This window comes from Echinicola pacifica DSM 19836 (genome assembly GCF_000373245.1).
Lineage (GTDB): Bacteria > Bacteroidota > Bacteroidia > Cytophagales > Cyclobacteriaceae > Echinicola > Echinicola pacifica.
The window spans coordinates 57672-173014 of record NZ_KB890738.1; the positions used below are offsets into that span (position 1 = coordinate 57672).

General features: G+C 42.7%; 95 protein-coding genes, 1 tRNA gene and 1 pseudogene (2 of these 97 cut by a window edge). 41 read left to right on the plus strand and 56 right to left on the minus strand.

Annotated features, from left to right (window positions below):
* The 8 genes from B050_RS0100210 to B050_RS0100250 all read left to right on the plus strand — a co-directional run.
* Positions 1-431, plus strand: partial view of a pectate lyase family protein gene (locus tag B050_RS0100210; protein ID WP_026235498.1) — the 3' portion only. Its footprint begins 958 nt before the window's first position; only the last 431 of its 1389 coding nucleotides appear in the window; its start codon lies beyond the left edge, outside the window; its stop codon occupies positions 429-431.
* A 620-nt stretch (positions 432-1051) separates the two neighbouring features.
* Positions 1052-4072 carry a SusC/RagA family TonB-linked outer membrane protein gene (locus tag B050_RS0100220; protein WP_018471852.1) on the plus strand — a complete coding sequence of 1007 codons (3021 nt, stop codon included), beginning with the start codon at positions 1052-1054 and terminating at the stop codon, positions 4070-4072.
* A 46-nt stretch (positions 4073-4118) separates the two neighbouring features.
* Positions 4119-5732 (plus strand): RagB/SusD family nutrient uptake outer membrane protein, encoded by a 1614-nt coding sequence (locus tag B050_RS0100225; RefSeq protein WP_018471853.1) that lies wholly within the window; start codon positions 4119-4121, stop codon positions 5730-5732.
* Positions 5733-6238: 506 nt separating this feature from the next.
* Positions 6239-6985, plus strand: coding sequence for a FadR/GntR family transcriptional regulator (locus B050_RS0100230; RefSeq protein ID WP_044201567.1), 747 nt, complete (start codon positions 6239-6241; stop codon positions 6983-6985).
* Positions 6986-7554: 569 nt separating this feature from the next.
* Entirely contained in the window at positions 7555-9813 is a 2259-nt protein-coding gene (locus B050_RS0100235) for a heparinase II/III domain-containing protein (protein ID WP_018471855.1), read from the plus strand.
* A 6-nt stretch (positions 9814-9819) separates the two neighbouring features.
* A complete protein-coding gene (locus B050_RS0100240; RefSeq protein ID WP_018471856.1) occupies positions 9820-10194 on the plus strand; it encodes a cupin domain-containing protein in 375 nt (124 codons plus the stop codon).
* Positions 10195-10196: 2 nt separating this feature from the next.
* Positions 10197-11471: an MFS transporter gene (locus tag B050_RS0100245; protein WP_018471857.1), complete on the plus strand. Its 1275-nt coding sequence runs from the start codon at positions 10197-10199 to the stop codon at positions 11469-11471.
* A 23-nt stretch (positions 11472-11494) separates the two neighbouring features.
* Positions 11495-12247, plus strand: coding sequence for an SDR family NAD(P)-dependent oxidoreductase (locus B050_RS0100250; protein ID WP_018471858.1), 753 nt, complete (start codon positions 11495-11497; stop codon positions 12245-12247).
* Positions 12248-12899: 652 nt separating this feature from the next.
* Here the strand turns inward: B050_RS0100250 and B050_RS0100255 are convergent.
* The gene (locus B050_RS0100255) at positions 12900-14015 is read right to left on the minus strand and encodes a glycoside hydrolase family protein (RefSeq protein ID WP_018471859.1); all 1116 of its coding nucleotides are present in this window, start codon (positions 14013-14015) and stop codon (positions 12900-12902) included.
* Positions 14016-14292: 277 nt separating this feature from the next.
* Here B050_RS0100255 and B050_RS0100265 point away from each other — a divergent pair, with 277 nt between their 5' ends.
* The 3 genes and pseudogenes from B050_RS0100265 to B050_RS0100275 form a co-directional block, all read left to right on the plus strand.
* The gene (locus B050_RS0100265) at positions 14293-14775 is read left to right on the plus strand and encodes a hypothetical protein (protein WP_157492475.1); all 483 of its coding nucleotides are present in this window, start codon (positions 14293-14295) and stop codon (positions 14773-14775) included.
* 5 nt (positions 14776-14780) lie between these two features.
* On the plus strand, positions 14781-15011 hold the full coding sequence (locus B050_RS0100270; RefSeq protein WP_157492476.1) for a hypothetical protein: 231 nt from the start codon (positions 14781-14783) through the stop codon (positions 15009-15011).
* A 51-nt stretch (positions 15012-15062) separates the two neighbouring features.
* Positions 15063-15301, plus strand: a pseudogene (locus B050_RS0100275) (transposase); the annotation flags it as partial.
* Between the two features lie 42 nt (positions 15302-15343).
* Here B050_RS0100275 and B050_RS0100280 read toward each other — a convergent pair.
* From B050_RS0100280 to B050_RS0100295, 4 genes are all read right to left on the minus strand, one after another.
* Complete coding sequence (locus B050_RS0100280) at positions 15344-16000, minus strand: hypothetical protein (RefSeq protein ID WP_018471863.1); 657 nt, start codon at positions 15998-16000, stop codon at positions 15344-15346.
* A gap of 295 nt (positions 16001-16295) precedes the next feature.
* Positions 16296-16544, minus strand: a complete 249-nt coding sequence (locus tag B050_RS23830) for an ISAon1 family transposase N-terminal region protein (RefSeq protein ID WP_018471864.1) — start codon at positions 16542-16544, stop codon at positions 16296-16298.
* 287 nt (positions 16545-16831) lie between these two features.
* A tRNA-Asn gene (locus tag B050_RS0100290) sits at positions 16832-16905 on the minus strand.
* 166 nt (positions 16906-17071) lie between these two features.
* Positions 17072-19603, minus strand: a complete 2532-nt coding sequence (locus B050_RS0100295) for a mechanosensitive ion channel family protein (RefSeq protein ID WP_157492477.1) — start codon at positions 19601-19603, stop codon at positions 17072-17074.
* A 368-nt stretch (positions 19604-19971) separates the two neighbouring features.
* Here B050_RS0100295 and B050_RS0100300 point away from each other — a divergent pair, with 368 nt between their 5' ends.
* The 4 genes from B050_RS0100300 (at position 19972) to B050_RS0100320 (ending at position 26093) form a co-directional block, all read left to right on the plus strand.
* Positions 19972-21309 (plus strand): alpha-L-fucosidase, encoded by a 1338-nt coding sequence (locus B050_RS0100300; RefSeq protein WP_018471867.1) that lies wholly within the window; start codon positions 19972-19974, stop codon positions 21307-21309.
* Positions 21310-21540: 231 nt separating this feature from the next.
* A complete protein-coding gene (locus B050_RS0100310) occupies positions 21541-21969 on the plus strand; it encodes an Hsp20/alpha crystallin family protein (RefSeq protein WP_026235501.1) in 429 nt (142 codons plus the stop codon).
* Between the two features lie 227 nt (positions 21970-22196).
* Entirely contained in the window at positions 22197-23684 is a 1488-nt protein-coding gene (locus tag B050_RS0100315) for a Do family serine endopeptidase (RefSeq protein WP_018471870.1), read from the plus strand.
* A 516-nt stretch (positions 23685-24200) separates the two neighbouring features.
* Positions 24201-26093 carry an HAD hydrolase-like protein gene (locus B050_RS0100320; protein ID WP_018471871.1) on the plus strand — a complete coding sequence of 631 codons (1893 nt, stop codon included), beginning with the start codon at positions 24201-24203 and terminating at the stop codon, positions 26091-26093.
* Between the two features lie 256 nt (positions 26094-26349).
* Here B050_RS0100320 and B050_RS0100325 read toward each other — a convergent pair whose 3' ends face one another.
* The 5 genes from B050_RS0100325 to B050_RS0100345 form a co-directional block, all read right to left on the minus strand.
* Positions 26350-27357 (minus strand): adenosine kinase, encoded by a 1008-nt coding sequence (locus tag B050_RS0100325; RefSeq protein WP_018471872.1) that lies wholly within the window; start codon positions 27355-27357, stop codon positions 26350-26352.
* A gap of 29 nt (positions 27358-27386) precedes the next feature.
* Positions 27387-28550, minus strand: a complete 1164-nt coding sequence (locus B050_RS0100330) for a hypothetical protein (protein ID WP_018471873.1) — start codon at positions 28548-28550, stop codon at positions 27387-27389.
* Positions 28551-28635: 85 nt separating this feature from the next.
* Complete coding sequence (locus tag B050_RS0100335; protein WP_018471874.1) at positions 28636-28884, minus strand: hypothetical protein; 249 nt, start codon at positions 28882-28884, stop codon at positions 28636-28638.
* A gap of 222 nt (positions 28885-29106) precedes the next feature.
* The gene (rimO, locus tag B050_RS0100340) at positions 29107-30420 is read right to left on the minus strand and encodes a 30S ribosomal protein S12 methylthiotransferase RimO (protein ID WP_026235502.1); all 1314 of its coding nucleotides are present in this window, start codon (positions 30418-30420) and stop codon (positions 29107-29109) included.
* A gap of 333 nt (positions 30421-30753) precedes the next feature.
* Positions 30754-32217 carry a Gfo/Idh/MocA family protein gene (locus tag B050_RS0100345; RefSeq protein WP_018471876.1) on the minus strand — a complete coding sequence of 488 codons (1464 nt, stop codon included), beginning with the start codon at positions 32215-32217 and terminating at the stop codon, positions 30754-30756.
* An 828-nt stretch (positions 32218-33045) separates the two neighbouring features.
* Here B050_RS0100345 and B050_RS0100350 point away from each other — a divergent pair.
* Positions 33046-36285: a SusC/RagA family TonB-linked outer membrane protein gene (locus B050_RS0100350; RefSeq protein ID WP_044201579.1), complete on the plus strand. Its 3240-nt coding sequence runs from the start codon at positions 33046-33048 to the stop codon at positions 36283-36285.
* An 18-nt stretch (positions 36286-36303) separates the two neighbouring features.
* Positions 36304-38088 (plus strand): RagB/SusD family nutrient uptake outer membrane protein, encoded by a 1785-nt coding sequence (locus B050_RS0100355; protein WP_018471878.1) that lies wholly within the window; start codon positions 36304-36306, stop codon positions 38086-38088.
* 425 nt (positions 38089-38513) lie between these two features.
* Here B050_RS0100355 and ftsY read toward each other — a convergent pair whose 3' ends face one another.
* The 4 genes from ftsY to rpmB form a co-directional block, all read right to left on the minus strand.
* A complete protein-coding gene (gene ftsY, locus B050_RS0100365; RefSeq protein WP_018471880.1) occupies positions 38514-39473 on the minus strand; it encodes a signal recognition particle-docking protein FtsY in 960 nt (319 codons plus the stop codon).
* Positions 39474-39570: 97 nt separating this feature from the next.
* Complete coding sequence (locus B050_RS23010; protein ID WP_015264418.1) at positions 39571-39723, minus strand: DUF4295 domain-containing protein; 153 nt, start codon at positions 39721-39723, stop codon at positions 39571-39573.
* A 56-nt stretch (positions 39724-39779) separates the two neighbouring features.
* Positions 39780-39962, minus strand: a complete 183-nt coding sequence (gene rpmG, locus B050_RS0100375; RefSeq protein WP_018471881.1) for a 50S ribosomal protein L33 — start codon at positions 39960-39962, stop codon at positions 39780-39782.
* A 31-nt stretch (positions 39963-39993) separates the two neighbouring features.
* Positions 39994-40239, minus strand: coding sequence for a 50S ribosomal protein L28 (rpmB, locus tag B050_RS0100380; RefSeq protein WP_018471882.1), 246 nt, complete (start codon positions 40237-40239; stop codon positions 39994-39996).
* Positions 40240-40503: 264 nt separating this feature from the next.
* Here rpmB and rocD point away from each other — a divergent pair, with 264 nt between their 5' ends.
* From rocD to B050_RS0100420, 5 genes are all read left to right on the plus strand, one after another.
* Positions 40504-41739, plus strand: a complete 1236-nt coding sequence (rocD, locus tag B050_RS0100385) for an ornithine--oxo-acid transaminase (protein WP_018471883.1) — start codon at positions 40504-40506, stop codon at positions 41737-41739.
* 471 nt (positions 41740-42210) lie between these two features.
* Positions 42211-43185, plus strand: coding sequence for a porphobilinogen synthase (hemB, locus tag B050_RS0100395; protein WP_018471885.1), 975 nt, complete (start codon positions 42211-42213; stop codon positions 43183-43185).
* Positions 43186-43899: 714 nt separating this feature from the next.
* A complete protein-coding gene (locus tag B050_RS0100410) occupies positions 43900-45210 on the plus strand; it encodes an ammonium transporter (protein ID WP_026235503.1) in 1311 nt (436 codons plus the stop codon).
* A 137-nt stretch (positions 45211-45347) separates the two neighbouring features.
* Positions 45348-46511, plus strand: a complete 1164-nt coding sequence (locus tag B050_RS0100415) for a porin (RefSeq protein ID WP_018471889.1) — start codon at positions 45348-45350, stop codon at positions 46509-46511.
* 320 nt (positions 46512-46831) lie between these two features.
* Positions 46832-47143: a hypothetical protein gene (locus B050_RS0100420; protein WP_018471890.1), complete on the plus strand. Its 312-nt coding sequence runs from the start codon at positions 46832-46834 to the stop codon at positions 47141-47143.
* A 51-nt stretch (positions 47144-47194) separates the two neighbouring features.
* On the opposite strand, the gene B050_RS0100425 is transcribed toward B050_RS0100420, so the two are convergent.
* The 3 genes from B050_RS0100425 to B050_RS0100435 all read right to left on the minus strand — a co-directional run bounded on the left by B050_RS0100425 (position 47195) and on the right by B050_RS0100435 (position 50917).
* Positions 47195-47929 carry an RluA family pseudouridine synthase gene (locus B050_RS0100425; RefSeq protein WP_018471891.1) on the minus strand — a complete coding sequence of 245 codons (735 nt, stop codon included), beginning with the start codon at positions 47927-47929 and terminating at the stop codon, positions 47195-47197.
* A 74-nt stretch (positions 47930-48003) separates the two neighbouring features.
* Positions 48004-49584 carry a peptide chain release factor 3 gene (locus tag B050_RS0100430; protein WP_018471892.1) on the minus strand — a complete coding sequence of 527 codons (1581 nt, stop codon included), beginning with the start codon at positions 49582-49584 and terminating at the stop codon, positions 48004-48006.
* Positions 49585-49678: 94 nt separating this feature from the next.
* Complete coding sequence (locus B050_RS0100435) at positions 49679-50917, minus strand: sensor histidine kinase (protein WP_018471893.1); 1239 nt, start codon at positions 50915-50917, stop codon at positions 49679-49681.
* A gap of 213 nt (positions 50918-51130) precedes the next feature.
* Here B050_RS0100435 and B050_RS0100440 point away from each other — a divergent pair, with 213 nt between their 5' ends.
* Positions 51131-51601, plus strand: coding sequence for a Dps family protein (locus tag B050_RS0100440; protein ID WP_018471894.1), 471 nt, complete (start codon positions 51131-51133; stop codon positions 51599-51601).
* A 78-nt stretch (positions 51602-51679) separates the two neighbouring features.
* On the opposite strand, the gene B050_RS0100445 is transcribed toward B050_RS0100440, so the two are convergent.
* The 9 genes from B050_RS0100445 to B050_RS0100485 form a co-directional block, all read right to left on the minus strand.
* A complete protein-coding gene (locus B050_RS0100445; RefSeq protein WP_018471895.1) occupies positions 51680-52990 on the minus strand; it encodes an ABC transporter permease in 1311 nt (436 codons plus the stop codon).
* Entirely contained in the window at positions 52987-53886 is a 900-nt protein-coding gene (locus tag B050_RS0100450; protein ID WP_018471896.1) for an ABC transporter ATP-binding protein, read from the minus strand. Before B050_RS0100450 ends, B050_RS0100445 begins: the two co-directional genes overlap by 4 nt.
* 241 nt (positions 53887-54127) lie before the next feature.
* Positions 54128-55021 carry a hypothetical protein gene (locus tag B050_RS0100455; protein ID WP_018471897.1) on the minus strand — a complete coding sequence of 298 codons (894 nt, stop codon included), beginning with the start codon at positions 55019-55021 and terminating at the stop codon, positions 54128-54130.
* 92 nt (positions 55022-55113) lie between these two features.
* Positions 55114-56229 carry a molecular chaperone DnaJ gene (gene dnaJ, locus B050_RS0100460; protein ID WP_018471898.1) on the minus strand — a complete coding sequence of 372 codons (1116 nt, stop codon included), beginning with the start codon at positions 56227-56229 and terminating at the stop codon, positions 55114-55116.
* Positions 56230-56235: 6 nt separating this feature from the next.
* Positions 56236-56856: a nucleotide exchange factor GrpE gene (locus tag B050_RS0100465; RefSeq protein WP_018471899.1), complete on the minus strand. Its 621-nt coding sequence runs from the start codon at positions 56854-56856 to the stop codon at positions 56236-56238.
* A gap of 73 nt (positions 56857-56929) precedes the next feature.
* The gene (gene obgE, locus B050_RS0100470) at positions 56930-57922 is read right to left on the minus strand and encodes a GTPase ObgE (RefSeq protein WP_018471900.1); all 993 of its coding nucleotides are present in this window, start codon (positions 57920-57922) and stop codon (positions 56930-56932) included.
* An 88-nt stretch (positions 57923-58010) separates the two neighbouring features.
* On the minus strand, positions 58011-58583 hold the full coding sequence (locus B050_RS0100475; protein ID WP_018471901.1) for an adenylate kinase: 573 nt from the start codon (positions 58581-58583) through the stop codon (positions 58011-58013).
* A gap of 37 nt (positions 58584-58620) precedes the next feature.
* Positions 58621-59148 carry a hypoxanthine phosphoribosyltransferase gene (gene hpt, locus B050_RS0100480; protein ID WP_018471902.1) on the minus strand — a complete coding sequence of 176 codons (528 nt, stop codon included), beginning with the start codon at positions 59146-59148 and terminating at the stop codon, positions 58621-58623.
* Positions 59149-59286: 138 nt separating this feature from the next.
* Positions 59287-60195: a M20/M25/M40 family metallo-hydrolase gene (locus B050_RS0100485; RefSeq protein WP_018471903.1), complete on the minus strand. Its 909-nt coding sequence runs from the start codon at positions 60193-60195 to the stop codon at positions 59287-59289.
* Positions 60196-60376: 181 nt separating this feature from the next.
* Between B050_RS0100485 and B050_RS0100490 the strand changes: the two genes are divergently transcribed.
* From B050_RS0100490 to B050_RS0100505, 4 genes are all read left to right on the plus strand, one after another.
* Positions 60377-61648 (plus strand): OmpA family protein, encoded by a 1272-nt coding sequence (locus B050_RS0100490; protein WP_018471904.1) that lies wholly within the window; start codon positions 60377-60379, stop codon positions 61646-61648.
* Between the two features lie 71 nt (positions 61649-61719).
* The gene (gene upp / locus B050_RS0100495; RefSeq protein WP_018471905.1) at positions 61720-62367 is read left to right on the plus strand and encodes a uracil phosphoribosyltransferase; all 648 of its coding nucleotides are present in this window, start codon (positions 61720-61722) and stop codon (positions 62365-62367) included.
* 6 nt (positions 62368-62373) lie between these two features.
* The gene (locus tag B050_RS0100500) at positions 62374-63303 is read left to right on the plus strand and encodes a calcium/sodium antiporter (RefSeq protein WP_018471906.1); all 930 of its coding nucleotides are present in this window, start codon (positions 62374-62376) and stop codon (positions 63301-63303) included.
* 3 nt (positions 63304-63306) lie between these two features.
* Positions 63307-63765 (plus strand): hypothetical protein, encoded by a 459-nt coding sequence (locus B050_RS0100505; protein WP_018471907.1) that lies wholly within the window; start codon positions 63307-63309, stop codon positions 63763-63765.
* Between the two features lie 80 nt (positions 63766-63845).
* On the opposite strand, the gene sdaAA is transcribed toward B050_RS0100505, so the two are convergent.
* The 5 genes from sdaAA to B050_RS0100530 form a co-directional block, all read right to left on the minus strand.
* A complete protein-coding gene (gene sdaAA, locus B050_RS0100510) occupies positions 63846-64745 on the minus strand; it encodes an L-serine ammonia-lyase, iron-sulfur-dependent, subunit alpha (RefSeq protein ID WP_018471908.1) in 900 nt (299 codons plus the stop codon).
* A 300-nt stretch (positions 64746-65045) separates the two neighbouring features.
* Positions 65046-66002, minus strand: a complete 957-nt coding sequence (locus tag B050_RS0100515) for an FKBP-type peptidyl-prolyl cis-trans isomerase (RefSeq protein WP_018471909.1) — start codon at positions 66000-66002, stop codon at positions 65046-65048.
* A gap of 20 nt (positions 66003-66022) precedes the next feature.
* Positions 66023-67408, minus strand: coding sequence for an outer membrane beta-barrel protein (locus B050_RS0100520; RefSeq protein WP_018471910.1), 1386 nt, complete (start codon positions 67406-67408; stop codon positions 66023-66025).
* Positions 67389-67937, minus strand: a complete 549-nt coding sequence (locus B050_RS0100525; RefSeq protein ID WP_018471911.1) for an RNA polymerase sigma factor — start codon at positions 67935-67937, stop codon at positions 67389-67391. Before B050_RS0100525 ends, B050_RS0100520 begins: the two co-directional genes overlap by 20 nt.
* Positions 67938-68105: 168 nt before the next feature.
* The gene (locus B050_RS0100530) at positions 68106-68510 is read right to left on the minus strand and encodes an OsmC family protein (RefSeq protein ID WP_018471912.1); all 405 of its coding nucleotides are present in this window, start codon (positions 68508-68510) and stop codon (positions 68106-68108) included.
* 68 nt (positions 68511-68578) lie between these two features.
* Between B050_RS0100530 and B050_RS0100535 the strand changes: the two genes are divergently transcribed.
* Positions 68579-69313 (plus strand): hypothetical protein, encoded by a 735-nt coding sequence (locus tag B050_RS0100535; RefSeq protein ID WP_018471913.1) that lies wholly within the window; start codon positions 68579-68581, stop codon positions 69311-69313.
* 59 nt (positions 69314-69372) lie between these two features.
* Positions 69373-70251, plus strand: coding sequence for a lipoyl synthase (lipA, locus tag B050_RS0100540; RefSeq protein WP_018471914.1), 879 nt, complete (start codon positions 69373-69375; stop codon positions 70249-70251).
* A gap of 173 nt (positions 70252-70424) precedes the next feature.
* Here the strand turns inward: lipA and atpG are convergent, their stop codons facing one another.
* The 10 genes from atpG to B050_RS0100590 all read right to left on the minus strand — a co-directional run bounded on the left by atpG (position 70425) and on the right by B050_RS0100590 (position 77712).
* Complete coding sequence (atpG, locus tag B050_RS0100545) at positions 70425-71300, minus strand: ATP synthase F1 subunit gamma (protein ID WP_018471915.1); 876 nt, start codon at positions 71298-71300, stop codon at positions 70425-70427.
* Between the two features lie 55 nt (positions 71301-71355).
* Positions 71356-72933 (minus strand): F0F1 ATP synthase subunit alpha, encoded by a 1578-nt coding sequence (gene atpA, locus B050_RS0100550; RefSeq protein ID WP_018471916.1) that lies wholly within the window; start codon positions 72931-72933, stop codon positions 71356-71358.
* Positions 72934-72967: 34 nt separating this feature from the next.
* Positions 72968-73528, minus strand: a complete 561-nt coding sequence (gene atpH / locus B050_RS0100555) for an ATP synthase F1 subunit delta (RefSeq protein WP_018471917.1) — start codon at positions 73526-73528, stop codon at positions 72968-72970.
* A gap of 9 nt (positions 73529-73537) precedes the next feature.
* Positions 73538-74032: a F0F1 ATP synthase subunit B gene (locus B050_RS0100560; RefSeq protein WP_018471918.1), complete on the minus strand. Its 495-nt coding sequence runs from the start codon at positions 74030-74032 to the stop codon at positions 73538-73540.
* An 83-nt stretch (positions 74033-74115) separates the two neighbouring features.
* A complete protein-coding gene (atpE, locus tag B050_RS0100565; protein ID WP_015264455.1) occupies positions 74116-74373 on the minus strand; it encodes an ATP synthase F0 subunit C in 258 nt (85 codons plus the stop codon).
* A gap of 34 nt (positions 74374-74407) precedes the next feature.
* Positions 74408-75436 carry a F0F1 ATP synthase subunit A gene (gene atpB / locus B050_RS0100570; protein ID WP_026235504.1) on the minus strand — a complete coding sequence of 343 codons (1029 nt, stop codon included), beginning with the start codon at positions 75434-75436 and terminating at the stop codon, positions 74408-74410.
* A 19-nt stretch (positions 75437-75455) separates the two neighbouring features.
* On the minus strand, positions 75456-75839 hold the full coding sequence (locus B050_RS0100575) for a hypothetical protein (RefSeq protein WP_229802432.1): 384 nt from the start codon (positions 75837-75839) through the stop codon (positions 75456-75458).
* 352 nt (positions 75840-76191) lie between these two features.
* Positions 76192-76428, minus strand: a complete 237-nt coding sequence (locus B050_RS0100580) for an AtpZ/AtpI family protein (RefSeq protein ID WP_026235505.1) — start codon at positions 76426-76428, stop codon at positions 76192-76194.
* Positions 76382-76831 carry a bactofilin family protein gene (locus B050_RS0100585; RefSeq protein ID WP_018471922.1) on the minus strand — a complete coding sequence of 150 codons (450 nt, stop codon included), beginning with the start codon at positions 76829-76831 and terminating at the stop codon, positions 76382-76384. The genes B050_RS0100580 and B050_RS0100585 overlap by 47 nt, the downstream gene beginning before the upstream one ends.
* A 2-nt stretch (positions 76832-76833) precedes the next feature.
* The gene (locus B050_RS0100590) at positions 76834-77712 is read right to left on the minus strand and encodes a M23 family metallopeptidase (protein WP_018471923.1); all 879 of its coding nucleotides are present in this window, start codon (positions 77710-77712) and stop codon (positions 76834-76836) included.
* 205 nt (positions 77713-77917) lie between these two features.
* Here B050_RS0100590 and porW point away from each other — a divergent pair, with 205 nt between their 5' ends.
* The 3 genes from porW to uvrC all read left to right on the plus strand — a co-directional run bounded on the left by porW (position 77918) and on the right by uvrC (position 84754).
* A complete protein-coding gene (gene porW / locus B050_RS0100595; RefSeq protein WP_308428712.1) occupies positions 77918-80551 on the plus strand; it encodes a type IX secretion system periplasmic lipoprotein PorW/SprE in 2634 nt (877 codons plus the stop codon).
* A 7-nt stretch (positions 80552-80558) separates the two neighbouring features.
* Complete coding sequence (locus B050_RS0100600; RefSeq protein ID WP_018471925.1) at positions 80559-82871, plus strand: penicillin-binding protein 1A; 2313 nt, start codon at positions 80559-80561, stop codon at positions 82869-82871.
* Positions 82872-82942: 71 nt separating this feature from the next.
* Entirely contained in the window at positions 82943-84754 is a 1812-nt protein-coding gene (gene uvrC, locus B050_RS0100605; RefSeq protein ID WP_018471926.1) for an excinuclease ABC subunit UvrC, read from the plus strand.
* A gap of 41 nt (positions 84755-84795) precedes the next feature.
* Here uvrC and porN read toward each other — a convergent pair whose 3' ends face one another.
* The 8 genes from porN to B050_RS0100645 all read right to left on the minus strand — a co-directional run bounded on the left by porN (position 84796) and on the right by B050_RS0100645 (position 94042).
* Positions 84796-85611, minus strand: a complete 816-nt coding sequence (porN, locus tag B050_RS0100610; RefSeq protein WP_026235506.1) for a type IX secretion system ring subunit PorN/GldN — start codon at positions 85609-85611, stop codon at positions 84796-84798.
* Between the two features lie 47 nt (positions 85612-85658).
* A complete protein-coding gene (porM, locus tag B050_RS0100615; RefSeq protein ID WP_018471928.1) occupies positions 85659-87260 on the minus strand; it encodes a type IX secretion system motor protein PorM/GldM in 1602 nt (533 codons plus the stop codon).
* A gap of 35 nt (positions 87261-87295) precedes the next feature.
* Positions 87296-88111, minus strand: coding sequence for a type IX secretion system motor protein PorL/GldL (gene porL / locus B050_RS0100620; RefSeq protein WP_044201425.1), 816 nt, complete (start codon positions 88109-88111; stop codon positions 87296-87298).
* Between the two features lie 43 nt (positions 88112-88154).
* Positions 88155-89246: a T9SS ring complex lipoprotein PorK/GldK gene (gene porK / locus B050_RS0100625; protein WP_026235508.1), complete on the minus strand. Its 1092-nt coding sequence runs from the start codon at positions 89244-89246 to the stop codon at positions 88155-88157.
* Between the two features lie 116 nt (positions 89247-89362).
* Positions 89363-90340: a PorP/SprF family type IX secretion system membrane protein gene (locus B050_RS0100630; RefSeq protein ID WP_018471931.1), complete on the minus strand. Its 978-nt coding sequence runs from the start codon at positions 90338-90340 to the stop codon at positions 89363-89365.
* Between the two features lie 80 nt (positions 90341-90420).
* Complete coding sequence (locus tag B050_RS0100635; protein WP_018471932.1) at positions 90421-91194, minus strand: uroporphyrinogen-III synthase; 774 nt, start codon at positions 91192-91194, stop codon at positions 90421-90423.
* A 42-nt stretch (positions 91195-91236) separates the two neighbouring features.
* Entirely contained in the window at positions 91237-92355 is a 1119-nt protein-coding gene (locus tag B050_RS0100640; RefSeq protein ID WP_240473662.1) for a DUF4271 domain-containing protein, read from the minus strand.
* Entirely contained in the window at positions 92342-94042 is a 1701-nt protein-coding gene (locus B050_RS0100645) for a POTRA domain-containing protein (protein WP_018471934.1), read from the minus strand. The genes B050_RS0100640 and B050_RS0100645 overlap by 14 nt, the downstream gene beginning before the upstream one ends.
* 188 nt (positions 94043-94230) lie before the next feature.
* Between B050_RS0100645 and hemW the strand changes: the two genes are divergently transcribed.
* From hemW to B050_RS0100685, 8 genes are all read left to right on the plus strand, one after another.
* Positions 94231-95352, plus strand: coding sequence for a radical SAM family heme chaperone HemW (gene hemW, locus B050_RS0100650; protein WP_026235509.1), 1122 nt, complete (start codon positions 94231-94233; stop codon positions 95350-95352).
* A gap of 23 nt (positions 95353-95375) precedes the next feature.
* Positions 95376-95690: a DUF721 domain-containing protein gene (locus tag B050_RS0100655; RefSeq protein WP_018471936.1), complete on the plus strand. Its 315-nt coding sequence runs from the start codon at positions 95376-95378 to the stop codon at positions 95688-95690.
* A gap of 167 nt (positions 95691-95857) precedes the next feature.
* The gene (locus B050_RS0100660; RefSeq protein ID WP_018471937.1) at positions 95858-97927 is read left to right on the plus strand and encodes a GAF domain-containing SpoIIE family protein phosphatase; all 2070 of its coding nucleotides are present in this window, start codon (positions 95858-95860) and stop codon (positions 97925-97927) included.
* Positions 97928-97951: 24 nt separating this feature from the next.
* Complete coding sequence (locus tag B050_RS0100665; protein WP_018471938.1) at positions 97952-98296, plus strand: STAS domain-containing protein; 345 nt, start codon at positions 97952-97954, stop codon at positions 98294-98296.
* The gene (locus B050_RS0100670) at positions 98286-98702 is read left to right on the plus strand and encodes an ATP-binding protein (protein ID WP_018471939.1); all 417 of its coding nucleotides are present in this window, start codon (positions 98286-98288) and stop codon (positions 98700-98702) included. The genes B050_RS0100665 and B050_RS0100670 overlap by 11 nt, the downstream gene beginning before the upstream one ends.
* Before the next feature lie 92 nt (positions 98703-98794).
* Positions 98795-100804, plus strand: a complete 2010-nt coding sequence (locus tag B050_RS0100675) for a peptidylprolyl isomerase (RefSeq protein WP_026235510.1) — start codon at positions 98795-98797, stop codon at positions 100802-100804.
* A complete protein-coding gene (locus tag B050_RS0100680; RefSeq protein WP_044201431.1) occupies positions 100761-101672 on the plus strand; it encodes a hypothetical protein in 912 nt (303 codons plus the stop codon). The genes B050_RS0100675 and B050_RS0100680 overlap by 44 nt, the downstream gene beginning before the upstream one ends.
* Positions 101665-103071 (plus strand): peptidylprolyl isomerase, encoded by a 1407-nt coding sequence (locus tag B050_RS0100685; protein WP_044201588.1) that lies wholly within the window; start codon positions 101665-101667, stop codon positions 103069-103071. The genes B050_RS0100680 and B050_RS0100685 overlap by 8 nt, the downstream gene beginning before the upstream one ends.
* Positions 103072-103282: 211 nt before the next feature.
* On the opposite strand, the gene pheS is transcribed toward B050_RS0100685, so the two are convergent.
* From pheS to B050_RS0100705, 3 genes are all read right to left on the minus strand, one after another.
* The gene (gene pheS / locus B050_RS0100690) at positions 103283-104311 is read right to left on the minus strand and encodes a phenylalanine--tRNA ligase subunit alpha (RefSeq protein ID WP_018471943.1); all 1029 of its coding nucleotides are present in this window, start codon (positions 104309-104311) and stop codon (positions 103283-103285) included.
* Positions 104312-104402: 91 nt separating this feature from the next.
* Positions 104403-108704, minus strand: coding sequence for a hypothetical protein (locus B050_RS0100695; protein WP_229802430.1), 4302 nt, complete (start codon positions 108702-108704; stop codon positions 104403-104405).
* A 1571-nt stretch (positions 108705-110275) separates the two neighbouring features.
* Positions 110276-111313 (minus strand): RluA family pseudouridine synthase, encoded by a 1038-nt coding sequence (locus tag B050_RS0100705; RefSeq protein WP_018471946.1) that lies wholly within the window; start codon positions 111311-111313, stop codon positions 110276-110278.
* A 113-nt stretch (positions 111314-111426) separates the two neighbouring features.
* Between B050_RS0100705 and B050_RS0100710 the strand changes: the two genes are divergently transcribed.
* A complete protein-coding gene (locus B050_RS0100710; RefSeq protein WP_394363515.1) occupies positions 111427-112296 on the plus strand; it encodes a 1-aminocyclopropane-1-carboxylate deaminase/D-cysteine desulfhydrase in 870 nt (289 codons plus the stop codon).
* A gap of 11 nt (positions 112297-112307) precedes the next feature.
* On the opposite strand, the gene B050_RS0100715 is transcribed toward B050_RS0100710, so the two are convergent.
* From B050_RS0100715 to hemH, 4 genes are all read right to left on the minus strand, one after another.
* Entirely contained in the window at positions 112308-112832 is a 525-nt protein-coding gene (locus B050_RS0100715; protein ID WP_018471948.1) for a hypothetical protein, read from the minus strand.
* Between the two features lie 2 nt (positions 112833-112834).
* Positions 112835-113437: a DUF2179 domain-containing protein gene (locus tag B050_RS0100720; RefSeq protein ID WP_018471949.1), complete on the minus strand. Its 603-nt coding sequence runs from the start codon at positions 113435-113437 to the stop codon at positions 112835-112837.
* A gap of 20 nt (positions 113438-113457) precedes the next feature.
* The gene (locus tag B050_RS0100725) at positions 113458-114630 is read right to left on the minus strand and encodes a CynX/NimT family MFS transporter (protein ID WP_026235511.1); all 1173 of its coding nucleotides are present in this window, start codon (positions 114628-114630) and stop codon (positions 113458-113460) included.
* A gap of 189 nt (positions 114631-114819) precedes the next feature.
* Positions 114820-115343, minus strand: the 3' portion of a protein-coding gene (gene hemH, locus B050_RS0100730; protein ID WP_018471951.1) for a ferrochelatase. 508 nt of this gene lie beyond the right edge of the window; 524 of the gene's 1032 nt are visible here — the last part of the coding sequence; its start codon lies off the right edge, out of view; it ends in the stop codon at positions 114820-114822.

Genomic DNA, 115343 nt, shown 5'->3' on the forward strand with positions numbered 1-115343 from the left:
AAGAAAACCTGGCGCTTATAAAAATGGATGAAGCCTGGCCAGCGATGGCCATTCACCAGCAAAGCGCAGAAGAGGCCTATAAGCTCGTCTTAGAAAATGCTGGAGCCACCCTTCCAAAGCGTGACGAAATCGACCACCGGATCATCCAAGAGACTGCCGGCGGCTACGCAACTTATGAAGGAAGCTCCTATAAAGAAAACAAATCGGTGAAAGACCCCAGCAAGAATACGGGAATCATAGACTCCCAAGAGGACGTGGGAGGATGGCCTGAACTTAAAAGCAGTAAAGCCCCCAAAGATACCGACCATGATGGCATGCCTGACCATTGGGAAAAAAAACAGGGTTTAAATCCTAAAAATGCTAATGACAGAAATCAGATTAGCCAGGAAGGCTACACCATGTTAGAGGAATATTTGAATAGTATCAACTAGCAGAGAGAGAAAGACAGTACAATAGAAATACGTAATTATAGCGATAGCACCGAACCTAAATTCGGTGCTATTTTTATTGCATCGCTTTTTGGTTTATCAACAATTTCGAGAACTGCTTACAGTAAATGGAATCGTTCAAAAAATTGGTTTTCCACTTTTCCATTCATTTTTTTTTGGGCAACCAATTTAATTTTTTCAGTTTTTTTCTTCGTCTTAAATAGAGAAAAGTTCTTCCTTATTGATTTCTCCATAATCGTGAAAAATAGTACTTAAGTGCTGTTTTGCCCCATTTTCTGGGCTGACTCATTACACAAAATGGTCAAAATAAGGCTTTTGTCTCGATAAATTTGATTAGGGCTACTGGAGAATATTTTATAGGCTGCTAAATGGTTTTAAAGGCCATTTAGGGAGTAAAAAAATAGAAATATGTTGTTTTAGAGGAACAAAACAGAATTTTAATTCCACAAAACTCAATAAACAATATATATACATCCTTTCCGGATTTTTATACAAAATCCTTGGTGGTTAATATATAATTCCCTAATATTGAACACCTAGTAAATTGGTTGACCAATTGCTGGGTGATCAATTAAGAGTAAAACCAATTAACCAATTATTTCATGAAAAGACAAGTACTGTTGAAAAGTAAGTATATGGTCATGATGGCTATGTACTTCCTATCGTATCTAGCGTCGGCACAGACCACTGTGAAGGGCGTAGTGGTATCTACGGAGAGTGGCGAAAGCATCCCGGGAGCAACTGTAATTGAAAAAGGCACCTCTAATGGCACCGTAACTGACATCGACGGTCAGTTCTCCATGTCAATTGCAGATCCTGCCTCAGCAATTTTAAAAGTAAGTTTTGTAGGCTATGACAGCCAAGAGATAGCAGTATCCAACCAATCCATCGTCAATATTTCCCTTGCCCCCAACTTACAGGACCTCGACGAGGTCATCGTGGTGGGCTACGGCTCGGTAAAGAAAAGCGATAACACGGGGGCATTATCTTCTGTGAAATCAGAAGAACTGAATGCTTATCCTGCTCTAAATGCAGTACAAAGTCTCCAGGGACGTGCGGCCGGGGTGCAGATCCAATCCACCAATGGTGGCCAGCCTGGCGCCGCAATGAGCATGAAGATACGAGGCGGAAGCTCGATTAACGCAAGCAGCCAGCCGCTCATCGTGGTGGATGGCTTTGTGGGTGGAGAGATGCCCCCTCCACAGGATATCCAATCCATGGAAGTCTTAAAAGATGCTTCAGCCACCGCCATATACGGCTCTCGTGCCGCTAACGGCGTACTTTTAATCACCACCAAATCTGGTGGAATCGGCAAAACCAAAGTGGATGTAAACAGTTCTTACTCCTTCCAAAATGCCAGCAACCGACTGGACCTACTATCAGGATCTGACTTCAGAGATTATATCACAGAGGTGGTACCTGCTTATAGCTATAACCCCGACATCAACACAGACTGGCAAGAAGAAATCCTTCGTCCTGGACATATCTGGAACAATCAGGTTTCTGTAAGCGGTGGTAGTGAAGCCGTAAAATACTATGTATCAGGCACCCATTTTGAGCAGCAGGGCGTCGTGGACAACTCCATGTATCAGCGGTATTCCATCACCAGTAATTTGACTTTTGATGTATCTGACTGGGTTACCTTAGGGGTAAATCTCTATGGAAGAAGAAGTCTGGACGAAGGCGTATTAACGCAGGAGCAATCTGGCGGATCCAGCGATACCGGCGTATTGGGAGCTGCGGCAAGAATGGAGCCCGACACCCCTGTACGTGACCAGGATGGCAATTTCACCCAGTCTAGATTAGGAGATAATATTGATAATCCTGTGGCCATTGCCAATGGGATAGATAGAGAAAGAGTATCAGATCGCTTCCAAACCAACGCCTTTGCAGAGTTCAAAATCCTTGATTGGCTGACTTTCAAATCCACTCTGGGTGCTGGTGTTACTTCTTATAGAGAAGGCGAATTTAGATCTTCTCAACTCGTAAGAGGCGGTGACGCGGGTATTGCAGCTTTGGAATTTGACAAAGCTACCAACGTACTTACCGAGAACTATTTCACCATCAATAAAGAATTTGGAATTCACAGAATCAACTGGGTAAATGGTTATTCTTACCAAAAGATGGTAGGCGAAAATATGACGGCAGGCTCTAGTTTCTTCCCTTCAGAAGCTGTGAGTTTCTGGAACCTGGGAAGTGGCGCAGAATTTACGCCATCCACTTCGGAGACCTCCACGAGAATCCTGAAATCGTACTATTCCAGAGTGAACTATGCTTTACTAGACAAGTATGTATTCACTGCGACCATGCGATATGATGGAGCATCCAACTTTGCTCAAAATAACAAATGGGCTTATTTCCCATCTGGAGCCATCGCATGGAATATCGGAGATGAAGACTTCATGCAAGCCATTGAGCCTATCTCTGAGATGAAAATCCGGGCAAGTTATGGTTTGACCGGTAATCAGGGTATCGGAGCTTACGAATCCCTTGCCACCTTGGTGGCCCAATATTCTAATCGTCCCGGAGAAGGATCCTTGATCCTCGGAAGCCTTGCCAACCCGAACCTTACCTGGGAGACCACTTCCCAACTCAACCTGGGGATGGACATTGGGCTGATCGAAAACCGTGTCAACCTTTCCGTGGATTACTATAATAAAATCACTTCTGACTTATTGTTTGACAGACCTATCCCTTCTTTCCTTGGAGTAGATGAGGATCCTGCTACGCAACTTCAGAATGCCGGTGAAATCAGGAATTCTGGAATAGAAGCGATGTTGAGCACCAAAAATCTGGTGGGCGACCTGACCTGGTCCTCTGACCTGGTATTCGCCATGAACAAAAATGAGGTGCTTTCCCTACCTGATTCTACTATCCAATATGAGAATGCTCCTGGCCACTTCAATATCTCTACTGGCTTCATGCTGCTACAGGAAGGACAGCCTATCGGCATCTACTATGGCTATGTATATGAAGGAGTGACACAGCCAGAAGATGTATTGCTGGAAGGCTCTGACGGAAAAGTCGGTGGCGAGCAATTTAAAGACCTTAATGGTGATGGCAAACTTGATGATGCAGACCGAACGATCATCGGTAATCCTCACCCTAAATTCACCTGGTCTTTCAATAACAACTTCACCTATAAAAACTTCGACTTGAATCTATTCATTCAAGGAGTACAGGGGAATGAGATGATGAATTTGACAAGAATGGAACTGGAATCTTTCCGAGGCACCACCAATGTATCCACTGCGGCACTTGACAGATACGATGCGGTAAGCAATCCAAATGGAAGCATCCCTTCTGCAGATACTGACAGAACGATGAAGGTATCTTCTCGCTGGGTGGAAGATGGCAGCTATGTAAGGCTAAAAAACCTCGCCCTAGGATATACTGTACCTAAATCGGTATTGGACAAAATCAAGGTGCGTTCGCTGAGAGTATATGTAAGTGCACAGAACCTGCTGACCTTCACTAATTACTCAGGACTGGATCCGGAAGCCGCCTATCAGAATGAAGGTGATGGCACTAATAACGGAGATTCCAACCGTAACTTAGGCTTGGACTATGGTAGCTACCCGAACGTGAAGACCTATACTGTGGGCCTAAATCTAGGATTCTAAACCAGACCTAAGCTATTATTTGTCAATAATTAACATTAAAAAAACTATGAAAAATTCATATATAACCTCAGCAATATTCGCCCTAATCATGGTATTCGCCATGTCTTGCGAAGACTTGGAAGAGAGGCCAGTTGGCGTCCTAGCCCCTGAAGGATTGTTTAAGACCGTTTCAGAATTGAAGTCTGGAGTAAATGGTGGTTACTATTTACTAGCACGGGAGGAGTTTTATGGTCGTAAGTTATCCTTGGCCTTGATCGTAAGATCAGACATGTGTGGCATCGGTGATCCGGGTACTGCCACCCGGAGACATGCTTGTGATCTCATGCAGATGGAGCAGGACAATGGTTTGGTAAATTCATTTTGGCCCATGGGCTATAAAATACTAGCCGCAGCAAATACAGTGATCAATGCCAGAGACGTGGTCGCCGGCACAGATGAGGAAATAAATCCAGTGGTGGCCGAGGCTTATTTCTTAAGAGCCTATGTTCATTATGTGTTTGTAAGGCTGTTTGGTGAGATCATCTATATGGATGGGACGCCTATGGAAGATCCTTATGCGGCTACTCAGTCTTCAGTAGCGGACATCTATAAAGGAATCATTTCTGATTTGGAATTTGCAAACCAGTGGTTGCCTGATGTCCCTGCGGACCGGTCTCACCCAGGCAAGGCGGCCTCCTATGGCATGCTCGCTTCAGTATATATGACCAGAGCGACCTCTGAGGCTGCTGAAGGTTCTGATTGGCAAAATGCCTATACCAATGCCAAGGAAGTCATAGATAATGAAGGCCAATATGGCGTGGCATTGGACCAGAGATATTACGATATTTTTGCCCCTGATTATACTTCTTCCGAAGTACTCTTCAAGCTCAATATGATAGCCAATGACAATCACAATATCACTCCTGGGGAGCTCGGAGGAGGAAATGCAGGTACTGATCAGCTTACCTCAATCACAGGCCCCAGAGGTGACGAAAGATTCGAAGCATTAAATGCTGCCGCTTTTGGATGGAGCGCAATTGTCCCTGAGCTAAAAGTATATGACTCCTGGGATGGCAAAGACTATAGAAAAGCAGTGAGTCTGGATACAGCCATCACCTATCAGGGAGTCATGGATTATCCCTTCACTGAGTGGAGCAATGTACCTCAGAATGTAGCTAGACCTGCTATCGCCAAATATTTCAGAGCCACTGGAGAGGCTGGATTAAGAACGGGTACTGCCCAAGGAGCCAGCTTAAGAGATTCCAACGTGAAGCATATCATCATGAGGTATGCAGAAGTACTACTGATCGCCGCTGAGGCAGCGGTAGAACTAGGAAATGACAGCGAAGCGGTATCCTATGTCAACCGAGTAAGGGCCCGTGCCAGAAATGCCGGTGGAACTGCAGACAATAAATACCAGCCTAGCGCGGCTCCTGCAGATCATATGGGTGGGCTGACCATTGAGGATATCATGGAAGAGCGCAGATTAGAATTAGCTTTTGAAGGCGTAAGATGGTATGACATCGTACGAAGAAAAATGGGCAATGTATTCTCTGGAGCAGCTCCTGCATTAGAGGATAGGAACTTTGACCCAGCCGTGGATTATTTATGGCCTAAATACTATGTGGATGTGGACCTATTACCTGGCCTGACTCAGAACCCTGGGTACGAAGGACTGTAATAATCGCGGATACACAAAAAAATTGGAACCAGGATGCTGTGGGTTTCTCCTTAATAGGGAGATGCCCGCAGATCCTCCTTCCATAAAGGTCGCTAAAAAGCCAGATCTAAGATCCCCCTACCCTAGGGCCCTTAGCTTACGCTGCATGAAGCCTGACAACCCCCATCGCTGAGCCTAAGATCAGTAATATACAGGGCAGGAAATCATCCTTCATATACCATCTAAATTTCCATTTACCAGAAACTTAGACGACCAAAAGTTGGTGTACCAATAGTGAGAATAGTATATTAATAAGAGTACTCAGACCACGAAGACCTATCATAAATCCCGATCAAAATCTGGAAACCAACTGGGGGAAGCTTTTACAAACTCCCGTCCAGGGCCAGCCAATTGGGATTTGGTCAGTTATTTGAATATTTTTATAAAATATCATTAATAAACCTTTGGAACTGAAATTGGATAACCTTAAATTGGTTGACCAATTATTGATCAATTCAATAAGTCATATGGAAATACTTAGCAATTTTAGTCAGATCGAAATTGAAACCCCTGTTGATAAAATTATCAATCAGATTAAGAATTTAATTTCGACCGGACAATTAAAATCAGGAGATCGTTTGCCTCCAGAGCGCAAGCTTTGCGAGAAGCTTGGTGTAGGTCGGACCCAATTGAGGGATGCGATCAAGAAGCTGGAGTTTTATGGGATACTGAAGACCCTACCGCAAAGTGGGACCGTGGTAGCGGGTATGGGCATTACGGCCCTGGAGGGATTGATCTCCGACGTCTTAAGACTCGAAGTGACAGACTTCAAATCACTGGTGGAGACTCGAGTGATCCTAGAGACAAAAAGTGCCTCTCTGGCAGCGGAGCGAAGATCTGAAGCCGACCTAAGGGAGATCGAGAAGGCAATGAAAACCCATAAGCAGAAAGTAAAAGATGGGAATCATGCAGTGGAGGAAGACTTAATGTTTCACTTGAAGATCGCTGATGCGAGCAAGAATTCGGTGCTCACCTCACTGATGCTAATCATCACACCAGATATCCTGTCTTATTTTAAGCAGCATGATGTCTGCGGAGAAGGGCGTTATCTGGCAGCAGCCGAGGAGCATGAGAGGATGTTTGAGCTTATAAAAGACCAGAATGTACAGGAGGTAGCACTACTTATGGAAGCACATCTTTATGACATCCAGAAATTTGCTGAAACGAGAATTGAGAGATATAATATTAGACAAACACCAAAAATAAAATCATGAGAGAGAGCTAATAAAAGGAAATAAAAAATGGATCAGCTATTAAGCCAACCCATTTGCAGATAGAATCAAGTTCAGTTTTAGGAACATTTGGCCGTGCATCCTGAAAAAAAAGAACCGACTCATTGTCCATTACAAAGATAAGGTTTTTTATTATTCTTTCTATTTTCTGCAAGTGCCTGACCGGCAAGAAGAATCCACGTTTTCACCTTTATATATCGCATAAATACGCATATAGCTCTTAAATTTTAGAACAAAAATACCATTCCTTCTTCAAGGGCCCTGGCAAGAATTTGGGGAATTTGGGAAGGTACTAGGCAGCCTTATGTTTCTGCCAAAGAGAATTTATCGATTTCATACAAAAACCACCCTTAAAAAAGGTAATAATACTTAACCCAAAATAATAAAGAGAATGAATTCTAAAAGTAAAACCATCAGCAGCATCTCCTCGGATAGTCCCTTGCAAGCAAAGCCTATCCAATCAAGGAGAATAAGCCAATGAATATCGATAAACCACTACTACAAAAACGAAGCGACAAAGCCGTATTAATAACCTACTTAAGAGCATAAAAGTGAGTAAAACGCTAAGCAATATTCTACTAATCACCTGTTTTGGATTGCTATTGGGAGCCTGCGACAGCAGCCCAAAGAAGCAAACATTAGGACATACCAGCATCCTATTTGACGAGGCCACCATAGCCCAGGTGGATGAAGCGATGAGCTGGCCGCTATTTGAGCAGTCTGTAGCGGAGGCCAAGTCATTTGTGGAAGAGCAAATGGCACTAGGCATACAGGTTCCTGTACCCAAGGATCTCGCTGGTGGCTATACCCACGAGCGGCATAAGCTAAATTACCTAAGCATGCAGCAGGCTGGAAAGCTATTTATCATCACGGGAGAAGAAAAATATGCTCAGTATGTAAAGGACCTGCTGATGGCCTATGCCGAGCTATATCCAAGTCTGGATAGACATCCTAGTCGTAAGTCATACTCACCAGGCAAGTTTTTTTGGCAATGCCTGAATGATGCTAACTGGCTAGTCTATACCAGTCAGGCCTATGACTGCATATATGATTGGATGAGTGAGGAAGAGCGGAATATAGTAGAAAGCAAACTTCTGAGACCTCAGGCAGACTTCCTGTCTATCGAGACTCCTCAGTTTTTTAACCGTATCCATAATCACAGCACCTGGGCCAATGCCGGAGTGGGAATGCTAGGCTTGGTAATTGGCGATACGCTATTGGTACATCGCTCACTTTATGGACTGGAGGATGATGGGCTGGACACTGAAACCACCGACAATGACGGGGCCCGAATCAAGAATCAGGAACGTGCCGGATTTTTGGCTCAGCTGGATTTATTATTCTCCCCGGACGGATTCTATGCAGAGGGACCTTATTACCAGCGATATGCTATCTATCCTTTTGTGGTATTTGCTGCGAGCTTACAGAATGCTAAGCCAGACCAGAAGATATTCGAATACAGAGATGGGATTCTAGGCAAAGCTGTCTATGCTTTGGTAAATCTGACAGATGAGGAGGGTGAATTTTTCCCCATCAATGATGCCCAGAAGGGAATGTCCTATTACTCCAGAGAGTTGATATCGGCGGTGAATATCGCCTATCACTTTGCTGGGCAGAATCCGGAATTACTCTCCATAGCGCAGAAACAAAATACGGTATTGCTGGATGCAGCGGGCATGCATGTGGCCAAAGACATTGAAGCAGGCATGAGCCAGCCCTTTGCCCATAAGTCCATGGAGCTCACAGATGGCACCGATGGAAACAGCGGAGGCCTAGGCATCCTACGGATGAAAGGCGAGACTGGCAGCCTGTCAGCGGTATTAAAATACACCGCCCAAGGGATGGGACACGGGCACTTCGACAAGCTCTCCCTCTCGGTCTATCAGGAAGGTGCGGAAGTATTGCAAGATTATGGCGTGGCGCGTTTTGTAAATATTGAACAGAAAGACGGTGGCGGGTATCTCAGTGAAAATCAAACTTTTGCGAAGCAAACTATCGCTCACAATGCCCTCGTGGTGAATCGCCAAAGTCACTATACCGGATCCACAGAACTAGGCAGCCAATACCACAGTGATCGCTTCTTCTTCGATGCCGGAAATGAGGACATCAAGATCGTAAGTGCTAAGGATGCTCATGCCTATGAAGGCATAGGACAGCAGCGTACCATCGCTTTGATACAGGATGAGCTTTTCGAAAAGCCGATTTTGATCGATGTGCTAAGCGTCGCCAGCGAGTCCAAAAACCACTATGACTTACCTTATTATTATTTTGGTCAACTGCTTTCTACCACTTGGGAAAACAAGATAGCAGAAACACTAAGGCCTCTTGGTGAGTCTGACGGATACCAGCATCTATGGATGGAAGCTCAGGGAACAGCTTCTGCCGGCAACTCCAAGATCACTTGGATGGATAGAAATCAGTTCTATACGCTCAGTACTTTGAGCCTGGAAGGCGACCAAATGACCCTGGCCCGTACGGGCGCAAATGACCCCAAATTCAATCTTCGCAGAGACCCTATGGTCATGATCAGTAGAGAGGACGCGAGTACCAGTTTTGTAAGCATTCTGGAGCCACACGGGAGCTATTCCACAGTGAGCGAACTCTCTCAAGGTGCTTCATCGCAGGTACAAGGCTTGAAGATACTCTTTGAATCCGAGGAATATATAGCCATAGAATGGCAGCATATATCGGGTCAAACCTACCGTCTTGCGATAGCAAAATCCAATAATGGACAGGAGGAATCACATCAGATAAAAATAGAAAATAAATTATGGGACTGGAAAGGCTCATACAGTTACATTAAAATATAAGACAATATGAAGCGATTTAGTGAAAAGTTTATCCTTACAAAGAAGGTCGAATGGGAAGAACTTGGTGGAGGTGTATCTCGCAAGTTTTTGGGCTATGACAACCAGATCATGATGGTCCAGGTAAAGTTTGAGGCAGGCGCAGAAGGCACTCCTCATGCCCACTTCCACACGCAGGCGACCTATGTAGCTCAAGGGAAATTTGAGTTTATCATCGATGGCGTAAAGCAGATCGTGGAAGGTGGTGATGGTGTATATATCGAGCCCAACCTTCTGCATGGTGCCAAATGCATAGAAGCGGGAATATTAATCGACGTATTCAGCCCGGTAAGGGAAGACTTCCTCGATGGTGGCGCAGTGTCATACTTTGGAGATAAGGCTTAACTATGAAAATCAAAGGCTTAAGGTGGTGGATTATCGGACTGATTTTCCTCGCCACCGTCATCAACTATATCGACCGCACCGCACTCAGTGTGATGTGGCCAGGTATTTCGGAGGAGCTAGGCTTCACGAAGAATGATTACGCGATCATGCTCAATGTCTTTATGGTGGCATATGCTCTAGGGCAATCACTTTCCGGAAGGATGTTTGACAAGGTGGGCACGCGGATGGGCTATGTGATCAGCATCATGGTCTGGGGAGCATCAACAGCCCTCCACGCGGTAGCCCGCGGAATGCTGTCCTTTTCTGTCTTCCGTGTCATGCTCGGCTTATCAGAAGCTGGCAACTGGCCTGGCGCAGTAAAGAGCAATGCGGAGTGGTTTCCTGTCAAAGAGCGCGCCATTGCCCAAGGCATTTTCAATGCTGGCGCCTCCATGGGTTCTGTCATTGCCCCTCCCCTGATCGCCATGTTGTATGTGGGTTTTGGATGGAGAATGACCTTCATGATCGTGGGTAGTCTGGTGGTGCTCTGGGTGATCCCCTGGCTGATCATCAATAAGGCTACGCCTAATAAGCACCCTTGGATCACCGATGAGGAGAGAGACTTCATCATGTCTGACCGACAGGAAGATAAGAATATACCTGAGGAGGAAGAGCAAGTTCTTTCATTAAAGGAAATCATGTCCCATAAAGAATCCTGGGCAGTATTGGTCTCCAGGTTTTTTCTGGAACCTATCTGGTGGTTATTCGTAGGCTGGATGCCGATCTACCTAGCCGACAAGTATGGCTTTGATGTCAAAGAAATAGGGTTTTTCGCTTGGGTACCTTATGTAGGCGCCGCGATAGGCAGCTTATCGGGAGGCTGGTTTTCTGGCCGAATGATCAGCAGCACAGGAAGTGTGGACAAGGCTCGAAAGACCACCATTACTATAGGTGCTGTCCTGATGTTCCTGGGGCTGATAGCCACCATCCTTATGGCCAATACACCGGAGAAGTTTGTAGGTATTGTGGCTGTGGTGCTTTTTGGATTTCAGTTTTCCATTAGCAATGTGCAGACCTTGCCGAGTGACCTCTTCAGCGGAAAATCCGTGGGTACACTTGCTGGATTTGGTGGTACAATCGGCGTGATCTCCGTGATCCTCATGAACTTCCTGATCCCTATCATCACTACAGAATCATACACTCCAGCATTTATAGCCATCGCCCTATTCGTACCCTTAGGCGTGATATCCATCTATGTATTGTGTAAAAAAATAGAACCAGTAAAAATTAAAAAATAACTAACCAAATAATTGAACAAAACATGAAACTAAAAGGTAAAGTAGCAGTAGTAACAGGAGGTGCCCGTGATATAGGGCGCGCAGTATGTGTAAAATTAGCCACTGAGGGAGCAAAAGTTGTAGTAAACTATTACGAAAGCGAAGGAGACAGCAAAGCCACTTTGGAGGCAATCAAGGCTGTTGGCGGTGAAGCTATCGCAGTATATGGTGATATGACCAAGCTCGAAGACATCGATAATATGGTTGCAAAAACCAAAGAAGCTTTTGGCGAAAAAGTGGACATCCTGGTAAACGTTGCCGGTGGCCTATTTGCACGTAAGACTATTGAAGAAGTGGACGAGTCATTCTATAACTTGATCATGAATGTCAACTTCAAATCTACTGTGTTTGTAACCAAGGCTTTCAAACCTCTAATGGGTAAAGGTGGAGCTATCGTCAACTTCGCGTCTCAGGCAGGTCGTGACGGCGGAGGACCTGGTGCCTTCTTATATGCGGCTTCAAAAGGTGCTATCTCTACGCTTACCCGTGGTCTTGCCAAGGAATTGGGTCCACAGGGAATCAGAGTAAACGCCCTGAATCCAGGTATGATCGCTACCAAATTCCATGATGATTTCACTAAGGATGAAGTGAGAACAAAAGTGGCTGGCGGCACTCCTTTGAGAAGAGAAGGTAAAGCAGAAGAAGTAGCTGACTTGGTAGCTTACCTAGCCAGCGATGAGGCTTCTTTCCTTACAGGAAACAATATTGATATCAACGGTGGACTAGCGTTCTCTTAATCAATATCTGATTACCAATCTATCCCCTAACATTAGCTCAGACTAGGCCACAACCCTACTGAAAGTGAAGAAGAGGCCGGAAATCCTGACTTATGGGCACATATTGGGCACATCAGCGTCTAAGTAAAGCCCTATTAAAGGAAGCTGATTTACGAAGTTTTCCATGCTTTCAGGAGTTTTGCGCCACGGCGCAAAGAGGTGGTTTCACAGCATGAGTACATCTAATAAACCAGTACAGATTAATTTCTGTACTGGTTTTTGCTTTTCTATAGGTACTAATCCTGCAAGCGAATATATAAGTTGCTTAGCACTATCGACCTAAGACCTTATGACAAGCCAATAGGAAAAGTGTGCCAATACCGGGCACAGAGGAGTCTATAAAAGGCCATGTTTTAGGAAGATGATTTACGAAGTTTTCCATGCTTTCAGGAGTTTTGCGCCACGGCGCAAAGAGGTGGTTTCACAGCATGAGTACCTCTAATAAACCAGTGCAGAATAGTTTCTGTACCTGCTTTTGCTTTTCTATAGGTACTAATCCTGCAAGCGAATATATAAATTGCTTAGCACTATCGACCTAAGACCTTAAGACAAGCCAATAGGAAAAGTGTGCCAGTCGGTACATAAAAGTCTTAGCTAAGCCTAAGGATAACAATCAGTGTTTTAGCGGGATGACCATATTCCAGGTTTTCTCAAATTCCCAATCCTTAGGTCCTAGGCCGGTAGCGGCAAAAAGATGAGTCGGTTTACCATCTTCAATTAGCAGGGAAGGTCTTTCGAAATGATTGTGATGGACTGTTTCCCCATTTGACCAAAGTATATTTTTGCTATAAGCGAGAGGTTTTTCGGCCAGCTCCCAGTGAATCCCATCATAAGAGGAAGCATGAATGCCCCCGCCGGGCTCACCGCAGATCTTACCAAAACGATCTTTCATGATAAGCTCGTAATGGTCCTTCACCCACCATACAAAAGGATCCTCCACGTCATTGTCGGGAGAATCAGCAGTCGCAAAATTAAAGATTGGCTCCTCCTTGAGGCGCTCATAGGGTCCCTCCATATGCTTAGCTTTGGTCACTCCTAGCAATAAGGGAGGATTCAGGTCCACCGATGATTTATAGATCATCAGTATTTCGTTGGTCTTTTCATTGACGACAGGAGATGGGTTAGAAGTAATGGTCGCATCCCATTTGCCCGGTCGTGGGGAAAGAATTGGCTGATCCATTCTAGTCCAGGGGCCTTTCACCGATTTGGAATAAGCCATACCAATACGTTTATTGAGCCAGGCCTTGCTAGCACGACCATCAGCCCAGATATTTTCGCTAGTGTTGGGAATGTCAAAATCGTAAGTGGTCCCCATATAGTACAGGAGGAAATATTCCCCAAACTTGATCATCCGCGGGTTATGCGTCACCAATCCATCAAAATGCTCCCTTCCTCGAGGCGGGAGCACGACCTCCTGAAATTCATACGGGCCAATAGGCGTATCAGAAACCGCCCTCACTATCTCGGAGTTGGACACCCATTTACCAAAGCCAATTTCCTTAGGCCATCGAGAAGCAAACATATGGTACTTTCCATCCTCGCCCTTCACCACGGAGGATCCCCAGACCCAATAGTCCTCCATCGCAAATCCACCCCCCACAGGTGCAGGAAGTAATCTATCGATGAAGGCCTCTTCCTCCTGTCCTCTGCCTGCCACCGCACAGCCCGCCAAACTCAATACAGCAGCTCCTTTGGTGATATCGAATATAAATTTCCGACGATTGTACATAGTAAATTTTACCTAAAGAATGATCAACGATTTCAAAATGCTAAACCGATTTTTCACGGCTCAACAGAAGCCCAAAGCCCTCACAAGAATAGCAAAATCCCAACTCAAAAGCTAAAAAACCCCAAGAATTCAGGCCAGAGCTCTTCCCAGCTCTTCCGAGCAATGGATGGTAAAAAAGCATAAAAATCATGAAAGTAAAAGCTTGCTAAAGTAGGCCAATAATAGGCAGATGGGGTTGTGATCGTAAGTTTATAAAATTCAGAAAGATGAATACTGTTTGACCTTTGGAATGTTTGGAGATGGATATTATAATGGCAGGGATCCCAAGAATTGCGTGGGTGGGTATTTAGCTTTGATTGATGTAGAGCAGAAACATGCATTGACCTATACCTATGCGACCAATAATAATTCGACGACCTTCGGGGACATCTATTCTAACAAGCTGCTGGGAGTTGTACACAGCCAAAGCTCCAATACTTTTACCTCCAAAGACCTCATACCCAATATCGGGGCAGCAGGGGATTGCAGCAATGATGACAACGGTAACCCGACGATAAACAGGGACAAGAGGATTTCGGGGACCAAATTCAACCACCTGAACCTGCCTGAGGAGATCAGCTTCTCTACAGGAGGGAAGTTGAGATTTGCCTACGACGCGGAGGAGAACAAACTGACCCAAAAGGTATACAACAGTAGCGGAGCTCTAACCAAGACTCAGGATCACATTGGGTGCTTCTGGACGCGGCACTGGATTACCTGATGCATGTGGAGGGAAGGATAGTGGCCGAAAACAGTGAACTGTGGAACGATTACTATGTGAAGGAACATCTGGGGAATGTACGTCTGGTACTTCGCAGTCCTGTCAGCCAGGTCTATTTAGCTACGAGGGAGAATGGCCGTGCAGCAGCAGAGGAGGAGGCGTTTTCCATGGTATCCGAATCCAGACAGACTGAGCCTGCAAATAATATGACCGAAGGGGGAAACCAGGTGGCCTAGCTGAATGCCAACAGATGACGCATGGTAGGTCCGGGACGTACCCAGGAAATCTGGAGAGACAATTGGGAAGAGCTGACTGCATTCCTAGCTTTCCCCATGGAAATCAGAAAGATCATCTATACACCAATATCATCGAAAACCTGAATGGGAAAATCAGAAACTATACCAAGAATAAGCTTTCCTACCCCACAGATGATTCAGTAATGAAATCCGTATTCCTTGCGGTCAACGAATCCACAAAAAAGTGGACGATGCCAATTCGGGATTGGGGAACCATACTGACCCAATGATTATGTTTGAAAACCGTCTAAAATTCTCACCATCCCTAAAATTCATTTACACACTTTTCGGGATAGTGTCTCTTTATTTCTTGTATGAATTTCAATAAAATAATTTGTTCGTTGATCTTCATGATCAAAAAGGAATTCATAATCTCCAAATGCTTTAGTACAGTTTAACAATATTTTTTTTATTGCCTCCTTGATTTGTAACCCACCATTTATTTCATCTAAATCATAACTTTTAATTGACAAAGGATCATGATTGATTGAATCACTATGCCCAAATTTTTGATCTCTATCCTTCCTAATCATTTTAAAAAAGTCTGTTGACCTGATTTCATCTATAAGCTCCATATTTTGTGCATGCTTAAGGTCAAAACTTGATCCCAAATGATCATTCACTTTTCTAGATAACTTTTCAAGGCTTGCTATATTAGTTTTCTCACGACCTTCCCACCCATTCTTTTCAATTAAAAAATTGTTCTTTTGGCCTTTTTTGAATTTGGTATCTCGCTCCATTAGCTTTGAAAGTTCCATTACTATCATGTACATAAGTGAAACCCTATAAAATTTAAATGGAGGCTTTGAAACTAATTCCCTTTCTTCATGAGGTCTCTCTTTATTAATTAATTTAAGCTCATTTAAAGACGTACAAAAAAGCTTACAGCTCATTTGAACATATTCGAAATTCTCAATTTTTTCTCCCATCTTTAAGTCATTTCTCTTTTAAAGATAGTATATCTTTCTAAGAATTACTCCAGATTCTTCCTGATCCACACTCCCCGTTATAGAATTTTATTTCAAATTAAGTATTATAAGGAATTCAAATTACCTTTATGATAAAGGTAATTTTCCCCTTTGAATAATCCGAAAAAGGCTTACCACTCATGTTTTTAAAAGTCAAAATATTAACTGCCTCACGGTAATAGGAAAGAACTTCTTTTGTAAAATTATACTCCAAGGGGATGGACTGGGCTATTTTCTTTTTTTATCAATAACAATTTTAAAAACTTTTCGCCCATTTCGATTGGTGGATATTCCAGAGCAGTATTGACCAGAATATCCAGTAGGAAAATGTCAGTAACTTAACGTTTCTTCTCGTTTCTTCATTGAGCCATTTCCTTCTCTTTATTTTAAGGAAACACGCTTTTCCACGAACAGGAAAATCTTGGATACGCACCCCATCATAGAAGCCTATGGCGGTAAGCTTAGCTCCTAGAACATGTTCAGGATGAATGTCCTGCTCCTCCAAATAAATATAGAAGCTATCATTTTTAAACTCTTAAAAAGTGATATTAAAATAATCTAGCAGCCTGCTGGTAAAACTAATCTTGAAATTTCCTTCCCGTCCATTTTCTTTTTTAACAAAGAAAATCATTTCATCCCAATCCCCCAACTTTTAGGACTGATCCAAAATCAGCGATTTCGGGATAGAGGATTCAAGAAAATTTAAAAATATTTTATTGCCCCATTTTATGTGAAGATCGTGTGCAAATAAAAAAGCCACTTACAATTTTACATCGTAAGTGGCTTTTGAAGCTCCTCCTCTTGGGCTCGAACCAAGGACCCTCTGATTAACAGTCAGATGCTCTAACCAACTGAGCTAAGGAGGAATATGTTTGTTTTTTTGAAGGATTAAACGTAGTGTTTTACCTTCTTTTCGCTAAGCCGTTTGTTTAACGTGATGCAAACATAGCAGGATGTTTATTTTTTTCCAAATCCTGAGTAAAAAAAAGTGCATTCTTATTCATTTCGGCCTTAAAATCAGGCTATTATTTTTTATTCTTTTTTTTCATCTCCCTCATCTGCTGGCAAATCCTCCTCAGGTTTATCCGTTTTTTCCTTTTCAGGGATAACCACCGGAGTCCCTGTCACCGTGGATCTGATATGCAAATCCCGTTGTGGAAAAGGGATTTCAATATTATGCTCATTAAATTTCTTATATATATCCTTCATCACCTCATTTCTCATCCCCACCCAATCATCAAAATCATTCACCCAGAATAGCACCCGGTATTCCACCGCACTATCTGCAAAATTTTGGAGGAACACACTGGGGGCAGGATTTCTCATTACCCCTTCCCGGCTGATAATCTCAAATAGCAGCCCTTCTACCTCCTCCGTATCCGAGCCATAGGCCACGCCTATAAACAACTCCACCCGTCTTCGCTTATTCGACAAGGTCCAGTTGACCAGCTGCTGCGACAAGAGGTCGCCATTAGGCATCACCACCTCTGAGCCATCATAAGCCTGGATCTTACTCGCCCTTATGCCCACTTCCTTCACCACGCCACTTTGACCCGCCACCTCGATGGCATCGCCAATCTGTATCGGCCGCTCAAAAGCCAGGATAATTCCCGAAACCAGGTTATTAATTATCGTCTGAAGACCAAAGCCAATACCTACCGACAAGGCACCTAATACGATCGCTACATTGTCCAAAGGAATCCCTGCCGCCGTCACCGCCAGCAAAAATCCAATGCTGAATACCGCCAGCTTTATCAATAATATGGAAGAACCCAAGCGCTGCTTCCTATTTGCCGCCATCTTCTGATCCTTGGCCTCCACGAAATAGGAAATATACTTGGACAGGATACTGGATATCCATAAGATAATAATAAAGGTAAATACACTCCCAAAATTAAACTCCGTCTGGCCTATACCTCGGCTCTTGGACAGAAATGCCATTACATGGAAATGTAAAAAATCATACACGGTAAGGTTTACGACCAGATAATACAACCAAATCATCGTTGCCAAAAACACAAACACCCTCTTCACCTTGTCCTGTATATCCTGGAAATCAAAATAGGCCGTATAATCCTTCGAGCTCTTTTTCCCCACCTCGATCTGAAGATAAATCGCCTCCATGATGACGAGGACAAAAACAAATAAACCCACTGCCTGCATCAAACTAGTCATGGCCGCCACCCCAAGAATCTTGGCCAAACTATACCTACCCAGAATATTTGCGATCAGAGAGCCACCCTGAATTACCAGAAACATCCTCAGCAGGAAAATAACATACTTAGGGCGCTTGACGCTGGAAACTTTGGCCACCTGAATGATCCTTACTCCCAACCCTAAACTCAGTAAACTCAATACTAATAAAGGCCATCGCTCCAGCAGCGCCCGCTCTATATATAGGTTACTCACACTATATAAGGCAAACATCAATAGAAAGGCATACCAATACCACATATTCCCCTTCTTTAGGCTGGAGGTAATCAGCACAGTAGTGACGACCATCAGCAAGGCCAAAACCAACACCACCAGCACCACCGGAGGATTGTCATAAAGGAAACTCACGAAGGGCAGCACTATGATCAGAGCCGATAATAGAGGGAACTTCGGGATAAACTGTGTCCGCTGTAAAATAATATCGGCAAACTCCTTTTCTATTTTTATGCGCCTTAGCAAATATTTAAACCAGATATAAAATGCCAGCATTAGAATCCCAACTACCCAATGCACCGACAGATGTGCCTCTGAATACACCCTAAGTAGAATAGAATTCATTACCAAAGAGTAATTAAACACGTCTTTGATCTCCTTGAATTTTTCGTCAGGACCCTTTTCCCATATATAATTTACCTCCTTATTAAATAACGCCCGCTCCAGTTTCCTTTCTCGCTCATCAATCTCCTCCATGAAATCCTTGACATCAATCAGAGAATTGGACAGCTTACTCTGAAAATCTGCAATCTCTAATTGCCGGTCCATAAATAGGCTATCACCAATCGCCACCCGAGCTTTCAGCTCCTTCAGCTGCTCCTGGAAAGCACCTAATACCAGGCTATCCTTAATATTGATTTCAAAAACCCTATCTTCTTTTATCGCTCGAAGGGAATCATAAGCCGTCACCACCTCCGTACTGCGCTCATCGATTATATCCTTATAATACTCCAATCGCTCCGACTGGTACTTGGTAAAATCCCTTAAGCCATCCAAATAGCGTAGATTGATATCCGAATCATCCACTCCCAATCGCGTTTTTACCGCCTGAATCCTCCGCTCTACCTCTGGAAACTCCGCACTTACCTCAGTGGTATCAACCTCTCTGGACAATACCTTATTAATATGGTTGGTCGCCAAAATATAAGCTTCCACACTATGGATCATTGAATTGATGCTGCGGCGCTTTGGCTCCTCCTCCACCTTGGTGGTATCGGGGCCCTCCGAAAATAAGGAGTCCTTTATCCCTTCCAGCGCTCCTTGGATTTGGTAAGAATAACCAGAGGTGGAAATCCCCATAAAGCAAAAACATACAAACACGGTGAAAGCCTTTGTATAATTATCTAGTAATCGCATATTATTTAGGAAAAATGGTGTTATTCACTTAAAAATAAGAATTATTTATTCTGCCCTTACCCATCATCAGGCCTTTTTACTAATTATTTTTTTCTCCACTATCCTCCATCGAGGCCAGCTTATGCTAATATTTGTCCGAATTCACTACTATATGCCCGTCTTACCACCCGCAATCCCATTTATATCACTTAAATTCTGGGATTTCCTTATCTTAAATGTAAATAAACGATGGCAGCAATTAATAGCATATTTTTTACGAAAACTTATTTTAGTAAGTAAATTTTTTATTAAAACTTACGAGGTATTCAATTATAATTTAATTTTTACGTAAATTCACCTTCTTAATACACCATGAATAAAAACAGGATATGAAAACCTCACTGCGTATATTATTTGGACTAGCTATACTGATCTCCACCATTCATCCTAGTGCCAAGGCGCAGGACAGCAAGGAGCAAGAGAAAATGGAATGGTTTCAGGAAGCCAAGCTAGGGGTATTTATCCATTGGGGAATCTATGCCGTCAATGGAATTGACGAATCCTGGTCCTTTTTCAATGATTATATTTCGCATGAGGACTATATGAAGCAGTTGGATGGATTCAACGCCAGCAAGTATGATCCTGAGAAATGGGCGAGCCTCATCCAAGAATCAGGTGCCAAATATGCGGTCCTCACCGCTAAGCACCATGACGGAGTAGCACTTTGGGACACCAAAGCCAGCGACCTCAATGTGGTGGATAAGACCCCTGCCAAAAGGGACCTGGTTGGCCCATTCATGAAAGCCCTCGAAAATAAAGGCCTCAAAAAAGGCATCTACTTTTCCGTGCTGGACTGGTCACATCCTGATTACGATCGCAAGACCCGTACCCAGTACCGATACAAGGACAATCCTGAAAAGTTTCAAAAATTCGTAGATTTCAACTTTAAGCAATTAGAGGAACTATCTCTAAACTACCATCCAGACCTCTACTGGTTTGATGGGGACTGGGAGCACAAGGCGGAGGAGTGGAAGAGCCAAAAACTAAAAAGCCAACTTCAGGAATGGAACCCTAATATCATCATCAACTCAAGAATCGGCGGTAACCTAGGCGACTATGCCACACCTGAGCAAGGGGTCCCCGTGACTAGTCCCGACAGCAAATATTGGGAATTATGCCTCACCATGAACAACAGCTGGGGATATCAACGCAATGACCTCGCCTATAAATCGCCAAGCGAGCTCCTACGGATCTTTGTGGATTGCCTCCACATGGGCGGAAATCTTCTGCTGGACATTGGCCCAAAAGCTGATGGCACTTTCCCTGAGCAATCCGTGGACATACTCAAATCCTTTGGGAGATGGACCAGCAAGCATGCTTCAGCCATCTACGAAACCCAGGCAGGAATCCCTGAAGGACACGTATATGCCCCCACCACCCTTTCAGAAGATAAGACCATCCTATACATCTACCTGGACTATAAGGTAAATGAATCTTTGGTCATCAAAGGTCTTAAGAATAAAATTAATAGAATCTGGGTGGTCGGCGACGGTACCAAATTATCCCATAGGGAAGTGGGCAAACAATATTGGTCTCACATTCCTGGACTCAAATACATCGACATCCCTGATCATGTGTATGATAAAGACATCACCGTGCTTGCGGTATTACTGGACGGCCCTGTGGAGCTTTACAGAGAAAAAGGACAAGTAATCGAGAGCAACTAAACCTCAATAACTCCATCCACTAAGACTCCTTCTGCTTATAGAAGGAGTCTTTTTTTGTCACAAAGGAATAAGCTCCATCCTCAAAAAGAGCCATAATGACATACAATACAGAGTAGAAGAGGCTAAAGCAGTCATAATGACAGCTAAAATAAGCTAGAACAGCTTTGGTATGAATTTCACTATAGTATGTTTGAAATCGAAAATTAATAGAAAACATAAAAACATACCATTATGAAACTTGTAAGATATAATCACTTGGAACCTAATTACCCATCTTCATTTTCTGGTCTTTTGGACAAATTCTTTAATGAATCAGTACAGCAAGCTGGCCCGAAATTCATTCCATCAGTGGACATTTCTGAGGATGAGAAGGCGTACGAACTGGAGCTTGCCGTGCCAGGGATAAAGAAGGAGGATTTTAAAATCGATTTGGTGGACGGTAAACTAACCATATCCGGAGAGCGCAAGCAGAAGGAAGCTAAAGAAGGTAAAAACTACCATGCTGTGCAAACCCAATACGGGGCCTTCAGCAAATCATTCTTCTTACCCGAAGATGTATCGCCCGACACTATAGAGGCTGTTTATGAGGAAGGAATATTAAAAGTAAGCCTACCTAAAACGGAAAAGAAAGTTCAAAAATCCTCCATTAGTGTGAAGTAATTGTAGAAGGTAAGCAGAGGTTCTGCTTACCTTTTTTCATCCTTAGCAAACAACTAATACATAAGAGTGAGCGGAAATATCCAAATATTATTGAAGACTTATCATTGTTAAAAGGTGTTAAATAGCCTATTTTTAATAAATCTTTAATAGGTATTCGGGAACTAAGCAGCCCTATATTCGTGTATTATTAGCAGTAAAACTATCATTAAAATTTTAGGAGAAACCATATGAATAGAAAGCAATTCTTCCTCAGCATTATCCTTGCCTCAGTGATTGGTGGCCTGGTGGCCATTGCAGGAGTAAGTTTCTTATCTCCCAGCAATAAGACTTCCAGCTTTGAAGAAAAGCAGAACACCAGTTTTGTAAACTGGCTTAAGGATGACAAATTTAATGTTCCCGATGGGATCAATTTTGTAGCCTCTGCAGACCAGGTACTTCCAGCAGTGGTCCATATCAAGAGCGCGGTCACTATGCAAAGCAATAGGGGCGGCGGCAATCCATTTGAGGAGTTTTTTGAGTTTAGGAATCCTAATGGAGGCCAATCTCAACCTCGCGAAGGGATGAGTTCAGGCTCTGGCGTTATCATTTCCAAAGACGGATATGTGGTCACCAATAATCACGTGATCGAAGACGCCAAAGACATCAACATCACCCTGTATGACAATACCAATTATGAAGCAAAACTCATCGGGACGGATCCGACCACGGATCTTGCTTTGCTTAAAATAGAAGCTTCCGATCTTCCTTTTGTGCCTTTTGGCGATTCTGACAAAGCCCAGGTGGGCGAATGGGTACTTGCTGTCGGCAATCCCTTCAATCTTACCTCAACGGTAACAGCAGGAATCATCAGCGCAAAAGCCAGAAACATTGGAATCCTTCGTAATGAAAATAACAACCTCCAGATAGAATCTTTCATCCAGACGGATGCCGTAGTCAATAGAGGTAATTCCGGTGGCGCCCTAGTCAATCTGGCAGGTGAGCTGATCGGTATCAACACTGCTATCGCCAGCCAAACGGGAGCTTTCAGTGGCTATGCCTTTGCTGTACCAAGCTCCATCGTCAAAAAAGTAATGGACGATCTATTGGAATACGGTACCGTGCAGCGTGGCTTGCTTGGAATCTCCATTCAGGATGTCAATATCGCTAAAGAATTCCTGGACAAGGATATTGCCGTAAATCAAGGAGTCTATGTAGCGGATGTAAATGAAGACTCCGGCGCGGATGAAGCAGGTCTGGAGCCTGGTGATATCATCATAGCCGTAGATGGAAAAACCACCAATAATGTGTCGCAATTACAGGAACTCGTAGCTAGAAAAAGGCCGGGCGATGAAGTGAAGGTAAAATACCTCAGAGACGGAAAAGAGAAGGAAGTAGAGGCCACCTTAAAGAACCTATCAGGCACCACCAAAGTGGTCAAGAAGGCTGAGGTAAGCACCAATGAATTCGAATCTGTAACCTTCAAAGACCTTGAAATCGGCCTGCAGGAGCGCCTCAATATTGATGGTGGTGTGATCATCGAAGATATCGACAACGAAAAGTGGGAAAAGGCGGGAGCCCGCGAAGGCTTTGTCATCACGCATATCGGACGTGATAAAGTAGGCGATTCCAAAAATCTTAAGAGAACTCTACAAGCCAATAAAGGCGAAGAAATAATGATCCTTGGGATTTACCCTAATGGACAGAAATCATATTTCGAGATTACACTCGATAAATAATATTAGTGTTTAGTTGGTTTATGTATGTATCAAAAGGCTTCCCATATTGGGAGGCCTTTTTTTTTGATCGCAAATGATTTAAGGTGGCCCTCCTAGTTTACTCCCTTTCTCCTGCACCGCCAAAGAACCCTTAAGTCCTAAAGCAAGAGCTCATTCAGAATAGGTAACTGCTGCACTTCCGTTTATATTCAAAATCCAGAGTGAATCCATGGAATTCACAAGGCATAATAATGACCATCGAACCCTTACAGGTAAGAAAAAATAAGGCTAAATTTAAGCTATCCTTAAAACATCAAATACTAAATTTTTTGATAGGTTTATTGGTTTTTGCATTATAAAAACTTCAATTAAATATGAATAATCCAATTTATTTTAAACAGTATTACTGAATTTCAAACACAAAAACCGATCTTTAAAATACGTTTTATTGTATTTGTCTTGCTTTTAAGTATTTTTTAAAAGATATTAACAATCATATTATCAGCAGAATAGAAGAAATTACTACTCGATTTAACCATGGAAGTACTATATCCAAAAGTGGATAAGGTGAAACTTATCATTTGGGATCTTGACGAAACATTTTGGCAAGGCACCCTGAGTGAAGAAGGAGTCACCCCAATCCCTACAAATATTGAACTAGTCAAAGCCCTAAGCGAGCGCGGAATCATCAATAGCATAGTTTCTAAAAATGATTTCGCTATGGCCAAAGCCAAATTAGAGGAACTTGGGATTTGGGAATATTTCGTATTTCCAGCTATTGAATGGAAACCTAAGGGCGTCCTTATCCAGGAAATCATCAAGAATTGCCAATTGCGCGCACCCAACGTAGTATTCTTAGATGACAATCATTCTAATCTTGAAGAGGCGAGATTTTATAATCCTGAAATCCACGCTTTCTTCCCAGACTTCATCCCTCATATCACCGAGCACCAAGCTTTCAAGGGAAAGGAGGATGCAGCATTGACCAGACTAAAGCAATACAAGATTCTGGAAGAGAAGCACGATGTCGAGAAAACCTACTCTTCTAATGAGGATTTCTTACGTGCCTCCAATATCCAGGTACAGGTCATCGAGGATTGTAGCGAATATATTGACCGCATATCCGAGCTCATCGAAAGAACCAATCAGCTAAACTTCACCAAAAAAAGAATAGATAGAGATGCGGTAAAATTGCTTTTGGAAGACCGCTCCAAGCAGTCTGCAGTAATCCATGTCAAGGATAACTTTGGGGATTATGGCGTAGTTGGCTTTTACACCTATAATAGTGATCATACCCTGGAGCATTTTGTATTTTCCTGTCGGGTATTGAATCTCGGCATCCCCTGCTATATCTATCATAAACTTAATAGCCCTCAGCTTACTATCATTCCGGAAGTGGCAGAAACACTGGAGGGTCAAGCACCCACCTGGATCACCGAAAGCCAGCAGCTTGATATAGCACCTAAGAAAAAAGCTAAGGCCTCCGCCTTAAAATTACTATTCAGAGGACCCTGTGATTTTAAGCAATCCTTATTTTATCTGGAACAAAACGGCATAAGCATCGATGAGGAGGTAAACTATGTGACCGATCACCTTCCCTTGATCCCTTTGAGTACTTACACCTTAGTGCAAGCGCTGCAGCTCTCCACTGATCAGAAAGCTCAAATATTAGCTCATACTCCTTTCATTGACCATCATTATCATGAAACCAGCATTTTGGATGATTTGCCAGACGCCTTGGTCCTGGCGGTGGAGACCGACCTATATCAGCCACAGTATGAAAACAAGAAATATGGCTTCCGCATCTGCCTAGGTAATTCCCTAAAGGACCTTACCGACCCAGCAAATCACCCGTATTTCCTGGATTACTTCCTCACCAGAGGGGCATCAAAATACTCGGAGGAGGATTTAATTAAGTTCAGTAAAGATTTCAAGCATTTAGGCCCTATTAGCCCCGAGGATTTCTCCGAAAACCTCCGGGAAATTAGAAAATCCATTCCCGGACATATCCCTATCCTATTTGTCAATATACCGACACAAGGACAGGAAGCCCTTCATACAAAGAATCTAGCATTCAATAGCCAGCTGGACCAGTTTATCAGCGAGCAAGCGAATTGCTTCCTGGCGGATGTACGCAAACTGGAGGGCGCTAGCTATGATCATCATTCCATAACCAAAAGCTACTCTAGAAAGAACTATTTGGACCTTTCTTCACTGCTATTTGACTTACTGAAAACCAGCACGAAAAAGGAGATAAACTCCAAAATCAGTCCGATTACTATTGCTAAAAATAAAGTACGAGTAGCTTATCTAAAAAGCAAAAACTTTGTCCGCAAAAGTATCTGGATGAAACTGAAGAACATTAAATTCATCTTATTAACGGAATTATTTTCTGAGGAACTGCTTGCTGAATTCCTCTTGATGGTATAAAAGAATGGCGGCATACCAAAAAGCCATAGCGTGAATTGAGATCGAGGTATATAAGATTATGCTTATACGCCGAGTAAAGTAAATGCCTTCTCTTGAGTATTCAGAGCAATTAGTTGGTAAAAAACAATAAGATTAACAGGTAATTATATTGGGCCTTATGGAGCAAGTCTAAGGCTTATCAACTAAAAAAATCCCCCTATTATCAATCTTCGGATCAATGAATAGGGGGATTTTTATTCTCCTGGGACGGGTAATCTTATAATTCAGGTTTTAATCGCTCCAAAATCGTCTGAGCTTGAGATTTCTCCAAGCGCGGGCCGAATTGACTTACGACCTGAGAGGCTGCCAGGCTGGCCAATTTCCCGCTGGAAGCATAGGAATGACCATTGGTAATTCCATAAAGGAAAGCTCCAGCAAACATATCGCCGGCACCATTACTATCCACCGCTTCGGTGGCATAAGGCTCAATATCGATGAAAGTATCTCCATCATAGATCATAGCCCCATTTTTTCCTTGAGTGATTACAAAGTGCTTTGCTATTTTCTTAAGCTCTTCGCGAGCATCGAGCAAGCTATCCTTACCTGTAAAGATCATCGCCTCTTCCTCATTGGCAAAAAGCATATCAACGCCTTCGCCTATCACTTCCACAAATCCATCTTTGAAATACTTCACCATTGCCGGATCAGAAAAGGTCACCGCCACCTTGGTACCGCTTTCTTCTGCGACTTTCTTAGCTTGGATCATTGCTTTTCGCGCCTCTGGAGAGGTCACCAAATAGCCCTCAATGTATAAATAATCTGCTTCGGGGATGACACTAGCCTCCACATCAGAGCTGGAAAAATTTTGTGTAATTCCCAAAAACGTATTCATGGTCCTTTCGGCATCCTGGGTCACCATCACGAGGCATTTGCCTGTAATTCCTTCTTCCAATTGGCCTACGGAAAGATTATGCTGCACACCGGCTGCCTTAAGGTCCTGCACAAAAAACTCTCCAAGAGCATCATTGGCCACTTTGCAATTATAATATGATCTTCCTCCAAACTGGCTGACAGCAATCACGGAATTTGCGGCAGAGCCTCCACACTGTTTTTTGGCCTCAGCGGTATTGATTACCTTCATTAGCTCGTTTTGCCTCTCCTCATCCACCAAAGTCATCAGCCCCTTTTCTACCTTATTTTCAGTCAAAAACTGATCAGAAACCTTAAATTCTATATCCACAAGGGCATTTCCCATACCCACTACATCATACTTCTTCTGTGTCATTTTTATATTTAGTTAATATAGTATTCTACTTATTCAAAAATCCGGTGACGCTCAAATGGTTTTTCCCTATCGAATAGATAACGGTAGGTATGGTGAGTTTTGTAGATTTTGGCATTTAGCTGCTCACATACCCGCATCATTTTAGGGCTAAAATCACCTATCCAATTCATCTCAATGGTCTCATAAGGGAAGGACTTATTATAAGTCATATCACTAAAATTCTTCACCATAGCACTTTCCACGCCCTTGCCTTGATGGGCAGGAACCACGCCAAATACCAATCCGAGCATTTTGATGGGAGGCTTAAACATCTTATAATAAAGGAATTTCGCCTTACCCAGCAAATCCAATTTCCCATTCACATGCTGGAAAATCTGATTTAATTCTGGGATGGAGATGAAGAAACTTATGGGCTCACCTTTATAAAAGCCAAAGTAAATCAAACGTTCATCAACCACAGGTTTCAGCTTTTTGAGCATGATTTCCGCCTCCTTGATCGTCATGGATTTCCCCATATGACGTGCCCAAGCTTGGTTATATACCGCTGTGAAGTACTCAGGAAACTTCTTATACATCTCTTTTCCTTTCAGATAGCGATAGGAATAATCGGGATCTTCCAGGGTGATGGCCGCTCTTTTATAGAATTTAGGGTCAAAGTCAACTCCCAAAACCTGACGCATATAGGTAAACTGCTTAAAATATACCTGAAAACCATATTCTTCAAAAAAGTCCTTATAGTAAGGGTAGTTCCAAGGCATATTATAATTAGGGGGAGTAAATCCCTCTACAAGGAGTCCCCACCACTTGTCACGCTCACCAAAATTCACGGGGCCATCCATGGCCTCCATGCCTTGCTGCTGCAGCCAAGCCCTCGCGGTATCAAATAATTTGAAAGCGGCAGTTTTATTTTCTATGCATTCGAAGAAACCCATTCCACCGGTCGGCTGCTTTTCTTTCCACTTGGGATTGGTAAAAGCCGCTACTCGGCCTATCGTTTCTCCCTCATCATTCAGCAATAACCAACGCTTACACTTGGCGCCTCTTTTTAGCAATTTATTCTTGACTGGATCAAAAAGCCCCTCAATATCCTCATCAAGAGGCCTAATCCAATTTGGTTCTTCTTTATATAACCTGACAGCCATCTCCAGAAACTCCCGCGCATCGGAAGAACTGGTTACCTCCAGTACATTCATTGTATCTATATTAATTTTGGAATGTTAAAAATAGCGAGATTTCGCTGGAATATGAAGGATGATCCTTACTATCATGGGGGAATATCTATTTCTTAAACATCAACTCCTGAACATAACGAAACCTGACAAATCCTGCCGACTTCAAAAATGCCTTTCTATCTACTAAACCTTTTGCCTTCAGCCTTCGGTAATCTACAATCGGACGGTAAACAAAAAAGTAAACCAGAAACAATATAAGAAAATACTCAAACGGTATATATTCGAATATATAGAGCTGCATCACCAACATCATGGGCATCATAGCTATAATATGATAAGCAATAAGCTTTTTCATATCAAGTAGGTTTTTAGTAAAAGAACTCCTTCGGCCTATTTCCTAAGGAAACCATTTTGGGTTACTTATTATGTCTCAATGCCTGGATCATCACAGCATTTACCTTCGCAATCTTCTATAAGTTAAAAACTATTCTCCTAACATACAAAAATCCACGTAATTTTGGCATTTATCACCAATATTACGTGGATTCTACAATTATTATAATTGAAACTGTTTTTCTTATTCTACTACATCACCATAAAGATCAAATTCGGTGGCATCGGAAATTTTTACCTCCACAAAATCACCTATTCGGCAATAATGTGCAGCAGCGTCGATCAACACCTCATTATCCACCTCCACAGAGTCAAACTCTGTCCGGCCCACAAAGTATCCATTCTCCTTCTTATCGATAAGCACCTTAAAGGTTTTGCCCACTTTTTCTTGATTTAGATCAAAGGAGATTTGCTCCTGCACTTCCATCAGGTGATTGGCACGGGCTTGCTTTTCTTCCGCAGGCACATCATCGGCCATGCCGAATGCATGCGTATCCTCTTCATGAGAATAAGTAAATACACCCAATCGCTCAAAACGCATTCTCTCCACAAAGTCCACCATTTCCTGAAACTCCTTCTCCCCCTCTCCCGGATGTCCGGCGATCAAGGTGGTCCGTATGGCTATCCCAGGGATTTTTTCCCGGATGCTATGGATAAGCTCCTCTTGTTTCTCCCTGCTTGTACCTCTTCTCATGACTTTCAGCACATCAGAAGATCCATGCTGAAGAGGAATATCGAGGTAATTACAGATATTCGGATGGTCCTTCATCACATCAATTACGTCCATCGGAAACCCCGTTGGGTAAGCATAATGTAAACGAATCCAGTCGATGCCATTCACGTCTGCCAAAGCCCCCATGAGGTCAGCGAGTCGCCTTTTCTTATATAAATCCAACCCATAATAGGTGGAATCCTGCGCAATCAGCAATAGCTCTTTGGTGCCATTAGCAGCCTTATGCTCCGCTTCCCGTACCAGCTCCTCTATCGGGGTGGACACATGGCCTCCTCTCATCAGCGGAATAGCACAGAAAGAACAAGGCCGATCACAACCCTCAGAAATTTTCATATAGGCATAATGTGAGGCATGCGTCAACAGACGCTCACCCACCAACTCATGCTTATAGTCTGCTTTAAATTTCTTAAGTAATGCAGGCAGGTCTCTGGTACCAAAGAAAGCATCTACTTGAGGAATCTCTTTTTCCAAATCATCCTTATACCGCTGAGAAAGACAGCCGGTAACATACACCTTCTCTACCAGTCCTTTTTCCTTTGCATCCACATACTGCAATATGGTATCCACGGATTCCTGCTTAGCATTATCAATAAACCCACAAGTATTGATAATCACAATATTATTATCAGATTCCCCAGATTCATGATTTGCATTTATCCCATTGCCCTTAAGCTGGGTAAGGATCACTTCTGAATCCACCAGATTCTTGGAGCATCCCATCGTGATGATGTTTACCTTATCTTTTTTTAGTGTTCTCGCCTTCAAATCTTTTTCCTTTGTTGCAAAAGTACAAAAAGTTATAGAATACACCTGCTTATCAGCGCATTTGTAACTCCAATCTTCCATATCCATTCCCCAAAATGAAAATAGTTTCTCGCTAGCGCCCCCTCTAATCAGACAAAACAACACTATCTACTTATCTACCAAGGCTTTTAGTGAGGGTGTGGATGAAACAACGGCCATAAAAAAATCCGCATTCCCCCATAAAAACGAATGGTGAAATGCGGATTATAGAATATAATAAGGTCTTCTCAAAAAGAATTTCGGCTAATCAAAAAAGCCAAATTCCAAGGAACCCTTACCTATTAAAAGCGATGATTATACCTCCCAACCTTCGCGGTAGGTACGGCCCACAAATTGGTTGGCATCTTCAAGGTTAGTGATCTGCATTTTTTCACCATCCCAAAGTAACTTCTTACGGCCATAATATTCCGTCTTGCCCTTGGCATTTTCTTTTCTTAGCATATAACTTCTGATTGCCAGGTTACCCATAAGTACCGTCTCAGTCATAGGTCCGGCATAGTCAAATGAGGAGGTCAATTCCTTATGCTCCTTGCTTGCAAAACCAGCTTTACAGGCATCCACCCACTTGCGTTGGTGGCCATATTCTGGCTCTGGGAAGTCCTCCGTTTCAGGGCCAAACTCGGTGGTACCATCATTGAGGTACAACTTAGGCATCAATGGAGAGCTATCATTAATATTGGTAGAGATTATGCCTTTTTCGCCAATGATCAATACGCCGTTGGCACTTTCAGCTCCTCCGATATCGTGATCAGCAGGGATAATATCAGGGTGTGAAGGACGAATACCACCATCACTCCAAGTCATTTCTATTGGAGCCTTACTTTTATCTGTCGCATCAAAGTGCAAAGTAATAAAAGATGAGGCAGGGCATCCTTCCGGATGATAATCAGGCGTCCACATCTGAGAGTACACTGCCCCTACGCTGCATTCAGCATCTTTGGGGTAGTGAAGGCCCAGGGTCCTGAAAGGGATATCCACTAGGTGGCATCCTACATCGCCCAAAGCACCTGTTCCATATTCCCACCATCCACGCCAGTTGAACGGATGAAGATTTGGAGTATAAGGAATTTTCTTGGATGGGCCTAACCAAAGGTCCCAGGCGAGATCATCCGGCTTCTGGCTTGGATCAGGCTGAGGGAAGGTATTCCCCTGAGGCCATACTGGACGATTGGTCCAGATCTGCACCTTAGAGATGGCCCCTAACTTGTCTGAATCCACCCATTTCTGGATCATCCCTAATAATGGATTGGAGCCACCCTGGTTTCCCATTTGGGTTACCACTTTTTGGTCTCTCGCCATCTGGGTAAGCATCCGCGCCTCACGAATATTATGAGTCATAGGTTTCTGCACGTACACGTGTATGCCTCGTTGCATCGCAAATGCCGCAGCCGGACCATGCACGTGATCTGGCGTAGAAATGGTCACTGCATCAATGTCCTTTTCCTTGTCAAGCATCACCCTGTAATCTTGGTACCTCTTGGCATCAGGAAAATTCTTAACGGACTGTGCTGCAGAACCTGAAAAATCAACGTCACACAAGGCAACAACGCGCTCTCTGCCATTGACAGAAGCGTTCTTAATATCACTTATTCCTTTACCTCCGGCGCCTATGGCCGCAATATTTAGTTGATCACTGGGAGCAGTAAATCCTACTCCACCCAAGACATGCCTTGGCACAATGAATACTGAAGAGGCTAATGCTGTGTTTTTAATAAAATTTCTCCGAGAATTATCGGCTTTTTTTTCCGGGTTTTCCATTGGGTATTTAGTTAACAGGGTTTTGCTTAATCGAATTACCTTCCTAAAAATAGGCATTTTTCTGTATCAATTCCTACTTTTACTTATTTAATAACATTGGCCAAAGCCTCATAAACACCTCTTCAAATAGAGGTAATATTTCCTCCTTGATATAATCCTTCGCTTTCCATTCTTTGCCCAATTCCAAGGATCGACATCTATGTAAAAATATAATTATTTATATTCAAAACTTTATTTTTCTAAAATAATCCATCAACTGTTGGAATTATCGGCGTTTCAGATCAAAATCATCATCCATTTCATACCCGAAATAAATCCTTTTATAAAAAATTTTATTTTTTGATTAATATTATATAATTTACTACCAATTGATACAATATTAACCCTAAACCTAGTTCATATGAAAAATTTTAACCCGAATATAGTAGCCTTATTTTTTACTTTTAGACATGGCCGGAATAGAACCCATTAGGCCTTCGGGAATTTTTACCCTATCCCATTATCCAAAATAGCATTCTCAGTTTACAACCTTCCTTATTTGGTTATAGCTCAGAAAATGCAAACGTTCTCATTTTGAATTTCTCATAATACCTAAATAAAAACCTATGCTAAATCTAATCAAACTACCTACTTTCTACGGTTCGGGATAATGATCCCTCAACCCTAAAGAAAGCTCCGAAATTTATGGTGCCGTAAAATTTTTGATTTTCTGATGGACCAGCCTAGTTTATTTCTTCTGAAGAGATAAGTTCTGTTTTGGAATACCAGTGCTCAGGACCTTTGCTTTACCTTTTTTTTGGAATTAAAAACCATAATAATCTAACCCTCATGAAAAAAACTATAACCCACCTAAAAGTGGGCCTGGCAGCGCTATGCTTATTTCTAGCGGCCAGTTTCCCCAATCATGCGGCCTATGGCCAGAGCATACAGATCACAGGTACAGTCACAGATGCAGATAATGGAGAGTCCATCCCCGGCGTCAATATCTCTCAAAAAGGCACCACCAGCGGAACCATCACCGACTTAGACGGCAAATTCAGCCTCCAAGCCCCCGGAGATGGTATTTTGGTATTTTCATTTATTGGATACACCACGCAGGAAGTACCTATTAATGGTCAAAAATCAATAAATGTCACCCTTTCCTCCGATGTAACAGGTCTGGAAGAAGTGGTGGTAGTAGGCTACGGTACTCAGAAGAAAGCCGACTTAACCGGTGCTGTGTCCGTAGTAAAAATGGACGAAATGAGCCAGCAACCTACCGCCAACCTTACCAGCCAGCTGCAAGGCCGAGTGTCCGGGGTAACCATCACCGGATCAGGACAGCCTGGACAGGCCCCTCAGGTAAAAATCCGAGGCGTCAACACCTTCGGGAATAACACTCCTCTATATGTGGTAGATGGTGTCCCTACGGACGGCATCAATGACCTTAACCCAAATGATGTGGAAACCATGCAGGTCCTTAAGGATGCTGGTGCAGCCTCCATCTACGGGTCAAGAGCGGCCAATGGCGTGATCATCGTCACCACAAAGAGAGGTCGTGGAGATGTGAAAGTGAATTATAATATGTACATCGGTACGCAGACGGTGAGAAGCGGCAACCCATGGAATATCCTGAACCCTCAGGAAATGGCGAACCTGAAATTTCAAGCCATCAGAAATGGCAATCCGGATGCCGTCATCAATGACGAGCAATATGGATCAGGCCCTAATCCGGTATTGCCAAATTATATCTCCCCAGCAGGGTCTCAGACGGTCGATGAATCCACCTATAATGTGAATCCTTTCTATACCGATGCTCAGGACCTAGACAACTTCAACCGAATAGTGGAGGCCAATAAGTCTGGCACCAACTGGTTTCAGGAGATCTTTGCGCCAGCAAGAATCCAAAGTCATAACCTATCTGTAAGTGGCGGTGGTGACCAAGGAAACTATTTCTTCAGCACCAATTATTTTGAGCAGCAAGGTACGCTCATGAATACTTATCTAAAGAGATATACTATTCGAGCAAACAGCGTCTATAATGTAACTAAAAACATTAGAATCGGTGAAAACTTAGGGTATTCAATCTCTCAAAACCCAACCATTTCCAATTTGGACGAGGGAAGTGCTATTGGCATGTCCTTCAGACAGCAGCCTATCATCCCCGTATATGATATCATGGGCAATTTTGCCGGATCCTTTGGGCCGGGCTTGGGAAATGCCAAAAACTCGGTAGCTATCCAAGAAAGAACCGCTAATAACCGCGGAGTGGCCAGCAGGCTCTTTGGTAATGTCTTTGCTGAAGTGGATTTCTTAAAGCACTTTAAGGCAAGAACAAGTTTTGGGGGACAATATTATGCCAACTCATATAATAGATTCCAATTCCCGGAATATGAAAACTCCGAAAACTTAAGTGTTAACCAATATACTGAAGGAGCAGATTTTAATTTCAACTATACCTGGACCAATACGGTCACTTATACGCGAGAAATAAATGATAAGCATAACCTGTCCATTCTTGCAGGCACAGAGGCCTATAAAAATAACGGCAGAAATATGGAAGGATACACTCAAGGATACTTCTCTTTTGACCCGAACTATGTAACGCTAACGAATGGATCTGGCACACAGCAGCATACCAGCTCCCTGTATAAGGATGCACTATTCTCCATCTTTGGCAGAGTAGATTACTCTTATGATGACCGATATATCGTCAGTGCGACGGTACGTCGTGATGGATCCTCCCGATTCCTGAATGAGCAATTTGGGGTGTTCCCAGCAATAAGTGCAGGCTGGAGAGTCTCCGAAGAGGACTTCATGCCAGAATCCAACTGGCTGGACGACCTGAAAATCAGAGGTGGATATGGAGTGATGGGAAATCAGCTGAACGTAGCACCTGACAACTCCTTCTCCACTTATGAAGGGGTGAAGAATTCCTCTTATTACCCAATCGATGGAAGCAATTCCGTAATTACCGAAGGATTTCAGCAAAAGCGAATTGGCAATCCTGATGCAAAATGGGAGAGAAATATCAACTCAAATATAGGTGTAGATGCAAGTTTATGGCAAGGTAAATTACAGTTGACCATCGATTATTACACCAAAACGGTGGATGATCTACTATATAACCCAGAGGTAATCGCCACTGAGGGTACTGCCGAGCCTCCCTATATCAATATTGCCAAGATGACAAATAAAGGGCTGGACTTTGATGCGAGCACGTATTTCACCATAAGCAAGGACCTGACTTTCAATACCTCCTTATCCTTCACGACTTATAGCAATGAAATTGTGAAAATTGCTGACGGGGTACCTTATTTTGATCAGGAAGGTCGTCGATTTAATGGTAGTAATATTATCAGAAACCAGGTAGGCCGACCAGTAAGTGAGTTCTTCGGCTATCAGGTCGTAGGATTCTGGGACTCTCAATCTGAGGTAGATCAAGCCAACACCTCTGCTTCGGAGATATTGAATGATCCTAATGCCACCTACCAGGATGGAATCGGAGTAGGTAGATTTAAGTATCAGGATGTCAATGGTGACGGTATCATCACGGCTGATGATCGTACAGGTCTTGGCAATCCAAATCCAAAATTCAGCTACGGTATCAACCTTGGCCTGGAATATAAAAACTGGGATTTCAGCATGTTCCTTTATGGAGTTAGCGGAAATGACATTTGGAATAATGTAAAATGGTGGACCGATTTCTATAGCTCATTCCAGGGAGCAAAGAGTTATACTGCCCTATATGACTCCTGGACTCCAGAGAATATGAATGCCTCTGCTCCCATCCAAGAGAGCCAAGGCTCATTCAGTACTGCTGGTGTACCGAACTCTTATTTTGTGGAGAAAGGATCTTATTTAAGAGCAAAACAAACTCAAATAGGCTATAACTTCACCAAGACTCAGATCGATCGACTGCACTTGGGCGCCTTGAGAGTATATGTGCAAGCGGCCAATTTATTTACCATTACCAAGTATTCAGGTCTGGATCCAGAAATTTCAGGTGGCACCACCAATTTTGGAATTGATGAAGGACAATATCCGAATCAACGTCAGTTTATCTTTGGTTTAAATGTTTCTTTCTAAGCCTAAAAAATTAAAATCATGAAAAAATTATCAATATCATATATACTTCTGGCACTCTTGGCACTGGGGATCACCTCATCCTGCTCAGAGGAGTTTCTAGACCAACCTGCCCTTGGCGCACTAGGCGATGATGTACTCGCCAATCGGGACGGTGTAAACAACCTACTCATAGGAGCCTATGCGGCACTAGATGGCCAAGGCTCTGGCGGAACAGACGCCCTTGGCGGAGGCAGTGGCTGGGAAGCTGCTCCCGAAAACTGGATCTATGGCACTGTAGCCGGCGGCGAAGCTTCCAAAGGCAGCTTTGCAGGTGATCAGCCCGCTATTGATCCTATCGTAAATTTCTATAGTAGTGCTTCCAATGGATTCTTCAACACCAAATGGAAAGCGACTTATGAGGGAATAAAACGTACCAATAACGTACTCACCATCCTCGCCGCTACAGAGGATCTCACTCAGGAGGAAAGAGATAATATCTCTGCTCAAGCTAGATTCTTAAGAGGCCACTTTTATTTTGAACTGAAAAAAATGTTCAATATGGTACCTTGGGTAGATGAAAATACTGAAGATCCTAATCAACCAAATAACGTAGATATTTGGCCAAACATAGAGGCAGATTTTGAGTATGCTTACGACAAGCTTCCTGAAACGCAGGATGACTTTGGCAGAGCAAACAAATGGGCTGCCGCCGCATATATGGGGAAAACCTATCTATATCAGAAAAAATACCAGGAGGCAAACACCATCTTCAAGCAGGTAATTGCGAATGGGGTCAATTCTGCAGGTGTTAAATATGAGCTATTGGGCAAGTTTGCAGACAACTTTGATGCAGCTAAGGAAAATAATTCTGAAACCATCTTTGATATCCAAATGGTGGCCAATGCAGGTACAGGGACGATAAGTAACTCCAATTCTGGAAATATGCTGAACTTCCCATACAATAGCCCCTTCCGTTGCTGCGGATTTTATCAGCCTACACAGGACCTGGTAAACTCCTTCAAAACAGACCCTACAACAGGTCTTCCTATCCTGGACAACTATAACCAAGATCCGGTAAAATCCGATATGGGACTTACTTCTACTGATGCATTTGTTCCTTATACAGGATCCCTGGACCCACGCTTGGACTGGACTGTAGGCCGAAGAGGCATTCCTTATCATGACTGGGGACATCACCCAGGTCAGACCTGGGTAAGAGACCAAAGCTATGGCGGGCCCTACGCTCCTAAGAAAACCATCTACTGGCAAGCCACTCAAGGCCTCTATTCTGACCAAAGCACCTGGGCACCAGGTACAGCGATCAACGTCCACGTCATCCGCTATGCTGATGTCCTGCTGATGACTGCGGAGACGGAAGCCCAGCTAGGTAATCTAACAGGAGCTATGGCTCTGGTCAATGAGATACGAGCAAGAGCGATGAACGTAGATGGCTACTTGAAGCAATACATCAATGTCAACGCACCGATGAACGGATTTAGCACCACGCCTGCGGCTAATTACAATATCAATCTATACACCAGTGCGCAATTTGGCGATATGGACAGTGCGCTGAAAGTCATCTATAGAGAGCGTAAGCTCGAACTTGCGATGGAAGGTCACCGATTCTTTGACTTAGTGCGATGGGGAATCGCTGAGAGTGAACTCAACGCTTACTTCGCTTATCAAGGTTCTATCACCAAGGATGTGGAGGGCGGAAAATTCACCGCACCAAAAAACAATTATTACCCAATTCCACAGCGTCAAATTGACCTTAGTGTGAAGGATGGCACTCCGATGCTCACTCAAAACCCTTCTTATAATTAATACCAACTGCTTTATATACTTGAAAAGGGAGCCTATTTTGGCTCCCTTTTTTTTGATATTAATTAAATATTAAGTGTGTCGATTTGATTTAAACTATTCATAATCCCACTTTCGAAATGGCCGGAAAATAAATACCTACTTTTGAAACTCGTACAGCAAACGATATTTTTTTAACTCCTTGCTTTACTTTTTAAAAAAGACGTTGATGCGAATCAGCGTCTTTTTCTTTGCTGTATCGAAGCCTTCCTTCTCCTCCACCAGAGCGCCGCCGGAAATCACATGAGGGAGCACTTCGCCAAAAAACACAAAACAATAGACAAAAAAAATCCCTCCAACAAACAGTCAGAGGGAGCAAGTATTTTTATTGGTAAGAAGAAAACCTGTAATTAAGTTATCATTTCAGAGCTATCGAAAGAGTATCGATTTTATGATTTTTGCTTAAATAGGGAATCAACAAATTCAATTCTATTAAAAACCTGAAGATCTGTGACCTTCTCACCAACGCCTATATATTTTACAGGGATTTTAAACTGATCAGATATACCGATTACCACACCACCCTTGGCGGTACCATCAAGCTTGGTGATTGCCAAGGCGTTGATTTCGGTAGCTTTGGTAAATTCTTTGGCTTGGATGAAGGCATTTTGGCCCGTGGAACCATCCAGCACCAGAAGGATTTCATGTGGTGCATCATCGATAAATTTCTGCATGACCCTTTTGATTTTGGTCAGTTCGTTCATCAGGTTCACTTTGGTATGGAGTCTTCCGGCGGTATCTACGATCACGACATCCGCGCCCATTTCCACGCCCTGCTTGACGGTGTCAAAAGCAACAGAAGCAGGATCAGCATTCATGCCATGAGAAACTACGGGGACATCCACGCGCTCCCCCCAGAGGATAAGCTGATCCACAGCGGCAGCACGGAAGGTATCGGCGGCCCCAAGGACCACTGATTTTCCAGCGCTTTTAAACTGGTGAGCGAGCTTACCGATGGTGGTAGTTTTCCCAACACCATTCACTCCGACGACCATGATTATATAAGGCTTCTTATCAGCAGGAAGGTCAAAATTAGACAGGTCCTGAGCGTTATTTTCTTCCAATAAGCCCACGATTTCTTCCCGAAGGATTTTATCCAGCTCGGTGGTGTTGACATATTTGTCTCTGGCGACCCTTTCTTCGATTCGCTGAATCACCTTGATGGTAGTATCGACACCGACATCAGAGGTTATCAGAATTTCTTCCAGCTCATCCAACACTTCATCATCCACTTTGGACTTGCCGATTACGGCCTTTCCAAGCTTAGAGAATAGATTATCACTGGTTTTTTGAAGGCCTTTATCCAGGCTTTCCTTTTTATCTTTAGAAAAAAATCCAAAAATTCCCATAGTCATTCACATCTTAGACCCGAATATAATCATAAAATCCCTCTCGAAACGAATCGAGAGGGATTATCCCTTTTGCATTACGATTTAAGCAAGGCAATTACTTTGCAAGGGTATCCTTCACCTCAGTGGTGGGTACCATCTCTTCTCTGAAAGTGTATGCGCCAGTTTTCTCAGACTTTACAGCCTTAATTACCTTAGCGTAAGTCACACCACCTTCTTTTTTCAGGGTTGCTACTACTTTCTTAGCCATATCTTTTTAGGTTTAATGGACAGCTTGCATCAAGCAAACCTGTCGGCTCCTTAAAATTATTTAATTTCTTTATGAACCGTCACCTTCTTCAAGATTGGATTGAACTTCTTAAGTTCCAATCTCTCGGTTGTGTTTTTACGGTTTTTGGTCGTGATATATCTTGAAGTGCCTGGAACACCACTATTCTTGTGCTCTGTACATTCCAAAATCACTTGAACTCTGTTACCTTTCTTAGCCATCGCTCTCTGTATTTATTGGATTCGGAATTGATTACTTAATAATGCTAATGTGCCCCTTTGCCTGAGCTTCTTTCAACACTGCGCTTATGCCCTTCTTATTGATTGTTCTCAATGCTTTTGAAGAAACTTTTAACGTGATCCAAGCATCTTCCTCTGGCACATAGAAACTCTTCTTGTGCAGGTTAGGATAAAACTTACGCTTGGTCTTGTTGTTCGCATGCGATACATTATTACCTACTCGAGGTCTTTTACCGGTGATGTCACAAACTTTTGCCATGATATATGATCGTAATTTTTAAGACGTTTTTCTAATTGAGTCTGCAAATATCGGAAGATTTCCTGAATAACCAAAAGACCAGCCAAAAAATATTAGCTAAATGATTGGATTTCATCTCCATTGACTTCTTTTACTCATGTTTTTCCTGCCAAAACCCCTATAGGCAACATATTTGCTCCCACTTAGGCCATGACAGTCGCTTTCACTATATTTATGTTTCTATAGCGAAAGCCCAAATATACGAAAAAATTAAAAACTAAGTCTATGATGGATCAAACAACTGCAACCCAAAAAGCAATATCTACCGAAAATAAGTATGGAGCCCATAATTATCACCCCCTCCCAGTCGTCCTAGCCAAAGGTGAAGGAGTATATATGTGGGATGTGGAAGGAAAGAAATATTATGACTTCTTATCCGCATACTCCGCCGTAAACCAAGGCCACTGCCACCCAAGAATCCTCCAAACGCTCACCGAGCAAGCCAGCACCCTTACTCTTACCTCCAGAGCTTTTCATAATGATATATTGGGGAGTTTTGAAAAATTCCTCTGTGAATACTTCAACTTCGACAAGGTCCTCCCAATGAACACCGGCGCCGAAGGGGTGGAGACAGCCATTAAAATCGCTAGAAAATGGGGCTATGAAAAAAAAGGAATTCCCGAAAATGAAGGAATCATCCTCGTCGCTCAAAACAATTTCCATGGACGGACCACCACCGTCATCTCTTTCTCAAACGACGATAACGCTAAGAAAAACTTCGGCCCTTATACCCCCGGATTCATCACCATCCCCTATGATGACAGCCAAGCGCTAAAAGACGCCCTCGCCTCCAACCCCAACATCATCGGATATCTCGTGGAGCCAATCCAGGGAGAAGCAGGAGTATATGTCCCCTCCCCCGGATACCTCAAGGAAGTCGCTTCCCTATGTAAAGAACATAATGCCCTATTCATAGCTGATGAAATCCAAACGGGGATCGCCAGAACTGGCAAACTACTAGCCTGCGATCATGAGCAGGTAAAACCCGATATGCTGATCCTAGGAAAGGCCATCTCTGGTGGCTTCTATCCTGTATCGGCAGTTCTTGCTGATGATGAAGTCATGGAAGTCATCCAACCCGGCCAGCATGGATCTACCTTTGGAGGTAACCCACTAGGTGCGAGGGTGGCAATGACCGCCTTGCAAGTAATTCAGGATGAAAAATTGGCTGAAAATGCTGACAAAATGGGAGAACTATTCCGCAATAGAATGCAAGATCTGGTTGGGAAATACGACTTGCTAAAACTGGTGCGTGGCAAAGGTCTGCTGAATGCCGTAGTTATCAATGATAGCGAAGATAGCGATACCGCCTGGAACATCTGCCTGGCCCTCAAGGAAAACGGCCTTCTCGCCAAACCAACCCACGGAAATATCATCCGATTTGCTCCACCACTAGTTATTACCGAGGAGCAAATTCACGAATGCTGTGATATCATTCAAAAGACGATTGCTGAATTTTAATTTATCAAAACCTCAGATTCAGATCTTAGCAGAAAGCCTACCAATCAGGCTTTCTGCTTTTTTTTAGCATAAATCCTATAGGATTTTTCACCTTTTTTTCCCTCAACAATAACCTCTTCCCTTCTTCTTAAGCACCCGAAATAAGCCGGTATTACCATTTCAATGGACAGCGCCTCCATACTACTATATCCCAAAGCCAGCGGAGAAACACGCTTAAACTAAAATAGTATTTTCCGCTTATTGAGAATTTTAATAGGAGAATCTTGAGAGAATCCTTCAGCAATCGAAGTTAAACCAGCCATCCCGCAGGATCGAGTGACAGAATTTAAGCTGCGCACCCATTCTATATTTCCCCTTAAGAAAGCTAGATTCATAGGCCCTGCTTTTCCCGAATAGGATTATCCTCCACATTACAATTCCATAACCTTAATTATTATTACCTTTGCAAGGACCAAATAGAAACCAATAACGATGTATCAAAGACCGCGCAGAAACCGTAAATCTGCAGTTATCCGCAGCATGGTGGAAGAAACCCGCCTTTCAGTAAAAGACTTCATCTTCCCGTTATTTGTCATCGAAGGCATCAATCAAAAAGAAGAAGTAGCCTCCATGCCCGGGATGTACAGACGCTCAACAGACTTATTACTTAAGGAAATAGAGGAATGCTTAAATTTAGGAATTAAGGCTTTTGACATTTTCCCAGCTTACCCTGAAAGCAAAAAAGATCGATTTGCTACCGAGAGTATTAACCCGGAAACCTTTTACCTCAAAGCGATCAATAAGATAAAAACCACTTTTCCCGAAGCCTGCATCATGACAGATGTGGCGATGGATCCCTATAGCTCAGACGGCCATGATGGACTGGTGGAGAATGGCCAAATCCTAAATGACGAGACACTACCCATCCTAAGCAAGATGGCAATCGCCCAGGCTCAGGCAGGCGCAGACATCATCGGACCATCAGACATGATGGACGGCAGAGTGGGACATATCCGGACCGCCCTAGACCAGGAAGGCTATACAGACGTCTCTATCATGTCTTATACCGCCAAATACGCAAGTGCATTCTATAACCCCTTCCGCGATGCGCTGGACTCAGCCCCTAAGTCAGGTGACAAAAAAACCTATCAGATGGACCCCGCAAATCTCCATGAAGCGCTGATCGAGGCTGAACTGGATGAAATAGAGGGCGCTGACTTCCTCATGGTCAAGCCCGCACTGGCGTATCTGGATGTCATCAAATTGCTGAAAGACAATACCCAGCTACCTATAGCAGCCTATAATGTAAGCGGGGAATACTCGATGATCAAGGCCGCCCATGAAAAAGGATGGCTTGATGGGGAAAAAGTCATGCTGGAATCACTTCTTAGCATTAAAAGAGCCGGCGCGAAAGTCATCTTAAGTTATTTCGCCAAGGAATTCGCTCTACTAAACAAGGATAAATAATTCCAAACCTACTTTTCAATCTGGACCTGCTGCTAAGTGGGTTCACTTTACCCCTTATTAAAACAGGCCCTCCATCTATTTGTTAGATGGAGGGCCTGTTTTTTATGCCTTTTACGGAATCAAAAGTTATCCTCCTCCATTTCCACGCCTTTCCCCAGTCCCTTTGGGACAAAAAGAACAATCAATCCAATCATCACCTATTCATATAGAGCTTACTTTTTAGGAATATGCCCTTTTGCCGAAAAAAGGGGTTTAAAATGAGCCTCATTTCTTACATTTTCGCAGAAAAAGAAGAATGTGGGTATTTCATAAAGCAGTCATCAATCAGACCATCAGCACCAAAACATCTATGGCTTTTGATCGAAACCGCAATATTCAATGCATAAACAAATAAAAATATACCTATTTGATCAAAAAATAGAATTTTATAAAAGTGGTTATTAATAGTCACCCAATTTGAAAACGAAAAATCAAAAATTTTAAAAAAAAAGATTGAAAACATATATGGATGCAAAAACACCCCTCATTTTATAGTTTTTGCAGTTTTTCATCATTTTTATGGTATTTCAAAACCTTATTAACCAACATTTTTTACATTATCATTAATTTTAGGTTTGTTTTTTTACGTAAAAAATATTTACCTTTAGAATACTAATGAATCGCCAACCCATAAAATATTTCGAAAAATAAGTCTATCTAAACATTCAACTAATTATGAAATGGAGTTTTAACGATCTCGCCCAAGTAAGCACAGAAGCGATCACCCAGAGCGCAGATTTCAGCGCTGACATTACCCAGAACTTACTAACAACAAACAATGTGTGGATGATGCTATCCACTGCCTTAGTATTTATTATGCACCTTGGATTTGCCGGGGTAGAAGCTGGATTTGGCCAAGCCAAAAACACAGTTAACATTTTATTCAAGAACACTGTCACTCCCATCATTGGGATATTGACTTATGCTCTATGCGGGTTCTTTTTAATGTACCCTGGATTTGCCGTTCCGGGATGGATTGGATTTGATGGCGCCGGATGGAGCTCCTTCTGGTTTGCACCTGAGAGCGTAGATGTATCAGCTGCTTATGCTGACGCAGGCTACACTTACTGGACTGACTTCCTATTCCAAGCCATGTTTGCAGCCACCGCAGCGACTATCGTATCAGGAGCCATCGCCGAAAGAGTAAAACTCTGGGCCTACCTTCTCTTTACAGTAGTGTATGTCGGGATCGTGTATCCTATCATCGGAAGCTGGAAATGGGGTGGTGGATTCCTTGATGATTGGGGATTCTATGACTTTGCAGGCTCCACACTAGTACACTCTGTAGGTGGCTGGGGTGCGCTGGCTGGGGTTATATTAGTAGGCCCACGTATCGGGAAATATGTGAATGGCAAGACTGTAGATAAGCCAGGAGCAAGTGTACCATTGGCAGTGATAGGTGTATTCCTATTATGGCTCGGATGGTTTGGCTTCAACGGCGGTTCAGTACTGTCAGCTGATCCGGGATTAGTATCCTTTGTATTAGTGACCACCTCTTTGGCTGCTTGCGCCGGAGGAATGGGAGGCTTCCTTGCAGGATATTTCGTGTTCAAGAGACTCGACCTAGGTATGGTGCTAAATGGCATCCTTGCTGGACTAGTAGGCATCACCGCCGGAGCAGATGTCATCAATCCAGGCGCTGCACTGATAGTAGGTTTTGTGGCTGGCATCCTCGTAGTATTGTCCGCTGTTCTTCTTGACAGCCTCAAGCTTGATGATGTGGTAGGAGCAGTATCCGTCCACCTTACTTGCGGCATCTGGGGAACACTCGCGGTAGGCATCTTCTCTACCAACCCTGATCACAGCTTCCTTACTCAACTTACCGGAGTCCTTATCTGTGGCGCCACTGCCTTCACAGCAGCCTTCATCATCTTCTATATACTAAAAGTAACTGTAGGCATCAGAGTTTCTGAAGAACATGAAAAAACCGGACTTGATTCTCACGAGCATGGTATCAGAGGATACACCATCGTGTATGACGAATAGAATAAACTAACCACCAACCACTTACCACTGGTAATTATAATGCCCTGCCCCCTGAACAAACGCCAATCTCTTCAAGCGGGCAGGGCCAATTATCGGCCAATCCTACAATTAACAGATAATTATTAATCAAAATTAAAATGAAAAAACTTCAACTACTAATTGCAGTATTATTTCTGGGCACTATAAGCAGCTTGACTGCCCAGGACCTGTCCAAAGTGAGCATCTCTGGCTCTGTGGACGCTTATTATAGAGCCAATTTCAATGCGCCTAATAAGAGCATGATTCTAAGCGACGGCTCCGAACTTGGACCACAAGCACCCGCTACCTCCTTCGCAAACCTCCCGGGTTTCGCCCTTGGTATGGCCAATATCATCACCGCTTATGAAGGTGAAAAAGTAGGATTTGTAGCCGACTTAGTTTTCGGGCCTAGAGGAGCCGATGCAGTTTTCAATTCTACAGGTAGTTCCAATATTGTAAACCAACTTTATGTTTACTGGAGTGTAACCGACGCTGTAACCCTGACCTTCGGTAACTTCAATACCTTCCTGGGTTATGAAGTAATTTCCCCAACAGGCAACTTCAATTATTCCACCTCTTATATGTTCTCCTATGGTCCATTCAGCCATACAGGACTAAAAGCAGACATCGCACTTACTGACAACTGGTCATTAATGGCATCTGTGATGAACCCTACCGATCTGACAGACTTCAACCCTGTGGGCACCTATTATGGTGGACTTCAATTAGGTTATGAAAATGACAATGGCGGTACCTGGCTAAACCTACTTTACGGAGATCAAGATGGAAAACTAGACGACACAGGCCTACTCAGCCCTGTCTCGATGTCCGCAGGAAGTACTTTCCAAATCGACCTAACCACTGGCTACAATGTATCTGAGGCGGTGTACCTAGGCATCAACGCCACGTATAACACCACTGCTGCCGGCGAAATGTATAATGGAACCAGCATCGTGGACACAGATGGTGATGGCGCTGGATTCTATGGCTTTGCAGGATATCTTCAAGCGGCTGCTTCAGAAAACTTCTCCGTAGGTCTTCGTGGTGAATACTTCAATGTATTCAACAATGGTCTTGATGGCGTGGTAGGTGTGGATGATGCTGGTGACGGAAATGTATTTGCCCTTACCTTATCCGGAAATGCAAAAATCTCCGAAAATTTCATGCTTATCCCAGAAGTTAGACTAGACAGCATGTCTGAGGATAACTACTTCTTAAACAACGATCTTGCAGGATCTAAGAGTTTGTCTTCTTTCTTACTAGCAGCCGTATTCTCTTTCTAATATTTTTTTGCTGACAAACTGAAATTTTTCAGTGAAAACCACGTGCTTTGAAAAAAGACGTGGTTTTCTGGTTTTCACAGAAAATTATATTTTCTACGATATAATCCACCCCTACCTCTTCGGTATTCTTAACAGAAACATTATTTTTTAGATTCTCAAAAAACCTCTATTCGAGTGAATATTGAATTATTTCCATATATAATTTCACGTATAGCAGTGTTTAACTACGAAAAATTGGTTTTTACTGTAACCTTTGCACGCATTTTTACGATATGTCTAGGGAAGGTTAAACAATAATTCAAAAAAAAATAGATAAGAGCATGGTAAAACTAGCAGTAATGGTTGCAGCAGGTTTTTTCGGATTTGAATCCATAGAAGCAATAGGTCAGGAAAAAGAGCGAAAAGAGCTCAAGGGACCCAAAGCAAAAAACTATAAGCCGTGGAAAGACCAAGCCCGGACAGGCACATTGGTGGTCGATATAAATGGTGATTTGACCACTGGCCCAGCTTTCAAAAATCAAAAAGCATGGGAAAAAGAAAGTGAATTAGTAACAATAAATGCTGACTTACAGCCGATCAGCAAACCAAAAGGCCCCAAAGGCAAAAATCAAAAACCTTGGGAAGACAATTAATTCCTTTTGATATAACAAAAAAAAAGCTGCCCAAAGGCAGCTTTTTTTTTGTTATCCACTATACGTATTCTCTAAATGCTGATCCTGAGCCTTAACTTTTTCAAACTCCAGGTATTGCTCCCAAAAAGGCTCTTCAGGTAAAGCAGCTCTTAAGTACAATTTCTCCTTTTTGACAGGGTGCAAAAACACAAGATGGAAAGCATGTAAATTAATACTAGCATCCGGATTGGGCTTTGCAAATCCATATCTCAGATCACCACGTATCGGGCAGCCCATAGCCGCTAGCTGCACCCTAATCTGGTGCGGTCTACCCGTCTTTGGCCTTACTTCTACCAACCAGTGGTCATTCAGCTTTCCAAGACGCTTATAATCTAGGTCGGCACGCTTAGATCCTGGCTCTTCTCTTTCGAAAACCTCGGTTACATTCCTCTCTTCATCCTTCACCAGGTAATGAGTCAGCTTGCCGATCACATCCTTTGGTCTTTTCTTCACAATGGCCCAATATACCTTGAAGATCTCTCTTTTCTTAAACATGAGCATCATCCGCTCCAAGGCCTTGGAGGTACGGGCAAATACCACCAGACCACTTACAGGCCGATCCAGTCGATGCACTGGGTGCAAAAATACCGCGCCGGGCTTTTCATACTTCTTGGCAATATAGTCCTTACAATAATCAGTAAGTGTCTTATCCCCTGTACGGTCCCCTTGCACGAGCACCCCAGCTGCTTTATTGACCACCAATAGATGGTTATCTTCATAGACTACGGTAAACGGTTGCTTTGCCATATTTTATATATTATTTAAATCCCTTTTAGTACTACTTTCATTAGGCTACTATTCAGCTACAATCCTTAGAATGCTTAAAATTCCGAAGTAAAGTGGAAGTCAATATCCGGATAATTGTCCTGAACCATCTGTAACCAAGCTCTGGATTCCGCCATAAAGACCAGTTTGCCATCCTTATCCCGAGCGATATGACGGTTCTTGGATCGGACAAACTCATCCAGCTGCTTCTTATCGGTGCTGCTGATCCAGCAGGCCTTGTAGAGGTTCATAGGCGCAAACTCCACTGTGGCGTTGTATTCATTTTTCAGCCTAAACTGAATCACCTCAAACTGCAGCTGCCCCACAGTCCCGATCACTTTCCTAGACCCTATGTCAAAGGTGAACAACTGTGCCACACCTTCTTCCATCAGCTGTTTAAGCCCCTTCTCCAACTGCTTAGTTTTCATGGCGTCCTTATTGATCACCTCCTTGAATATCTCAGGGGAGAAGGACGGAATTCCTTTGAAAGTAAGACTTTCACCTTCCGAAAGCGAATCACCTATCTTGAGATTCCCAGTATCATAGAGTCCTACAATATCCCCTGGAAAAGCCTCATCTATAATTTCTTTGTCCTGAGCCATAAAAGAGGTCACATTCGAGAACCTTACAGGCTTGGGAGTCCGCATGCTTTTATACGGCTTATTTCTCTGGAAAGTCCCTGAGCAGATCCGTAAGAAGGCTATTCGGTTTCTGTGATTAGGGTCCATATTGGCATGAATCTTAAAGATAAAGCCACTAAATTTACTTTCATCAGGTAAGACCTCACGCTCTTCAGCATTTCGGCTTTTTGGTGCTGGCGCAATATCAATAAAGGTATCCAGCATTTCCTGCACTCCGAAATTATTAACCGCAGAGCCAAAAAACACAGGGGCTACTTTGCCATTAAGGTAATCTTCCTTATTAAATTCCGGATATACCCCTTCGATCAGCTCCACATCCTCTCTCAATTGGTAGGCGTTATTCTCTCCCACCAGTCCTTCCAATTTAGGGTCATCAAGATTCTCGATCTCGACGATTTCACCTGACAGTTTACGCTGAGAGGGTCTGAATAGGTTTAGGGAGTTATTATATAGATTGTACACTCCTTTGAAGGTCTTCCCCATGGAGATGGGCCAAGATAGAGGACGCACCTTGATATTGAGTTTTTCTTCTACTTCATCCAGCAGATCATAGGGATCACGGCCTTCACGGTCTAGCTTATTGATAAAACAGATCACAGGGGTATTCCTCATCCGACATACTTCCATCAGTTTCTCGGTTTGGATCTCCACCCCCTTGACGCAGTCGATGACCATGATGACACTATCCACAGCGGTCAGGGTCCTATAAGTATCTTCAGCAAAATCCTGGTGACCCGGAGTATCCAAAAGGTTTATTTTTACATCCCTGTATTCAAACCCCATCACGGAAGTCGCCACAGAGATACCTCTCTGCTTCTCTATCTCCATCCAATCGGATTTAGCATGGGTATCTATCTTATTGGATTTCACAGCCCCAGCGGTCTTAATAGCCCCACCAAAAAGCAATAGCTTCTCAGTAAGGGTGGTTTTTCCCGCATCCGGGTGGGATATAATCCCAAACGTACGTCTCTTTTGAATCTCCTTCGTTAAACTCATCTTTTTCAGGCTCCTTAATTAGCAAGGTGCAAAGGTAGCTGATATAATTGAAAGATGGAAAACTTTGATCCTGCAAGCTGAAGGACTATGCTTACTAAGCCAAAAACGGATCATGATCCACCTTGAACTCCGAGGAATTCTCATCTGCGGCCATCAGGACAATTCTAAAAGTAGTCCCCTTTCCAGGTTCTGAATCATACACGAATATTCTTCCCTGATGATAGCCTTCGATGATCCGTTTCGCTAAAGTAAGCCCCAATCCCCAGCCTCTTTTTCGAGTGGTAAAGCCAGGATTAAAGACTTTCTTAAACATGCTCTTATCTATGCCTTTGCCGGTATCTGTAATATCGATATGTACAAATTTCTCACTCTCTTTGATGATCTGTATGGAGATACTTCCTTGCCCCCGCATGGCATCCACCGCATTTTTGCAGATATTCTCAATTACCCACTCAAATAATGACTTATTCATCATTGCCTCCACATCCTCTGCATGGCTGTTGAGCGCGATGGAGACCTTACTACTGATACGTGGCCGCAGATAATTGACTGCCTCCTCTATCACGGAATACACATTCTCCTGCTTGATCACTGGAGAACTGCCAATATTACTAAACCGCTCCGTCACCATCCGCAACTTCGCTACATCCTTATCCAGCTCCACGATCACCTCTTTATTCTCTTCCCAAACGGGGGAATTTTTCAGGTAATCAATCCATGCCATTAAGGAAGCAATGGGGGTACCGAGCTGATGCGCCGTTTCTTTGGTAAGACCGGCCCACACTCTGTTTTGCTCAGCGATTTTGCTCTGGTTAAATACGGCAAAAGCCAGCACGCCAAACACCAAAATCACCGAGAGCTGTACGTAAGGGTAGTATTTTAGTCGGGTAAGCAGTTCTGAGTTGGTATAATACATGTATTGATTATCCACAATCTGAATGGGCTCATAATCAAGCTTCATCCGCTGCACCTCAGCACGGAGCTTATTTTCGATATCTTCCTCAGTCGCATTTTTCTTGAAGGTAATATTTCGGTACTGACCGCTAGGTTTGCCGAAGGCATCCGCTACAATTACAGGGATATTATGATTCTCCTGGATAATCCCCTGATGAATAAAAGTAAGGTTATCAGAATTATTAGCCACGTATTCCATGGCATTGGCATATAGGGTGATCTGCTTTTTCTCACGCTCTTTTAGCTCGCTGACCAGCGTATTGGTGTAGTATATCGAACCAATACTTATAATAAGAGAAGCCAGAAAAATGATCCACTTCACCTTGCCTCTATTATGATATAAATCCAGCGTTGCCAGATCCTGAATTTTATTTCTCATTCAATAAATTTCTCTTTGACTTTAGGGCATTGGCAAGCCCAAACAGCTACCCACCACTTCCAATATGGCTTCAACGTTAATTTTTGCAAAATATTTCATTATTCCATCCCGGTTATAGATATTATCAATCGACTATTGAAAATATCAGTTTGAAACAGAACCAAGATTCTCGTAAATTCGGATAATATTTTAAATAAACAAAACAAATATAATATGGCGACCAACGAAATAGGACTAAAAGTAAAAGATAGCAAAGTATTGGCTGAAAAGCTGAACAACCTTTTGGCTAATTATGAAATTTATTACCAGAATCTGAGAAATTTCCACTGGAACGTTTCCGGTCCTAATTTCTTTGAGCTACATGCCAAGTTTGAGGAATTATACAATGAGGCAAATGAAGCCATTGACGAAACTGCTGAGAGGATCCTCACTCTGGGTGAGCGTCCATTGAGCAGCTTCTCAGAATATATCGAGCAAGCAGTCATCAAGGAGGCAAAGAAGATCTCTGAACCTACCAAAATGGTAGAACAGGTACGTGACAATCTGGGCACACTATTGACCTTGGAGAGAGAAACCTTGGAGATCGCCAGCGCTCAAGGTGATGAAGGAACTGTAGCGCTGATGAGTGACTATATCACTTCCAAAGAAAAAGTGGTGTGGATGCTTTCTGCCTATCTAAGATAATAGTTATTAAACCCCTAATGGGCCCAATGAATAGCGCTTGAAGTCTATTCATTGGGCTATTTTTTTGTCCTTAAAAATTTAATTACTCTGCTTTATCCATTTCCACAGGGTTCTATAGTTCACCTTGGTCCCATGGACCAAAATCCCTATCCTATAGATCTTACCCGCCACCCAAGCCGTAAAGAGGAATCCCACAATAAGAAGGGTCATCGACAAGATCAGGTCAAAGGCAGGTATTCCAAAACTAGCTCTTCCGACCATCGCTATGGGGGAGGTCAAGGGGATCACTGACAGCCAGAAACTCGCTTGACTATTTGGGTCATCCAGAATAAAAATAAACAAGCCAAAGTAACTCGCCATCAATGGAATGGTCACTGGCAGCATAAACTGCTGTGCATCCGCAGGGGAGTCCACTGCGGCACCTATCGCTGCAAAAACAGCTCCATACAGCAAGTATCCGCCAAGGAAATAAAAGAGGAATGTGAAGATCAAAGCCACGAAATCGATGCCTTGCATGGCCACTAGGAATTGACCTACCTGACCAGAGGCCATCATCTGCTCAGCGGCCTCGCCACCTGCCATTTCCATCGCCTGCTGCTGCGGCATCTGCATACCAAAATAACCCATGACCACCGTGGAGATGGTCGTCATCAGCAGGATCCAGATCAGGAATTGTGTAAGGCTTACCGCTCCTATTCCCAGCACCTTCCCTACCATAAGCTCAAAGGGACGAATGGAGCTTACCAAAATCTCTATAATACGGCTGGATTTTTCCTCGATTACCCCCTGCATGACTTGATTTCCATAGATAAAAATAAAGGTGTAAATGAGTATCCCAAGAAAAAACCCTAATCCATAATTGATCGCTGAATTGGAAGCTTTCTCCACTCCACCTTTCTCCAAAGTGATGGAATTGATGTTTACATTAGTTTTTAGCTGCTTTATGAGCAGGGGATCGATTCCCGAATCATAAAGCCTTATCTCTTCAATTTTACGTTTCAGCTCACCTTCCAGCTCGGATATAAGCCCCATGGGAGCAGATTTTTCAGAATAAAATAATATTCCTTCCGGGCGCTCCAATTCCAGAGGGGGAATATGCAAAAAACCATACCGCTCACCAGCTACCACCATTTCCTTGGCTTTGTCGGCGGGAAGATCAGAATAGGAAAACGCAAATTCTCCATTAGATTCTAAAAAGAAGGCCTCAGTCTCGTCCACCACTTCTATGATCCGAAGGGCATCTCCCCCACTTTCGCTGGTGGATATCCAAAGAAACAATCCTAAAATAGCAGGAAATACTAAGGGAGTAAGGATGGTAGTCAGGAGAAAAGATTTCTTTCTTACGCGAGCAAGGTATTCTCTTTGGATCACCAAAAAAATTTTTCTCATGGGGTCGTTTCTTTAACTTTTTGAATAAATATTTCCTCAATGGTAGGGATCATCTCTGTAAATCCTATGACTTGCCCAAAGGGCAAAATCTCATTTAAAAGCTCATTGGGCTCTCGGCCTTCAAGTAAAGCCTTAAATTTCCACTTGCCTTCCTGCTGTCTCACCATTTCCCAATGTGCGGGGAAAGGAAGTCCATCTGGAAGGAGCTCCACCATAAATGTACCCGTCTTGGCCTGATCTCTGATCTCCCCGACTGATCCATCCAGGACCTTTTGGGACTTATTGATCATCGCAATATGATCACATAAGAGCTCCACTGATTCCATCCGGTGTGTGCTGAGGACGACGGTGGTACCTTGGGATTTTAATTCAAGGATCTCATTTTTTATAATTTCTGCATTTACTGGGTCAAAACCAGAGAAGGGTTCGTCCAAAATGAGCAGCTCTGGATCATGGATCACCGTGGAGATAAACTGCACTTTCTGCGCCATGCCTTTGGACAGGTCTTCGATTTTCTTCTCTGCCCAGTTGGCTATATCAAGTTTCTTAAGCCACTTATCCACTTTCTCATGCGCTTGGGAGGAGCTTAGATTTTTCAGTTGAGCGAAATAAAGCAGTTGCTCACGGACTTTCATCTTCTTATATAAACCTCTCTCCTCAGGGAGATAGCCGATATTGCGAATGTGCTTTGAGGATAATTGCTCCCCATTGAGCAAAACACTTCCGCTATCTGCCTCTATAATTTGATTGACAATTCGGATCAAGGTTGTTTTGCCAGCGCCATTTGGTCCTAGCAAACCATATACGCCTCCTCGAGGAATAGTTAAATCCACATCCGTAAGTGCCTTATGGTCTCCATAGCTCTTATTCAGAGCAGTTATTGTAAGTATATTCACCTATAGCTTATTAAGATATTTACTTTAAAAGTATCAAAATCTTCTAATATGATCCTATTGATATGCTTAAAAAACGCAGTCTGGCAAAAATAAGGGGAATAGATTAGGCACAATGATTATTTCTCTGATTCATTACCTTTGAATCCAAAACCTGAAAGCAGCAAATAAGATAAAGAAATAAGGAGAGTTAGAATAATCCATATGGGGACGCCCACCCCTCATAAGCATCGAGTTTGGGGTATTATTGCAGCACCAGAGAGCCCACAGATACATCAATCTCAAACTCCATCAAATTGGCTGCATTTTTTTTGTACCCTTTGCTCACATAGACCTTTTCCTCTAGCTCTGAGAGATAGGAAGGCAATTTAGTCCTGCACATAGCGGTGGAGTTGATACGAATAATATAAGGGTACTGAGGAGATGGTAAGGCGATATAAACTGCGCCTGCCCCTACGGTGGTGGTCACCAGGCAGGGACCAATATCATGGGGCATCTTACGGAAGTTTAGATTTACCTTGCCATAATTGACATCAAAAATCAGGTTTCTAGCATTGGCGTGGGCCACGTTTATGCCATCGACAGTCCCCATATTCACCTTTACCAGTAAGGTATCCATGGCTACAGAGTTGATGGCTTCATCCTGGAAAGTCAAATAAACATCAGCCGTAGCGGTATTGATTTTACATTTTTTGACTTTGATATGTGACAGATCCACATTGGCACGGCCAATACCAAACTGCAAATTCAAATCATAATTAAAATCTTCGCTTAGGCCTACTTCCCATGTATGATCAAAGTCGCCTTCTGCACTTGCAAAAAGTTTTGAGGAGAGGCTTTTGCCAAAGCTTTCTCTATCTACATCGCTATGATTCAGAGTAGCTTTGAGGGTATTATCATCTATTGAGTATTGGAATTCAGGTAATATATTCACCTTTGACAGGTGAGCATGGATCATTAATGGCTTATTAGAATATAATCGATCGATAGAGGACACTCCTTTATAGGAGGAGAAGTTTAATTGAACCTGATCAAATCCACTTCTTTCCTTCACCGCAAACTCCTTGACGATCTGAGCTTCTGCCCAGTGAGCCATTCCACAGGCCAGAAAAACGATTAAGCACAATCTATTCAACATACGAATAACCTACGAAAGCTTAGGTAAAAGGTTGGCAGAGGCATAAAAAAAACCGGAAAAAATCCGGCTTTTTTTATAGTCCTATTGAGGTTCTAGAAAAACTCCTTCATTTTATCGAAAAAGCTCTTCTCAGAATTACTTGGATCAGGAATAAAATTCTCAGAAGTTCTGAGAGATTCCAGCATATCTTTTTCCTCTTTGGAAAGCTGTCTTGGCGTCCATACATTGACATGTATGAGTTCGTCTCCACGGCCGTATCCATTCAGATCTTTGATTCCTTTCCCCTTGAGTCGAAGAATTTTTCCACTTTGGGTTCCTGGCTCAAGTTTGATTTTCACTTTACTTTCTATGGTTGGCACTTCTATATGTGCTCCTAGAGCAGCATCAATGAAACTAACATAGAGGTCATATACGACATTATTTCCATCACGCTGAAGCAGGTCATGCTCGATTTCTTCAATGACAATGAGCAAGTCTCCGGCCACACCGCCTGGGGTTTCATTCCCTTTTCCAGAAAGGCTCAGTTGCATTCCATCAGCCACGCCAGCAGGGATATTGATAGGGATCACTTCCTCTTTCAACATCAAGCCTTTGGCATCAGCATGGTCTGGCTTCTTATCGATGATCTGTCCTGTACCGCCGCAAGCAGGGCAAGTACTTGCAGACACCATCTGACCAAGCATCGTATTCACGACTTTCTTAATTTGCCCCTGACCTTGACAGGTATTACAGGTTTTGAAGGAAACACCGTCCGCGACCACGTGACGTTTCACTTTTATTTTTTTCTCTACGCCGTTGGCCACCTCTTTTAGGTTGACCTTTAATTTGACACGAAGATTGGTTCCTTTGCGCATTCTACGACCGCCGCCACCGCCGCCGCCGAAGAAAGACTCAAAGCCTCCACCACCGCCGCCAAACACGTCGCCGAATTGGGAGAAGATGTCATCCATATTCATCCCGCCACCGCCATAGCCGGCATTGCCGCCTACGCCTTGATGGCCAAATCTATCATAGCGTTCTTTCTTCTCTGGATTGCTGAGCACCTCATAGGCTTCAGCGGCTTCTTTGAACTTATCTTCTGCTTCCTTATTGTCTGGGTTTTTGTCAGGGTGATATTTGATCGCCATCTTTCGATAAGCTTTTTTTATCTCCTCCGCAGTCGCCCCTTTGGACAGCCCTAGTACCTCGTAAAAGTCTCTCTTTGCCATAATTTCTTAAGATCCAATGACTACCTTGGCGTATCTCACGACCTTATCGCCAAGGGTATAGCCTTTTTCTACCACATCAATTACTTTCCCCTTCATCTCTTCAGAAGGCGCGGGAATCTGGGTGATGGCTTCCTGCGTATCCGCATCAAAATCCTTCCCTATCAGATCCTCCATTGCCTTCAGCCCTTTGGCCTCAAGCATTTTGTATAGTTTATTATATATCAACAAGCTTCCTTCAAGGGCCTTCTCCTGCCCACTCGCTTGCTCTTCTGCTCTAATCGCTCGCTCAAAATCATCCACCACAGGAATCAGATCCCTCAATACATCCTCAGAGGCTGTTTTGATCAGATCAAGTCTTTCTTTGGAAGTCCTTCTTCTGTAATTCTCAAATTCAGAATATAACCTCAAATACTTGTCCTTCATCTCCTGAGCTTCCGCCTTATATTTCTCCTCTGCTGACGGCTCTTCTGAGCTTGCTTCGGCATTTACTTGCTCTTCGTTGGTGGAAGAGCTCTGTTCTGCATTCTCATCAAAAGCAGTTTCCGCTTGCTTATTTTCAGTCTGCTCTTCTGGAGCTACATTTTCCTTATTCATATCTTCTTTTGACAAATTTTCCTGATTTGACATACGAATTATCTTTTTCGCTTCCTTCCTACTTTATCAATTTGTTTGCCATACTGCATCAACTGACAAAGTGACATTATTCTATAATGGCTTGGTAAAGGGAATCTTTAAGTTTATCGAGGTTATACTGGCTTACGGAGGAGATAAAGATACATTCTATCCCTTCAGGGAGGTCTGCACGCATCTCATTCATCAACTCTTCATCCAGCATATCTGACTTAGATACCGCCAAAATGCGCCTTTTATCCAGGAGCTCAGGATTGTACTCTTCTAATTCCTTCAGTAGAATACCATATTGTTCCTTGATACTCTCTGCATCTGCAGGCACGAGGAATAAGAGGATGGAGTTTCTTTCAATATGCCTCAGGAAACGCAGGCCTAGGCCTTTGCCTTCAGAAGCGCCTTCAATAATCCCTGGGATATCAGCCATTACGAAGGATTTATCATCTCTATAGCCCACCACACCCAGGTTAGGCACTAAGGTGGTGAAAGGATAATCACCTATTTCTGGCTTAGCAGCCGATATGGAGGATAATAAGGTCGATTTACCAGCATTAGGAAAGCCTACTAAGCCCACATCTGCCAGTAATTTTAGTTCTAATACAATCCATTCTTCTATCCCATCTTCCCCAGGCTGCGCATAATGTGGCGCCTGATTGGTGGATGTTTTGAAATGATCGTTTCCTAAACCACCACGTCCTCCAGAAGTCAGGATGATCTCTTCTCCGTCTGCATTCACCTCAAAGCGCACCTCTCCGGTCTCCGCATCTTTGGCGACGGTACCCAAGGGTACCTCTAAGACGATATCTTTTCCATCACGGCCTTTTCTTCTTCCTCCTTCTCCTCCTTTACCCCCTTCGGCGATGACATGTTTTCGAAATTTCAAATGTAGCAAGGTCCACAACTGGGAATTGCCACGTAAGATAATATGGCCTCCACGACCACCATCACCTCCATCAGGCCCACCTTTGGGCACATGTTTTTCTCTGCGAAAATGCGCCGAGCCTGCTCCTCCAGAGCCTGATCGGGAGCAAAATTTCACGTAATCTATAAAGTTGGAATCTGCCACAGTGCTATATTTTTTACAAATAAAAGAGGCTAAGATTTACTCTTAGCCATCCATTAACTGCCACAAAGTTACAATTATTTTTCGGGTATTAATAGTTATCTATAACCTCACAGATATTTCCGAAAATCTCCTCAATACTTCCCACTCCATGTATGGTAGATAATTTACCTTGAGCATCATAATAACTCGCCACAGGTAGGGTCTCATCATTATATACACGGATTCTGGTATTGATTTTCTCCTCATCCTGATCGTCCACTCTTCCCGAGGTCTTACCACGCTGTCTGATTCGTTCTTTCAGTTCCTCTTCAGGGACATCCAGGGCTATCATCCCGGAGATGCCCATATCTTTATCCTCAAGCAGGCCATCTAAGGCTTCCGCCTGAGCCACGGTACGAGGAAATCCATCCAAAATAAAGCCTTTGGCAGAGGTACTGGACTTAATCTTGTCATCCACCATACCAATGACCACCTCATCTGGCACCAAGTGCCCCTCATCCATATATTTTTTGGCCAATTTTCCCAAATCCGTGCCTTCACCAAGGTGTTTTCTAAATAGATCTCCAGTGGAAATATGCTCCAGTTGGTATTTCGCAATTAGCTTTTCACTTTGCGTCCCTTTGCCGGCACCCGGAGGGCCAAATAATACTATGTTTAGCATGATTCTTATGGTTTTTATAGTGTTTAGGTGTTCCCTTTCACTTTAGTTGATATATTTCTTTAAGGTTGCGGCCATACCCGTCATAATCCAGGCCATAGCCAACCACAAATTTATTTGGAATCTCGAAACCTACGTATTTTACGGATACCGCAGCGGTCAAGGCTTCAGGTTTCAGCAATAAGCTGACCACCTCCACGCTAGAAGGGGCCTGAGCTTTCAGCTCATTAATTAAATAAGCCATACTCAAACCCGTATCCACAATATCCTCCACTACCAATACATGTCGCCCCGCTAAGGAACCTGTTAGCCCCAGAACCTCCTTCACCTTACCAGTGGATGACATTGATTCATAAGAGGATATTTTTATAAAAGACATTTCCAAAGGGGTATCGACTGCCTTCATAAGGTCTGACAAAAACATAAATGCCCCATTAAGCACCCCCAAAACCACTGGTTCTTTCCCAGCATAATCTTGGCTTAATTGTGCCCCTATTTGGTTCACTCTGTCCTTCAGCTCCTCAGCAGACAGGTACAACTTGAATTCTTTATCTCTTACTTTCAACATATACAATAAAAAAGCCCTAAAATTTAGGGCGTTACAAATATAGAAAAATTTCATTTTAGCCGCCTATTTTGCTCTATAAAGATGTCAATTACAGCCCTTCCGACCTCCATAGCCCTCCAAAATGAGATTTTCCATCTATTACAGATGTTGCATAAGATACTTATATAGGTTAATCATTGCTTCCAGATCAAGCAAAGACACCTTTTCGTCGGGGGTATGCACATTATCTTCCGGGGCTCCCACAAAGCACCAATCTATAGGATAGGGGCTCATCTGAATCTCTCTACCGTCACTCCCTCCGGCTCCTTCCACTTCGAGCTGATAAGGCACACCACTTTCGGCAGCTAAAGCCACTATTTTATTAATATAGGTTTTGCGGGGGATAAATTGATCCCTAAGGGAAATCGCAACTCCCTCATGATGCTTCACCCCTTCGGTCACCCAGGTGATATCAGAGATAAGCGCCTGCCGTACCCCCCACTTTTCGTAAATAAACTTGGCCAGAAACGGCACACTGCCTCCGCCATGTTCTTCATAAGTAGAAAACACCACCAGGCCATCTTCCAGATCTTCACAAATTTCCAAGGCATTAAATACCCCAAGGCGGTTATCCAGATAAGCGGCTTGAATATATTCATCATCTACTCTTATATTTTGCTTATAGGAAAGGTTGGTACCTGGCTGGATACCCCGAGGGAAACCATGAATAAGTTGATCCTCCACTATATGCGCAGTACATTCGATAGGACCTAAGGCATCCTCTCCTACCAGGATATTTCCATCCTGAACATCCGGTCCTCCAACAGGCACCAATTGGTTGTGATAACGGCAAGTAAAGCCTATCGTATCCAGGTGAGCGAAGACCGCGGTGCGTGGATTTCCGAATTTTAAGACAATATTATCTTGAAATTCTTCACCAAAATAGACTTCTGGCAGAACCTTCCATGACTTTTTACGTTGTTGGACATAATCCATAATGAAAGACGAGAAATTGTGTTCATCGCCTGAAACGCCTGTTTTTTGTAACATTTGATACAGAAAATCCATGTTTGGCATAGTTTATGAGTTGTTTGTTTCTGCAAATTTGGAACTAATTATCTTAAAACAAACTGTAAAAAATTTATAGTTATTGAATAAAAAATTTACATTTGCATTACACTTAATCGTTACTAAGTTTGGATTTAAATCAATTAAACACTTAATTTTGAAAAAAAATTTTTTTTGAATCATGAAAAAATTATTACTATCAACATTAATGGCTGGCGCATTGGCAGTTGGAGCTAATGCCCAGAACGACTTCAACAAGTGGTCAATTGACGTTAATGGTGGATTTAATAAACCGATGAGCCCTATGTCTCCAGGTTTTTATTCTCCATCATTGAATCTAGGACATGCTGATGTTGGGGTAAGGTACATGTTTAACGAGAAGTTCGGGATGAAACTGGACTACGGCTTTGGTAAATACCAAGAAGCTGATGGTACTCCTTCATTCGAAACAAACTACTCCCGTATCAACCTGCAAGGTGTTGCTAACGTGGGTAGAATGATGAACTTTGAAACTTGGACGAAGACAATCGGTCTATTGTATCACTTAGGAGCTGGTTACGGAACTGTAACTCCTAAAGAGAACGAATGGGTTGACTTCAAAGATGAGACTTATAATTTCATCACAGGTTTAACGGCTCAGGTAAGACTGGGTAACAGAGTATCCCTTAACGGTGACATCTCTACAATCATCAGCGGACGTCAGAATGTAGCCATCGATGGTCACACTTCTATTCTTCCTACTGACCAAGGTTATTATGGCGCTAACGCTGTATCTTGGACTGGTACATTGGGTCTGTCTTTCTACCTAGGTGGAAATACAACACATGCTGATTGGTATGTAAGAGAAGGTATGTATGCAACTAAGAGCGAACTTGAGAACCAAATCGGTGAAATCAAGGATATGCTTAAAGACTCCGATGGAGACGGTGTACCTGATTACCTTGACAAAGAGCCTAACACTCCTTCTGGAGCACGTGTAGACTCTCATGGTAGAACTCAGGACTCTGATGGTGACGGTATCCCTGATCACTCTGACGAATGTGCTTTTGTACCTGGCCCAGCCTCTAATAACGGTTGCCCAGTAGAAGAAGTTGAAGAAACTGACTTCTTCCAGAAAGCCATCAACGACGGTTATGTAAACGTATACTATGCATTTGATAGCGCTAAGCCACTTGGCTACTCTGCTTCTTCTGTAAATTATGTTTCTAACTTCCTTAAGAGAAATCCAGGTGTGAACGTTGAAGTTAAAGGTTATGCTGACGAAATTGGCCCTGATAACTACAACCAGAAGCTATCTGAAAAAAGAGCTAAAGCTGTTTACGATCAATTGATCGCTGCAGGTATTGACTCTAGCAGAATCTCTTACAAAGGTTATGGTGAAGACACTAGCGTAGATAAGCAGTCTGCTGATGCAAGACAACTTGCTAGAAGAGCTTCTTTCCAAGTTCAATAATCTAACGCTAAGCGTATAAATTTAAAACCGGCCTTTTCAGGTCGGTTTTTTTTTGTGTATTTTTGGCTTATATGTTTATACTCACCGAACAAAATTCAATAGCGTGTCACTTTCTGCAAGGCCTACGGGACATCCAGCAACAAGGTGATCGGCTGAAGTTCCGCAGAAATATGGAGCGCCTTGGAGAGGTCATGGCTTATGAACTATCAAAATCCATGGCTTATCAGCCTCTTGAAATCACCACCCCCCTAGCCAAGACGGTCAGCCCACGAATAGAAAACTCACCTGTAATCATCTCTGTCATGAGAGCTGCCGTTCCCTTCTACCAAGGATTTATCAATTACTTTGATGAAGCTGATAGCGGTTTTATTGGGGCCTATAGAAATGACAATTCGGATGGTAAGGAAGTAGATATCACCTTTAGTTATCTCGCCGCTCCCTCCATAGAAGGCAGAGAAGTCATACTCGTGGATCCTATGCTCGCAACAGGCAAATCACTGGTGACAAGTGTAGAACAGCTCCTTAAAAACGGCACACCAAAAAAGGTCCATATAGCCGCCATAATTGCAGCACCTGAGGGAGTAGAATACATCCAAGACAGCCTGAACCTCCCTTACGAAATCTGGTTGGGTGCCATGGATGAAAAATTGAATGACAAAGCCTATATCGTCCCAGGATTGGGTGATGCAGGTGATCTGGCCTTCGGCCCAAAACTATAAGCCAACTTGATCTATTTATTTTTAATTATAGGTTTTATCATCCTCCTGATCGGAGGAAAAACCCTCGTGGATGGAGCGTCTGCCATTGCTGTGAAACTCGGCATGAGCCCCGGGCTTATAGGCTTAACCATTGTGGCATTTGGCACTTCAGCCCCAGAACTATTAGTTAGCATTACCGCGGCACTAAAAGGCACCAGTGACATCGCAATCGGAAATGTGGTGGGCTCCAACATCTCCAATATTACACTGGTATTAGGAAGTGCGGCCATACTATATCCCATCAGTATTAACCGCAATATCCTCAAATGGGACTATAGCTTCACCCTTGCCTCTAGCATATTGTTTTTCCTACTGGCCCTAGACGGGCTAATTAGCCTTTGGGATGGAATATTCCTTTTGGTATTGCTCGTCATTGCCAACTGGATTCTCATCCGTAAATCCCAAAACAACAGTGAGGAATCTGGTGAGGAAGAAATAAAAAAAGCCGGCAACCAGCCTCTATGGAAGGCCATAGGCTTGATTTTGCTAGGGATTGTAGGCCTTTACTATGGCTCAGAGCTATTGGTAAACAACGCCATCACCATAGCCCAACAATATGGAATCAGCGAAAGGATCATCGGAGTGACTATCATCGCTATCGGCACCAGTCTGCCGGAGCTTACGACGTCCATCCTAGCCGCTTTGAAGAAAGAAACAGATATTGCTTTAGGTAATATATTAGGGAGTAACTTGCAGAACATTCTCTCCATCATTGGCGTTACTGCTATTATACATCCCATGAATGTAAGTCAACTCTTCCTATCCTCGGATTTCTTATGGATGATGGGGTTCACCGCCCTTTTATTCCCGATTATGCGAACTGGTTTTAAAATCGGACGCTGGGAAGGAGGCTTATTGATCGCCTTGTATGGACTTTATCTCATCGCTCTGCTATAGATTATGATTGAGTATATATTACAGTTCCTGGCCATTTATACCGTTTGCTTATTCAAGTTCCTGGGAGGACCACTCCTTGGAAATGCCGCAAACTATTCCATCCTGGAGATTGTCATTGTCACCGTATCTGGCATGATGACCAGCGTGATAGTCTTTGCCTATCTCGGAGAATGGATCAAATCAGTCTGGACCATCAAGGTGCGGAAAAACCCAAAGCGCTTTAGCAAAAAAACAAGAATCATCGTGAAGGTTTGGCAAAAATTTGGGGCGATAGGCGTCGCAGCCATTACCCCGCTATTCCTTACCCCCATAGGTGGGACCATCCTTTTAGCTTCTTTTGGGGTAAAGAGAAATAAGATTTTCCTTTATATGTTTATTAGTGCCGTATGTTGGGCTTTTATCCAGGGCATGTTTATCCATCAAATATTGGAAATCCCCTTCCTTAAAAATCTCATTGTCTAAACCCCGAAGATCAAGTCCCTATTTAGCTACTGCACCTTAACCCCATATGATCAGAGACAAAAGTCAGTTTCAAGAATTGATCAGTCTTCATCCGGCATAATATCAATATCCCGGATCAACACTTTCTTAGCAATCTTCTGACCAGTAATCGTCGCAGCTAAGCCTCCAAGGGCCGTTTCTTTATATTTGTTTTCCATGCTGGCGCCAATTTCGCCCATAGCGTCTATACATTCATCCACTGGAATGACGGCATCGACATCCGCTAAAGCGATTTGCGCTGAACTATTAGCAATAGCGGCAGCGCTGGCATTCCTCACCACGCAAGGTACCTCTACCAGACCAGCCACTGGATCGCAGACCAAGCCGAGCATACACTGAATGGTGATCGCCACCGCATTGAACACCTGGTCTGTGGAGCCTCCAAGGCAATACACCATAGCGCCTGAAGCCATCGCAGCAGCTGAGCCCGTCTCAGCCTGACAGCCTCCCACAGCACCCGCTAAGCTTGCCTTCTGCTCTATAATCAAAGCTATACCAGCACCTAATAACAAACCCTCTAGGATAAGCTCATCCTCTAACTGGTGAATCTCCTGAAGCGTGTACAATGTCCCCGGTAATATCCCTGAAGCTCCAGCTGTAGGTGCTGCCACCACTCTCCCCATGCAGCTGTTCACTTCCTTGGCCGCTAAGGCCCGAGCTATCAAGCGCTGGAAATCAACCGATAAAACGGCTAAGGGATGACGATACACCTTCTTAGCGCCATTATTTATCATTCCCGAGCGGGAATTCATGTCTTCATTCAAGCCTATATCTACCGCCTCTTTCATGACGGAATAGGCATTCTGCAGGTGAGCCCATATCTCTTTCTCGCTATGTCCTCGTTGATCAACCTCGTACTCTAGCACCACCTCGTGGAGCCGCATGCCATTTTCCTCACTATAGGTCTTCCAACCTGAGAAACTTTCAAATAAATAACTCATATCGTATCCGGGTTTACACTTCATGTAAATGTAAAAAGTAAATCTGACTATCAAGAAAAATCCAGCGCTGATTTTCAGCGATAGTTATTCCCGAAATCTTTCAAAAATCAATCGAATCGCAGAGTGAAAAATCCAGCGATAGATAAGAATCACTTACAAAAATAAGAGGTGGTAGTGAAAGAAAAATAACCTTCAAGACTGAAAGGCTGGCATAAACTAATCAATTGAGCCAAGGCATAAAAAAACCCCTCCCAAGAATTGGAAGAGGTTTTTTGATATTAAATCTAACACCTAACACTATTATTTAATTCCTGTAATTTCAGCATCAAAGAATATTGGTTGGAACGGATTCAGCTGAACATTCAAATATCCTTTTTGGAAATAATCATTTCTAATTGACTGCGGTAATACTCGAGCCAAATTGGTATAGGCTGCAGAGGAGGGAGAGATCACTTGAATTTTTGCTTTATTATGAAGGTTATTTAGTCCTACATCCACAAAGCCTAAGTTATCTTTAACTCCTAATGTAGTGGGAACACTAGCGGAAGACTTCGCAAATGGATCCGTTGCACCTAGCTCGTACATTCCATAAGTAAAGCTAACGGTATTTCCGTTTTTAGACTTTTCGGTATCTGTATCTCCTTGATCAATGACCTTTACATATACATCCTTCTCCATTTTGGTGAATCCCTCAAGATCATTCTCTATCAGGTATTCCTGAATCATATTGTCCTCCATTGCCGCTACTTCATCTTTAGAATATATCTTGGCAAAAGTCACTTTAATTTTCAAATGGCTATAAGGAGGAATCAGAGTACCATATCCATAATCCGAAAAACCTACATAAGAAGGAACATAAAGAGTCAAGGTCTCCCCGACCTCTGCTAAACCTACTGACAAATTCATGGCTATAGGGGCTAGGGTCTGTGCTCCCACATCATACCTAAATAGCACCGGATCCCCATCTTCCATGGTATGCTCACCGATGAATGCTCCCTCGAGGGTTTCCATTTCATAATAGATCCCTACGATGTCCTCATCTTTGATTTTCACACCATCTTCTACATCCACATCCCGGGTATAATAATAGCCTGAGATGGTTTTTTCGGCTTCAATTCCCTTTTCAGAGATATAAACCTCTAAGGCCTTATCATCTCGTGTTACTTGCTTTTCATATTCCGTGGGCTCATCATTTAGACAAGAAGTCATCATCACACCCAAAGTCACCGCAGAGACTGCTACTAAAATTCTGTTCATGTTGGTAAAGTTTATTTTTGCTATTTTTTAAATTGAAAATTCATCCTCAAGTTGACTCCTCCCACCGAGAATTGCTGGTTGGTGAAAGTCATATTTCCTAGAGGTAATTTATAATACGGCTCTATGGATAGGAAGGTGCCATTGGTTAGGCTATATTCATAGCCAAAGGACAGGTTTAGCATCTTTCCTAGGTCCACATTAGATTGTCCATCTTCTGGTTTATATTCTTCACTATAGGTCTGCACCGATTGGGCACTAATCAAACTACCGGTAGCACTGGTAGAAAATCTAGAGTCCACAGAGAAAGTTTCCGTTCCTGTCTGATTGAGGTAGATCATACTCGACAGGCCTGTGATCAGAAAGAAATCCGCACGTGATTTATCGACCAACTTATATTTCAAATTGATGGGGATATCCAAGCTAGAATACCGGAAAGTATAATCAGATCCTAAATAGTTATTCGTAAACCCTACACCAAGGCTATTGAAATCTGAACGTACAGTCATCGATTCGGGAAGCTCCGCGGGACTGTCACTGTGGATATTCTGCTGCTGTGCATAAGTCACTCCAACATCAAGCTTCAATCGCTTACTAAAGGAAAATTCTGATACGAGTCCTCCATTAAACTGCATGCCCGATTCTGAGTTAGCGACGGTCTGGGGACCGCCTATGATCCCTAACCTGAATGGCATATCTTCAGATTTATCGGATTGATTCATTATACTTGCGGTATTTTTCTCAGCGCCAGTGCCTGTGTCGCCTTTCCATTGATCAAGGTATTCTTTAGCCTGCTGCTCATCCATTACAGCTTGCTCGGATGCCATCATGCTGGATTTCAAACTTTGATTAGTGGCTAGGGATTGACGATTTACTTGGCCAGGAGCAGCTTTTGAGCTTGGAGACTCCCCTAGAATAGCAACCTCACCTAAATAGTCGGCAATCATAGCCTCATCGTAGGAATCCATCCTTGGCAGGGATTCCAATGCATCACTATCTGTTCTTGGCTGAATTGATAGCGTCTCAGGAACAGCCATAATTTCAATACTATTGGAAGATTGAATAACTGGTTTGGCCTCTGCCAGTTGCGGCCCTGTATCCTCCTTGGAGGAATCTATTGGGGCCTTCAGGAGTTCCTCGATATCCTTGCTTTTATTAGCTATGGTCCCCTTAAAGGTCGAGACACCTTGTTCGATTTCTTTTTCGTATGGAAAGAAAACCAAAGCTAAAATCACGGCCGCGGCAATTCCAGAAGCCAGATATGGCCATACAGCCCAACGTTTCTTAGTTGGTTTATTAAAATATACCTGGGAAAACTTATCCCACTCTTGCGGGTCAAAGGGCTCCTCATATTCTGCGAAGGAGTCCCTGATCTTCTCCACCAGCCGTTTATCGAATTGCTCCTTCATCTTTTATTTTATTTAACTCTATTATTTTTTCTCTTAGTCTCTGCTTGGCTCTAGCCAAATAAGTACGACAGGTACTTGCCGGAATATCGAGTGTTTCTCCAATTTCTTTATGACTAAATCCCTCGATCTCATACATATTAAAGATGATTCGCATCACCTCTGGAAGTTCTCTCATGGCTCCCATGATATCATCTCTGGATAGCTCATCGATAATATTGGGATCCAAGGTCTCTGCATGAGCCTTTTCTATTTCCATAACCGCATAATGCTTGACATTTTTACGGTAATAATCAATGGAAGTATTGATCAGAATCCTACGAAACCAAGCTTTGAAAGAACTGCCCTCATTATATTGATTCATACGGTCAAAAGCTTTCATAAAACTGTCATTAACAATTTCACAGGCTTCCTCGCGGGAATTGGAGTATCTTAGCGAAATGCTCATAGCATAGCCATAGTAATGCTTATACAGCATTTCAAAGGCTTTGGGGCTACCACTTTTTGCTTCTTTGATAAGATACTGGTCCAAATGAATGGGCTTTATTATGTATTGCTTTTCGTCTAGACGGTAAGAGTAAAAAAAACGCTACAAACGATAAAAAAAAATAAAACTAATTGCTGGACTATTTCCTTTCAGTCAGGTCCAAAAGGAAATAGTCCAGGGAAAATAGCTGTCAATGCAGTAGCTTAAGAAAAATTAAAAATTAAATTTCAGCACTTGATTAATAGCCGGATCAAGACTCAGTGCTACAGGGCAGGTTTTGGCTGCATTTTTTAATTTTTGTCGAAATTTCTCGTCCTCTAAAGGATTTTCCCAAAAGAATTCAACAATAATTTCTTTAATTTTTCTTGGCTGACTTTCCATTACTTTAGTGACTTCCCAGCTTAGGCCTTCCAATTCTATTCCATCACGATCGGCTACGATGCCCATAATCGTCACCATACAGCTTCCTAAGGCTGCTGCGACCAGGTCAGTAGGTGAAAATGCCTCACCCTTGCCATTATTATCGACAGGTGCATCCGTTATTATTTTAGAGTTTGACTGAAGGTGAACCGCCTCAGTTCGAAGATTTCTCAGGTAGGTACTTTTAATAGTAGGCATAAACCTTTATTTTTATTTGTAATTTACTAACATTAACGACAAAATTAGCGTTAAATTCCTTACCATATATGAAAAAAGGAGCAAAATATCTAACATCCGTCTTACTCATTTTTATCTTTCCACTCATCGTAATGGGGCAAGGCAGAGAGGCGGGGAATTACGATTATGATAAAGAAGTATTTTTTGGGATCAATAAAAACTCTATTGGAGGCCTTATAGGAGGCTTATACCTAAAGTTAGGGTCGAGAATCACCGAAAACACTTTTCAATTTTTCTCCTTGGAGCTCGCAAACGTAAAGAATCCAAAAGAAGCTCGGTACAGCACCTACCTTGGAAATAGCTTCATTTATGGTAAATCCAATTATCTCTATAGCATCCGACCACAGTATGGTCGGGAATTGATATTATACAGTAAGGCGCCTCAGAAAGGGGTTCAGGTATCTGTACTCACGGCCATTGGTCCTTCATTAGGGATAATAGCCCCTTACTATATAGAATATGCCGCATCCAGCTCCGAAAGCAGTAGAGCACAATATGATCCTGACATTCACCAGTCAATGAATTATATTATGGGCCCAGGAAGGTTGTTTGAAGGATTAGGAGAATCTGATTTTGCCCTTGGCGCAAATGCCAAAGCGGCCTTAACCTTTGAGTTTGGATTATTCAAATCAAATGTAAGCGGATTGGAACTAGGCTATGAATTAGAGGGTTTTACTAAAGAAATCGTCCTGATGCCCACCACCGAAAACAAGCAAATATTTCAATCGGTTTACTTTACCCTATTCTATGGCTTCAGGAAATGACCAGTAAATTGGTTTTGCTCGTGCAAAACCTTAATTTTGCGATACGATAAGCAATTGAGATGATAGAACTACCCGTAATATCCGAAGAATCCAAAAAGCGAAAAAAACCAGACTGGCTTCGTGTAAAACTTCCCGTTGGGAAAGAGTACGCCAAAGTCCGGAAGCTTGTGGATCAACATAAATTACATACCATCTGTGAAAGTGGTAACTGTCCAAATATGGGGGAATGCTGGGGTGCCGGTACCGCCACCTTTATGATCTTAGGCAATGTATGCACTAGATCTTGCTCCTTCTGTGCGGTGGCTACAGGCCGTCCGCCAGAATATGATCTGGACGAACCTAGGAGAGTGGCAGAGGCGATCCAACTGATGGGAGTAAAACACGCCGTACTCACCTCTGTAAACCGTGATGAACTAAAAGATCGTGGGGCAGAGATTTGGTACCAAACCGTGATTGAGACCAAGAAACTCTCCCCGGAGACCACCATTGAAACCTTAATCCCAGATGTGAAATCTTCCTGGGATGCGCTATATAGGATGATCGATGGAGGTCAGGAAGTGGTTTCTCATAATATGGAAACAGTGGAAAGCCTCTATAGAAGAGTCAGACCTCAAGCCAAATACCAACGATCGCTGGAGCAAATTAAGCTGACTAAGGAGTATGGTAAAAGGACTAAGACCGGTATCATGCTCGGTCTTGGAGAGAAAAAAGAGGAAGTTTATAAAGCAATGGATGACCTGGCAGCCCATGGTTGTGACATTCTTACGCTAGGACAATACCTCCAGCCTACCAAAATGCATATTGAGGTAGCAGAATTTATCCATCCTGATCTGTTTGATCATTATAGAGAAGAGGGACTAAAAAGAGGGTTAAAATACGTGGAATCAGGCCCACTGGTAAGATCTTCATACCATGCGGAAAGGCATGTGAATGTATAATAAATAACTTATTAAAAAAAAGACTTGGTTATCACTAACCAAGCCTTTTTTTATGGGGATTCATTCATTTTTTCCCGAATAAGAAGGGTCTAAAACTGGAAAAATATAGGCACAAAAAAAACTCATCTTTTGAAGGATGAGTTTTAATATAGGACTCTTAGAGTCAGTAAGTCTTAATTGCCACCAAGTGCTTCTGCACCAGCCACAATCTCGAGAATTTCATTCGTAATGGCTGCCTGACGAGATCTGTTATATAGCAGTCTAAGCTCTTTCAGGAGTTCGCCGGCATTTTCTGTAGCTTTCTCCATGGCAGTCATTCTGGCGCCATGCTCAGAAGCATTACTTTCAAGTACCGCTTTATAGAATTGAATTTTCAGGGAAGTAGGCACCAATTCCTGGATAATATATTCTCTGGAAGGTTCCATGATATAATCCACATTGGTAGCAGAAGGCTCCACTGATTCAGTTTCCTTTTCCATAGGGAGGAACTGCTCATTCCGAACCACCTGAGTGGCCACGTTTTTAAATTCATTATAAACGAGGACTACTTTATCGTAGGTACCGTTTACAAATCCATCCATGGCATATTCGGCTGCATCTTTGACATGGTCAAAGTTTAGGTCCAGGAATACCTTATAATAATCCCCTATTACGGGAAAATCTCTTTTTTGGAAGGTCTCAAAAGCTTTTTTACCTAATGGTAGAATAGAGACATTTTTCCCTGCATATTCAGTATTGATAGCAGCCATGGTAGCCTTAATGACGTTTGTATTAAAGGCACCACATAAGCCTTTATCAGAAGTAACAGGGACAATCAACACATTATTGATTTCTCTTTTTTCTGAATAAACCAGATCACTGCTTCCTTCACTCCCAGCAGAAACGTTATTAAGAATGGCAGTTAATTTCTGAGAATAAGGGCGCATCTGGACGATTTTGTCCTGAGCTCTTCTTAGTTTGGCTGCAGCCACCATTTTCATTGCTTTGGTGATTTGCTGCGTAGAAACTACAGAGTTGATCCTTTCTTTTACTTCCTTTAGGTTAGCCATGTTATAAATAGAGAATAAGAGCCTCACCCTCCTTAATGGAAGGTGAGGAAATTAATTATTTTGCGTACTTAGGTGTCAATTCTTTAGCTGCTTTCTCTAGCAATTTACCAGCAGTATCCAAATCACCTTTAGCTATAGCTGTAAGAGCATCTTGGTACTGAGTAGTAAGCAGGGTATAGAAATCTTTTTCAAAAGCTCTAGCTTGTGAAACAGGCACCTCATCCATAAGACCCTTAGTGGAAGCATAGATGATAGCGGTCTGCAGCTCTACCTTTACAGGAGAGTACTGAGCTTGCTTAAGGATTTCTTGGTTTCTACGACCTCTTTCGATGGTTCTCTTGGTAGTTGCATCCAGATCAGATCCAAACTTGGCAAAAGCTTCCAATTCACGGAATTGAGCTTGATCAAGCTTCAAGGTACCAGATACCTTTTTCATGGATTTAATCTGCGCATTACCACCTACTCGGGATACAGAGATACCTACGTTAATCGCAGGACGAATACCTGAGTTGAAGAGGTTAGTTTCCAGGAATATCTGACCGTCAGTGATGGAGATCACATTGGTAGGGATATAGGCAGAAACGTCACCTGCCTGAGTTTCGATGATAGGCAGTGCGGTAAGAGATCCACCACCTTTAACCAAAGGCTTAAGAGACTCAGGAAGGTCATTCATTTCTTTTGCGATCGCATCAGAAGAATTCACCTTAGCGGCTCTTTCCAATAGTCTGGAGTGAAGGTAGAATACATCACCAGGATATGCTTCACGTCCTGGAGGTCTTCTTAGAAGAAGGGAAACTTCTCTATAGGCAACGGCTTGCTTGGAAAGGTCATCATAAACCACCAAGGCAGGACGACCAGTATCACGGAAGAATTCCCCGATAGCAGCACCAGTAAATGGAGCAAAGAACTGCATAGGAGCAGGCTCAGATGCTGGAGCAGCTACAATAACAGTATAAGGAAGGGCACCGCCTTTTTCGAGAGCAGCGACTACACCTGCCACAGTAGAGGCCTTCTGGCCAATGGCTACATAGATACAGAATACAGGCTCACCTTTTTCGTAAAACTCCTTTTGGTTAAGGATGGTATCGATGGCTACAGCGGTCTTACCCGTCTGACGGTCACCAATGATCAGCTCACGCTGTCCTCTACCGATCGGAATCATGGCATCAATAGACTTGATACCTGTCTGAAGTGGTTCATTTACTGGCTGACGATAGATTACACCTGGAGCTTTACGTTCCAAAGGCATATCATATAAGTCACCTTCGATAGGGCCTTTGCCATCAATAGCATGACCCAGGGTATTTACCACTCGGCCTAGCATTCCCTCACCGGCTTTGATAGAGGCAATTTGTTTGGTTCTTTTTACGGTATCACCTTCTTTGACTCCTTGAGAGTCTCCGAACAATACTGCACCAACATTGTCTTCTTCAAGGTTAAGCACCATTGCCTTAAGTCCGTTTTCGAACTCAAGCAACTCACCAGATTGGGCTTTGGATAGGCCGTAGATACGGGCTACACCGTCACCCACTTGTAGGACAGTTCCTACTTCTTCCAATTCAGCTTCAGTTTTGGCACCAGAGAGTTGCTCTCTCAAGATAGCCGAAACTTCATCAGGTCTTACTTCTGCCATTCTTTTATAGTTATATTGTTATTCCTGTATTGAATTATATCTGCTTCTCGAATTGGTTATTCAAGAAGTGCAATTTAAGTGATTTCAGTTTGCTGCTCAATGAATCGTCAATCTGACGGTCATCCACTTTCAACACGAAACCACCAATAATATCCTTATCGATTTTCTCAACCAATTCTACCTTAGGCTTACCAGAGATTTCTTTTACAGCCTCAGCAAAGACTTTTCTGAGCTCATCACCAATCGGGAAAGTGGTCGTCACGACCGCCTTTTGGATACCTTCATGATCATTATAGATGGCCAAAAATTGCTTTGCAATATCTGCCAACAGGTTTTCTCTCTTTTTACGGGAGATGATACTGTAAAACTTAAGTGTCAAATCCTGAGCAGAACCAGTAAAGATCTGATTGATGATTTTGGCTTTGACATCGGCGGTTACAATAGGGCTTTTCAGCAAAAGTGCAAAGTCACGGTTTTCCTTCACCACCTTCAGCAGTTGCTGCATATCTTGATGTACTTCATTGAGCACACCTTGTTCTACTGCTAATCCTAGCAGAGCTTTGGCATACCGTGAAGCGACTCTAGTTACTGACATGTGATCGTCTTAGTTTAGCTTTAGATCTTTTACAAACTCTTGAACCAACTCTTTCTGAGCCTTATCATCTTCAAGATTTTTACGCAACAATTTCTCAGTCACCTGCAGGGTCAAAGTAGCGACTTGGTTTTTCACTTCCGCCAATGCTGCTTTTTTCTCTGTTTCAATTACCGCTTTCGCATCTTCGATCAACTTAGCACCAGCCTTAGAGGCTTCTGTCCTCGCTTCTTCGATGAGCTTAGCAGAAGTTTCAGTGGCTGATTTCAGGATTTGATCTCTCTCGAGACGAGCTTCCTGAAGCAGTTTTTCATTTTCAGCTTTTAGGTTGGCCATTTCGTTTCTGGCATTTTCAGCAGCTTTGAGAGCGCCTTCGATAGCGGTCTCCCGCTCATCCAATGCAGATAAAATAGGCTTCCATGCAAATTTTCCTAGGATAAAAAGAAGTATCCCAAAACCAATAATTTGCCAAATAATAAGTCCAGAACCAGGAATTATAAGATCCATCTGTATATAATTTTAATGCTTTTTTTGTTCAAATAGAGTAAAGTAGGGATGAGCCTAGCGCCCATCCCTGTTCTTTGTACTTCCTAGAAAGTGATGTTCTCGTTAAGAGCAATAAGTAGACATACTACTACTGCAAACAGAGATACCACTTCAATAAGGGCAGCAATAATCAACATGGCAGTTTGGATTTTACCAGCTGCTTCAGGTTGTCTTGCAATACCTTCCATAGCCTGACCACCGATTCTACCGATACCAAGTCCTGCGCCTATCGCTACAATACCAGCACCAATACCTGCACCTAATAGTGCTAGGCCAGCAGACAACAATAATGAAGTTAACATACGTGTTATTATTTATAAAATTGAACAAAGAAATTTAATGATGATCATGCTCTGCTACTGCCTGTCCGATGTACATGGCAGAGAACAAGGTAAATACATAAGCCTGAATGGCTGCTACCAATATTTCAATCAAGTTGATAAATACAACCATGACCGTACTGGCTACCCCAACAGCATACGATTCGAATACGAATATCAAACCTATGAAACTTAAGATTACAATGTGTCCTGCTGTGATGGCAACGAAAAGTCGAACCATCAAAGCAAATGGCTTGGTAAATAAACCGATGATCTCCACCGGCACAATTACTAAAAGCAGGGGTAATGGAACGCCTGGCGTCGCAACAACGTGCTTCCAGTATTCCTTATTCCCATTAAGATTAGTCATAAAGAAGGTAAATACCGCTAGAGTAGCTGTCACCGCAATATTCCCCGTTAAATTGGCCGCTCCCGGTACCAGACCTAGTAGGTTACCCATCAAAATAAAGAAAAATATGGTGAGTAAATACGGAGTGAACTTCCTATACTTAGGCCCGATATTAGGCTTGGCGATCTCATCCCGCACGAATAATACCATCGGCTCCACGATCGAAGCAATGCCTTTCGGCGCCCCATGAGGATTCCTTTTGTAGTTTCTCACCGCGGAAAAAATCATCCAAAGCAATAACACAAATACTATAATCAACATGGCAACGTTCTTGGTGATAGACAGGTCTATATAAGATCTAGACTCATCAACAGCATGAAGCTTATCATGTTCATTGATATAGTAGCCATTATGCTCTACACCAAACGCGTGCGTTTCATGATCCTGGAAATCAGTGGAAGAATACACTTCCACCCCACGATCAGCAGAGTAAATAATTACCGGCAGTGGAAGGGTGACATGGGTATGTCCAAAAGTGGCGAAATGCCATTCATGCGAATCCTTAATGTGGTGCATGATGAAACCCGTTTTGTTCTCTTCTCCTCCTTCTACTTCCGAGGAAGCAAAAGTCGCAGTTGAAAGGGCCAGCATGAATACTGACAGCAAGGTGCTTATGCACAGAATCTTACGAAACATCAACTCAATTATTATAGACCTACTTAGAATGAGGGCGCAAGTTAGCTATTAAGCTGTATATATCAAACAACAAGTACAACAAATAGATCACAAAAAAATCTGCAAAAAACAGAATCTTATTGTCTATTTCAGTAAAAAGGCAAATAGCAATAAAAATAAGGCTCGCTAAAAACCTTATGATTGTTGCGCCCATCACAATCGCTACAGAATTTTCTTCTGACTGCTTTAATAAAAATTGAATAAGTTGTCCACTTAATAACATTAAACCAAAGTAAAAAATGATAACTTGCCAAATGCGAGAATGTATCCAGCCAGGCTGAAAATACTGTACCAGCAATGTAAGCAATACAATAGCACCAGTCACAATGATCAATGACCCAATATGAGACTTTAGAATTTTCATGAATTTATTTTTTTTACAGAAGCATTTCCCACATTCCATTCTCCTTCCCCTCTTCCCAACTACCAAAAAAACCCCGAATTATCCGGGAATCCTTTCAGCAAACACGCTGGAATAAGAATTTGATCTGCAAAAATACAAGAAAATTTGGTAAGAACTCCAGTTTCAAAAATACCTAAGTCTTCACCAAAGCTTTTCGACTCAATAATCCTTACTTCAATAAGACTATTAAATCTTCTCGAGGGAATGCATCCTTCGTCAGCAGCTACCAACCGCTACATTATCATCATCCCTAGCACCCTAAAGACCCTATAACTATCAGCTGTGGCAGCAATCGAGGATATCGACTCAAAAATTATTTCTTCTTAAGGGAAACAAAAATACTATAAAATGCAATCACTATACTTACCAGGCAGAATAACAAAAGCCAAACTGGAAATTTCATTTCACTTCTCTCCTGAATGATATACCCCAAATAGGTTCCGCCACCAATAATGGCGAACATCTGGAAGGCAAGGCCGATATATTTTATATATTCAGGATACTCAGTCGGTGAGGACTTCTTTTCCGGATTGTTTTCTTGCTTCTTCATCCTTTAACTTCAGTTCTTTTTTAGGTGTCACACTTTCGGTGGTCACTTCAGTCATTTTGCAGGTCCCATTAAAGACCGCTCCATTTTCGATCACTATTTTTTTAGTAAGAATATTGCCATGGATCACCGCAGTTTTCTTTAAAAATAAAATCTCATGGCAGCGGATTTCTCCTTCTACCTGTCCTGCTATCTCAGCTTCTTTGGTGTCAATATTCCCTTTGAGAAAGGCTGATTCTCCGATGACGATCTTGGTCTGAGAGCTTAGGGTACCGTCAACTTTACCCTCTATACGGATATTCCCAACGGTGATAATGTCCCCTTTTATGGATGTTTCTTTGGCAATTACATTGCTCGAATTCACCATCTGGGCTACTGATTTTTTTTCTTCTCCTTTATTAAACATATTTAATCGAAGGTTATAAATTCTTGGGGATTAAGGGGATTCCCTTTGTACCAGAGTTCAAAATGAAGGTGCTGTCCGGTAGTCTGCTCTCCTGTGTTACCCACTACCGATATTACTTCACCCCCACTTACCGATTCACCAATTGTCTTCAATAATACTGAATTATGCTTATATATTGAAATCAATTCGTTGGAATGCTGAATGGCTATGACGTAGCCTGTCTCCAGGGTCCAACTCGAAAAAAACACCGTTCCTTCCGCTACTGCTTTTACAGGCTCATTTTCCTCTGCCACCAGGTCCACACCCAAGTGATCCTTGGCCAGATCAAAACTTCCAGTTACCACGCCTTTGATAGGACTAAAGAAATAAGTTTCGGTAAAAGAAGTGGAGCTGAGTCGCTGATAACTGGCCTCATCCGGAGGGCTTGCTTGAAATTCATCAATGATACTTTGTGTTGCCTCCCCTTTTTGGTAGAGTTCCTCACTGCTTGGAGAATGCCTTGCTTGGCCAGCGTCCACGGCTGCACCCATCGTGGATGAGCTATCCGAACCATAATCTCCTGAAATAATGCGTTGAATATTACTTACATATAAGTCCTTTGCTTCCACCTCCAGCATCAGTGAATCTACCGCCTGAGACAAGGTGTAAATCTGCTTCATATTCTCAGTCTCCTGATAGGCCGGATCAAACCAGCTGGCAAGCAGGGTCTTCGAAAGCACTAAAGAAAGTATAAAAAAGCATACGAGGGTAAAAAAAAGAATCAATCCCACCCTAAATTTATTGATACTTAAAGAGGTAATCACTGAAAAGTCCTCCTCCCGCCTGATGACGAAAAGATATTTATTATCGATCCAGTTTCTTATTTTTTGGTTTAAGCTCAAAATGACATTTTTTTCTTCCTAATATCTATTATTAATTAGCCAAATGGCGATATTGCTCAGGTCCATTATTTTTCATTTCCAGAACATGGGCCTCCAATATGCATAAAATGGTTAAACACAAAATTACAAGATTAAACGTAAGCGTTTACATTATTGGTTCAAAAACACTAATTTGTGGACTTAAATGATCCATATTATTCCCATAGTGAAAAAAAATATTTACCTGTGGATGGCTCTGGCCGGTCTAATCCTATCCTGCTCATCAGAAAAGGACACTTTTACTAACCGTCTTTACCATAATGTCACGGCAAAATACAATGCTTATTATCTGGCAAAAGAAAAAATAAGCGAGGCTGAGCTGGATTTTATTCAGTCATATCAGGAAGATTACTCCCAAGTGCTCCCCGTGTTCCCGCCCATCGACAGCACGGTCATGAAGAGTAATATGGATAAACTTGAGGAGGCCAGGGAACTAGCCGCCATGGCCATTGACTATCATCGTATTTCGCAGTGGGTGGATGATAGCTATTTTCTTATTGGCCAGATTGATTATTACGAAGCCAATACCGAGGAAGCCATCAATACCTTCAAATACCTCAATGTCAATAGCAAGGATGATAACGTTCGCCATCAGGCCCTCATCCAATTATTGCGGATATTTGTAGATCTTAAATCATTTGATGATGCCTCTTACGTCATCGATTTTCTCTCGAAGGAAGCCGAAATCAGTAAGGTTAATAAGCAATTACTCTTTAAAACCCTAGGCTATTATTATGAAGCTAGAAGGGAGACCGACGGAATTTTGGCCTCTTTAGAGAAATGCATCGAACTAACTTCTGACAAAAAGGAGAAGTCGCGATTGTATTTTATTTTGGCTCAGCGGTACCAGAGAGCGGGTTTTGATGCGCAGGCGTATGATTATTACCAAAATGCTCTCAGCGGAAACCCTCCCTATGAACTGGCTTTCTTTTCGCAGCTTTATGCCCAGCAAGTGGCCGAGCTAGAAAAGTCCAAGGATCTCAAAAAAGTGCGGGAATACTATGATAACCTGTATGCTGACCGTAAAAACACAGATTTCAAAGATGTCATTCTCTATGAAAAGGCATTATTTGAATTGAAACAAAATGAAACCGAGGAAGCCATACGACTCCTGCATCAAGCGGCGAGTGAGACGGGGAAACTAGATCAGCAAAAGGGCTATATCTATCAAAAGCTTGCTGAGTTATTTTTCGACCAAAAAGAAGACTTCCTGGCATCTAAATATTATGTGGACAGCGCTTTACAATATTTTAATGAAACGAATATAAATTATAACCTACTTCTGGGCAAAAAGGAGGTATTGGACCGCTATGCCTTCCAATATGAACGAATCACTCAGAATGACAGCCTTTTACGATTGAGCCAAATGAGCCCTGAAGAGCAGAATAAAATTGCGGAGGACTATCTGGCGAAGGAAGAAAAGCGACTCATGGCCGAGGCTGCAAAGGATAGCCCGAAAAAACCGGCAAGTATCTTCGACAATCTTCTCGCTTTTGGAGGCAGTGGCCAAGCCTCTTCTTTCTACTTTGACAACCCTGTGGCCATTCAACAAGGGCAAATTGACTTTTCTAAAAATTGGGGCAGCAGAGCACTCACTGATAATTGGAGAAGGAAAACCAATAGCTACCAGGTCACTAATACGCTCAGCAAAACCACCCCGGTGGACAGTGCTAATGTCAAAACTGAACCGCAGGAGGTATCCCTTGGGCTTCCCACAAAGGAGGAATTACTCAGTCAAATCCCCACCGACGCCACACAAGTTCAGCAGCTCCGGGATGATATAGAGGTCTCGAATTTCGAATTAGGTAAGATCCTTTATTTTGATCTAAACCGGCCAGATCTAGCGAGGGAATACCTTCATGCCCTTATCCAGGATTTCCCCAATACCGATAAGAAGCCTGAGGCCTATTATACTCTGTTTCTGATAGAACAAAGCACTGGTGGCAACACCCAATATTACGTCAGTAAGCTCAATCAGGAATTCCCCGACTCTCCCTTCACCAAGTCGGTCAATAACCCAATCGATGCAGCAGGCAGCTTAGCGGCAAATAAGCGGGCGGCAGAAAATTACGATAAGGCTTATACTCAGTACCAGGCTGGCGATTATGAAGCGGCGATTTCCTTAGTGAATGGAACCTTAAATCAATACCCTCTAAGTACGGTAAGCGAAAAACTCCGTCTATTGCAAGCCATGTTGATAGGGAAGACCGACTCGAAGGCTAAATACCAGGAAAGCCTGGAAGACTATATCAAAACCACCCAAGATCCGGGGCTATCAAAAATGGCAAGAAATATGCTAGTAGCTTTGACTGGCGAGAAGGAGGAAGTCATCAGCCAGGCAGATAGTGTGAGCACAGCCTCAGACTCGACCAGTATGGCCCCCACAGTGCCGGCGGTGGCGAGTGCTGATTCAGTCGCTCAGGAAAAAGAGCAGATCTATAAATTAAATATGGATCAAACGCACATATTTATCTTAGTGATCAACCCTGAGCAAATCCCTCAAGCCAAAAACCTAAGCGCTGAAATGGAGAATTTCCATAGTAAGAACTTTAAAGAATCAAGATTACGGACAGGAAACCTCTCATTTAGCAGAAGCCAAACGATACTATTGGTCAGCCCATTCCCAAATGCCGAGAAGGCCATGGCGTATCGTCAAAAGTTCCTTGAAGAATTTACCTATCAAGATTTACCAGAGGACGCAAAAAAGAGTAGTTTTGTGATTTCAATTCAGAATTTTCAGCAATTGAATAAGAGAAAAGATATAGACGAATACAAGGCCTTCTTCAAGTCCTTCTATTAATTGAACCATGAGTAATAAGAAAAACAATACTAATTCCGGAACCTTATCCGGAAAAATCATCAAGGCCATCTGGCTGATCTTTTTCGCAGGGCTATTAGGCTTTGTGCTATTTGTATGGTCGGTGAGTGTAAATTTCCTTGGCCTATACGGGGACCTTCCTGACTTCCAAACCTTGGAAAATCCTGAAAGCGAGCTAGCCTCTGAGCTATATTCAGCGGATGGAGTTCTTCTCGGCAAGTATTTCCGGGAAAATCGATCGCCAGTCAAATATGATGAGCTTTCAAAAAACCTAATTAATGCGCTTATAGCCACAGAAGATATCAGATTTGAGGACCACTCAGGAATAGACCCTCAAGGACTTGCAAGGGTATTATTCAAAACCATCCTGATGGGCCAAAGCAGTGCAGGTGGGGGAAGTACCTTAAGTCAACAAACGGCTAAAAACCTATTTAAGACCAGAGGAGAAAATTCCCAAGGTACACTAAGCCGGGTGCCCGGGCTTAGGATGCTCATCATCAAAACCAAGGAATGGATCGTGGCCAGCCAGCTGGAAAAGGCTTATACCAAGGATGAAATCCTTACCATGTACCTCAACACCTCCGAGTTTGGAAGTAACGCATATGGGATAAAAACTGCCTCAAAAACATTTTTCAATAAGGATCCCAAAGATTTGACTGTTCAGGAGTCAGCTGTTTTGGTAGGTTTATTTAAAGCTCCTACTTTCTATAGTCCTGTCTATAACCCTGACAATGCCCTCAGAAGGCGAAACACGGTACTTGGCCAGATGACTAAGTATGATTTCATATCAGAAACCCAATATGATTCACTTTCTTCACTCCCAATAGAGCTGGACTATAATGTGGACAGTCATAATAAAGGGCTCGCCACGTATTTTAGGGAAATAGTGAAGGCTGATTTGCAGAAGTGGGCCAATGAAAACCTTAAGGCGGATGGCCAGACTTATGACCTTTATGGAGATGGGCTGAGAATCTATACCACTGTGGACAGCAGGATGCAGCGCTATGCCGAAGAGTCCGTAGAGGAACATATGAAGGAATTGCAGGAAAAGTTTGTGCAGGAACTTCGAGGGAGAGAACCTTGGATAGACAGTAATGGACGTGTCATTCCAAACTTCCTGGAAACGATGATCAAGCGTACGGAAGCTTATAGAGTCGCCGTAAAAAAATATGGAGCCAACTCAGATTCGGTAAATATTAAATTAAATGAAAAGAGGCAAATGAAGGTTTTCTCCTGGGAAAAAGGGGAAATCGATACTTTGATGAGCAGCATGGACTCTTTAAGGTATTATAAGACCTTCCTTCAGGCGGGTTTTGTATCCATGGATCCACAGAGTGGTCAAATCAAAGCATGGGTGGGTGGCCTCAACCATAAATTCTTTAAATACGACCACGTACGTGAAGGGAAACGCCAGCCAGGATCCACCTTCAAGCCATTTGTATATGCTGCAGCTATAGAAAACGGCTATGGCCCTTGCTATACAGTGGTGGATCAGCCAGTGGAAGTCAATATCCCTGGCCAGCCTGCCTGGAGCCCAAGCAATGCTGATGGCAAATTCACCTATGAAAAAATGACCATTCGTCAAGCCATGGCACAATCCATAAACTCTGTTACCGCCTATATGATGAAGCAAATCAGTCCGGAGGTAGTCGTAGAAACGGCCCATCGACTGGGTATTACGAGTGATTTGGATGCGGTCCCAGCCTTGGCCTTGGGTACCAGTGATGTATCCGTTTTAGAGATGGTGGGAGCAATGAGTACCTTCGTGAACTTAGGTGAGCATATACAGCCCTATTATATCGATAGGATCGAAGATAAAAACGGCAACGTGCTTCATCAATTCCCAGCTAGAAAGCGCCCTGCCATGAAGGAGCAAGATGCTTACTTGATGCTACATATGCTTCAAGGAGGTTTTGAGGAACGTGGTGGGACTAGTCAGGGAGTTCCGATGAACCTGAGACAAGGAAATGAGCTAGGCGGCAAAACCGGAACGACTCAGAATGCATCAGATGGCTGGTATATGGGACTTAGTAAGGACTTAGTATCTGGCGTATGGGTAGGTGGAGATGACCGGGCGGTTCACTTTAGGAGTTGGATCAGCGGTCAGGGAGCGAGAACGGCGAGACCGATATGGGTAAAATATATGACCAAAATATACGATGATCCTAGCTTGGGCATCACCAGGGGACCTTTCAGGAAACCAGAGCGCCCCATCAGCATAGAATTAGATTGTGAAGAATACGCTATCCAAGCGGATGACTATACTGATTTTGATTATGATCATCAAACCAATGATTTTTAATTCGCCAAAAACTTATTGATCAATACATAAAACAGTCCATCTCGGTGGACTGTTTTTTTTATATTTGTTTTATGGAAAGTCCTTCATACAGCCCCAGCGAATATTCGAAACTACCCGATAGTCCCGGAGTATATAAATACTATAATGAAGAGGGCACTCTTATCTATGTTGGTAAAGCAAAAAGCCTTCGTAAAAGAGCAGCGAGCTATTTCATCAAAAGTGCAAATTTAAATCTAAAGACCAAAAGAATGGTCAGGGAGATCAGAAAAATCGAGTTTACGATGGTAAACACGGAATTTGATGCACTACTATTGGAGAATAACCTCATCAAAAAAAACCAACCCAAATACAATATCCTCCTTAAGGATGATAAGACTTATCCCTATTTATTAGTCACTAAGGAGAATTTTCCACAGATCTATCCTACCCGGCGGGTGATCCCTTCGCGCGGCACCTATTATGGGCCATTTGCAAGCGTCAAGGCCATGAATAATGTCCTTGAGCTTATCCGTAGTCTATTTACAATACGCACCTGCAAGCTGGACCTATCTCCTTATAAAATCGCTGAGCAGAAATATAAAGTATGCTTGGAATACCATATTGGAAATTGCCTTGGCCCATGTGAAGCTCTACAATCAGAGCAGGATTATCTGAGTGATATTGATCAGGCCAAAAATATCCTTAAAGGAAACCTGGGGATACCTAAGGCTTATTTTAAAGCAAAAATGCAGGAATGTGCTGAGCAATTAGCATTTGAAAGAGCAGAAAGATATAAGGGGAAACTAGAGTTATTGGAAAAATATCAAGCTAAAAGTCTGGTGGCAAATCCGGCTATTGAAGCTCTGGATATATTCACCATAGTTTCGGATGAAAAATATGCATTTGTTAATTACCTAAATATCAAAAACGGAGCGGTAAACACCACCAAGACGGTGGAACTGCGTAAGAAGCTCGATGAAACTGAGGCAGAATTGCTGCTTACCGCCATCGTCAGGCTGCAGGACCAATTTCAAAGTGAAGCTAAGGAAATCATCAGTAATATAGATTTAGATGGATTGGAGGAGCCCATAGAAGGGATCAACTTATCGGTGCCCAAAATTGGTGACAAGCGAAAACTGGTGGAATTATCGCTTAAAAATGCCCTTTATTATAAAAAGGAAAAAGCTTTGATCAGTGGCAAGGCGGTAGAAAAGAAAAACCGCATATTGGTACAGCTTCAGAAAGATTTGTCATTGAAAGACATTCCCGACCATATTGAGTGTTTTGATAATTCCAATATACAAGGTGCATATCCAGTGGCAAGTATGGTATGCTTCCTAGATGGTAAGCCAGCCAAAAAAGAATATCGCCATTTCCATGTCAAAACCGTGGTAGGCCCGGATGATTTTGCAAGTATGACTGAGATCGTAGGAAGACGCTATAGACGTATGCTAAGCGAAGGTAAGCCCTTGCCTAAGCTCATAGTCATTGACGGCGGCAAGGGGCAGCTATCCGCCTCCGTAGAGGCCCTAAAGGAATTAGACATCTATGGCCAAGTTCCTATCATAGGGATAGCTAAACGTCTGGAGGAAATTTATTTCCCTGGTGATTCATTTCCCCTTCATATAGACAAAAAATCCGAATCCTTAAGGCTCATTCAGCGCATCCGAGATGAGGCTCACCGCTTTGCGATCACCTTCCACAGAGATGTCCGCAGCAAAAATTCATTTAAGACCGCCCTGGACTCCATTGAGGGAATTGGTCCAACAACGACTGATAAGCTATTGAAGCACTTCAAGTCAGTAAAGAATATCAAGGAAGCCTCTGCTGAGGACTTGGAAGCAATAATAGGAAAAGACAAGACTGCCCGAATCCTAGGGTTTATAAAACAAGAGAGCAGGTAATGATACCTGCTCTCTTGATTATTCCTAAAGCCAAAGAATGTTTACCATTCCCAAAGGCTATTTTCAAATTCCAATAAATCATATTCAAACTTAAGCCCATCCAGATAGGCTTGCAGATCCGGATGGTTATCAGGATCCACCATATCTGCGATCAGCGCATCTTCAGAATTTGAATACTTTCTAACTACTGATTTGAATAGTCTCAAATCGAAAGCCTGACTATAAGACAAGTCTTTTGAGGTATTTGTGAAATTGATCCATTTGGCTTCAGGGTGGTTTTCGAAATACTCATAGAAATCCTTGAACCTAATGTATCCAATGCTTTTCTGACCTGCATTTGCATTGGTCTGAGAAGGCATCACCATATGGATGTATTTCACATCAAATTTCACTTGAGAATGATGCTTATCAAATAAGAAATCCTCTTTAAAATCCAGGTAATACAAATTTTTAACGAAGATACTATCCCCATTTGCTGACATCCAAAAGTTATCTTGGAAATCGGCTATAGAAAGTGGAGTCGTAAAGGTCTCATCAGCAAACACCTCCAGAGCATTTTCTTCAACGACCGCCTTATAGATACTGTTGATGATACCATTTCTCTTGGTATCTCCAGTGCCATATAGCGGATGATTAAACTTCTCTCTAAGGTCAATTCTACGCCACACTCCGATTTGATACATTTTGTCATCCTCTCGAATATTATGGGCAGAAAACACTGTATCCACCTCAAACTGCCGATCGCCTACAGCAGTAGGGTCAACACTGGTAGCGCCCTGAGCCAATAGCTCTGCGGGGCTAAGAAGCACCGCTAATACCGCTAAGATTCCCAGGCATGATTTCTTAAGTACCTTCATTTCTATCATCTTTATCATCTCCAACTTAAAGCCCCCGCAATAGCGAATTATTTGATCGCTATACGGATAATTTCATTTTGTGGGCTTTTTATTTTATTGCCTCTAAAATTAGTCCTGGTCACCTCGGTGACTTGGATAATAAGGGCATCTCCACTTTTAGCAGCCGCCAATAGCTGACGGATACCGATATTTTCACCAGTGATATTCACCTGATCCCTTGGAACTTCATTTCTCAACAGCTTCACCACACCTGCGGAAACCTCAAATTTGGCATCCTTAGCCATTGTACGGCCAAATGTTGGCTCCGGAATGGCCTTGATCATCAGCTGAGAAGGCCCAGGAGTAGGATATGGCTGGCTTAGGTCGATTTCACCTCTACCATCAAATGGCTTAATAGTCGGCGCCGGAACAGGCCGTATATCGTAGGTTTTGGTACCGATTTTGGTTCCTCCACTGCTTACTCCAATATTCACTTTTCCAGAATTCCCTGGTATGATAGTCACATCTCCCGGGTTACTACCTTTGATAGACTGACCGTTACTTACGGTAAATTCAGGTGCATAACTATTGCCTAGGGCTGGAACTTTAATTTTCAATTCATTGGCACACTCAGCATATAGCTGTTGAATCGACTCTGCAGTCACCTCAATGGTAGGGTTGGCTACATAATAGTCATAGTCAACAGACAGCACGCTATCTTCACCGGCAATATTTACAATTACATCCCCTTTAAATGTTCTCTTTGCTAATCCACGGTCATCATAACTTCCTGCTGGCTGCACTGGAAAGCTAATCTGGCCAAAGCCTTGTTCTACCGGGATTTCCTTACCGTCCACAGACATTTTAGGCTGAGTAGATGAGGAAGAGGAAGCGATGAACAGATTTCCTTCAAATTTGGTACCTGCGGCCACAATATTAGAGTTGGCAGAAACCATTGCTTTGAAGATATCAGACTTGAAGTAAAATGAGCCTAAGGAGTTTGCGATTTCAGAGAGTGATTCACTTTCTATATTAAGAACCTCATTTTGATATTGGGAAATAATCGCCAAAACAGCTCCTACAGGAGACTTCACAAAATTCAGGTTTACAAAATCCTTATAGTTTACATCTGCATCGTCTTTAAACAGGTCTATTTCACTTGCGTCTTTGGCGATTTTTTCAAATTTCAATGAAATCCCCAGCTCGCTAAGAATGCCTTCTATTGCAACAGGATAGGCATTCAGCTTCTCCTGCATTTCATATCCCTTTTTATTATTATTGAAAATATTTCCAGGGACATCTGTATTCTTCAAGGCACTATTTTTGAATTGTCCAGATTCATTTTTCGCATTTGATTGCGTAATCAGTTCTTGTTTAAGTCCTTCCAAATAGGTAAAAACCTCTACAGTAGTTTCTCTGATTTTCTTTGCAGCCTCCACTTTCGGAAGGTCCTTTATATTTCCACCCTGCTGCTCCACCTTACCTTGAATAGAGCTTACTGTAAATTGATTTTTTTGAATGTAATTCTTAGAAGTTCTTTCCAAGCCATCATTCAGCAAAATGAATTTTTGCAGGATTTGATTACTTACTTGTAGTGCCAAGAGCGCGGTGAGAACGAGATACATCATCCCGATCATCTTCTGCCTTGGCGTTTCTTTTCCACCGGCCATATATCCAGTTATATTTTTGTTCTACAAAATTTTAATTAACCCTTCATGGCGGTAAGCATACCACCATAAATACTGTTAAGGGAGCTCACATTTTTGTTCAGCTTAGCCAGTTCTGTCTTGAATGTTTCGGTTTCTTTACCTGCTTCATTCAAGCTTTCCATGGTAGCAGTAACATTTGAGTAGAACTTATTAAGTACTTTCACATGACTGTTGGCATCCTGCAGTTCCAGCTCATACACTGAGTTCAGAGCAGAAAGGTTTTTGGTAACCGATACCACCTGATTTCTATAGTCTTTGGCTTCCTGAGAGGCGTTAGACATATCAGAAAGTGCTGCTGCGGTTTTGCTATAGGACTGGTTGATATCTACCAGCGTTTTGGAAGCTACTTTCACATTATCAGCATATTCGGAAGTGGCAAGGGCAGCGTCAGCCACAGTTCCCATTTTCTGGGTAGAATCTGCTAGATTTTTCAATCCTCTACCAAGGTTTTCGATAAGATCAGAACCGATATTGGCATCTTCCAGCATTTTATCAAGTTTCTGAGAGGTATTATCAGTAGGCGCAGCCGCTACAGCAGCGGTACGTCTAGGTGTCACCGGGGTGGCTCCTTCGTTTAGTTCAGGATATACTCGGCTCCAATCCACTTCTTTGGATTTTGGCTCAAAAGCAGAAAGAAAGAAGATGGCTGCTTCGGTAGATAGTCCGACACCGATCATTAGAGAGGCGCCTTCCCAATCCAGGATTTTGAACATGGCTCCGAGAATAACTACAGCCGCACCGATCCCATAAATCATTGGCATGATATCGCCATAGAACTTATGGATAAATGAATTTTCGTTGTTTGTTGACATAGGTTGTAAAAGTTGGTTTTTTTTAAGTGTGTGTTATGCTTGGTTAACGTCTTCTACGGGTGGAGCTCACATCCATGGAACCTGATCGACCGATGAAGGTCATTACAGTTCTAAAACCGATATGTGCTGTTTTCACATCCTGGTATTCGTAGGTACGGGTACTTGTTTCGAGATAATGGGCAATGTCTTTCCAAGAGCCTCCACGAACGACTTTTCTCGATTCATTATCATCCTCATATTTAGGATCGAGATCCCATATAAGTGCGCTGGCAGCGGGATTATAGGCATCAGCTACCCATTCTGCTACATTTCCGGACATATTATAGATCCCAAAGGTATTGGGAGCATAAGCATCTACGGGAGCAGTATAGGCAAAGCCATCATCGATATAGTTTCCACGTCCAGGTTTAAAGTTAGCCATCAGGCAACCGCGACGATTTTTCAGGTACGGACCTCCCCAAGGATACTTGGCGATTTCTTTACCTCCTTTAGCGGCATATTCCCACTCTGCTTCTGAAGGCAGTCTAAATCGAGGCATATCATACTCCGACTTATCATTTGCATTCATATGGTAGGATTTCCACTCACAGTATTTCTTAGCCTGCTCCCAGCTTATGCCCACCACAGGGTAGTCATCAAATGCGGGGTGCTCAAAATAATATTCCATTAAGGGGTCTCCATAATGGTGTGTAAAGCTCTGAGACCAAACGGTGGTATCAGGAAGCAATTCATCTATATTAAATTGTGGGGGATCCTTAAGGGTCGTAGGAGTAGAAAGTGCAAGATCTCCCATTCTAACCGCCTCCAAAAACTGACGATATTTATTATTGGACACTTCATATTTGTCCATATAAAATTCAGAAATAGTCACTTGCTTATTCATAGAGGAATTACTTGCAGCAATATCCTCATCAGCTTGTCCCATCCAGAAAGTACCAGCTTTTACGGGCACCATTTCATGAGGCAGAGTCTGTTGCCAGCCGGATCGGTTGGGCACTCCGGTTACTTCACCGGAACGGTTGGCTTTTTCGCTTGCAGAACCCTTGCTACCAAACAGCCCACAACCTTGCACCAGCCCCATTACCAGTAGCATCACGACCCCTGTCAAAAATCGTGAGTTCATTTTCGTGTACATAAAAGACAATTTTGTTGACAATTCCTTATTTCCTCGATTAACGTGTATTTTCCAGGTTCGAAATTTAAGAGAAAATGTTATAACAACGTAAAAAAACCAACAAAATTAATGGTTAGTTAAAATCGAAATCTTGGTGTTCGTTGTATTATACTCTCTATTTTTTTCGAAACGGAAGGCAAATTATACGTTAACATAAACTCGTGAGAGGTCGGAGACTTCGCCTCATTCCCATTCACAACTATATCAAATGCATACCCAATTCTAAGGGATCTATCTCTTAATAATTTATATCCAAATAAGACCGAAACAGATTCTTCGCCCCTATAAGACAATCCTCCGCTAATTCGATCGTTGTGTGTGGCTATAACGCTTAGGTCATAAGAAAAATTATCAAACCCTTCACTTTTTAATAGAAAACTCGGATCAAAAGTGACTTGAGCAAATGTTTTAATCTTATACCCTACCATTAAATAACTGTGATTGACCAGCTGATTTTCAAAGCTGTCCTCCCCAAACTCAAACGTAGGCTCATTGACATGACGGCTACTTAGGGAGATATAATATTTTGGTGCTTCATACATTAAGCCTGCACCAAAATTTGCGGTCATCTGGGTTTCATCTCCATTGCTGGGGATGGTCGGATCAGGGTTGACCACATCAATTTCGTCAAAGTTTATGGTATTTGAAAAAAATCCACCAGAAACTCCTAAACTTAAATGTCCTCTACGCATCTTAAGATGATAGGCTGCCGATAGATTAAGCTCCTGGCTAGTCACAGGGCCAATATCATCATTGACAAATGAAAAACCCCAACCAATGGACTTGCCGGGGATCCTTCCAGTGGCAGTAACCAGCTGGGTGGTGGGCGCTCCGCCCTGTCCGCTAGTGGTCGAATAACCTAGCCATTGGGAGCGGTGGAGTGCACTGAATTGGTATCCGTCCTCCCGACCAGCATAGGCGGGATTATAATACAATCCATTATACATATATTGAGTAAACTGGGCATCCTGCTGAGCATACAGCTTGGAGTCTGTAGCAGCCAGCATTAAAATCCCTGTCAAAAAAGTAAATATAAGGTAAATTCTTTTTTTCATGCGCCTCAAAAGTATATCAATTTTAATATAACTATTGTACACAATAATAACAGAATTTACCTTATAAATGTTGATATTTTTTAAAGGTTATTCACTTTTTTGATGTACAACTCTAACGCTCCCGTCATACTAGGGGCATTAGGCATAGGTGCCTCGATATCCAGAATCAAGTCTTGATCCAACACACTCTTGGAAGTCGTCGGTCCAAAAGCGGCGATACGAGTAGGCCCCTGCTCAAAATCCGGGAAGTTTTGTATCAGCGAAGTGATCCCTGAAGGGCTAAAGAAGGCCAATATATCATATTTGATATCCTTCAGATCAGATAGGTCCGCTGCCACCGTATGATAAATGATCGCCTCAGTATAATCAATACCGTTCTTAGCCAAATAATCAGGAATATCATTTTTCCGAATATCTGAACATGGGAACAGGTATTTTTCACCTTTATGTTTTTTGAAATAATCAAATAAATCCGCTGCAGTACGTACACCAACAAAAAGCTTACGCTTTCTGATAACGATATATTTCTGTAAATAATGGGCTGTCTGCTCAGAAATACAGAAATACTTCATGTCTGCAGGCATCTCAATCTTTAGCTCCTGGCAGATTTTAAAGAAATGATCAATGGCATTTCTACTGGTAAAAACCACCGCAGTATGCTTAAGAATGTCAATTTTCTGCTTCCTAAATTCACGAATAGAAACGGGCTCGACCTGTATGAATGGTCTGAAGTCAACTTGAAGATTATACTTTTCCGCCAACTGAAAATAGGGGGATTTCGCGTCGGAAGGGCGAGGCTGAGAAACCAAAATACTCTTTACCGGCCGAAATCTGTCCTTGGTAGATTTTGTCATATGCTCTATTATCTTCTATTATTTTCCCTGATGTTTCCAGAACTAGCCCATTACCAACTTAACGATAATTAAAAAAGGCACTAATTCGGAACTGCAAAGGTACGAAAATAAATGGTAACTTTTAAATGGTACTTTTTTTATCATTAAGTAAAACAGCCTCAAAAGCCCTAATAGATACAAAGACAAAAATATACTCAATAATATCTCAATCAATCGGTCCATCTGAGCATAACCCTGAAGATAAAACCCTAATAGGACCACAAATAAAATTAGTAAAGCCATCATCAAACCTCTCACCATATAGAAAAACTGGCTGAAGTCAGTTTTGTCCAAATGATATATTGCAGAGAAAATCTTTATCCATATATACTTAAGATAACTAAACCCCATAAACAGCACCGCCATGGAGAGCCAAACCAGCAGGAATCCATTTAGGTCCTCAGGTTGAATCGCCTCGGGAATGGGCAATTTCATAAAATGAATACCTGCCATTGCAAATAAAGCCAATAACATACTGAACACGAGCAAGGTGAATAATACATCGGAAGAAAATACCCTAACACCACTAGGCCCATCCGAATCCTCCACAAATACCGTAACAGGACGCAGGGACTCCTGAAAAACTATTGGGTAAGTCACCTTAAATAAGGCCACCAAACTAAGAATCACCACAAAGGCCAAAATAAGGAAATCCTTAAAATCATCCTTCGCCCTTAATGCCTCCTTGCTGGGCTCAGCTCCTCTAGGCAGATCTGAAGCACGAGTCCACACCCCTTTTTTGATATCCAAATCCTCTCTCGAGATGCCTTTCTTATAAATCGTAAGTGCTAAGGATGCCGTACCAGTGGCGTTAGCATAAGTGGCTAGCTCCGCCATACTCACCCTGATATTGGTATCTGATTGGGCATAAAACCACAAACGGTCTGCTAAAAACACGGCAGACTTATCCGGGAAGGACATCCTGAAGGAAGAATTGGGAAAAGACCCTATATTCAAATCAACACTAGCCTCCACAGCTGAGGGTACCAGCTCATACTTTTCCTTGATCTGGATCTTGGGATTATAATTCTCCAACACCTGACCATAGGAATAAGTCAAGCCCGCCAAAAGGACCAATAAGGTGCTGACGATATACCTATGCACTTTCCTAAAATCTTCCAATATATCCAAAATGTATCTTCCCGTAATTAAACCCTATTTTCTGATCTGCCGATCGCCCCACACCATACAAAAACCGGAACATCCCACCCTGAGTGCTTAAATTTAAGCCTGCGCCAAAGGAGATTACCTGATCATTTTCGCTCTTAGTGGTAATGGACTTGGACCCTAAAAGCCCCATATCAGTGAAGAGCAAGAAATAAGATTCGTTTTCAAAATAAAACCTAGGTTCAAAATTAGCATAAACATATCGGTTTGTAAAAAAGAAATTCTCATTAAAGCCTCTAATTGTCTGTAAACCTCCTAGACGGAACATATCATTTCTCAGCAAATTGTTTCCTTCAATATATCCACCATGAAGTCCAATATAAGCGCTAAGCTGAGGTCTGAGTTGACTATAGAAATTAAAATGTACCTGTGAATAGGCCTGAATAGCCTCCTGATCTACCCCCTCGTAATATTCCTCTGGGATCTGCGTGTTTTGAAGGATTTCCTTATTTCCTATTCCCGCCTCCCCCTCCAGGCTTATTCCTGAGCGAGGCAAGATCCTATTGTCCAGTCGCACGTAACTAAGCTTCAATCCATAATTATGATACCGATAATCTAAAATATCGGGCAGGTCCATGCTATCCGTAATCTCTGGTACTGACAATAAATCCCCTGACTGCCACCGGCTAAAAAACTCAATCGTCGCATTAGCATATAAGGGATATCCAAATGAAAGTATAAAATCTCTATTGATAAAGGTGGTATCCTGCTTCAGCAAACCAAAATGAATGGATAAATCAATGGGGGTCTTGAAAATCATGGGCTCTAGCGCGTTTATTTCCAAGGTCTGACTGTATTGGCTGAGACGCTGCCAGTGCAGCGCATACTCCCTACCCCTACCCGTCGGGTTATAAATCTCCAAGTCAAACTGACCTGTGATGAGCATTTTATTTTCCTCGGTCTCATTTGGCAAGAAACCAATAATACCATCAATGGTGTTGATCCTTCGGTTATTTATTGGCAAATAAAGTGTGGCTTGAGAATTCTGAAAACTGCGCTGTATAGGGCCTTGAAGGACAAAATAAGGTTTATTATTCAGCTGAGAAGCGGCTTGATTGACTTTCTGCTCACTATAAGGATCCCCATACTGCAGGCCTAGTCTTCTCGACCAGGCGCTTGTCTTGATTCGGGCATTACCATTCACCCGCAGGGAATCAAAAGTAATCTGAGGTCCAGGGCTCAGGTCAAAGCTAGCCTCCAAAGAATAATCCTCCTGCCGGATACTATCTAATGCGATGCTCGCAAAGGGAAAGCCATGATTATCATGCCAAGCGAGGAGCTTCTCATATAGACTCATAAATTGCTCATAATCCAGCGGCTGCCCGCGAAAATCATACGCTTTATAGCCTATTGCCTCTAAAATCCCTTCAGGCACATTGCCGGGTTCCAGCGCCAGCCACTTCAATGGAGACCCTGTCGAGATATCAATACTCTCCCCATTCACCGAAATCGAATAGGCAAAATATCCCTCCCTCCATAACCTTAAGCGTATAACCTCCATCATGGCCAGAGAATCCACTTGGTCAAAACGCCCCTGCTCCTCATACCCTCCTTTGATCGAATAACTATAGCTTATACTGTCCTGGCAAAAGCCCTCAGCAGTAAGGCAAAAAATAATCAGTATGAGCAGTACTTTTTTCAATAGTTTAAATCCTTATTTCTACGAAATAAAATGAAACAGATAGACCGGTCAAAATTAATCAGCCCCAGCCCGCCATATTTATGGCATAAATATAAGAGTAAAGAAGTTCCTTTTGATGAGCACTGTCCCGTATCAGGATAGAGGCTATTCTTATTTTCTTATCTTTGCAGGAGTAAAACTAACCCATTTTGGCAGGAATTTATATTCATATCCCCTTTTGCAAACAAGCATGTCATTATTGTGACTTCCACTTCAGTACCAACCTGAATAATAAGGACACATTAGTGCAGATGATCAGTAAAGAGCTGGTACTTCAAAAAGATTATCTAAAAGATGCTCCTATCAGCACCATCTATTTTGGCGGAGGCACGCCTAGCTTGCTTGAGGCCAGAGAGCTCGAACTAATATTAGACACCATCCACCGCCACTATGCTGTCAGCCTGAAGGAGGTAACCATCGAAACTAACCCGGACGATCTTCATGAGCAAAAAATCCAGGAGTTAAAGCTATTGGGCTTTGATCGCTTGAGCATTGGCGTCCAAAGTTTCAACGATGAGGTGCTGAAATTCTATAACCGTGCTCACAACTCCAAGGAATCCATCAGCTCCATAGAGAAGGCCCGGGCCTATGGGTTTACGAAGATGTCCATTGACTTGATGTATGGTTTTCCTTCCGAGGACCATATGATATGGAAATCGGATTTGGCACAGGCCATTCTGCTGGATCCAGGTCATATCAGCAGTTACTGTCTCAGCATAGAGGAAGATACGGCACTGGGACGCTGGACCAAAAAAGGGACTTTTGCACCTGCCACGGAGGACTTTGCTGCTGAGCAGTTTGAGCTATTACAGTCGGAGTTAGGACAAGCAGGATATATCCAGTATGAAATATCAAACTTCGGTAAGGAGGATGATTTTGCTGTGCACAACACCAATTACTGGAGAGGCACCCCCTATCTGGGAGTGGGGCCAAGTGCTCATTCCTTTGATGGGAAAAGCAGGCAATCCAATATCTCGAATAATGGAAAATACATCCGCTCCCTGCGGGAGTCTCAAGTCCCCTATACCTTAGAAACGCTAAGTGCCCAGGATTTGACCAATGAATACATTCTCACCTCACTTCGCACCGTATGGGGGGTGGACTTACAAGTCCTCCAAAACCGCCATAACATCGATTTGGAAGGGGAAAAGAGGCTGGAAATAGACCAATTTATAAATCAAAAAATGATGGTGAAGCAAGGGGATTTCCTTATCCTTAGTCCTCAAGGAAAACTTTTGGCGGACTATATTGCCGAAAAATTATTTGTGTAGGAAATACTACTTACCTTTATACTATGAAAAAGTATCCTGACTATACGCCACGCAAAAAAGAAATGACACCGCTGAAGGAAGCGTTTGAAGAACTCTTGCAAGCTTATCGACTCAAGGATAAATTTAACGAGAGGAAAATCATCAGTTGCTGGCCTGAGTTAATGGGAAATTCCATTGCAACCCGTACCACCTCTCTCTATGCACGAGAGAAAAAACTCTATGTAAAACTTAGCTCATCCTCCATCAAAAAAGAGCTGATGATGAATAAATCAAAAGTATTAAGTATTATTGAAGAGCGATTTGGCAAAGGAATTATAGAAGATATTATTTTCCAATAGTTGTTTTTTTGGATTCGCTAAATATAAGCGTTGACCACTATTTTCTTTCTCCATGTCTCTTCCATTTAGACCCTATCCGATTCATACACTATGCACCAATGAAAATTGTAAATCACCAGAAACTGGTAATTTAAACGATATAGTGTAATATTGTATAGTTATTATTCATGCTAAAGTTTCCCAATATAAATATCGGAAAGATCATCCTGCTGGTGACCATCCTCACTTGGTTGGGATTGCTTTTTGTAGATTTATTGAGGCTATTTGGCACGGTAAACAGGATGCAGCTAGGGATAGCCAATGAAATCACCTGGACCTTAGAGATCATATTTTTTATACTGGTGTATCTTTTCTGCAATCGGTCCATAGAGCGCAGTGAAAACAGCGATTTCATCCATTTCATATGGCGAGCAGCCTCCACGGGGCTTATTGTGATCGCAGCCGCCATTGTCATCCGGTTATTTTATTTGGTATTAGATGATACCCGGCTCAGCACGGACCCCTTATTAGCCAATTTCTTTTATCATATTAATTTTGGTCTCACCACGATATTCCTGATATCCTGTGGACTGATCTGGAAGAAGCTGATATTATATCAAAAGAGTAAAACCTCTGTCCAGCAATGGCAGATATTCGAGGTGATGCTTTTGGTGAGTATGTTTTTTGTTTATTTCAATCAAAACACTTTCACCTTCACCTTTTTATTTGGCTTAGTGTTTTTACTATTATTTGGGGTCATCATATCAGTCAACCTCAAGTGGATTCCATATTTGACCTTCAAGGACAAGTGGAAGTCGATCCTATTCTTTACTATAATATTGATCACCACTTCCTTCCTATTTATGCAGGCGCTGAGTTACCAGTCGGCCTATGATGAGATTAATCTTATGGATAATCTCTTCTTGATGGGGCTGTTTGGTTTTGTATTTGTGTATAGCTTATTTAGTTTTCTGGTAACTTTATTTAACCTCCCCACTTCCTCAGTATTTGAGCAGAAGCTGACCGAGGCGATCAATTTCCAAAAGCTCAGCCAATCCATACAACCCGGGCAAAGTGAGACTCAGGTATTGGACATATTATTGGATAGCTGTATGAGCGCCTCTTATGCAGATGCAGCATGGCTGGAGCTCAGCAATGGCAGCAGCGAAGAGGTGCAGATTCTTCATCAGCGCTTCATCACCAATAAGGATCGCAAAGACATCAGAGAGCTGATGGTGAAGACCAAGCCATTTAGTGATTTCATGCATACCAATGGGCTCATCAAATCAGAGTATATAAGTGGTCCCACGGAGCATGACTTATATAAGTCGGTGCTGATCGTCCCGATCAAGGTCAATAGAGACTTGATCGGTTATACTATATTATTGAAGGAGGTAAAAAACGGCTTCAATAAGGAGATGCTGAATATCATCAACACTTTCGTGGGCCAGGCCAGCATCTCTGTTGAGAATCACCGATTATTAAATGAGGCCATCAAAAACGAACGGTATAAGGAGGAGCTCAAGATCGCCCAGAGGGTACAAAGCAGCTTATTGCCTTCAGTACTTCATCATAATGAGGACTTCGACATCGTCGGGTTTTCGGAAGCCGCAGATGAGGTGGGAGGGGATTATTATGAGACCTACCAGTTCAATGAGCATCGATTTGGATTGATTATTGGAGATGTATCCGGGAAAGGCACCTCTGCAGCCTTCAATATGGCGCAGATGAAGGGTATCTTCAATAGCTTAGTTCAGCTGGACTTGAGCCCCAAGGAATTTCTTTCGCAAGCGAACAGCGCCTTGAGCCGATGTTTGGCCAAAAACCATTTTATCACCACTACGTATTACCTGATTGATACAGAGGCCAGGACGATTCAGTTTAGCCGGGCGGGCCATTGTCCCACATTGTATTTTGACAGCCATAGTGGCCAGGCAGATTTCGTGAAGCTTGAGGGATTAGGCTTGGCAATTCTGCGAAACAAAAAGTTTCCCCAATATCTTCATGAGAAAACCATTCATTATCATCCTGCAGATGTATTATTAATGTACACCGATGGCATAGTAGAAGCCAAAAATCTGGAGAATGAGGAATATGGTTATGATCGATTGAAGGAGGTATTGAACAAACATCATTTACTGACGGCACCACAGATCAAAGAAAAAGTCATAGAATCCATGCATGAATTCCTGGGTGGGGCATCCCTTCCAGATGATGATTTCTCCTTGATGGTGCTGAAATTCACACCAGAACATTAGACCACACTTAGCGTATAATCTGTTATGTTAACCATAGGCAAAGACAAAGTCGAAAACTATATATTAGTATCACTCGAGGGGCAGGTGGATGCCAGCAACTCCGTGGAGTTGGACGAGTCCATAAAAGAAGTCATTGATGAGGGCAATAAGTATATCCTTGTTGATGCGAGTGCCTTGGATTATATTTCCTCTGCGGGTTTAGGTGTATTTATGTCCTATTTAGATGATTTTGAAGAGCAGTCCATTCAATTTATAATTTTTGGTTTATCTGAAAAAGTATCCAATGTATTTCACATTTTGGGTTTAGACCAACTTATCACCATCAAAACTACTAAAGAAGAGGCTTTGCAGGTCATCCATGAATCATGAGCTAAGACTATATTGCGAAAAGAATAAGCTAGCAGACCTGCGATCATTTTTAGAGCGGGAGCTTGCCCATGCCAATCTCTCAGACATCCAGGTGCATGAGTTGACGCTGGCTGTGGAAGAGGTCTGTGCCAACCGCATCATCCATACCCATGGCTGTGATCCCAAGAGTCATCTCTATGTAAAAGTCCTTACGCTTACCGATCGTATCACCTTTGAAATCACCGATTCTGGGGAGTCCTTTGACATCCTCAAATACGATGAGCCTGACCTCAGGGAGGTCATTAAGAGTAAAAGAAAAGGAGGACTTGGAATCAAGCTGGTGAAGAGGATCATGGACAAAATAGAAACTGGTCAGGACCAAAGTCTGTATACCTGCAAGCTGACGAAACTTTTGAAATCCAAATAATTGTTAATTCTTTTTACTTATCAAGAGTAAACCCGCACATTCTACAGTAAAATTTGTAACATTGCACTATTGTTTTTGGCATGCTATACACAATGAAGACTACATACCGGTGCCTTTTGGCAATGGCGCTTTTGGCGGCCTGTTCTCCTAAGACGAAGGTCACCCAATCATCCACAACACCCGAACTCCCTCAGTATCTACTCACTGTGGGCAATGAAGATATTCCTGCAAGTGAGTTTCTCCACATGCTGTCCAAGAATCGGCAGTTTGATGAAAAAGGCGAAAAGCTCACCGAGAAGGAATTTGAAGAAAACTTCCAATTATTCATTGACTATAAGCTTAAGGTTCAGGAAGCCGAGGCGCTGGAGATGGACCAATCGGAGGAGTTTGACAGAGAATTCTCTGCCTTCAAAGAAGATCTAAAGCGTCCTTACACCTTAGAGACCTCCCTACAGCAAGGAGAGGTCCGAAAAGCATATGGCCGAATGCATGAAATGCTTCATGCCCAGCATATTCTATTGCGCTTTCCACCAAATTCCAGCAAAGAAGACTCTTTGGCAGTATTACGAATGGCACTAAGCCTCAAAGAGAAAATTGAAAACGGTGAGGCCTTTGGTCCTTTGGCATTAGAATATTCCCAAGACCCCTCTGTCACTGCAAATGAAGGTGATCTAGGGTATTTTACTGCCTTGCAAATGGTCCCCGCTTTTGAGGAAGCAGCCTATCAACTAAAAATTGGGGAGGTATCCTCTCCAGTACTTTCGGAATATGGCTACCATATCATCCAACTTCTCGATAAGAAAACCAATCCAGGTCAGGTAAAAGCCAGTCATATCCTGGTGCGCCTAGACCCTTCCGATCCTGCATCTATAGATCGGGCAAGAAGAAAAATATCTGATATCTATGCCGCTTTACAAAAAGATAAAGGCAGCTGGAACGAGGTCTGCAAGACCTACTCTGAAGACACCAGTACTAAAGATCAAGGAGGCCAGCTCCCTTGGTTTGGCGTGGGAGACTTCGTCGATGAATTCGAAAATGCCGCTTTTGCCTTGGAGGTAGAAGGACAGATTTCTGCCCCAGTACAAACCAGCTATGGCTTTCATATCCTGAAACTCGATGGCAAGAAGCCTTTGCCGAGTTTTGAGGAGATGGAAAAAAGCTTACAATCCAAGGTACTCCGAGCCAATCGCTCCCATATCATTCAGTCTCAGGTGACCGCGATCCAAAAGTCACGGTATAGCTATAGCGAAAACACCCCAATTATGAATGAGGTGAAAAAGATTTCAAGAACTGAAGCCCTAAAATCAGCCGCCTTTTATCAAAAGCTTAAGGACAGACACTTGCTGGACAGTAGCCTGTTTAGCATCATGGACTCCGCTTATAAGGTACGGCAGTTTGTGGATTTCGTGAAGGAGGATATGGTGGTCGTGAGAGAATCCAAGTCAAATGACGCATGGGTGGATAAGTATATAGAGATAAGCTTAGAGAATACGGAGGAGGCTGATCTTCTTGCCAATAACGAGGACTATCGTCTTACCATTCAGGAATATCGGGATGGGATATTACTCTTTAACTTAATGAATGAAAATGTGTGGCAAAAGGCCCTGCTGGATACCGCAGGTACGATGGATTACTATCGTAGCAATGCTGCAAAATACCAATGGGGAGATCGGGTGGAAGCATTGATCGTGACGGTCATCGACCCTTCCTTATCAAATCCGATCATGAAGTTTCTTCAAAATAAAAGTTATTCTCCCTCATTAAAGGATAAATTGGAGGATTATTTGTTGGACGAGAGCCCAATGAGCTATAAAATCGAAACAGGGGTCTTCGAAAAGGACTCTATTCCGGCCTTAAGGAATATATCTATAAGTCCAAAGCTTCAGAAAACTCAGGCGGGACAAAAGGCATATATTTTAGTTCTGGGAAAAGAAATTCCTGCTGGACCAAAAGTATTTGAAGAAACCCGCGGCAAGGTGATCCAAGATTATCAGGAATACCTGAACCGTTCGTTATTAGAAAAACTAAAGGAAAGTTACCTCATCCGTGTAAACGAGGATGAAAAAGAGAGAATCAAACATATCGTGGTGGCCGAGAAATAAGGCAGTAGTCTTATTGGCTTGCATCGCACTGTGCCTGACGGGCTGTGATTTCTTCAAGATAAAAACGGAGGATCAAGGCAGCTCTGAAGACCCGGTGGTCGCTGCTGTAGATGATATTCTTCTGAAGAAATCTGACCTTGACTTTGTCACTAGGGAAACTACCAGTCTGACAGACAGCAGTAACCTGGCCAAAAGGTATATTCAATCCTGGGTAAAGAAGCAGGTAATGATCCGGGAGGCCAGCAAAAGCGTAAATGTCAGCCAAGCGGAGTTGGACAAGAAACTATTGGATTACAAATATGCTCTCATCGTATATGAATACGAGAAGGAGTATATAGAGAAAAACCTCAACAGGGAGGTAAGTGCGGGAGAAATCGAGCAGTATTACGAGCAGAACAAAGATAATTTCACCTTAAAGGAGATTATCGTCAGGGCCAATTATATTAAAATAGAAAAGGAGCTAAACCAAAATAAGGAAGTGCAAAAACTAATGGCTAGTAATTCGGAGGGCTCATCTAGCCAACTGAGAGAGCTGGCGATTACGGCGGCATCTAATTATTTCCTTGAGGATAGCACTTGGATCAAATTTGATGAAATCACCTTAAATACTCCCCTGGCGGATCACCAGAATAAAGTGCAGCTACTCACTAGCAGGAAGAAGCCTATTATAGTGGAGAATGAAGGGTATAATTATTATTTCAATATTTTGGAATATAAATTACAAGATCAAGTACCTCCGGTAGATTTCGTGAAAGACGAGATTTCAGAGATTATCATCAACAAAAGAAAAGTAAATTTGGCAGAAAGCCTGCAAAATCAGGTTTATAAACGCGCGCAGGACAATAATGAATTCAGAATATATGAATAAGCTTACGAAGACTTTAACGATTATTTTGTGCTGCCTGGTCACTGTGATGGCCAAGGCCCAAGACACTGAATCCGGTGATAGCACCAAGCAGAAACCCACCGGTCAGGTTTTGGATAAAATTATCGCAAAGGTGGATAATTATATCATCTTGGAATCCGACGTACAACAGGCTTACCTGGAAGCTGTGGCTCAGGCCCAACAAGGCTTCGAAGCCCCTTCACGTTGTGATGTATTCGAATCCTTGATCATCAATAAACTGATGTTGGCAAAAGCGGAAATTGATTCGGTAATTGTCACTGATGCTGAGGTGATCCTAGATGTAGAAAACAGGTTTAATATGGTGATGCAGCAGTTTGGCGGAGATGAGGAAACCCTTATCGAAGCGTATGGCAAAAATGCCGAACAGCTAAAATCAGAAATCCATACCTTAGTAAAAGAGCAAAAGATCGTTGGGAAAATGAGGAACAATATCGTAATGGATATGTCCGTATCCCCTGCGGATGTGCGGAAGTTCTTCAATAATATCCCCACAGACTCCCTTCCTTTCTTCTCGGCCGAGGTGGTCGTAGGGCAGATCGTAAAGAAACCCAAAGCCAGCAGACAGGAGAAAGACCGAGTAATCCAGCAGTTGAATGACATCAAAGCTGATATACTAAGCGGAGATGTTGACTTTGCCAGCATGGCCCGTAAGTACTCTGAAGATCCGGGCTCCAAAGCCCAAGGCGGTGACCTAGGATTCTTCCGCAAGGGAGAGCTGGCTCCAGAATATGAGGCAATGGCGCTTAGTCTTCGTCAAGGGGAGATTGGCGATCCTGTGGAGTCTCAATTTGGGATTCACCTCATCCAATTGCTGGAAAGAAGGACTGATTCTTATAATACCCGTCATATTCTGATCAAACCTATGCCTACCGCTCAGGATCTGCTGAAGGTGGAAAAGGAGCTTGACAGCCTTAGAAACCTTATCCAGCTGGATTCAATATCCTTTGCCAAAGCTGCCAAAAACTATTCTGATGATAGGAATACCTCTGATAATGGAGGCTTCTTCTCTGATCCCACGACAGGAGCAAATCGATTGGCAAGTAGAACACTTGAAGATCCTATTTTATACTTCACTTTGGACACCATGAAAGTAGGCACATTGAGTCTGCCTTTGCAATATGAAGAGCAAAACCAACGTACTGGAGAGCCTGAGAAGGCCGTAAGATTGCTTTACTATCAAGACAGGTATCCTGCTCACCGGGCAAACCTCAGCGATGATTATGAAAAGCTGAAGGCTGCTTCCAAAAAACAAAAGGAATCAGAGGCCTTAGAGAAGTGGTTTAAAATCGCCAAGGAAGAAGTGTTTATTGACATAGACCCTGCATATGATCGCTGCAACGCACTGAAAGATGAAGACTAGTGAGGCTTTGCCTCTTAGGTTTATATATAAAAAAGGGAGCCAGTTATGAAACTGGCTCCCTTTTTTGATGCTTAATAATTGAAGTGTCTGGCGGGGAAGGAAAATAGTCTCTATTAATAAATCAACTTATTCGAGGTCCTGCTCCGCCATCTAAGGAAGGAACAGAACTCTTTAAAGCCAGCCTACTATAGATTTTCACTTCTAATTACGGCTATAATAAAGGCTTAAATTGCCTCAAAAAGCGAATATCATTTTCGGTAAATAACCTAAGATCTTTAATTTGATATTTGAGCATAGCGATTCTTTCTATCCCCATTCCAAAAGCGAAGCCAGTGAATTTTTCGGGGTCAATGCCACAATTCTGGAGGACATTTGGATCCACCATTCCCGATCCACCGATTTCTACCCAGCCCGTACCTTTACATACGTTACAGCCTTTGCCTCCACATAGCAAGCAGGAAATGTCGATTTCGGCACTTGGCTCAGTAAATGGGAAATACGAAGGACGGAACCTTACTTTGGTTTCTTTGCCAAACATCTCCTTTGCAAAGTGATATAAGGTTTGCTTCAAGTCGGCAAAGCCTACATTGGTGTCCACATATAACCCCTCCACTTGGTGGAAAATGCAGTGAGCACGAGCAGAGATGGCCTCATTTCTAAATACTCTTCCTGGGGAAAGGGTACGGATTGGAGGTTTTTGATTTTCCATTACCCGCACCTGTACGGAAGAGGTGTGGGTACGCAAGGCGATATCAGGATTCTTTTCGATAAAGAAAGTATCCTGCATTTCCCTAGCGGGGTGATTGATAGGGAAGTTCAAGGCGGTAAAATTATGCCAATCATCTTCTATCTCTGGACCTTCAGAAAGGTTGAAGCCTATACGCTCAAAAATCTCGATGATCCGTTGTTTTACGCTAGTAAGAGGATGCAGCCCACCCACAGTCTGGTTAGTAGGCGGCAAGGTAAGGTCAATATCGGCGGATTTAGCACTTCTGTCTCCTGAATTTACCTTCTCTATCAATTCCTTAAATTTCGCGTCAGCAGCTTGCTTTACTGCATTCACTAATTGACCATAGGCTTTCTTTTGGTCATTAGGAATATCTTTCATAGCGACAAAAAGATCTGCCACCACACTTTTTTTACTAATATACTGCATTCTATAGGCCTCCAGCTCATCTGCGCTATTCGCGTCAGCTGCGGCTATTTGACCTTTGATTGCTTCTATTTTATCTTGATGCATACGGAAATTCTTTTTACGAAACGCAAATCTAAAATATTATCCATAAATCTGCACGTATATCGTCCAATGGTTTTGATATAAGGCTGCATTTCTATTTCTCATCTTCCTCTTCTTTGCGTGCAGGCCCTGCATGTCCCAGGCCCAGGGAGCCCTTAAACCCGGACAATGAGGCTTTCCACCAATAGTTAAAAATAAATTTGCGATCATCACGCTCAAAATACACTGGAGCTTCCACCAGTCTATTAAAGAGTTTACGAGGATTATTACCTCTGGCAGCAAAAGCATTCAGCACAAAATTAAGCATCGCCATTCTGCCTCTAGCCCGCTTTAGGGTTCTTTCGTCAAGTAGCTGCACTTTAAGGCCATTATAATACAAGCGCATACTTCCTACCGCCTTTTCGTTGTCAGCTGTAAATGTCCAATGGGAAGGCTTCACTCTCCCCTCCCGCACCTTTAGGAAGGCATTGGGAGCCATTATGGTGTTCACCACATCCAAGTCAAAGGTCCCAGTCTTTACATCCACAAACATGGGATAAGGACTATCATAACTCATCGCCACATCCAATACCAAAGGCGCCACCCCATGAATTCTAGCTGTGGCCTTCAAAAAAGTCGTATCGGGAAGGTAATCGGAGTCCAGCGTTTTAGCTAAGTGGAAGGGATAGATCCATGCATGCAGCGAATCAAACATGATCTTGCCAGGCACCATGCCCTTTTCGGGAAATTCCTCATAGACCACTTCTCCTCCATACATCTTAAGCGTATCCAGAGCCATGCTGATTCCTGATGACCTCATTAGTTGCTGAGGCATGGGACGGAAGATGCTATCATTAAATACTACTCTCTTATCCCTAAAGACACTGATATCTGGATCGTGGACCCACATACTTCTAGCGATCACTTCACGATCTTCGATCAGGTGGATTAAATCTATATCATTAAAGCAGATTTCAGGAATACTGGCTTGAACGTAATCCGTCTGGGACCCCATCCTGCGCATATATTCATACCTGCCATACCGAGGTAAGAACTCAAGGTCTTTTAGCTGCATTTTATCGTGAGAGAGCACTATCAAGCCTATCTTCAGCACATTCATACTATCGGGAAGCATGATCTCATATTCGGGTAGCTCAATAGAAAAGTCCTTATTCAGGAAAACACTCTTGTCAAAATCTGCTGCTTTGGAGAGATCGAAACTAAGATCACTTAGGGCCACATTAAGTCCATTAAAAGACCTCACCATATGCTCAGAGTCCTTCTCATGGACGGCCACCATCCCGCGATTTAGGTGAAATTCCTCAATGTGTAGCTGCTTCACCACCTGCTGAACAGTAGAATCCAAATTCGTAATCCCAGCTCCCTTATTTTCCTTTTGATCCAAGTAGATTTTCAGCTCTGGATCATTTAGTATCATCTCATCGATGTCCAGACTTCCTGTTTCCTGGAAATCGGCAATGGACTGAGTCTTCAAGGTAACGAGAGGAATGAAGCCCTCAATAATGGGCTTTCCAGGGGATCCACTATAGCGATTGGGCTCCACGCGAAGATCTTGGATATGTATTAAATCACTTTTGGTGTCCAGCTCCACCTTGCTAAAGCCAAGGGTATGTATGCTATCTTGGAGGGCAAGGCTAAAATCATCAATTTCCATTGACATATTATCAAAGAAGCCAATGATATCTCCCTTATGAAGCCTTGCGGAATCCAATAGGAACCCATAAAAACTCAGATTAATGCCGGTTTCGATAAGGTTGTGCTCGGAAGATTTGTTGCTAAAAAACACATTGAATCGAGCATTTTCAGCCTCTATAGTGTCAATCTGAATGACATCTAAGCGCTTGGGAAGGCTTCTGGCGCGAGGTTTTTTGGCGGAACCCGTTGGGCTTTGGGATTTTTGCTCTCCCCTATCCAGAAACAAATTCACCTCTGCATCCACCATCTTGACCTTACTCATTGCAAGGGTATTGTCAAAGAAAAAACGATCCATATCCACTCCGATAAAACTCAGATTGGAGATATCAGCACCCAAGGTGACCTTCACTCCCAAGTCTCGGCGCGGTCTTAATCGTACATTGGACGTGATGAGCTCATCACGGCTAGAGTTATAACTGATCTTGTCGGCATGAAGGGAGTACTTCCCGTCTGCGACGTTAAACACATAGTTGTTTAGGCTAATGTCTAGCTCCTCAGCGAAAAAAGTCTCCGCATTCCTCGGGGAGATCTCCTCATCGAGCATGAAGTTCTTTATGCGAATAGAAACATTATCCTCTGCGAAAGTCTTAATACTATCCCGCACAAAATTATCATAGGCTATGGACCCTTCCTCCAAACTCAAAGAATCAATTTTTACGGAGGAAAAATAACTGGTGGCTAAGGTATATAAATCATTGATCTCGACCTTTTCCTCATCTGCCGAACGCGCCATATATCGGCTAAGCCTAATATCGGGAGAGGGTACTTCGACCAATTTTATTTTTAGTTCCCCATCGAAATATGCCTTTCGAATATCAATTCCCTTTAGGTAAAATTCTGGCACCTGAATATCCAAAACCGTCCTTTTCCCTAAGCGTTGCAGGTTTTCCATCACCTGATCAGGCATGAGGGGTTCGAAGCTAAATCCATCAATTTTCAATAACTGGGCTTTGGTATCAATGAAAATTCGCTCCGCCTTCAGCAGATGAAGGTCATCAGTTAGCTTCATCGCATAGTTGTCCAGCACCAGCTGCAGGTCTTCTGCCAAAAACATTCTAGATGAATTATTCTTTTCTGTGCGCTCATCCACTGCAAAGTTTTCCAGAATCATCGTCACCTTCTCAAAAGACACACTGTCTTTATTGGCCTGTAAGGTATTATTGAGCGTCATATCACCTTCTAGGAGTTTTAATGAGCCGATATATATACCCCGCAGAAAGTTCTTAGACAGCTCCTTGATCGTCTGTCCCTCCATCTGCTGCTCCCTTGCCTGGACATTGGTAAACTGTACGGAGGGCTTTCGGATGATGAAGTCCTTCACATCGAGAATATTCTCATTATATACTTTCTTTAGGTGAGCTTGCTCCAGATTAAACTCAGGAATACTCACTTCTATCAAGGTCTTTGAGCCGTCAGTTTCCCTAAAGGGCTCCATGCGAGCTCCCTTTACCTTCACCACATCCTCAGAAGAGCTGAGATACACTTCCTCACCTGTCAGCCAGTGGATCCCATCAGCTAGCACCACTTTCACTCCTTGCATATTTAGGGTGGCTTGGTCCGCATAGAAAAACTGATTTTCATTTCGAGATTCATCCGGACCGATATACACTTGCTGCATCGCAAAATCTATCTTGGCCACCTCAATTCTATTTTTGAATTCGTCTTTTACACCTCGTTGGAGGAAATGACCTTCATCAATATTCAAATCAATGATGCTGATCGAGGCCAAAATATCCTTCATCAAAGGGTATAAGCTATAATCAGACAGGTCCTCATCCTTGGTATCAGGGCTCAATTCGGAATACACAATAAATTCTGGTCGCTTCAAATTCAAGCTACCGATATCCACATTGGTGGTATAAAAGACTCTATTGATATCTGCCTGGCTGAGCTGTAGGTTTTCTAGATGAACCTCATAATATTGCTCCCCAGGCTTGGTCAAATCAGGAGTCAAACTCAACCTGGAGGCTGAGATAATGCTGTCTAAGGAAGAAATTCTGATCTGCTCTGCATTTAGTAAATGGATACTATCGGCGAGGAGCATTTCAAAATTCTCCAGCTCCAAAGTAAAGCCCTCTGCGTTGAAGGGGGTTTTTAATGGTCTGTCTTTTAAAAAATGTATTTCTTTAAGTTGGAAATTGGTATTAAACGCCCGAATGGACTTTTGGCTGACAAAGTTTTCTATCAGCAAATCCGCATCGTCCAGATACAGATTGCCGATCACTAGATCTTCCAACGGGACCTGCTCCAGGGATTTTCGAAGCTCAGCTTGAAACTCATCCAACCGGCTTACCGAAGAGACGGAGTCTGTCTCCTGAAGATCCTGACGGGTCTGAATATTAGGACCTTCAAAGCGAACCTCCCCCAATCTTAAAATCTTTTCTCCAAAATCAAAACTAAGCCGCTTGACGGAGATCTTGGGCACCTGAACACGATATATCGGTTTATCATCTTCCCAATAATCATTTCCCTTATTTGGTGAAAGGCTGAAGCCTTCAAAATAAAACCCACGCTGAAATAAGGATAGACGAAATCTATCAAAACTCACCTCGTATTTACCGTCTGAGGCCTCATCTACTTTATTCTGAATATAGCTTCTGAGCAAAAGGTCAGAGCCAAAATAAAGCAATACCTGCAGGAATAATAACGTAAGAATCAATACAGCAGAAAAGTGAATCAATCTCCTCTGTGATCTTTTCAACTTTATCTTATTTGTAGCCTTTTCCTCCATCTATTAAACAATATATATTAAAGCAGCCTCTATTTTACAATAGTAAAAAAATAGGCCCTCGTATTCTTCGTCAAACTTGTATTTATCCTTCCCTGCACTAAGCGCATTACTATAGTCTCACGACCAATAATATTACCTCTGCTCAGTCTCCATACTAAATATACACATATTAGTTCTAGTTGAATGCCTCTTAACAAAAGTCATACCCGAAAAATCATGAAACTGGTCGAATTTCACTCTCTAATACGCCCTCACCGCTGATTCCCCTATCTCACTGCTCATCTGAAGATCTTGTCCATCAATAAAAAGACTGATTATTACAGGTCCAGTATTGATGTCATTGCTAGAAATTATAGAACCCCTTGATTTCAAAAAAACAACCCGGAGAAATTAAGTAGATGGAGGTATTTAAAATAGCTTGGCAAGCAGGATCGCAAAAGTCAGGGGTTATAAAAACAAAAAAGAACAATCTTAGGCTTAATATAAGCGACTAAAATTGTTCTTGATTATAGCTGTAGGAGAAGGACTCGAACCTCCACGGAGAAGTTAGGCAACACAAGAGCTCTATGTGTGCTTTATCCAATAATCTCCACCCCCGAGACAGGAGGGCTTGTCTGCCAATTTCAACATCCTACAATATTTGCAATCCTTTTGATTGATTGATGCTTCAAAGGTAATAAAGTGAATTTTATTTTAAAATTTTTTCAACCAAATACGGGTATTTTTTCATTATTTTTATTTTTACCCATTCTGAAAAATTATTCGATAATTAAGCATAGATTCTGAGTATCATTTTTAACAAATCCTTAACAGCACCTTATTTATATCTGACCTAAGGCCTAATTGACAAATAAAATTTTAAACAAAATCCATAAAACCAAATTATATTACAATTGCGTATTATTTTGGAAACGTTTGCAGAATATTCAATAAGTCGCGCCAAATAAATCTTTGTAGAGATTAGAAAAATTAGTCATTCCTCCTCATTTTGGGGGAATTCACTGCTGAAAATTAGGTGAAAACCTAGTAAAATCTATAAAAATATGGCTAGAAAAACGGCGGCGCAGAAGGCAGTATTTAAAGTATAATAAATGCATTAGAAAAAAATAAGGGCATAAAAAAAGCTATGAAATAGAATCTCATAGCTTTAGTCAATTAACAATAAACCCAAAATAACCTGTTGTAAGAAAAGGACTTGAACCTTTCAGAGCGTTGTGCTCGCCATTTGCGTCTAGCGCCTTACAATTCCTGAATCGTAAAGGAAATCTTCTACTTCCTCTTGATTACCCTACAAAGATACGGCAGTAAATCTAAAGTCAAAAATTTTCAAAAAGTTTTAACGAATTTTTACATTTTTTTTAATGCAATCGATAACTAAATGAAAATACTTATAGAACAATAGCCCATTATCTCCCGTAATTTGAAAACTCTGTAATCCATTTTGGGTTTCCTTTTGAAATCCCATCAAATAATAGACAGTTTAAATAACGTTAGCGCAAAAAGAAAGTTTAAATTTTAACATTTTTTAAAATTTAAAGCAATCAGGTGCTAACAACATAGTTCTGCCATCTATCCAGTACTTCTTTCATATCTGCGGGAAGCTCGGTATCGAATTGCATAGGCTCTCCAGTAGCAGGATGCACAAAGCCTAAGGACTTAGCATGAAGAGCCTGTCGGGGAAGGGTTTTGAAGCAATTGCCTACAAATGCCTTATATTTTGAAAACTGTGTTCCTTTGCGAATCTTATCTCCGCCATACATTTGATCGTTGAAGAGGGGCATATTGAGGTATTTCATATGCGCCCTGATCTGGTGCGTTCTGCCCGTCTCCAAATTACACTGGAGCAGGGAAACATACCTTAAACGCTGAATCACCTTCCAGTGGGTAATGGCATTCTTTCCATATTCTCCTTCAGGAAATACATCCATCATCTTTCGATCCTTGGCATTACGACCTACATGCGCATCCACGGTACCTTGATCCTCTGTGGGCTCACCCCATACCAGAGCCAAATAGGTACGTTCAATGGTATGATTAAAAAATTGCTTTGCCAGATGCGTCATGGCCATCTCAGACTTAGCTATCACAAGCAAACCGCTAGTATCCTTATCTATCCTATGCACCAATCCCGGGCGACCGGAATTACCAGGAAGCTCCGGCAACTGATTAAAATGGTACACTAGGCCATTTACCAAAGTACCCGTCCAGTTACCATACGCAGGGTGTACGACCATTCCTGCGGGCTTATTGACCACTAGAAGATGGTCATCCTCATATAATATGTCCAAGGCGATATCTTCCGCAATCACCTCCGTAGGCTGATGGTCTGCCTCCAGATGCATGGTGATCACGTCGCCAGGTTTGATTTTATAGTTTGTTTTGATATTCTGGCCATTCACCTGAATACTTCCATTTTCAATGGCCTGTTGCACTTTATTCCGAGTAGCATTACCTACTTTATCAGTCAAAAACTTATCCACCCGCACTGCGGTTTGGCCTTTATCTACAGTGATTCTTAAATGTTCGAACAGGCCTTCACCTTCTTGCTCAAAATTTTCCTCGTCAAATTCCTCATTCATCCTGCAAAAATACGGCACTAACCTGAAAGTTTTGATAATTTTATGATAATTCAACCAATAATAAATTGTTACAAGGCACTTTTCATCCCAATCAAGAAATAAAATCACCCTTTTTGACTTCCAAAAAGGTGAATCTATATATAAAGCGGCTTGACCTTATCCATCCCACGGCAGGAGGAAACAAGTACTTTAAGCTTTTATATAATCTCAAGGAGGCAGAAATCAGGTCTCATAAAACAATACTTACCTTTGGCGGAGCCTACTCCAATCATATCTACTCCACTGCAGCAGCCTGTCAGGCACTGGGGCTTCGGAGCATAGGTATCATCAGAGGGGAAGCGGGAAAGCAATTAAGTCCTACTTTGGAATATGCCAAAGAATGCGGCATGAGCCTCCACTATATGGATCGGGAGACTTACCGGAATAAACAGCAAGCGGAGGTAGTAGAGAACCTTCGTCGCCAATTTGGTTCTTTCTACCTGATACCTGAAGGAGGCACAAATAAGCTCGCCATAAAGGGCTGTATGGAAATATTGAGGGAAGAGGATCATCGCATGGATTATATCGGTGCGGCTATTGGTACAGGAGGCACTCTCACAGGATTGATCGCCTCTGCAAGAGCCTCCCAGACGGTGTTAGGCATATCTTCCCTCAAGGGGGAATTTATACATAAGGAAATTGCATGCTTATTGGAAAGCCATGCGATTGAGCCTAAGGCGAAATATGAATTATTTACGGATTACCATTTTGGCGGCTACGCCAAATACAAGCAAGAGCTGATCGAGTTTATGAGGGAGTTCACGGATCAAAACGGCATTCCGCTGGACCCCATTTATACTGGCAAATTATTTTATGGAATATATGATTTGATTAAAAAGGATTATTTCCATGAGCATGCCTCCATTCTACTGATTCATTCGGGAGGCCTGCAAGGGATAGAGGGCTTCAATATGCGCCATCAGGAAAACTTAAGAAGCTCCTAAGCCTAGGAGAATCATTGACGATTTTTACTTAATTCCTTCAGGATCTTCCCTCCCCTGCTTTTAAATGCTGCTGAAGCAAAAGGCATGGACTCTTCGATGATCCACTTTATTTCCGGCTGAATTTCAGGAAATTTCCTGGATAGGTTATAGACCACCTGCATCGCAAAAACCCGCACAGCAATAGCTTCATTTTTGGATTCGAAAAGGGTAAAAGCCTTATCCAGCACCTCCCCTTCATAGTCCTCAGGAATCAGCTGAAACTGCAATACCCGCAGCAGGTTTCTTTTGACGGCCACGTGTACATCCTGCTGGGATAGCATCGCTATCACCCTGGGGTAATAAGGCAGTAGCAGCTCAGGAAACTGCTCCACTACCATCCCGAAGGGCCAAGAAGCCCTTTGGGTCTGCCGGTAGTCATCGCCAAAAAACACATCCATCAGGACTGCAAACCTGGAGGCATCATCTGCGATATAATCGGCAATCCTGCATGCCATTACTTTGGAGTGCTCCGTCCTGACTGCCTCTGCGATATCCATCGTTATTTCCTTACTCTGTCAAAAATACGTGTGGTAAATCGTGGTCTATCCTCCATGATATTAAGGTCATCTTCCGAAATACGCTTCACGCTTTCTATAGTGTAGAATGCTTTATCATTGAGCGATTTGATCTTATTCACATATTCCTTAAGGTTCTCACGCTTCATGACGGTAAATAAAAGATTGACTTTACCGAATCGACCCTCAGCACCAAGGCTGGTGAAGCGGTAATCTCTTTCTTTCATAAACTCTATCAATTCAGGCATAGGCTCCTTGGTAATCACTCGTACCAGCACCCTACCGAGAGCCAGTTTTTCTTCGAATACCATCCCAATATAGGTTCCTGCGCCAAAGCCGCCGGCATAAGCCAGATAAGACATAGGATTATCGATATTCTGGAAGATCTGTCCAATGGCCAAAAGCCAAATCAAGGCCTCAAAAAACCCCAAAATGGGAGCCACATTCTTCTTCCCATTCAATACGAACATAATGCGGAGCGTGTTGATAGAGACATCCCCTACACGGGCAAAGAAAATCAACAAAGGCATGATTACATAGGTAAACAAATCATCGTCCACTCCTAAACCACTAAAGAATTCTTGCATAACTATTACGTTTGATTGTACTATACTTTAACATTTCTTCCCACTCTGGACCCTAAATAAGCGAAGCTCAGAGCACAAATTATCATCATGATGATCAATATATTCCAGTTTTTATTCCAGTCAAATAATATCCCCACCATGACCGGTCCCAAAGCGGCTAAATAATAGCCTGCGGACTGCGCCATTCCAGACAGCCTTGCGGTGGTTCCTCCTTCGGTGCGAAGGCCGATCAAAGTGTAGGCCAAACTAATACTGGCTCCTAAACAAAAGCCAATGAGAGTCAGTCCAGTATATAAGATCAGTTCATTGGAGGAGAATAAGGTCGTATATCCTACAAAATAAATCAGTCCCATTCCCACGGCAATCCTGACTTGGGAGGCGTATTTTACGGCAACCAATGGAGCTAAGAAGGAGCCTACCAAGCCTACCACTTGCATCAGGCTCATCACCAGGCCAGCGCTACCTGCGGTAAAGCCCCGATAGATCAACAGATCGGGCAGCCAAGCGATCAAGGTATAAAACATGGTGGATTGGATTCCCATAAATAGGCTAACTTCCCAGGCTAGCCGGGACTTCCACACATTCTTCCCACCACTCAATCCCTCATCAGCACCTTTGACCTTCTTGGTTTTGACCTGAGGAATCCAAAGGAGTATGGCGATCACTATCAAGCCTATCCAGGACAAAAGAGAACCTCGCCAGCCCAACTCCATCGCTATTGGGACACTCAAGCCTGTTCCGACCGCCGCGAAGCCCGACATTCCTGTCGTATAAACGCTGGTCATTATACCTATTTTGTTTGGAAGTTTTAATTTGATTAGAGGAATGATCAGCACATTACATATCACGATGCCCACTCCCGTCAATGCGGTGCCGGCAAACAATAAAAATGAACCTCCCTGTACTCTGATGACAGTACCAATGCCCAGGAGTATTAGACCCAGCAAAATCGCCCTGACATTGCCCAGGCGTGCCCCAATCCCTGAGGCAAAAAGTGAAAAAGTCGCAAATGCTATAAGTGGCAAGGTGGTCAAAAATCCAGCAAGACCATTACTTAAGCTTAGGTCCTCCCGGATCATAGGAATCAAGGGCCCCACTGATGTCAACGTAGGACGAAGACAAAAGCTAATGAGTATAATACCGGGTACCAGTAAGCGAGTAGATATATCTCTCTTGGAAAGGGCCTGATTCATATTTTAATCAATTCATTCAGGCCCAAAGGTACAGGTTCAAACTCAGGGAAATAGGCAAAAACTCAATTTTTTATCCACCAAAAGAAATAATAAAGGTCATTAATACCAAAAAGGAAGGGCATTGCATAAAGCGGCAATAAAGAGGAGTCCTGAGCAGGACATTCTATCCTGCTCTACCTGGCGATTCTCTTAGGAATTTTCCTCCACCAGAGCTTTTACGCAATCCACCCATACCTCGTGTGAATTTAAGCAAGGAACCAGATCCCACTGCTTACCACCGGCCTCCTCGAAGACTTCTTTATATTCTTCGCCCACCTCCACGGTGGTCTCCAGGCAGTCCGCCACAAAGGCTGGGGAGAAAGCCAACACTTTCTTCGCTCCACTAGCCGCCAGGGTTTTGATGGTTTCTTCGGTATAAGGCTGTATCCACGGATCCTTGCCTAAGCGGGACTGGAAGGAAGTATGCACCTTCTCTGCTGGCAAGCCAAGCTTCTCGGTAAGTAAGCGACTGGTATGAAAACACTGCGCACGATAGCAATATTGATTGGATGGAGTCTGACGAGAGCAGCATTTATTATTTAGCTGGCAGTAGCCGTTGCAGGAGGCTTTGGTAATCTGGCGCTCAGGAATGCCATGATAGGAAAAAAGATAGGCATCATAATCACGGTCGAGGGTGTATTCCTCCGTCACTCGCTTCCAAGCCTCCAAAAACA

What these genes read in the sequence shown, in the direction of transcription:
- B050_RS0100220 (WP_018471852.1), top strand. Translation starts at nt 1,052, where the DNA reads ATGAAAAGACAAGTACTGTTGAAAAGTAAGTATATGGTCATGATGGCT.
- B050_RS0100225 (WP_018471853.1), top strand. Translation starts at nt 4,119, where the DNA reads ATGAAAAATTCATATATAACCTCAGCAATATTCGCCCTAATCATGGTA.
- B050_RS0100230 (WP_044201567.1), top strand. Translation starts at nt 6,239, where the DNA reads ATGGAAATACTTAGCAATTTTAGTCAGATCGAAATTGAAACCCCTGTT.
- B050_RS0100240 (WP_018471856.1), top strand. Translation starts at nt 9,820, where the DNA reads ATGAAGCGATTTAGTGAAAAGTTTATCCTTACAAAGAAGGTCGAATGG.
- B050_RS0100245 (WP_018471857.1), top strand. Translation starts at nt 10,197, where the DNA reads ATGAAAATCAAAGGCTTAAGGTGGTGGATTATCGGACTGATTTTCCTC.
- B050_RS0100250 (WP_018471858.1), top strand. Translation starts at nt 11,495, where the DNA reads ATGAAACTAAAAGGTAAAGTAGCAGTAGTAACAGGAGGTGCCCGTGAT.
- B050_RS0100255 (WP_018471859.1), bottom strand. Translation starts at nt 14,015, where the DNA reads ATGTACAATCGTCGGAAATTTATATTCGATATCACCAAAGGAGCTGCT.
- B050_RS0100280 (WP_018471863.1), bottom strand. Translation starts at nt 16,000, where the DNA reads ATGGGAGAAAAAATTGAGAATTTCGAATATGTTCAAATGAGCTGTAAG.
- B050_RS0100295 (WP_157492477.1), bottom strand. Translation starts at nt 19,603, where the DNA reads ATGCGATTACTAGATAATTATACAAAGGCTTTCACCGTGTTTGTATGT.
- B050_RS0100300 (WP_018471867.1), top strand. Translation starts at nt 19,972, where the DNA reads ATGAAAACCTCACTGCGTATATTATTTGGACTAGCTATACTGATCTCC.
- B050_RS0100310 (WP_026235501.1), top strand. Translation starts at nt 21,541, where the DNA reads ATGAAACTTGTAAGATATAATCACTTGGAACCTAATTACCCATCTTCA.
- B050_RS0100315 (WP_018471870.1), top strand. Translation starts at nt 22,197, where the DNA reads ATGAATAGAAAGCAATTCTTCCTCAGCATTATCCTTGCCTCAGTGATT.
- B050_RS0100320 (WP_018471871.1), top strand. Translation starts at nt 24,201, where the DNA reads ATGGAAGTACTATATCCAAAAGTGGATAAGGTGAAACTTATCATTTGG.
- B050_RS0100325 (WP_018471872.1), bottom strand. Translation starts at nt 27,357, where the DNA reads ATGACACAGAAGAAGTATGATGTAGTGGGTATGGGAAATGCCCTTGTG.
- B050_RS0100330 (WP_018471873.1), bottom strand. Translation starts at nt 28,550, where the DNA reads ATGAATGTACTGGAGGTAACCAGTTCTTCCGATGCGCGGGAGTTTCTG.
- B050_RS0100335 (WP_018471874.1), bottom strand. Translation starts at nt 28,884, where the DNA reads ATGAAAAAGCTTATTGCTTATCATATTATAGCTATGATGCCCATGATG.
- B050_RS0100345 (WP_018471876.1), bottom strand. Translation starts at nt 32,217, where the DNA reads ATGGAAAACCCGGAAAAAAAAGCCGATAATTCTCGGAGAAATTTTATT.
- B050_RS0100350 (WP_044201579.1), top strand. Translation starts at nt 33,046, where the DNA reads ATGAAAAAAACTATAACCCACCTAAAAGTGGGCCTGGCAGCGCTATGC.
- B050_RS0100355 (WP_018471878.1), top strand. Translation starts at nt 36,304, where the DNA reads ATGAAAAAATTATCAATATCATATATACTTCTGGCACTCTTGGCACTG.
- ftsY (WP_018471880.1), bottom strand. Translation starts at nt 39,473, where the DNA reads ATGGGAATTTTTGGATTTTTTTCTAAAGATAAAAAGGAAAGCCTGGAT.
- B050_RS23010 (WP_015264418.1), bottom strand. Translation starts at nt 39,723, where the DNA reads ATGGCTAAGAAAGTAGTAGCAACCCTGAAAAAAGAAGGTGGTGTGACT.
- rpmG (WP_018471881.1), bottom strand. Translation starts at nt 39,962, where the DNA reads ATGGCTAAGAAAGGTAACAGAGTTCAAGTGATTTTGGAATGTACAGAG.
- rpmB (WP_018471882.1), bottom strand. Translation starts at nt 40,239, where the DNA reads ATGGCAAAAGTTTGTGACATCACCGGTAAAAGACCTCGAGTAGGTAAT.
- rocD (WP_018471883.1), top strand. Translation starts at nt 40,504, where the DNA reads ATGATGGATCAAACAACTGCAACCCAAAAAGCAATATCTACCGAAAAT.
- hemB (WP_018471885.1), top strand. Translation starts at nt 42,211, where the DNA reads ATGTATCAAAGACCGCGCAGAAACCGTAAATCTGCAGTTATCCGCAGC.
- B050_RS0100410 (WP_026235503.1), top strand. Translation starts at nt 43,900, where the DNA reads ATGAAATGGAGTTTTAACGATCTCGCCCAAGTAAGCACAGAAGCGATC.
- B050_RS0100415 (WP_018471889.1), top strand. Translation starts at nt 45,348, where the DNA reads ATGAAAAAACTTCAACTACTAATTGCAGTATTATTTCTGGGCACTATA.
- B050_RS0100420 (WP_018471890.1), top strand. Translation starts at nt 46,832, where the DNA reads ATGGTAAAACTAGCAGTAATGGTTGCAGCAGGTTTTTTCGGATTTGAA.
- B050_RS0100425 (WP_018471891.1), bottom strand. Translation starts at nt 47,929, where the DNA reads ATGGCAAAGCAACCGTTTACCGTAGTCTATGAAGATAACCATCTATTG.
- B050_RS0100430 (WP_018471892.1), bottom strand. Translation starts at nt 49,584, where the DNA reads ATGAGTTTAACGAAGGAGATTCAAAAGAGACGTACGTTTGGGATTATA.
- B050_RS0100435 (WP_018471893.1), bottom strand. Translation starts at nt 50,917, where the DNA reads ATGAGAAATAAAATTCAGGATCTGGCAACGCTGGATTTATATCATAAT.
- B050_RS0100440 (WP_018471894.1), top strand. Translation starts at nt 51,131, where the DNA reads ATGGCGACCAACGAAATAGGACTAAAAGTAAAAGATAGCAAAGTATTG.
- B050_RS0100445 (WP_018471895.1), bottom strand. Translation starts at nt 52,990, where the DNA reads ATGAGAAAAATTTTTTTGGTGATCCAAAGAGAATACCTTGCTCGCGTA.
- B050_RS0100455 (WP_018471897.1), bottom strand. Translation starts at nt 55,021, where the DNA reads ATGTTGAATAGATTGTGCTTAATCGTTTTTCTGGCCTGTGGAATGGCT.
- dnaJ (WP_018471898.1), bottom strand. Translation starts at nt 56,229, where the DNA reads ATGGCAAAGAGAGACTTTTACGAGGTACTAGGGCTGTCCAAAGGGGCG.
- B050_RS0100465 (WP_018471899.1), bottom strand. Translation starts at nt 56,856, where the DNA reads ATGTCAAATCAGGAAAATTTGTCAAAAGAAGATATGAATAAGGAAAAT.
- B050_RS0100475 (WP_018471901.1), bottom strand. Translation starts at nt 58,583, where the DNA reads ATGCTAAACATAGTATTATTTGGCCCTCCGGGTGCCGGCAAAGGGACG.
- hpt (WP_018471902.1), bottom strand. Translation starts at nt 59,148, where the DNA reads ATGTTGAAAGTAAGAGATAAAGAATTCAAGTTGTACCTGTCTGCTGAG.
- B050_RS0100485 (WP_018471903.1), bottom strand. Translation starts at nt 60,195, where the DNA reads ATGGATTTTCTGTATCAAATGTTACAAAAAACAGGCGTTTCAGGCGAT.
- B050_RS0100490 (WP_018471904.1), top strand. Translation starts at nt 60,377, where the DNA reads ATGAAAAAATTATTACTATCAACATTAATGGCTGGCGCATTGGCAGTT.
- upp (WP_018471905.1), top strand. Translation starts at nt 61,720, where the DNA reads ATGTTTATACTCACCGAACAAAATTCAATAGCGTGTCACTTTCTGCAA.
- B050_RS0100505 (WP_018471907.1), top strand. Translation starts at nt 63,307, where the DNA reads ATGATTGAGTATATATTACAGTTCCTGGCCATTTATACCGTTTGCTTA.
- sdaAA (WP_018471908.1), bottom strand. Translation starts at nt 64,745, where the DNA reads ATGAGTTATTTATTTGAAAGTTTCTCAGGTTGGAAGACCTATAGTGAG.
- B050_RS0100515 (WP_018471909.1), bottom strand. Translation starts at nt 66,002, where the DNA reads ATGAACAGAATTTTAGTAGCAGTCTCTGCGGTGACTTTGGGTGTGATG.
- B050_RS0100520 (WP_018471910.1), bottom strand. Translation starts at nt 67,408, where the DNA reads ATGAAGGAGCAATTCGATAAACGGCTGGTGGAGAAGATCAGGGACTCC.
- B050_RS0100530 (WP_018471912.1), bottom strand. Translation starts at nt 68,510, where the DNA reads ATGCCTACTATTAAAAGTACCTACCTGAGAAATCTTCGAACTGAGGCG.
- B050_RS0100535 (WP_018471913.1), top strand. Translation starts at nt 68,579, where the DNA reads ATGAAAAAAGGAGCAAAATATCTAACATCCGTCTTACTCATTTTTATC.
- lipA (WP_018471914.1), top strand. Translation starts at nt 69,373, where the DNA reads ATGATAGAACTACCCGTAATATCCGAAGAATCCAAAAAGCGAAAAAAA.
- atpG (WP_018471915.1), bottom strand. Translation starts at nt 71,300, where the DNA reads ATGGCTAACCTAAAGGAAGTAAAAGAAAGGATCAACTCTGTAGTTTCT.
- atpA (WP_018471916.1), bottom strand. Translation starts at nt 72,933, where the DNA reads ATGGCAGAAGTAAGACCTGATGAAGTTTCGGCTATCTTGAGAGAGCAA.
- atpH (WP_018471917.1), bottom strand. Translation starts at nt 73,528, where the DNA reads ATGTCAGTAACTAGAGTCGCTTCACGGTATGCCAAAGCTCTGCTAGGA.
- B050_RS0100560 (WP_018471918.1), bottom strand. Translation starts at nt 74,032, where the DNA reads ATGGATCTTATAATTCCTGGTTCTGGACTTATTATTTGGCAAATTATT.
- atpE (WP_015264455.1), bottom strand. Translation starts at nt 74,373, where the DNA reads ATGTTAACTTCATTATTGTTGTCTGCTGGCCTAGCACTATTAGGTGCA.
- atpB (WP_026235504.1), bottom strand. Translation starts at nt 75,436, where the DNA reads ATGTTTCGTAAGATTCTGTGCATAAGCACCTTGCTGTCAGTATTCATG.
- B050_RS0100575 (WP_229802432.1), bottom strand. Translation starts at nt 75,839, where the DNA reads ATGAAAATTCTAAAGTCTCATATTGGGTCATTGATCATTGTGACTGGT.
- B050_RS0100580 (WP_026235505.1), bottom strand. Translation starts at nt 76,428, where the DNA reads ATGAAGAAGCAAGAAAACAATCCGGAAAAGAAGTCCTCACCGACTGAG.
- B050_RS0100585 (WP_018471922.1), bottom strand. Translation starts at nt 76,831, where the DNA reads ATGTTTAATAAAGGAGAAGAAAAAAAATCAGTAGCCCAGATGGTGAAT.
- B050_RS0100600 (WP_018471925.1), top strand. Translation starts at nt 80,559, where the DNA reads ATGAGTAATAAGAAAAACAATACTAATTCCGGAACCTTATCCGGAAAA.
- uvrC (WP_018471926.1), top strand. Translation starts at nt 82,943, where the DNA reads ATGGAAAGTCCTTCATACAGCCCCAGCGAATATTCGAAACTACCCGAT.
- porN (WP_026235506.1), bottom strand. Translation starts at nt 85,611, where the DNA reads ATGAAGGTACTTAAGAAATCATGCCTGGGAATCTTAGCGGTATTAGCG.
- porM (WP_018471928.1), bottom strand. Translation starts at nt 87,260, where the DNA reads ATGGCCGGTGGAAAAGAAACGCCAAGGCAGAAGATGATCGGGATGATG.
- porL (WP_044201425.1), bottom strand. Translation starts at nt 88,111, where the DNA reads ATGTCAACAAACAACGAAAATTCATTTATCCATAAGTTCTATGGCGAT.
- porK (WP_026235508.1), bottom strand. Translation starts at nt 89,246, where the DNA reads ATGTACACGAAAATGAACTCACGATTTTTGACAGGGGTCGTGATGCTA.
- B050_RS0100630 (WP_018471931.1), bottom strand. Translation starts at nt 90,340, where the DNA reads ATGAAAAAAAGAATTTACCTTATATTTACTTTTTTGACAGGGATTTTA.
- B050_RS0100635 (WP_018471932.1), bottom strand. Translation starts at nt 91,194, where the DNA reads ATGACAAAATCTACCAAGGACAGATTTCGGCCGGTAAAGAGTATTTTG.
- B050_RS0100655 (WP_018471936.1), top strand. Translation starts at nt 95,376, where the DNA reads ATGAAAAAGTATCCTGACTATACGCCACGCAAAAAAGAAATGACACCG.
- B050_RS0100660 (WP_018471937.1), top strand. Translation starts at nt 95,858, where the DNA reads ATGCTAAAGTTTCCCAATATAAATATCGGAAAGATCATCCTGCTGGTG.
- B050_RS0100665 (WP_018471938.1), top strand. Translation starts at nt 97,952, where the DNA reads ATGTTAACCATAGGCAAAGACAAAGTCGAAAACTATATATTAGTATCA.
- B050_RS0100670 (WP_018471939.1), top strand. Translation starts at nt 98,286, where the DNA reads ATGAATCATGAGCTAAGACTATATTGCGAAAAGAATAAGCTAGCAGAC.
- B050_RS0100675 (WP_026235510.1), top strand. Translation starts at nt 98,795, where the DNA reads ATGAAGACTACATACCGGTGCCTTTTGGCAATGGCGCTTTTGGCGGCC.
- B050_RS0100680 (WP_044201431.1), top strand. Translation starts at nt 100,761, where the DNA reads ATGAAAAAGAGAGAATCAAACATATCGTGGTGGCCGAGAAATAAGGCA.
- B050_RS0100685 (WP_044201588.1), top strand. Translation starts at nt 101,665, where the DNA reads ATGAATAAGCTTACGAAGACTTTAACGATTATTTTGTGCTGCCTGGTC.
- pheS (WP_018471943.1), bottom strand. Translation starts at nt 104,311, where the DNA reads ATGCATCAAGATAAAATAGAAGCAATCAAAGGTCAAATAGCCGCAGCT.
- B050_RS0100705 (WP_018471946.1), bottom strand. Translation starts at nt 111,313, where the DNA reads ATGAATGAGGAATTTGACGAGGAAAATTTTGAGCAAGAAGGTGAAGGC.
- B050_RS0100715 (WP_018471948.1), bottom strand. Translation starts at nt 112,832, where the DNA reads ATGGATATCGCAGAGGCAGTCAGGACGGAGCACTCCAAAGTAATGGCA.
- B050_RS0100720 (WP_018471949.1), bottom strand. Translation starts at nt 113,437, where the DNA reads ATGCAAGAATTCTTTAGTGGTTTAGGAGTGGACGATGATTTGTTTACC.
- B050_RS0100725 (WP_026235511.1), bottom strand. Translation starts at nt 114,630, where the DNA reads ATGAATCAGGCCCTTTCCAAGAGAGATATATCTACTCGCTTACTGGTA.